Consider the following 115343-nt stretch of genomic DNA (forward strand, 5'->3'; position numbering starts at 1 on the left):
AGTCGCCCCAGAAGAGGTCCGGATCGCCGTCGTCGTCAATATCAGCAAACGTGAGTGTATTGGCCCCATGCCGAATCCCAATTTTCCGATTCACAATTTCGATGCCCTCGAAGTTGTCGGTCACGTGAGCAAAGGTGGGCATGCCCGTCGAGTCGGTGGCCTCATAGCGAGAAATGGTACCGTCGAGCCGCCCCAGAAAAAGGTCCAGTCGCCCGTCGCAGTCGATGTCCGTTACGTTCGGAATGTTCTGCCGGTCGGAGAAGATGGCCTCTCCACTCGGCGTCCGCATCGTGTCGGCAGAAAGCTCAAAGGAGGGATTGGTGGCGGTGCCGGTATTGTGGTACGCCCGAAGATGGCTGTACGGCTGCTCGGCCAAAAGGTCCGGCACGCCATCCTGATCGAGATCCGCAAAGCGAAACCACTCCCCAACCGAAAGATCCCGATAATCGTCACTACGCCAAACAAGGCGCGGCTTCCCCTCAATCGTGACGCGCTCAAAAAACGCCACCTGGTCGGATTTTTCCTGTACGAACAGATCCTCGTCGCCATCGCCGTCAATGTCCACAAACTGCGGACGGGGCGTGTTGAACCCTCCGTAGAACGGATTGGAGATGGGCGTGCCCGAGGCATCCATGACAGAAAAATCCGGACGCACGACTCGACGGTAGTCCTCTGGAAACGATGCAGACTCGTCCGTGGCGGTCTGCGACGACCCGGCACACCCCATCCAGAGCAGACTGGCAACGGAGAGCACCGCGAAAAGAGAAACGACGGAGCGCATGTGCAGGAGGATGGTTCTACAAATTTCGCTCAGGGATGTCAATCGATTGACACACAGACGCCCCACTGGCCTGCTGGCCCAAAAACAGACGCACTGCAGGCACAACCGGAGCATTGCCCCCCCTCACCCCCAGAAAGGATCTCCCTGAGAGAGGACGATGTCTGTCGGGAGACGTGCCGTTCGACACAAAGGACACAGGGCGCTCAGGACACCAAGGTCCCCCCTACTCTCCGGACATCATGGCCCGCTGTCCCCCAAAGGTGCCTACTCCAGACGGATAGGTTCCCACCTCAATAACCTTCGTGATCTCGTTGGTCTTCGTGTCAATGACCGTAACAGTTCCAGCCTCGGGATTGTCTCCCTCAGGCGTGTAGGTGCCGTCCCGATTGTTGTTCGACACGAAGAGGTAGCGTCCATCAGGCGACAGCGCCGTGCCGTGAGGCTGTGCAAGCCCGTCCCCTTCAATGGTCGCCGTTACTTCGGCACTGCTTAGGTCGACGACACTGATGCTATGGGACATTTTGTTCGGCACGTAGGCCGTTTCACCGTCGCTGGAAATCACGGGGTGCCACGGCTGCTTGCCAACCTGGAGCGTATCGGTCACCGACAGGGTTGGGGACTCGCTGGCATCAAACAGCAGGAGTTGTCCCGTACGCTGTCCCCCGGCCAAGAGCGTATTGCCATCCGGTGTCATTGCGAACTGGACAAGCGTCTGCGTATCACCGCCGAGGCGCGTGAGTTTCGTCTCGCCCGTCTGTGTATTCATCCCCATGAGCTGATTCGTCGCCAGGCTGGCAATGAACGCGTGTCCCCCGTCGTCCCGCACAGCCAGTGCGTGGGGGCGCGGAAAGAATGTATCCACACGCTCGGCCACCTCCATTGCCTGCCGATTCAGGACCCCCATGCTCTTCGGCGGATCCACGGCGCTCATCGAGCGGCCCGCATAGAGGCGATCCGACGACGGATCGAGGGCCAGAAGGCCCGGCACCTCAAAATCCGTAATTTTCCCGACGATCTTATTCTCGCGGTTGAACTTTAGGATGGTGTTCTCCCCGATCATCGTCAGGTACCAGTATTCTCCATTCGGCTCAGCCACCACGTGATGGGGCTTCGCATTCTCCGAGAACCCCCGCTCTTTCAAGTCCACCTTCGCCTCCACCGACTGCGTGTTCATGTCGATGATTGAGATGGTGGCCTCGCCCTGATTACACACGTACAGCTTCGGGCTCTGGGCCGCGCTCGGCACCGACCACGCCCCTAGAAGCAGGAAAGAGAAGAGGAACAAAAACAAGCGTCGCATGAGCAGTCAGACGTTTGACAAGAGTCAGTACAAAGGAGCCGACAGGGGCTGTTGTACGAGAGGAGGCGGGGCCCATTCTCGCCCCGCCAGTCCTCCAAACCCGTTCTGTAAAGCGCCTCGCTTACAGTTCCTGACGCGACGGCGTGAGAACGAACAGCCCTTCTCCGATGCTCGACACGACAATAATGCCGCTTTCAAAGTACGGATAGTTACTCCACGATCCCTGGAAGCCGGGACTGTTCTTCCCGTACGGCTGGGTGTCGAAGTGGGCCACCTCCTTCGGCTGGGTCGGATTGCTGATGTCGAGGATGCGCAATCCGCTCTTGTAGTTGGACTGATACATCCGATCCCCCTTCACGTAGAGGTTGTGGTCCGTCGACTCCTCCGGCAGCATCTTCTCCGTCACGAGCTTGGGATTGTCGAGGTCCTTCATGTCCCACACGAGGGTGCGGGTCTGTTCCGCCTTGCCCTGCAGCTCGTCGAGCTCGTCGTTCTGGTAAAAGTAGCGCTGGTCTTCGGTAAACCAGCCCTGGTGGACGTAGGCGTGATCCGGATAGGAGGCCGTCGAAATGGCCTTTGCACTGTCCTTGTTGGTCACGTCCGCCACGCTGATGGCCGTCTCGTTGGCCCCGATGCAGATCTCGCGGCCCCGGTACTCTTGGTCCGGCCCTTCGTACACCACGCACTGAGCGTCGTGCGTGTAGCCGGTACCGGAGCGGCCAGTCGACTTGTCGGCAAAGCAGCCCTCAAACGTCGGATTCAGCGGGTCCTGGATGTTGATCATGTGGAGCCCGCCGCCACAGGTCTTGCCGCCGCCGCTGCTACCGACCGCGTAGGCGTACCCCGTCTCCTCGTTGATCACGATGTTGTGGACGCTGTTGACCTGATCGTAGAGCGCGTCGTGCTCGAAGGTCTTCGGCATCTCACTGGGCGAGACGTCCCGCAGCCGCGTCAGGTCAAAGATCTGCATGCCGTGATCGCCCGCATTGTCGGCCACCACGTACGCGTGATTCTTATAGACCTTGACGTCACGCCACGAATTAATGCGTGCGCCGTCGGTGAGGGGCAGCTCCCCGACGTAGACCGGATTCGTCGGGTTGCTCACGTCCACGAACGATGTGCCATCGGTGCGTCCGACGAGGGCATACTCGGTCCCGGTTTGGGGATCGGTCCATCCCCAGATGTCATTGAGATCAATGCCCCGGTCGCCCCCAATCTCCGAAATCGGAAGAAAGGACTGTAGGTCTACATTCTCGCAATTGAAGGCCTTCACACTGCCATCGCTGCAGGGGCGCTTCTCACCCGTGAGAGACGAGAGCACCTTGCCGGTGGTCGGCGCGATGGTGGACTTCTGCGTCCAGTCGCTGTCGGCCAACGAATAGAGCGCGAGGGTTCCCGCTCCATGGTCGTCGCCCGGAAGGCCCGCGGCCACAACCCGATCGTTCGCGGCAAGTGTAGCGCCGAGAGCGTTGCCCGACTCGGCTTCCGAGTGCATGAGGCGGCGCACACTGCTCCAGGTGCTATCACGTTGCTGGAACCGATACAGCGCACCGGTCTGGTTCTGTGCACCGGGCGCTCCAACCCAGAGGTCCGTGCCGTCGTACGCCAGCCCGGCCCCGAAAAGGTGACGCGAGGCCCCGTCATAGGGAAGCAGTCGCCCCTGGCTCCGCCACGCATTGGCGTTGGCGTCGAATGCATACGTGTACGCGGCGCCTGTGGCATCGTATGCTCGTGGCGCTCCGACCAGCACGTGGTCTCCGGCCCAGGCAAGGGCAGCCCCAAATTGGGCACTACCGCCCAACTCGCCGGCCGAAAGCGTCTGGACCTCGCTCCACTCTTCTCCGTCGCGGCGGAAGGCAACCACTGCCCCTCCGTCGCGCTTCGGGGCAGACACGAGCAGGTGCTCCGATGAGGCAACGATCGACTCCCCGAATCCAGCTCCCGCAGACAACTGACTGCTCCGGAGAGCTGTCGTCTCCCTCCATTCTCCGTTCTGCTGCGTAAAGACATGCACCGCCGGGGCCGTCGTCGTGTCGCCGTCAACGACCGACACCGTATTTTGAGTACTCACAAAGAGCCGACCGTCCGACAGGGCAACGCTCGCCCCCAGGCCGGAGGTGCTGTCACTCGCCGTAAGGCGTGCGGCCTGCGTCCAGCCGTCGCTTCCGGCCGTGAAGACGTAGACGGCGTTGGACGAGGGGGCGCCTACCGCAAGCGTCTCTCCATTTCCATCAAGTGCCGCGCCAAAGTAATCGCCGACCGAGCCGTCGTTGGCCTCCAAATAGGCCGTCTCGGTCCAGCCGCCGTCGTCGGACTGGTTGAACACATACACGCGACCAGGAGAATGCGAATTGCGGGGCTCACCTACAAATACGTGCTGCCCGTCAATGTCGAGGGCCCGCCCAAAGCCGTTTTGCTGGGCCGTCGTGCCAAACGACGTCGTTTGGGCCATAGCGGGGCCGGCCCACGCAAGTAGGCAGGCAAGAAAACCAAGAAGAAAGGATCGTTTCATCGGTATTGAGGGGACGATGACCAGGACTTGAGTCGAGAACGGCAGAATAATCGCCGTCCCATCATAGCCATCCGCGCCGACGGGGGTTCCGACTGCGGCTCGCTCCGCCTGAGCTTCGTTCTATGGAGCACACGTTTTCCGGACGTGACAGGCTCAACGGGGACGATCGTTTTGTCCTCTTCATTCCGCGCCCTTACAATAGAATACACTCCCTTCTTTTTCTTGGCTGTCGTCATTTCCTTATGCCTTCTTCCCCTTCCCGCTTCTTCGTTCTCATTCTGGGCACGTTGCTCATAGGCCTCGGCCTCTTGGCCTGCGGCGGGAGCACACCGACGAACGACATCGTCATCCGGGACGAGCAGGGACCTGCCCCGACCCCCGACGAGGCCCGCACGGCCCTTGGCGAAGCCCTCGCGGCATTCAATCCGTACTGCCTCGCCCCAAACGCCCAAAACGATACCGACGCCTATCCCGTCCCGCTCGTCAACCCGAACCCGAATGCTCCCTCGTTCCAGTACCGGCAGCTTTCAGCGCTGGTCCACGCCGGGCTTCTCGACACCACCGTCACCCGCAGCCAGGGCGGCCTCCCCGTGCACCGGTTCTCTATCACGAAAAAGGGCCAACAAACCCAGTACGAGATTGCACAGGCCCGCAGCTACACACCAATGTTCTGTTACGCCGTCCCGGAAGTGGCCCGGATCGACTCCATCAAAGCCCTTTACAACGCGGGCCCGAATTCGCTCGCGCAGGTCTGGTTTGCCTACCGGTATACCAACCTCGGGAAGTGGGTGCAGTCCCCTGCCGTGCAGCGCACCTACTCAGGGCTGCAGTCGCTGCCCTCGACTGCCCCCCGCCCGACCAATATGCTCCTCATCCGCGTGGACAGTGCCTGGGTGGACCGACGCCTGACCGGCTACGAGCGACCGCCCAAAAACCCGAACGCACCGACAAACTAATCGTCCCCCAACGCCGAAGGGGGACCCTGTTCACGACTATCGACGGTGCAGGTCGTGTTGATGCCCCCCCGTACCGTGTACTCGGTCCTCACCATAAGTACATCCGGATTTTCGAGCTCTGCCCGCACGTCCCGGTAGATGTACGCGGTCACATCCTCCTGAGTAATGCCAATGTCGCGCCACGAAATCAGGTAGTACTTGAGACTTTTCAGCTCTACAACCCAATCACCCGGCACGTACTCAACCCGCACCGTGCCGGAATCCGGAAGCCCAGAAAAGGGACACACGGCCGAGAATTCGCCGGGCTCCGTCTCATACACCACGGTCTGACGAACCTCGTGCTCGTACGGCAACCGGTCAATCGTCTGCTGGCGCGCACTCGGGGGAAGAAAGGGGCGCACCTGTCCCTCCGGCTCAATGCCAAACTGCGCCATGTACTCCAGCGCCTCCTCCGTGTGCTCGCGCGCCGCTCGGGAACGGGATCGTCCGTTATCGGACTCGTGGGAATCGGGCATGAGATCGAAAGGCTTGAACGAAAGGACAAACGACGGCACGGCGGCGGGATTCGTCCCCCCATTCGGATCCCGGCGTTCCCCCATGGGTTCCTTTCACCACGAGCGTCTCCTGGAATAAGGTATTCCTGACTGCCTGAATGACTTCTCCCTTCCTCCCCCCCTCCCTTCGGATGGTCATCGGCCTCGGAATGCTCGGAGGACTCCTTCTAAGTGGCTGCGACCCTGCAGATGTCTCCTCCCCGAACACCTCCCCCCCGGCCTCTCGCCTCGATAGCCTTCCCGTGTCACCGGCGTCTCCCCCCGCCCAGGAACGCCCGTCGCGGCTCGTGCGCGGCCAGACGCTGTATGTCCCGGCCTACTCGCACATCTACATCCGGGACGCGCAGCGCACCATGAATCTGGCGACGACTCTCAGCATTCGCAACGCAAGCCCCGATACCCCGATTACCATCTCGTCCATCGAGTATTACGACAGCAACGGCAACCACGTGCGCCCCTATCTGGACACGCCCCGCACACTCGGCGCCCTTGCATCGACGCACGTGGTGGTGGAGCAAGACGACCTGCGCGGCGGTGTCGGGGCCAATTTCCTCGTGCGCTGGCACGCCGAGACGCCGGTTCACGCACCGATCGTAGAGACCGTCATGATTACAACCGAGGCCACGCAGGGGATTTCATTTCGCAGCACGGCCCGTGTGCTGTACGAGACTTCGGCCTCGGCGGCCGACGCTCCGCAGGATTAGCTTTGCTGCACGGGCGCCCCCCCTTGCCGACGCGGCTCCGGCAGACGAAAAAGGTCGGCGCTCTCGGCAAACGCCTCGGCCTCCCCGAGCACAACGAGACGATCGTCGGCCTGAAGGGCAAAATCGTCGTCGGGTGTGGAGCGTGTCTCGCCGTCCCGCCGCACCGCAAGCACCCGGAGGCCGTACGTCTCTTCCAGGGCCAGCTCCCCCAGCGTGCAGGAGACGGCCGGACAGGCGTCCCGGAGCCGCACCGTGCGGGTGTGCACGCCCTCCTCGTCGAGCCCCTGCAGCAGCAGGTGGGCGGTGTCGTCCGTCTCCCCCCGCAGCAACTCGTAGTCGTGGGCGCGGATGGTTCGCACCTGCGTCTCGATCTCCGCCGGGTCCACCTGATACGACTTCAGGACGTGCGCAAAAATTTGGACGGAGGTCTCAATTTCCTCTGGCACCACCACGTCCGCCCCGGCGTCTCGGAAGCGCTCCAGTTCACTCAGGAACCGGGTGCGCACAATGAGTCGAAGCGTCGGATTCTCATGCCGCGCCACGTGCGTCATCCGGTACGCGGCGTCCTGGTCGTTCACCACGATAACGCAGAGCTTGGCCCGCTGAATGCCCGCCTCCTCCAGCAGCGGCCCCCGCGTGGCGTCCCCGTAGATGGCGTGATAACCCATCTCGCGCGCCTCCTGCACCGATCGCGGATTCAGGTCTACCACCACGAAGGGCAGGTCGTCCTCATGGAGCACCTGCGCGAGCCGCCGGCCCGCCGGCCCGAAGCCCACGATGACGACGTGATCCTCCAGCTCGGTCGTCCCCGCCGAGGGAGTCGCGTCGGTGTCCTCCGAGAGGCGTCCCAGTACGGTCCCTTGAAGCCACTCTCCAAGAGACGGTCCCACCTTCAGGAGGGCGGGCGTCGCCAGCATGAGCAGCACGGCCGTCGCGATAAACGTCTGCTCGCCCGCCTCGCCGAGCCCCATCGGCGAGAGCCCCACGGCCCGCCCCGTCCGCTCCAACACAAACGAGAATTCCCCGATCTGCGCCAGGGTCAGGCCCACCGCCGCCGAGATGCGGATGGGCACGCCCAGCGCAAGGGCCGACACGGTGGTGATGAGAAACTTTATGACGAGCACGCCGCCCACTGCCCCCAGCAACAGGAACGGCTCTTCGAGAAAAAAGGAGAGGTCCAGGAGCATGCCGACCGACACGAAAAAGACGGCATTGAAGAGGGAGCGGAAGGGCAAGACCTCGCTCAGGGCCTGTTCGCTGTACTCGCTTTCGCTAACGACGAGCCCGGCCAAGAAGGCGCCCAGCTCCAGACTGACGCCCGCTAGGCTCACGAGCCAGGCGGTTCCCAACCCGATGGCCGCCACCGCCAGCACGAAGAGTTCCGGCCGTCGCACGTGGGCGACGCCCTTCAGAAGGTACGGCACGATGATTCGCGCCAGGATGAGCGTGACGACGATCACGAGCGCCGCCTTGCCCAGCGCCAGGGCGACCGCCCACCCGGACCCGCCGGTGCCTGCAAGCATCGGGATGATCAAAATCATCGCCACGATGGCGAGGTCCTGAAAGATGAGCATGGCGAGGGAGAGCTGCCCGGACGGCGTGTCCGTTTCGCCGCGGTCGGCGAGGAGGCTGAGCACCACGGCCGTACTGCTCAGCGCCACCAGGAAGCCGGTGTAGATGCTCGACGCCCAGCCAATTCCCGCCATCCATCCCCCGAGGGTGACCACCAGAATGATCCCCCCGACCTGGAGCCCGCCCCCAATGCTGATGGCGCGCTTGAGGCGGGACAACTTGCTGAGGCTAAACTCGATACCGATTTCGAAGAGGAGGAGGATGACCCCAATCTCGGCCAGCGTCGAAACCAACTCCGGGTCCTGGATGAGCCCGAGCGCATTTGGCCCCACCGCAACGCCCGTCAGCAAAAAGCCGGCGATGGGCACCAACCGGATCCGCGTACAGACATACGCGATCAATGCGCTTAGGGCAAAGAGACCGACAATTTCTCCCAGAAACGGAAGGGAAGCAGCAAGGACGGGCACGGACACGATGGGCTAGGTGAATGAAAGAACGTGGTACTTCTCTCTTTACACTTTGTCCCTGCCTTTACCGGCTCCCTCAACAAGCCCCCTGTAGAGGAGCCGCTTGTGGCAACAGGAACTTCATCTCTATGAGGGCTCATCGGGCAAGCCCAATCGCCAAAGAACATCCTCGCTTCAAACCCGAAGCGTCGGTGGGTTCTATCTCGACAATATTTTGAGCGCGCGTTCGTTTCGGACATCACACATCTCCGCGTCTCTCTCTCATCTTTCCTCTTTACTTCCATGACCACGACCCGACCTCTTCTCCTCGTACTGCTGGTCGCCTTCTTGCTTCCGGCGTGCTCGTCTACGAAAACGAATTCCTCTCCTCCCGTCCCTGCCCTCGTTTCCCCTGTACACCAAGAGACGAGCCCCAAGGAGAGAACGCCTCCCTCTGTGGATCCGCAGATGATCCTCCGTCCTGATTCCTCCATGCACGCCGAAATCCGACGCGTTCCCGTCCCCGACAGCGTTGACACCGGAATGGTGCACCGTCCGTCCCAACCGAACGGCTTCATCAGAACCGAGCGTCCTTCTCGAACGCCGTAGGCTCATTCTTTTCAGAAGGCCTCCAGATCCATTCGTGACATTTCGTTTGCAATACCCGAAAAGCGTTGATTCCCGCCCGGTCACCTCTTTAGTTTAGGATGGTCTGTGAGTCCCTTCGCCCGGGGTCTTCCTCTGGGCCGTGGCTCCTCATCTCTCGTCGTTCGAACCAATCGACGTCTGTATGCCCGAGTTTTCGCACCTTCACTGTCACACGCAGTACTCACTCCTCGACGGTGCTGCCGGCATCGACAACCTGATCGAGAGCGCCGAGCGTCGCGACATCCCGGCCGTGGCCATAACGGACCACGGCAATCTCTACGGAGTGCCGGAGTTTTACACCACGGCGCAAGACTCGGACGTGCAGCCGATCATTGGTTGTGAGTTTTACCTCACCCCCAGCGGCATCGACGACAAAACCGATAAGACTCGGTACCATCAGGTCCTGCTGGCCAAGAACCAGACGGGCTATGAGAACCTGATGACGCTGTCCTCTCTCTCGTTTACGGAGGGCTTCTACTACAAGCCACGCATCGACCGCGACCTACTTCGCGAACACCACGAGGGCCTCGTGGCCACCACCTGCTGCCTGCAGGGCGAGGTGCCGCAAACCATCCTGAACGAGGGCGAGGAGCGGGCACGGGAACTGTTTGAGGAATATATCGACATCTTCGGGGACGACTACTACATCGAGCTCCAGGACCACGACATCGACGACCAGCACACCGTCAACGAGGTGCTGCTGAAATGGCGAAAGGAGTACGACGTGAAGGTCCTAGCCACCAACGACGTCCACTACGTCGACCAGCAGGACCACGAAGCGCAGGACATCCTCCTCTGTCTCCAAACTGGGGCCGACTATAAGGACCCCAACCGGATGCGCTTCAGCAACGATCAGTTCTACCTGAAGGGTGAGGAGGAGATGACCGAAGCCCTCACCGGCATCCCGAAGGAGTTCCAGCGGGAGGCGCTCGTCACCACCAACGAGGTGGCGGATAAGTGCAAGTTTGAACTTCCGATGGGCGATCTCCTCATGCCCCACTATCCCATCCCCGACGGCTTCGATGGGATGGACGAGTACCTGCGGCACGTGACCTTCGAGCGCGCCAAGGAGCGGTACGGTGATCCCCTCCCCCAGAAGGTCGTTGACCGCCTCAATCACGAACTCGGCATTATCGCCGACGAGGGGTACTCCGGCTACTTCCTGATCGTGCAGGACTTTACGGATGCGGCCCGCGAGCTGGACGTACGGGTGGGGCCGGGGCGCGGCTCCGCGGCGGGCAGTTGCGTGAGCTACTGTCTCGGCATTACGGACGTCGACCCGATCGAGTACGACCTGCTCTTTGAGCGCTTTCTGAACCCGGAGCGCGTGTCGATGCCGGACATTGACATTGACTTTGACGACCGGGGCCGCTCCGAGGTCATCGACTACGTGGTCGAGAAGTACGGCCAGGAAAACGTTTGTCAGATCATCACCTTCGGGACGATGGGCGCGAAGACGGTCGTTCGGGACGTCTCGCGCGTCCTGGACATCCCCCTGGATCGTGCCGACGAGATTGCGAAGATGATTCCCGAAGGCCCGGGCGTGGACCTCGAGAGCGCCTTTGAGGAGAATCCTGACTTCCGGGCCCTCAAGGACGCCGACGATCCGGAGGTGCGCAAGATGATGCAGTACGCCGAGGTGCTGGAGGGATCGGTGCGCCACACCGGGGTGCACGCCGCTGGCGTCATCATCGCGCCGGGCGAGATTAGCGACTACGTGCCGGTCTCCGTCTCAAAAAGCAAGGGCGAGAAGGTCATTACCACCCAGTACGACGGCGACTGGGTGGAGGAATTTGGCCTGCTGAAGATGGACTTCCTCGGCCTGAAAACCCTCACCCTCATCGAGGACACCGTCGACCTCGTTGAGGAAACGCGCGATATTGAGATCGACATCGACGACATTCCGCTCGACGACGAGACGACGTTCGAGCTCTTCCAGCGGGGCGATACCGTCTCGATCTTCCAGTTCGAGTCCACCGGCATGCGGGAATGGCTCCGCAAGCTGAAGCCGACGGAGATCGACGACCTGATCGCCATGAACGCCCTGTATCGTCCGGGGCCCATGGAGAACATCCCGACCTACATTGCCCGGAAGCACGGGCGCGAGGAGGTCGAGTACCCGCATCCGCTGCTGGAGGACATCCTGGAGCCCACCTACGGCATTGCCGTCTTCCAGGAGCAGGTCATGCAAATGGCCCGCAAGCTGGCTGGCTTCTCCCTCGGGGAGGCCGACATCCTGCGCCGCGCGATGGGCAAGAAGAAGGAGAAGCTCATGCGCAAGCAGCGGAAGAAGTTCGTCAAGGGCTGCAAGGAAGAAAACGACATTGACGAGGACGAGGCGAACGAGCTCTTCGACATCATCAACGAGTTCGCCGGGTACGGCTTCAATAAGAGTCATAGCGCAGCGTACTCGCTGGTCGCGTACCAGACGGCCTACCTCAAGGCCCACTTTCCGCCGGAGTTCATGGCGGCGGCCATGACCAATGAAATGGGCAACACCGACAAGCTGTCGAAGGTGCTGGAGGAAGCCCGTAGCATGGGCCTGGACGTCTTGCCTCCCTCCATCAACGACAGTCAATCGTACTTCACCGTACAGGACGGAAAAATCCGGTTTGGGCTCGCCGCTATCAAGAATGCGGGCGAGAAGGCGATCGACAAAATCATCGAAGCGCGAGCGGAGCACGGCCCGTTCGAGACAATTTACGACGTGACGAAGAACGTGGACCTGAGTACCGTCAACAAGCGCACGATGGAGGCCCTCGCCCAAGCCGGCGCGCTTGACGATCTGGAAGGCCACCGTGCACAGCTCATCGAAGGCATGGACACCGCCGTTCAGTACGGCCAGAAGGTGCAACACGACCGCATGGCCGGGCAGAATTCCCTTTTCGGGGACGGCGACGCGGGCGCGGAGGCAATGGAGCCGGGCTTGCCCTCCGACATCGACCCCTGGCCCAAGTCCACTCGCCTCAAAGAAGAACATGAGGTCCTGGGCTTCTACGTGAGTGGCCACCCCTTGGACGAGTACCGAGCGGAGGCGGACGCCTTTGCGACAGCCCACTTCGGCGAGCCCGAACAACTGGAGAAGGTGATTGAACGGGCCGCGGGAGGCGACGGGCGCAACCGCGGTCCCGTGCGCACCTTCTGTGGGATTATCACGGAAGTGAGTCGCAATACCACGCGCTCGGGCAAGCCTATCGCCTTCGCCACCATCGAGGACTTTACCGGCGAAGGGGAGATGGTGATTTTCTCGAACATCCTCGACCGCGTCCAACCCTACCTGGAGGTCGACAATGTTGTCCTCGTCAAGGGCAACGTGGAGGTACGCGGCGGCAACGTGAAGGTGATCGCGAAGGAGATCAACCCGATGTGGAAGGTGCGCGAACAGATGGTGAGCGAGGTCGTGCTCACCGTCAACCTCGACGAGGTCCTGCCGAAAGAGCTGCACGAATTCAAGTCCTTCTGTGAACGGAGCCCGGGCAACTGCAAGCTATACTTCGACGTGGACGCGCCAGAGTTGCGAGGACAGGAGCGCCTGCGCAGCCGGTCGTACGTGATCGAACCGACAGCCGAGTTTATGAAGGGGGCCCAGCGCATCTTCGGCACCGACAACATTGCACTGAAAGGAAACTGACAGTGGTTGCGCGTTGGTGGATTGGGGGCATGCGTTGAATGGGTCCCCTGGGTTGACCCCTGAAAAGGGGTCTACACTATAACGCCCCCCCAAAACCCTCCCTCAACGCAGAACGCTTCAACCGGAACGGACGGCGTCCTCAGCGGTGAAGATATGGCGAACCCTTCACCGACAACGGACACGTGCTGCCGCCCATGCACCTCGCTCTGATCGACGCCTCCCTCGGCACGCCCCACGCAAAGCGTAACTTCCAGCGCGAGGTCGACGCGACGCTCACGATATACGACGCCAACGAGGGCGAAATTCCGCCTCCCATTGGCCATCCGGAACCGGTGGAGACGGATGACGGCCCCATTCAATCGTTCGACGGCGTGATCATCAGCGGTTCGCAGTCGTCCGTCTATGACGACAACCGACCCTGGATACAACCTCTGAGCCGGTGGGTTGAGGGAGCAATTGCCGATGACGTTCCCCTCCTCGGCGTGTGCTGGGGACACCAGCTCCTGGCACAGATTCTGGGCGGAACGGTAAAGGGAGGATCCTATGAGCTCGGCTACGTAGAGGTGACGCAGGAGACGGAGGATCCCATCTGGACGAACATCCCGAATCCGTTCACCGTCTTTGCCACGCATTCCGACCACGTGGTGGAGATGCCTCCTGGGGCCACCCTCCTCGCCTCGAATGAAACCGGTGTGCAGGCCTTTCGGCACGAACAGGTGTACACCGTCCAATTCCACCCGGAGTACGACCGACAAACCGCCACGGCCATGATTCACTCAAAGACAACGCTCTCCGAAGACGAGGTGCAGGCTGCCCTCGACACCTGTACGGACGCGAACGTGGAGGCTGCTCGGCCTGCCAAGCGCATCTTCGACAACTTCCTTGATCACGTGGAATCTTCTTCCACGCCTGCGTAAATGTCCAACTGGCGCCCTCGCCCCGACACTTCCCTCTGATCCCGGTCCAACCATGACCATCCCGACCCTCACACGCGACACAATTGAGGCGAATACGTCCGGCGGCTCGTATGAGCGCGGCCAGGAATATTTTGCCGATGGTGCTGTCCGTTCCCTGAAGCGCACCGACGACCATACCCTGAAAGCTCAGGTGCAAGGGAGCGACGTACACCCCTACCTCGTCACAATCAAATTCAGCGAGGACGACATCAGCACGGTACAGTGTACGTGTCCGTACCATGGAGGCAGTTGGTGTAAACACATTGTCGCCGTACTGCTCAAAACCTTGGCTGTAGACGAGGTGCCCCTGGACGAATCCGCCGAAGTGAGCGATCTCGTCCACGAGCTTAATCGACGGGAACTGGTGCGCCTCCTAGAGCGGTTGGTCGAACAGGACCCCGACCTTCTGGACGAAATTCGGGACGAGCACGCACGCCTGACCAGAGATTAGGTACTCCGGCCCGACCCTTCGCGGCCCACCGTCTACCGATTTGTGCCCCGGATCTACTGACGCCCGTTTTTTCTGCACCGCTCCGTTGCTCTTGTGACGCATTCCCCGGCTTTCTCCTCCTTGCGCCAAACGGCACAGAGTCTCACCACCCGAGCGCACGTGCCGTTTTCGGGCACCCCGACGGCCGCCCTGCTGCTACTCGACAATGGGGAGTGGATTCCGGGCGTGCGGGTGGAAAGTGCGTCATACTCGCTCACCCTACCGGCGCTCTTGAATGCCTTCACCACAGCAGTGGCCCTCGAGCGCGCCGTGGATGTCGCCGCCTTCGTCCTGTCGCGCCCCTTTCGACGCGAAGAAGGACTGTACGTGGAGGAACTGCCCCACGGCCCCTATGAGGCTTGGGCCGAGGACATATGGATCAAGAGTGACTACGCTGCCGACGAGACCCTCCCCGTGCCCACCGATGCTCTCGCTCCCACCCGGGAGACGGACGCGATTCTCGACGCCGAGTCTGGCCTCGACGAGGTGCGGACGCTCTTTGAGCGGGCCTACGTTCCGTCGTCTCACTTTCCGGTTGCTGCTCTCATCGAGACAACCGACGGCTCCCGCATCCCCGGCGTGAACGTTGAGCATCCGGACTGGGGACGCATTCTCTGTGCCGAGCGGAACGCGCTGGGCACCGTGCACTCCTACGCGCTCAACGACATCCGCCGCCTCTTTCTTTCCTGCAAGCACGACGCCGACGGCACGCCCTGCGGGGCTTGTCGTCAGCTCTTGGCGGAACTTGCCCCTGAATCGATCCTATGGATGGATCGTCACGACGATGCGCCCGCCCAAACGACCGTCTCCGATCTCCTTCCCGGCTCGTTCCGGGGCCGGGCCCTCCTCGACGACCATTGACGTCCGGCGGTTTCCCGTCCTTCGACTCTCAGGATGTCCTTCGACGCTGGGGCGTCGTGCTCATGCCCTCGCGGACGACTGCGTGTTGACTCGATGCTTCTCTCCTCGCTTCTCTTCTTTGTCGGTCTTCTCATTCTGTATTTCGGCGCCGAGGGACTCGTCCAGGGCGCCTCCAGCCTGGCGCTGCAGTATGGCATTCCGCCCGTCGTGGTCGGCCTCACCGTCGTGGCGCTGGGCACCTCTATGCCGGAGTTTTTGGTCAACTTCTTTGCCGTCTTTGCCGACGAGTCCTCCCTCGCTCTTGGCAACATTATCGGCTCCAATATCTCGAATGTGGCCCTCATCCTGGGCAGTTGCGCGCTGGTCCTCCCCCTTACCGTCACCCCCGAAATCCTACAGCGAGAGTACCCGGTCATGTTCGGGGTGATGGTCCTCTTCTACGTCTGTGCCCTGGACGGCGTCATCGGAACAGCCGACGGTCTCGTGATGGTCCTCCTGCTCTTCGGCCTCGGGGGCTTTCTCTTCTACGAGACGCACCAAACCGATACCGCCGCTATGCTCGAACAGGTGGAGGGAGAGTTAGAGGACGCGGACCCGACCATGTCGGGATGGGCAAAGTTCGGCTACGTGTTCGGGGGAATGGCCGGGCTTGCCCTAGGCGCCCATCTCATGGTGGACAGTGCCGTCACAATCGCTCAGCGGCTCGGCATCGCCACGGGCATCATCGGCCTCACCGCCGTCGCGCTCGGCACGAGCCTGCCTGAACTTGCCGCCTCGATGGTGAGCGCCGCGAAAAGCGAATCGGACCTGTCGGTGGGCAACGTCATGGGCAGCAACGTGCTGAACGTGCTGTTCGTGGTCGGCCTCATCTCGATCGCGCAACCGTTGGAGGTCGACCCCCGGTCGCTTCGCATCGACTTTCCGGTCATGCTTGGCTTTTGCGGCCTCCTGCTCCCCCTCACCTGGACGAACTACCGGATTTCCCGTGTCGGCGGCACCCTCCTTCTGGTGAGCTTCTTCGGCTATATGACCTTCCTTATGCTTCCGTATCTGTAAAGTCTGAGAACGGCTTGTGCTATAGTGCGATATATGTGCGAGCCTTTCTCAAATATGCCGTTTTCAAGGGAACCCGCACCTACGTCGCTCTAGGACATCTGAGATGTCCAAACTTGATCTGGAACCCATCCGGCTGAGCAATTAACGCCTGGCTGTACGTCGGATCGGCTCCAAGTCAAGCTTGGAGCGACGGTGGTGTCCATTATTCTCGGTTGGAGAGAAATACACATGTTATCTAGCACGACGCATTCTGAGAACTGTTTGGCGGATTGTCTACGGCCTGCTATTTTCGTGGATCTCGTGCAGAACGGCGCCCACTGTGTCTCAGTACCGTACCCATTCACCATACAGATTCTGAGGGGGAACGTGAAAAGCGGCGGAGAGCTCTCCCCAATCTCCTGTGTCCCACATCACGATTCACGCGTTACGCTTCACGCGTCAACTCTCCTGGATCGCCCCTCGTCCCCGCTCGTACAACGACGCGTCTGCACTCCTTCTACACTCCCCCGTCGCCTGTGTCGGCTTTTGTTCGTCCGGATGTACGTCTGCTCGGCAGCGGAGCGGCGATACTGCTGGCCCTCCTTCTTTTCGCCTCTCCGTCTCACGCCGCACATCTCGCGCCCGATGGGTCCTCCCCTCCCGACAAGTATTGGATCTTGTTGTCGGAGCGCCCGGATCGGCCTGCTGAAAAACCCACCTGGACGGCACCGGTCTCGTCGGCCTACCTGTCCTGCCTCCGAGCGATCGGCGTCCGTCCTGTCGTGCACAGCCGGTGGTTGCACGCCGTGAGCGCCTACCTGTCTCCCGACCAGCGATCAGCGGTAGCGGCTCTTTCCTTCGTGCAGGAGATCCGTCCCGTCGCCTCCGGCCGATCCCAGGTGTCCGCCATCTCGCCCCGCCCTCCCCGCCGTGCTCTCTTTCCTCCTCGGCCCGACACCTTGCAACTGGGCGCCTCCCGCGGTCCCCTCTCGCGAATGAACGCCATCGCCCCGATGGAACGGGGCCTCGACGGGCACGGCGTGACGATCGGCTTCCTGGATGCTCATTTTCGGGGACTCCGCCACGCCGCGTTCGCCTCTCTGCGCCGAGACGACCGGATGCTCGCCCTCCGCAACTTTACAGAGGGCGCACAGGGCGGGAATCATGGCTCGGCCGTGGCGTCGGTGACGGTCGGATCTGCTCCGGGCACGCTTCTGGGGCCGGCCCACGGGGCGGAGGTGCTGGGCGCCACGACCGAGTATACCCCTTCCGAGACGAACGCCGAGGAAGACTACTTCGTGGCGGGCTTGGAATGGCTGCATCGACGCGGCGCGCAGGTCGTCAATGTCTCGATCGGCTATAACACGTTCGACGAGGGCGAACACAGCTACACGCCCGACGACCTGGACGGCGACACGGGCATTACCACGCGGGCCGTGGACCGGGCCGCCCAGCTCGGCATGACGGTGGTCGTGAGTGCCGGCAACAGCGGCTGTGCCACCCCCGACTCGTGTTGGTATTACGTAAACACGCCGGCGGACGCCGATTCGGCCATCACCGTGGGCGCCATCTCCCCTGACTCCTCCCTCGCTTCGTTTAGCTCGCGGGGCCCAACGGCAGACGGACGCATCAAACCGGACGTGGTGGTGCAGGGCGAACAGGTGACCGCCGCCTGGAACGACGCCGGGTTTGCTCAGGTCGGGGGAACCTCGTTCGCAAGCCCCCAGGTTACCGCCATTGTCGCACAGATGCTCCAACTCGACCCAACCCTCTCGCCCATTGCGGTGCGGCACTTCCTCCGGCAGACGGCCTCGCAGGCACACCATCCGGACAATCGGAAGGGATGGGGCATCGTAAACGCGGATGCAGCCCTCCGGGCCGTGGAGCGCCACGCCCGGGCAACGCCGCCCCCTGCCCTAACAATCAACGCGCCGTATCCCAATCCGGCGTCCGACCACCTTACAATCCCTGTACGTGCCCCCGCCACTGCCTCCTCCGTCCGCGTTACGCTGCAACGCCCAACCGGGCAAACGGCAGTCGATCAAACGATCCCCGTCCGCCCCGGACCCAACTGGATTACACTGGACCTCACTGGAACGTCCCCGGGCCTTTATCTTTACCGGGTGCAGGGCCCTCAGAATATCAAGAGCGGTACGGTCGCCCTCCCCTCGTCGCGTTGAATCAATCGGTTTTCTGAATGGCCTTTTCGTTTGGCTACTCTCCGTGGCTTCTGGTGCTTTCGCTCCTGATCGCAGGCGGCCTCACGTACTGGAGCTATCGCAGTACGGTCCCAGCGCTGTCTGCCGGCTGGCGGGGGCTTCTGGGGAGCCTGCGCTTCTTCGCCCTTGCCCTCATCTGCTTTTTGCTGTTGGAACCCGTGGTGCGGCAACTCAGCGAAACCGAGCAGCCCCCCGTTCTGGCCGTGCTCGTGGACAACAGCCAGAGCATGCGCGTGGTGAGCGGGGAGGACACGGACACCTCAGCAGACGCCGTGCGGGACCGGCTCCGCTCCGCACTCGCCCCCCTCAGGGATGACCTACCAGGCACCGCCCGCTACTTTGGATTCGATCGGTCCCTTCGCTCCCTTCCGGATGCTTCGCTCGATTCGTTAACGCTTCGGGGGCGCCGGTCAGACCTGGGCGCAGCTCTCCAGTCGATCCCCGAAGAGCTGGAGGGTGAAAACCTGCGCGGCGTCGCCCTCATCTCAGACGGGCAGTACAACAGCGGCCAAAACCCCGCCCGGGTGGCCGACCGCTTCTCCGTCCCCGTCCACACCATTACCGTCGGCGACACCACCCGCCGCCGGGATCTCCAGGTCCGACGCGCGGCCACAAACGACATCGCGTATGTTGACACGGAGGTGCCGGTGCAGGTGACGCTGGGCGTGGAGGACCTTGGGGGAGCACTGACCACCGTGTCGCTACAAAATGACGGATCTGTTCTCGACACCGCAGAGGTCTCCCTGCCTTCTGGAACTGCCGAACGAACCGTCTCCCTCTCGTTTCAACCCCAATCGCCCGGCCTCAAGCAGCTCACCGTGCGGGCATCCGCGGTCGAAGGCGAAACCACAACCCAAAACAACGTCCGCACGGTCTCGCTGCGCGTCCTCGACAACAAACGTCAAGTCCTCCTACTGGGCGCCGCCCCATCTCCAAACTACACGGCCCTCCGTCGGGTGCTGGCCCAGGACGCTAACACGTCCGTAACGGCTCGCGTCCCAAGGATGGACGGCTCCTTCTACGGCGGCTCGCTCCCCGACAGCCTCACGTCGTTCGACGTCATTGTCTGCGCGGGATTTCCCAGCTCCGTCGTTTCCGACAATGACGTGCAGCGCATTGCGGACGTCATGAACGATGGAACGCCCAGTCTCTTCGTGCTCGACCGGCAAACAGACGTAGGCGCCTGGCAGAAACATTTCTCGAGTCTTCTGCCCGTCCTCCCCAACGGTGCCTCCCTCCAGTTCGCCGAAGCCGCTTTCACGCCCCTAGAGTCGCAGCAAACCCATCCAGTCTTTCAAGTGGACGGGACCGACGTCAGCCTCTTTCGTCGTCTTCCCCCGCTATCGATCCCCGCTACGGCCTGGACTCCTACCCCCGACGCACAGGTACTGGCCGCAGCCGCTCGTCCGTCCCTTTCACAACGCGTCCCGGTGCTCGTGGTCCGCCGGCGCGCCGGGCAACGCACCGCTGCTCTCCTAGGAACCGGCACGTGGCGCTGGGCCACCCTTCCCGCCGACCTGGAGACCGCCGCGCCACTCTGGCCCGGGATCGTCTCCAACCTGCTGCGCTGGGTGGCCACCCAAAGCGACGACCGACAGGTGCGCGTGCAGCCCGTGTCGTCCACCTTCGAGGGCGACCAACCGGTCGAGTTTACCGGCCAGGTGTACGACGGCAGCATGACGCCGGTCTCGAAGGCTCAGGTGTCAGTTACCATTACTGATTCAAGCGGCACCGACTATCCACACTCGATGGAGCCGGTCGGAAATGGGCGTTACTCACTTCGCGTCGGGTCCCTGCCAGAGGGCACCTACCGCTACTCGGCCCAGGCGCAACTGGACCAGAATACGCTCGGGCAGGACCGCGGCCAGTTTTCCGTAGGGGCATTGCGGCTTGAATACCAGCAGACCCGCGCCAATCCCGTCCTCATGCGCCAGATCGCTACCCGCTCAGGTGGGAACGCCTACACGGCCGAAACCGCATCGGCGCTTCCGTCGGACCTTGCAGCCTCAACGGACTTTACCTCCAACATCGTGACGAGCACGACCGAAGCCGAGTTGTGGCGCACCTCCCTCTTTCTGGCCGTTATTCTCGTACTCCTGGCCGCCGAGTGGACGCTCCGGAAACGTTTCGGATTGACGTAGGCGCCGACTTGGCTCCTCTCAAAGTTGGGCTCCCGCACTCTCACCGCCCGCTGGGGAGAAGGACTAGCCGTTAAAATTCGTAGGCCGGGGGCCAAGTGCGAATCTCCCCTCTGGAGGGGCCGTACAACTGTTTGATTCGTGACTTCTCTTCGTTCCTGAAAAGCAGAAGATCTCTGTTCGGACCTGTCTTCACGGATCGGTGGCGCCTGCGCCCGACCCGAGTTGATGCGTCCCCCGCAGGCACGGACGCCTTCACCGAAGCCTGACGTTTCGTATGTTGTCTTCCGTTTCTCCCACACATCAGCAGGAACTCCCTGACGCCGTTGCCGAATCGATGGCGGGCGAGCAGTCGCTAGCCCAGGTCCTCGTGACAATCCGGCGCCACCTCCACATGTACCCGGAGGTGGGAATGAATGAGCACGAGACCTCCCGTTTCATTCGACAGACGCTCGAAGGCTACGGGCTGGACGTGCACGGTCCCATTGCTGGGACCGGCCTCTACGTGGACATTGAGGGCGAGGGCACCGGGGGATGCGTGGGCTACCGAGCCGATATCGACGCACTGCCGGCCCAGGATCAAAAGCGTGTCTCCTACCGCTCCCAAACCCCAAACGTCGCTCATCTCTGCGGGCACGATGCGCACACCGCCGTCGGCATGGGCGTAGCACTCGTGCTGCACGCCAACCGGGACCAGTTGCCCGGGCGAGCCCGCGTCTTCTTCCAGCCCAACGAGGAGGGCCTCCCCAGCGGTGCGCCCCTCATGATCCGCTCCGGAGTGCTGGAGGGGCTCGACGCAGTGTACGCCATTCACGTGGATCCGACGCTGGACGTAGGCCGCTACGGGCTCATGGTGGGCCCCGTCACAGCGTCGTCCGACCGCTTTGACGTTCGCGTGCGCCAGGAGGGCACCGGCCACTCTGCCCGTCCCCACGAGGGCGTCGACACCGTCTGGGTGGCCTCTCAACTCATGAACCAGTTCTACCAGATGGCCGACCGCATTACGGATCCGCGCATGCCGGCCATCTTCACGGTGACCAAGATGGCCGGAGGCGAGGCCCACAATGTGATTCCGGAAGAGGCCTCGTTCGGCGGCACGCTCCGCACGGTCAGCCCGGAGGATCGCAAAACCATCCGCGACTACATGCACGAGGCGGCCCAGCGCATGGGAACCCTCCACGACGCCCACATCGAGCTCGACTTCCAGGACGGAGCTCCGCCGGTCATCAACGACGAAGCAGCGGTAAACAATATTGAGCGCACGATCAAGGATGCCTTCGGCGAGCAGGCCATCCATCAGATTCAACAGTCGAGCATGGGGGGCGAGGACTTTGCCCACTATCTCAAGCATGTGCCGGGCGCCTTCATTCGGGTCGGAACCGCCTCGGGACCGGAGACGAGCTTTCCCCTCCACCACCACCGCTTCGACATTGACGAAACGCCCCTGGCCCCCACTGCCCGGCTCATGGCCCGGGTGCTCATGAACCACCTGGAGGATCGACTGACGGAAGACGTGGCCCCTGCCCAGTCAGACTTTTCTGCATCCGACAACGGAACTGCCAAAAACGCCCGGTCGTGAACCGAATAAGCGGCCTCGTCCGTCCGTGGTACCGGGCCAAACCCTCTGTCGGCTCAAACGGGCATCGTCCTACGGCAAATCGCAGCGGGAGCGAAGAATCATACCCAATCCGAAAAGCCGTTGGCGCATGTGATTGCGAGACGATGAGCCGGACGTACGGAATACCATACGGAGACTTCCGATCGTATCCGAGAGCGAACGGCTGGTCCCAAGGCAGGCCGCTCCTCCTCACGGAGACACGTGATCGCCCTCCCCCGACGGAAGAAAAAGCACCGACGCCTCCTACTCCTCCCGCTCGTCGAGGAATGACCGCATGGCTTCGCACCACGCGTCCCGGTTCCACGTCGCAAACTGCTCAGCTTCTCCGGACGTCAACTTCAGAACAACTCCGTTCGGAAGAAAGCCAAACGTTCGAGTGGCCTCAACCTCTCGAATGTCCGAGAGCGGTGCTTTCCAGGTGGACGTTTGCACATTTGCGGAGTGGGGTTCGAACCGGACGTGTTGATCGGTCAGAAAGAGCCGTCCCCCAACGGCTTCGGTTCCAACGTAGCGATTCGCCAAGCCTTCTCTGACTACGGCCTCCTCCTTCTCAAGTGTCGGGGTTGTGTCGCTGCGAATCCAATCCTGAAAGCCCCTGGATATTGCTATGCCGATGACAGTGAGTAGAACGATCCCTCCGATCCCTAAAACAACCACGACGAAAAAAGGATAGTGGGAAACGGGAACTCAGAACCAGTGCCCACACCGTGCGGTCACTCAATCGGGGCAGGCAAAGACTGTACTCGATAGGGCACCAGTCAACGTGCCGACTCGTACTCATGGGTTCGAAAAACGAATCGTTTCGGTCTCTACCTGCCTATTGCTGGATGGACATTTGATTCGGGAATACTAACGCGGCCCAGGTTGTGTGCGGAAGGCAGCGGGACAACGATCGTCTCTATCAGCTGTACATTGAGGCGAACAGGAGATCGCTGTCAGGGCTGCCCAGACTTCTTGCCGGCCCGTCCTATATCAGGTCAGCTTGACGATAGGGGATCACAGACTTATTTTAGGTGATCCCTTCTTGCCCCTTCTCTTCCTTTCTGGGCGCTGTCATGACCTGTCGTCTCCTCCTCTTCCTCTCGTTCCTATTTCTCCCTTGGATCGCCTACGGCCAGACCGCTCCCGACTCGGGGGCCGTCGTTCTCAACGAGCTCCAGTATGCTCCCCCCGACGGAAGAAGCGAGTTCATCGAACTCTACAACCGATCCGAGAGCGCCGTTAATCTCGCCCGTCTGGAGATTGCCGACGCCACCCAGGACTATACGACCGTCGCCTCATCCGATACCCTCCTCGCTCCCGGCGGGTACGTCGTGCTTGTAGAAGATACAGCCCTCTTTGCCTCTGCATTTCCAGACACCGATGCCGTTGTCCCACCCGACTGGCCCGCCCTCAACAACGGCGGCGACGAGGTACTCCTTCGTGATGGCCGATCGGGGATCCATATCGACGCGGTCTCCTACGATCCGTCGTGGGGTGGGGACGACGGTCATTCGCTCGAACGCATTGATCCGAACGGTCCGTCCGACCGCGCAAGCAACTTCGGATCATCGACCGCAGAGCGACGGGCAACCCCGGCCGCTAAGAACAGCATTTTTGCGCTCGACACGACGCCCCCCTCCCTCCAGCGAGCGCGGCCCATGGTAGAGGGGGATTCGGTAGTCGCCCACTTTTCTGAGCCCGTGGACGCTACCTCGATTGCGGCATCGGCCTTTCACCTGAACGCCCCGACGGCCCCGACGATTGCGAACGCAACGGTGAACGACACCGCGGCCTCGGTCGTGCATCTCCGGCTGGGGCGATCGCTTTCGGATGGCACGTATGCGCTGGTCGCAACGAACGTGACGGACCACCAGGGGAACGTGCGGGCAGAGACCCGTGCCTCCTTCCAATACTTTGATCCCGACGTGCCCGCTCCCGCCGACCTCGTCGTGACCGAGATTCTGTACGCTCCCCCCTCTCGTGGAACCGAGTTCATCGAAATCTACAATCGCTCCAACAAGACGGTGGACGCAGGGGCGCTCGCGGTCGCTGATGAGAACCGTAATTTCCGTCCCGTTGCTCCTCCCCTCACGCCCCTCCGCCCCGACTCGCACGCTGTGGTTGTCCGCAACGCTGAGGCGTTCGAGACGGCCTTTCCCGAAAGTGATTTTCACACTCCTCCTGGGTGGGATGCCCTCAATAACGGCGGGGACACCGTTGTTCTTCGTCACACTTCCTCAGACACCAAACTTGACGCAGTGGCCTATGCCCCCTCGTGGGGAGGAGAGGATGGACACTCCCTGGAACGCCTCGATCCAGCCGGCCCCTCTGCTGCCTTCAATTTCGGAACGTCCACAGCCAACGCAGGCGCTACCCCTGGCCGCCGCAACAGCCGGTACGACCCGGACGAGTCCGCCCCCACTCCACTCTTTGCCGAGCAGGTGGCAAAGCAGAGAATAGAAGTCACCTTCTCCGAGCCGGTCCGTGCCTCGTCGATCACCCCACAGGCCTTCACCCTCAAATCAACAAGCGTCTCGCAAGCTACGCTCGTTGACGACTCCGTGGCCGTGCTCACCGTATCCGGCGCGCCCGCTGGTCCGTCCCTCCGAGTAGAAGCCGTCCAGGACCGGGTTCACAACACCCTGGAGGCAGCCTCCCTCCCTCTTGCCCTGCGTCCGGCCCCAGGAGACGTCGTCCTCAACGAGATTCTGTTCGATCCGCGCACGGACGACTTCGACAACCGCCCCAACCAGGTCGAATACGTGGAGGTGCACAACAACACCCTCCGGTCGCTGACCCTGCACGGACTCTTTGTAACGGACCAGCCCACCGAAAATGGCACCGCCGACACGCTTTGGACCCCCCGCCGCGTGGCGCTGCCTCCGAATGGGTATGGGGTCGTGGCCGCTGCCCCTACGGGCACCCTCCGTCCCGATGCTTCCCAGCTTGCCCGCGCTTTTCCTGAGGCGCCGCTCACAGGCGACTCGACAGCCTACCTTCCAGTTGACGCCGCCCGGCTCGGGCTCAACAATGACGGAGACCTCGTGCGACTGCACCGGGCGGACGGGACGATCATTGCAGAGATAACGTACTCCTCCGACTGGCACGCTGCCGGACTGGAGGACCCGAACGGAACGGCACTCGAACGCATCAGCCCTACAGGCAGGGCCGCAGCACCAGACAACTGGACCAGCAGCCCAGCCCCCGCGGGCGGTACTCCCGGTGCCCCCAACGCCGTATCGCTCGCCTCGACCGAAGACCCGTCGGCTCCCGGCCTTCAAATCGCGCCGAGCCCGTTTTCGGTGGAGCGAGACGGGGCGACGCGCATTCGGTATACTTTGGACGGAGTGCCCAATCTGGTGCGGGTCCGCATTTTCGACGCCCGAGGCCGGAAGGTACGAACCCTGGAAGATGCTCGACTGACGGGACCGACGGGCGAACTGGTGTGGAACGGGCGCAATGAGGCCGGACACCGGGTGCGCGTCGGAGTCTACGTGGTCCTCTTGGAAGCTGTACGGGCCGGAGAAGGGGTCGTCTCTCAGTTCAAGGCTCCGGTGGTCGTGGCCCGCCCCTTGAATTGAGCCCCGTCGCGCCTCCGGGCGAAGCCTGCTTCTTACTCAGGCCCCGCCCCTCCAAAGCCCTAAATCGCATTCCCCCGGGAAAATCAAGGAAAGGGTGCCGCCTGAACACCCAGCTTACCGGAACAGGGGTTTTCGCCCGGTCGTTAGGTACGTGCGATTGTAGTTTCGCATCCGCATCTTTCGCACGTATCTTCACCGCCGCCATGGCTACTGCTACGGAGACCGCTTCGGAGACCCCGATTGACATTAGCCCGAATGCCGCGAAGGAGATTCGAAAGATCATTCGCAAGAAAAACATTCCGGACGGATACGGACTTCGCGTGGGCGTGAAAGGGGGAGGCTGCTCCGGTATGAGCTATGTCCTCGGCTTCGATAAGAAGCGCGAAAAGGACCAGGAGTTTGAGATTGACGGAATCACCGTCTACATGGACCAGCGCCACGGGCTCTATCTCATGGGAACACAGATTAACTACCATGATGGCCTAAACGCCCGCGGTTTCACCTTTGAGAACCCCAATGCCACCGAGACGTGCGGCTGCGGGGCCAGCTTTGCGGCGTAGGGAGGTCCGGACTCTCTCCGTTCAGAAACTTCTTCCATCGGAGACAAGCGTGCGCCCTCCCAACGGGCACGGACTGTGGTTCTCCTGTAACGCTTTGGGGGCGCCGCCCCTCCCATCCCGTGGGAAACGCCATCAGAGGAACAGAGAGCGCGAACGACTGGTTAGTGCTTTCGACATGCTTCACGTCGCGGGGTTGGATGTGGACGTCATTCGCGCCCACGGACAGTCCCTTATTCCCCCTTCGTGCGAGTGCCTTCGCGGCACTTCTCGTATTTAACCCAGCTTGGTATGGAAGGCAATTTCTCAAATCGTGTCCGGGACGTCATTTCCTACAGCCGTGAGGAAGCCGTTCGTCTCGGTCACGACTACATTGGAACGGAGCATCTGCTGCTCGGCATCATCCGCGAGGGTGAGGGCATTGCCGTAAAGATTCTCCGCAACCTCGACTGCGACCTCCTCGACTTGAAAGAGTCGGTCGAGGATACGGTGCGGAGCACCGGCAGTTCGACCTCCGTGGGCAACATTCCGCTCACGAAGCAGGCCGAAAAGGTGCTGAAGATCACGTACCTGGAGGCGAAGCTCTACAAAAGCGATGTCATCGGCACGGAGCACCTGCTGTTGAGCCTGCTCCGCGACGACGAGAACATCGCCGCGCAAATTCTGCAACAAGGATTTTCTGTAACCTACGACGCCGTGCGTAACGAACTCGACTCGATTATCAGTGGCAAAGCGTCGTCCTCCTCATCATCAAGCGGGGGCAGTGGCTCGGGTGGCCGGCTCTCCTCCGGATATGGACAAGAAGGTGGCGAAATGGAGAAAAGCAAAACCCCCGTACTCGACAACTTCGGTCGGGACCTTACCGAGCTCGCCGAAGAGGACGAGCTGGATCCCATCATTGGTCGCGAGAAAGAGATTGAGCGCGTCGCGCAGGTCCTGAGCCGGCGCAAGAAGAACAATCCCGTGCTCATTGGCGAGCCTGGCGTGGGGAAGACAGCGATTGCTGAGGGCTTGGCTATGCGCATCGTGGAGCGCAAAGTCAGCCGCGTGCTCTACGACAAGCGGATTGTGACGCTCGATCTTGCCTCCCTCGTGGCCGGCACCAAGTATCGCGGCCAGTTCGAGGAGCGAATGAAGGCCGTGATGAAGGAGCTCGAGAAGAGCCCCGAGGTCATCCTCTTTATCGACGAGATCCACACGATTGTGGGGGCCGGTGGGGCGTCCGGCAGCCTCGACGCCTCGAACATGTTCAAGCCGGCACTGGCCCGGGGAGAAATTCAGTGCATCGGGGCCACGACCCTCGACGAGTACCGGCAAAACATTGAGAAGGACGGGGCGCTGGATCGTCGCTTCCAGAAGATTATCGTCGATCCCTCGACGCCGGAGGAGACGGTCAACATCCTCTCTAACATCAAGAAGCATTACGAGGACCATCACAACGTTCGGTACTCGGAGGAGGCCATTGAGCTGGCGGTGAAGCTCAGCGACCGGTACATTACCGATCGCTTCCTGCCGGACAAGGCAATCGACGTGATGGACGAGGCCGGAGCCCGCGTGCACCTGTCGAACATCAAGGTTCCCCCCGAAATCCTGGAGCTTGAGGAGAAAATTGAGGACGTACAGGAGGAGAAGAATCAGGTCGTCAAAAGCCAGCGCTTCGAAGAAGCGGCCCGGCTGCGCGACAAGGAAAAGACCCTACAGGAAGACCTTGAGCAGGCCAAGCAAGAATGGGAGGAGAAGGCCGAAACGGAGATTCACGACGTGACCTCCGATAACATCGCCGAGGTCGTAGCGATGATGACCGGCATTCCGGTCGATAAGATCAGCGAGCCGGAGCAGGAGAAGCTCATCAAGATGGAGGAGGCGCTCAAGGAGCAGGTCGTGGGGCAGGACGAGGCCATCGAGAAGCTGTCGAAGGCCATCCGCCGCACCCGCGCCGGCCTGAAGGATCCGGAGAAGCCGATCGGTTCCTTCATCTTCCTCGGTCCCACTGGCGTGGGCAAAACCGAGCTTGCAAAGGTCACGACCGAGTATCTCTTCGAGTCGCAGGACTCGCTCATCCGCATCGACATGAGCGAGTACATGGAGAAGTTTTCCGTCAGCCGCCTCGTGGGGGCCCCTCCGGGATACGTGGGACACGAAGAGGGCGGCCAGCTCACCGAGAAGGTGCGACGCAAGCCCTATTCGGTGATCCTGCTCGATGAGATTGAGAAGGCTCACCCGGATGTCTTTAACATCCTCCTCCAGGTGCTCGATGATGGGATTCTAACCGACGGGCTCGGCCGTGAGGTCGACTTCCGGAATACGATTCTCATCATGACGTCCAACATCGGGACGCAGGACATTAAGTCCTTCGGCAAGGGTATCGGATTCTCTCAGTCCGACGGCGGAGACCTGGACTATGGCTCGATGAAGTCGACCGTTGAGGACGCTCTCAAGAACGTCTTCAACCCGGAGTTCCTGAACCGGATCGACGACGTCATCGTCTTCCACCCGCTGGACAAAGACAACATCTTCGACATTATCGACATCATGTCGGAGGATCTGTTCGAGCGGGCCGAGGAGCTCGGGCTGGAACTGGAGTTCGACGAGCACGCGAAGGAATTTCTCACGGACAAGGGCTTCGATCCGAAGTACGGGGCCCGTCCGCTCCGTCGCGCCCTTCAGAAGTACGTGGAGGACCCGATGGCCGAGGATATTCTCCACGACGAGCTCGGCGAGGGTGATAAGGTCCTGATCACGCACGAGGACGACGATGAGGAGCTGTCCTTCGAAATTCAGAAGGGTGTTGCCTCGACCGCATCCGACACAGACGAGCTTCCGGACGCAGACGAGCAGGCCAACGGAGAGTCTGAGGCCAGTGCAAACGGCGAACCCGAGAATGAGGATGAGGCCTCTTCAGAGGAGGCCGCCACGGCCTCTGACGAGGAAGAGTAGTCTTTCTCGTCCCATTTAACGACATCACACCCCTCCGTCCCGATCTGGGGCGGAGGGGTTTTTATTTGTCCTCCCCTTCCACTCCCCAATCGGCACCTCGAAGCCGAACGTAGCGCATTCGTCCCTCTCCGTGCTGCTCCCCCACGTCCACCGACACGGGCTCGTGAAACGGGGGGCCATCCGCTACGAAGGTGTGGAACGCCCCGTGCTCCCCACACGGATCCACCGCGTCTGGTAAATCGTCGAGAAAGGCCTCATCGTACGAACGTCCGACAAACGACGGGTCGAGCTGCACCGTATCAACGGAGGTCACCATGGCACGGTAGCCCCGCTTCACAAAGCGATGGGCGAGCCACGTCGTGTCTCGCTTCCAAAGCGGGAAGAGCGGCGTGGCCCCAATCGTACGAAGCACGTTCTCGCGGTAGGCCTTCACGTCTTCCAAGAAGAGATCCCCCGCCGCGACTGTGCGACTGCTGTCTGCCAGGAGCGGCCCGAGCGCCCGTTCGAGCCGTTCTTCATAGGTGGCGTTGGATGCATTCGGGGGCACGCGCATCACGTGTAGCGGAATGCCAAGCGCGTCGGCCTGCCGCTCGATCAACGAGAGCGGCGTACCATGCATCGTCACGGTTTCTACCTCCTCTACAACTGTCGTGAGAAGCGCCGTCACGCGACGCGGCGACTGGCTGTGCAGAACGTCGAGGGTCAGCATGGCGTCTTTGCCCCCACTCCACATCAGCACAAGGCCGTCCTTAGAAGAAGGATGTCCCATCGATCGAGAGAGTCCAGAAAAAGAATACGAGCCTTCAACGTAGGGACCGACATCTGCAAAATCGAGGGGATCGGTACCCGAAGCTGGTTTTGTGACGAGGGATACCAACTCCTTCAGCATTGTTCGGGGACGGAAACGAAATCTGTATCGCCGTTGGACTCCAAAAGCGCTACAGATGCATCTCTCGTACCTGAAAGCAATTGCCGGATCCGGCATGTGTTGACAGTCTAGCCCACAACTCTTCTCTTATATGTGTGAAATATGTTTTCTTTTCTCACTCTGCTATGGACGACCTTCCCGAGACCCCGGCTCGTCAAGGACGTGGAGCCCGTACCAATCCGGCGACTCAGTACGAGCCCCTGCACATCGACCTCGACCCTGCGGCACTGGACGAGGAAGAGCGGCGGCAGGTGGAAACGACGTACTTCCACGATCCGACCCAATCCATTCTCTCTACCAATGAGAGCCCGGATGTCCCCTTTCGGTACAGTATTAATCCGTACCGAGGATGCGAGCATGGGTGCGTTTACTGCTACGCCCGCCCCACCCACGAATACCTCGGCTTCTCCGCCGGACTGGACTTTGAAACGCGCATCCTGGTGAAGAAAAACGCGCCCGAGTTGCTATCGGAGACATTCCAAAAGGAGAGCTGGTCCCCCACCCCAATCTGCCTCTCGGGCAACACTGATCCCTACCAGCCGGCCGAGCGAGAGCTAGAGATTACGCGGGAGATCCTGAGGGTCTGTGCCTATCACCGCAACCCAGTCATGCTCATCACCAAAAACGGCCTGGTCACCCGCGACCTAGACATACTGGAGGAAATGGCCGACTGGAACGGTGTGCGACTGACGGTGTCTGTGACTACGCTCGACAATGCGCTGGCCGGGGCGATGGAACCGCGGGCGGCCCGTCCCCCGCTCCGCCTCCGCACGATCGAGGCGTGTGCCGCCGCAGGCGTGCCTGTCGGCGTGAATGCGGCTCCCATCGTGCCGGGCCTAACGGACGAGGAAGTGCCCCGCATCCTGGAGGCTGCAGCCGAGCGGGGTGCGACCACTGCCGGCTACACCGTGCTTCGCCTCCCCGGTGCCGTCCGCGAGGTGTTCGTAGACTGGCTCGACCGTCATGCCCCCCATCGCAAGGAACGCGTGCTCAACCGACTGCGGAGCCTACGGGGCGAGGATCTCACTGCGGAGGATTTCGGGACGCGCATGACAGGAGAAGGACTCTGGGCCGATACGATTGGCGACCTCTTCCGACTCGCCCGGAAGAAGCATGAACTCGACGGTTCCTCTCCTCCCCTCAACACCGGCGCCTTCCGACGGCGATCCGGCGGGCAAATAGGGTTGTTTGAGTCTTCTGGCTGATCTCAACGATGCACGCTTCGCTAAAGAATGAAGGGGCAAAAGAGAAATGTGCCCGGGTGCCTCCATTCCTCCGGACCGTCACACGTCCACATCTCATGTCGCCCGCCGCGCGACCAGCCGCGCCACGGCTGCCTCTCCCCGCAGCAACGGCCCCTCTTCCAGCGTCACGTCAACGGGCTCACACCGCAGGAGCTCGTCCTCGCCAAACGCCGCGCGCAGCTCGGCCACCGGCACCATGCGGTCCTCCGTGCTGGGACCGAGACGATCGTAATTGCCGCTGAGATGATCGGGCCGGAACCACTCCCCAATTACGATCCCGCCCGGTCGAAGCGACCGTCGAATCGTGCGATAGAGCGCCGTCCGCTCGTCCGGCAGTAACTGAAGAAAGGTCACAAGAACGGCATCCCACTGTCGATCCGGCGTCCAGGTACGCACGTCGGCCATACGCGTGTCCATCGGAAGATTGTACTCGTGGGCCCATTGCTCACATACCTCCAAGGCTTTTCGCGAAAAGTCCAGGGCCGTACAAGCTGCCCCCCGCTCCTCTGCCACGTACGCCAGCGTCCGGCCCTCTCCGGCCGCCAACTCAAGCACGTCGCCTCCCGGCGGAAGATGGTGGACCTGCGACGCCACGAACGCATTCGGCTCCGTGCCGAAGAGGTGATCATTCGCGGCGTAGCGCTCGTCCCAAAACGAAGGCTGACTGCTGGGGCGGGGTGAGTTCGAGGACATATCCGCACGTCATATTCAGGATAGAGCTGGAGCAATCTGTTTCTGTCCGTTCGATATTCCGGTGCTCAGAAAATGGGTTCCGAACTGGAGCATAATGCCGTATTTACAATAGACTTGCAGATGTGCAGTCGTCTTCGAACGCTTGTAATCAATTCGACTGGGGCGGCGTGCGGACCCAGCCCGACGTCTCTGCCCTCGCCCCGTCGACGGACGTGCGCCTGCCACAGCGCGGGTGAAATCACCACAATTGACGCCATACGATCCTCCCCCGTCATGAATACCCGAACGGTCCTCGTCGGTCTTTTTCTTTCGCTTGCAGTGGGCAGCCTGCTCCTACTTCCTCCCCCAGCCCCTGCCCAATCGCCACCGTCCCTGCGGCTCAACGACCTTCAGGTCCTGGGCAGTCACAACAGCTACAAGGCTGCCATCGACAGCTCTCTTATGCAAATCCTGCGGCAGCGCCGTCCCGAAACCGCACGAGCCCTGGACTACGCCCATCCCCCGCTCCAGGAGCAGCTCCAGTTTGGGCTCCGGAGCCTCGAGCTGGACGTCTACTACGATCCAAACGGCGGACGCTACGCTGATCCCTACGGCCGTACCCTCGTGAAAAAACAGGGGCTGCCGCCCGGCGCGCCCTATGACCCGAACGAACGCATGGACACAATGGGCTTTAAAGTCCTGCACGTGCAGGGTCTTGATTTTCGCAGCAACTGCCTCACCTTCCAGCGCTGTCTCCGGGAGGTACAAATCTGGTCGACTGCACACCCACGCCACGTCTCGATTATCATCACGCTCAACGCCAAGGACGACTCGATCGGGCGTCCCGGCTTTACCGAGCCGCTGCCCTTCGACTCCACCGCCTTCGCCGCCCTGGACGCCGAGATCCGCTCCGTGTTCAGTGCCGACGAGTTGATTACACCTGACGACGTCCGGGGAACAGCACCAACCCTCCGTGCAGCCGTCCGAAACGAGCAGTGGCCCCTCCTGTCGGAGGCGCGGGGCCACGTGTTGTTCGTTCTGGACGAGACGGGTCGCAAGCTCGAGGCGTACCGCAAGGGACATCCCTCTCTCCAGGGCCGGGCCATGTTTGCCGACGCCCCTGAAGACAGTCCAGAGGCAGCCTTCCACATCGTGAACGAACCCATCGAGCACGGTGACCAGATCCGTCGGCTCGTGAGAGAGGGCTACCTCGTTCGCACCCGGGCCGACGCCAACACGGTGGAGGCCCGAACGGGCAACATCCGACGCCGGGAGGCGGCGTTTGCGAGTGGAGCCCACGTGATCAGCACCGACTACTATCGGCCCGATCCGGAGCTGGGCACCGGCTATAAGGTCTCTTTGCCCGGAGGCAAACCGGCCCGCTGCAATCCGGTGACGGCCCCACCGGAGTGCCAGACGGACGATTTACACAAGTAGCCAGCCTCCTGGGGACACCGTCGTGTTCAATCCGCAGACTCGACAACGCTGCCCGGCGGCTCACATCCGCAGTGCCTGCCAGCCAAGATAGATCTGCCCAACGAGAAGGGGCACGAAGCTCGCTCCCCCAATCACCAGCCATCCATCCAGTCCCGGAGGCACAACTGAGAGAATAGTCGCCAGCGGCGCCCAGTACACCGCCAGCAAGAGGAGCGCCAGACACAGCCCGAGGGCCCCCCACACGTAGGGAGTACGGGTGATTTCATTGTGGAATACCCCACTCGTCGGCGTCCGCATATTGAAAACGTGAAGCAACCGACTGATGGAGAGCGTGAGGAACGACACAGTGACAGCCCGTTCGGTCTCCATACCCAACCCGCCCAGCGCCACCGCGAATGCCCCGAGGATGGTGAGCGCAATGACAAGCCCATACCCGCCGATGAGGCCCCAGTGGTACGAAGTTACGACCGGCTCCTCCGGGTCCCGGGGCGACCGATCCATCGCCTGCTCGGTGCCCCGCCCCACCCCAAGTGCCAGGGCCGGGAAGACATCGTTGAGTACGTTTAGATAAAGAATCTGGAGCGGGAGGAGCGGCAGCGGAAACCCAAACGTGGCGGCGCCGCCCACTGCCAGAATCTCGCCGACGTTGCCCGACAGAAGATAAACGACAAATTTTCGGATGTTGTCGAAAATAATGCGCCCCTGCCGGACGGCCTCCACAATCGAGGAAAAAGCATCGTCTTGCAGTACCATGTCGGCCGCCTCCCGCGCCACATCGGTCCCCCGCTGCCCCATCGCCACTCCGATATCAGCGCTGCGCAGGGCCGGGGCATCGTTCACCCCATCGCCGGTCATAGCCACCACTTGACCGGCCTCCTGAAAGAGATTGACTAGGTCGAGCTTCTGCTTTGGGGTCACCCGTGCAAAAACGGCGGTGCGGCGCAACCGCTCACGGTGTTCTTCGTCCAGACGGTCAATAGAGATGAAGTCTTCTCCCCTCTCCACCGAATGCTCATTGACGTGAAGCCCTACGGCCTCGGCAATGGCCCGGGCTGTTTCCGGATGATCGCCCGTTACCATCACCACCCGGATGCCGGCCTTCTGGCAACGCTCAATGACGGGCCGCACGTCGGTCCGAGGAGGATCCATCAGGCCTACCAGTCCCAGAAGCTCAAGATCCGTATAGGGGGACGTATCCGGCTGGTCAACGGTCTTGCGGGCCAGAGCGAGAACCCGAAGGCCCTTCTCGGCAAGATTCTCGCTCCGCTCAGCCCACTCTCGTCGTCCATTTTCGTCAAGCGGTCTCCGTTCGTCGGGGCCCCAAACATGGGTCGACGCCTCCAATACTGCCTCGGGCGATCCCTTCACCGCCACCAGACACGCCCCGTCGGACTCGTGATAGGTGGCCATCATGTTCGTGTCTCGGGTAAACCCCACCGTCCGGACGAGTGACCTCTCCTCTAGAAGAGTTTCCCGAGACCGTCCCGCCTCCGCTCCCAGCTCTAAAAGCGCGAGTTCCAACGGGTCCCCCGTACTCTGTGACGGGTCCTCCGCGTCCCGCTCGGCCCCGTTGCAGAGCGCCCCTACCTCGATCGCCTGCCGGAGTCGCCCTTCCGTCGCCTCGATCGGAGGATCAAGCTCCACCGTCCGGTCGGCCATCACCATCCGTTGCGCCGTCATTCGATTCTCGGTAAGGGTGCCCGTTTTGTCAGTCGCGATGAGCGTCGTGGCCCCCAACGTCTCGACCACCGAGAGGCGCCGCACGTATGCATTGCGGCGAAGCATCACCCACATGCCGTGCGCCAATGCCACGGTGGCCACAATGGGCAATCCTTCCGGAATGGCCGCCACGGCCAAGGCAATGCCGGTCTCGATCATTAAGAGCAAAGGGCGCCCGGCCAAAAGGCCGGCGACGGCCACGGCCCCAGCAATGCCCACGGTGAGCCACACGAGACGGTGCCCCAGGCGATCGAGCTTTTGCTCCAATGGGGTATCCCCTCCCTCAGCGGTTTCGACCATCTCGGAGATGGCCCCAAGCTCCGTCTCCATCCCCGTGGCCACTACGATGCCCCAGGCATCCCCCTCAGTGACGGCAGTGCCCTTATAGGCCATGCAGGTCCGCTCCGCGAGTGGGGCGTCCTGCGCCACCGGAGCCGCATCCTTGGCCACCGGCACCGACTCCCCCGTGAGAGCGGACTCGTCCACCTGCAATCGATCCCCCTCTATCAGACGAAGATCGGCCGGCACCAAATCGCCGCTCTGCAGATGCACAACGTCTCCCGGCACCACTTCTTCGGCGGAGATCACCATTTCGCTGCCGTCTCGTCGGACCCGAGCCGTGACCTGCCCAAGTTCTTGGAGCGCCTCCATCGAGCGAACCGCCCGCCATTCAGTAAAAAAGCCGATGGCCGTGTTGAGGAGAAGAACAACAGCAATAGCGAGGGCCTCGATCGTCTGGCCAAAGACGAACGAGACCCCCATCGCTGCCACCAGCAGCAGTACAACGAGGCTCTTGAACTGCTCCCACAGAATGGTCGCCACGCTTCGATGCTCAATCTCGCGCAGGCGGTTGGGGCCCAGCGTGTTGAGGCGCCGCTCGGCCGTCTCCGAATCAAGCCCCGCCGAACTTCCTCCGACGGCCTCAAGCACCGAAGAGGGCTCTGCACTCCAGGGCGTCTCGCCAGGATCGGCCCGCTGTTCCGTAGAGGGGGAATCGGAAACGACCGGTTCACTCATAGTGGGTCGGAATGCGGTGAAATTGAGCGTACGGCCCCAGTATCCGCCGATGCGGGTCCGACGAGGATTCGTGACGAGATGCCGGAACGACTAGAGTCGTTATTTCGCCGTGTATCCTCCGTCGATAACCAGCTCCGAGCCCGTCATGAACTTTGATTCCTCGGACGCGAGGAAGAGGATGCCGTTGGCAATGTCGTCCGGCTCTCCGACGTGTCCGATCGGGTGGAGGGCGTCAAGCTGCTTCCGCCCTTCTTCAACGTCGCCCTGCTCCCGGAGAAACTCCTCTACCAGTGGCGTCCAGATAAATCCGGGATGGACCGAATTGACGCGGATGTTGTCGTCGGCGTAATTCAGGGCATCGGTTTTTGTCATCGTCCGAACCGCTCCCTTGGAGGCATGATACGGGGGAATGTCTTCGGCCCCCACGATGCCGTAAATGGATGACAGGTTGATGATGCTCCCACCGCCCGCGTCTTGCATATGCGGCACGGCGTGTTTGGTACCGTAAAACACCCCATTCACATTTACGTCCATCACCTCGTTCCACTCCTCCTTGGTGAGTTCGTGTGTCGGTTTGTCGGCCCCCGTGATGCCCGCGTTGTTTACGAGAACATCAAGGCTCCCAAAGGCGTCCACCACGTCGGCAAATACCTCTTCGACGGCCGCCTCGTCGGTCACGTCCAGGGACCAGTACTGGGCCGTTCCGCCGTTCTTGTTGATGGCGTCAACGGCTGCCTCTCCGGCCTCGTCGTCGACGTCAGTGATGGCAACGGATGCCCCTTCTTCGGCCAAACGCTGTGCCGTCGCTTTCCCAATGCCGTGTGCCGCACCGGTTACAATGATGGTTTTTCCTTCTACACGTCCCATAATAGTTGAGTCGATTGGTGGAAATGATCACGATGTCTACGACGAGGATAATATCTTCCATTGTCGTTGGACATGCAGAAAAGGAAAAAGGACGTGGAGGTGTTGTCCGGGATCTCACTATATACATGTAGATCTTTTCCGGACACACCGGCGCGTAATGGGGGACGTCGGCCCTCAAAAGTCGCGTCCTACCTCGATCCCCGCGGCGTAGGGACCTCCCACCCGTTGACTCATGAGGGTGACTTCCACGGGCCCAAGCAGGGTGTTCGCTCCCAACGTGAGACCGAACCCGCTGTCGAAGGCCTCCACGCTCGGGGCCCAGTCCCACTGCTCGGCCACCCGAGCGGTGTTCCACCGCATACTGACGAAGAGGTCCTCCGGCAACGCCACCTGAAGCCCGAGGCCAAACGCCTGAACGCTTCGCCCTGAGAGCTCCTGCACCGCATAGCCAAGGTGACGAAACTGATGGTCCGAAAACATTCGAGAAGAAACACCCCCACCGAGATAGTACCGTCGGTACAAGGGCAAGGCGTCCCCCGAACTTCGGCCCAGGACTGTGGTGCCGATGCCCGTCAGGCGCGTCGTGATGGGGATTCGTCCTTCTCCCTCCACGAGGTGCTGCGAAAATGTGCGGCTGCTGACCACCGCATCATTCGTTCCCGAGGACCGGAGCAGTAACTGGGCTCCGGAGGTGGCGAAGCTTGCCCGATTGAAAGTGTCGACATAGAGCATGGCCTCCCCCAGTAGAAGTCCTTCTTTGTCTCTGAACCGATTTCCTCCCCCCACATCCTCCTCGATCGCAAAACCCTCCCCCGTCACGCCGAACGCCACTGCGTAGTCGTTTAGAAATGTCCCCCCGAACTGGAGCCCGCCTTCCAGGACGTTTACCTGTACACTCGACGTGCGCCGCCCCCCCGAAAACAGATCGATGGGAAGGCGCCGCCCCCCTGCTTCCAGCGTCATCCCCAGGCGGGGCTGGAAACTTACCGGGACGGTGTAGCGCAGTCCGGCCCGTAGGACCTCTCCCAGACGCAGATCCACCTCGGACGTTGCTCCAATTCCAAGCTGATCCCGAAACGAGGCATTGAGGAGAATAGACGCCCGGTACGCACTGCTGTACCGCAGGCCGAGGCGCAGACGCTCCTGCGTACGTCGCTCAGCCTCCACCACGAGCGTGACTGAAGCTCCTCCTGTCTCATGGGGGGCCAGCCGGTAGGTGACCTGACTGAAAAGGTCCATCGCGTACACGCGTTCAATTGCCGTGGTCAGTTCCTCCGCCGTTCGGCTCGCTGGCGGGGAAATGTCCAAAAGGGCGCGCACACGTTGGGCCAGAAGAGGACTAACGCCCTCAACACGGATCTCCCTGATGGACGCCCGCCAGGTCCGGTCGATTGGACGTCGTGAGGATGGTCGTTGTCCTCCTGCGGAATCGGCCAGTGCCGCAAGCGCGGACCGGTGGGTAGATGCGGCCCGGCGCCCGCGCTCCACAATAGCGGCGGTACTGTCGAAACTGAACATGCCGTAGTTCTGCATGTCCGGCTCTATGGTGACGTCGCACTTCTTTAGCTGCTTCTGGGTTGAGGCCGCTGCCCGATACCACATGGCCTGCATTAAAACGTCCACGAAGCTCGACAGGCTGTCGGCGGGCAAAAGTGGATTGCCCACGTTGGAGCAAATCAAGAGATTGGCCCCCAACGCCCGAGCATCTCCGGCAGGCAGGTTGCGGGCAACGCCCCCGTCGATGTACGTTCGACTTCCAATTTCCGTCGGCGCAAACACACTTGGAATGGCCATGGACGCCCGGATCACACGCGGCAGATAGCCTTCGGTAAAGAGCCTCCCGTCCCCCGTCTCAATGTCCGTCGCCACGGCGCCAAACGAAACCGGCAACGCGGTAAAGTCGCGCACGTGACTGATGGGAAGAAGCAGTCGATTGAGCAGCTGGGACACGCGCTGTCCCGCGATGAGGCCGGACGGCAATCGAATGCCACCCCCGTCCAGCGGAAGGGAGATGAGAGTGCGCTCGTCGCTCACGCGCTGATCGAGCGGGCGGAGCCGACGCCGGGCGGCATCACTGAACACGTCTCTCCAGTCCTGAGCGTTGGCAATCGAATCCAGCGATGTCGGATCGTACCCTCCGGCGTACAGACCGCCCACAACAGCCCCCATGCTGGTCCCCGTCACGACATCGACGGGCACGTCCAACTTCTCGAGGGTTTTCAGGACGCCGATGTGCGCAAATCCCTTGGCGCCTCCGCCGCTCAGTGCCAGTCCGACGCGGAGCGAGTCCTGCGATTGGGCGCGGGCTGCCGGTCGAGTCCCCTCCTGTGCAGCCGCGGGTGTCCCCAGAACAGCAAACACCACCACAAGTCCCAGCCAGCGGGGCAGTCGAATATTCATCAAGCGTCGTATGGGTAGAAACGGAGTCGATGGGTTTGGAACGTCGAAAAGAGAACAACGGCCTCCACTTCAGCCTTCCTCCGTACGCTCCATCCGCTGCTCTGGACGGGGCTGCTCAACAGGCAAGGCCATCGGTGCAGCAGCGAGGCACCGTGCCCACCGTGCCAAAATAGCGGGCGACCGTCGGGCATGAAGCAAGAAGTCGACGAGACTGAGACGCGCTACGGGCACCAGTGGTGCGTCCCGTTTCCCAAGTCGAGTCCGAGCGTTGGTTGACGGACTGCATTCAACCCGAGAAACAGCCTTCAGGTCAACGTTCAGAATTCGGTCCCTGCCCCCTTCGGTTTGACGGCCCACTAGGAGACCGGCTGCATGGAGGAGGCCTCCTCGGCCCGTTCCGTAAACTGCCCTCCCGCAAACCGGACCAGCATAATCCACGCAATGAGCACGACGATACTCGCCACCGACAGCCAACGGGCCCCCGCTGCCCCAACGAAGGCTGCAAACGCCAGGTTTAGCCCCACGGCGACCACCTTCGCGAAGCGCTGGACAAACATATCGATAAACGCCTTTCCCTTGTACTTCGCGTCCCGGGACGTGGGCGTATACAAGGCTTCCTTGGCTGACTGGTTAATCGAGTAATTCAGGCTGTTGTCCGACACAGACATGAAGACCGCAGCCCCGAGGAACGGCACGGCAAGGTACGCAACAGATCCCATCAAGATGGCCACGGGAAGAAACAGAAGGGCCGTTCCGATGCCGAATCGCTTCATCACGAAGCTCGTCAGAAAGAGCTGTACCCCAACGGAGACCACGTTCGTCAACACGCCCACAAATCCGAACGCAGCGTCGTAATTCACCCCGCTGGCCACTGCCATCTCAATGGCCTTTGCCAGCTGATAGTCGACAATGTTGGAGACAATCTCGTACAGGCCGATGATGCCCAAAATCGCCAGTAGGTACTTCGACTGAAAGACGATTTTGGCCCCTTCAAACACTGCACTTGTGGAGGCCACTTCCGTCCCCGCGTCCGGCGCTTCCTGATTAGAGACGCCCCCTTCCCGACGATTGACGTAGTAAGCAATGCCCGCGACGGCCACGATGGCGAGTGCGGCCCCCCAGAGGAGCGACTGTCGTCCCAGCACGTCGACACGAGTGCTCACGTACGTCGCCCCCACGAGTCCTCCCAGTACGCCGCCCAACCCAATGAGCCCGTAGAGCCGCTTCGACTGCTGTGGCCGAATTACGTCGTTCGTGAAGGCCCAGAAGGACGCGACCATAATTGAATTGAAGATGTCACCGAAGACGTAGAACCCCCAGACGGTGGGGGCGTCGAGGTCAGTAATTGCAAAAGAGAATATGATCGTCCCGGCCGTCAGCAAAGCACAAAAGATGTAGACCACCTGCTGGCGCTTGAAGCGTCGCACCAGAATCGTGAAGAGCACCACCACGCCGTACACCACGATCATGTTGAGGGTCTTCCCCACCTGTTCCGCCTCGGCTCCCCCAAAGGCCTCGATGTAAAAGCCGAACAGCCGAAACGCCCGGTCGTCGTAGAACGTGAGCATCAGTCCCCGCTTGATCGGCTTAAACACCCAGAAGACGGCGATCACCAGAAAGAAAAAGAACGACAGCGCGAGGGCCGTCGGCCACTCCTCGCGCCGGATGTCAAAAAATTCGTCTTTCAGGCGGTCAAGCATGGGGCCCTATTCGGAAAATGAAAAAATTATCGGCACGGACGCTCATTCAGACCGCCGAATCCCCACGACGCGAGGTGCCCGATCGGGCTGAACCTGAACGTACACGTCGATCGGCTGCCCCGGAGCCTCCCCATCGGCTCGAATCGTCCGAACCTCAACGCGGACGACCCATTCGTCGGGCGCGTCTGGACGGGTCTGCCGTATCGCCGTGCTGAGCGTGGTTGCGTCCGGCACTACAAGGGGAAGGGCGGGGGAGGAGATCTCCTGACGCATCGTCAGCCGCTGTTCCCCGTGGTACATGCTGTACTCGTAGCGTGTCCCCTTCTCGTGTGCCAAGCCCCCGGTGACGGCCCGATCGTCGAAGCGAAGCCAGGCCCCCACAGTCCCCCGCGCCTCCGCGTCCGATGCCGTAACCGCCTCCGGCGAGGAACGCTCTATCCGAAACCGATCCAGCGGATTGACTCGGTCGAACCAGTACGCTCCAATCTTATCCCGGCGCGCCTTCAGAATCTCAAGGAGATGCGCCTCCGCAGCCGGGTTGGTGAGTCTGCCCGTTTCAACAATCGCTCGGAGGTCTTCGTCCGTGAAACTCATCACGATCTTCGCGCCCCAGAAGGCATCGCGGAGCGTCGCTTTTTCGAAGGCCGGGTTCGGATGGGTCGGCACCCAGGCTCCCGGATCGAAGAGCTCAGCCTCAAAGTAGCCGACCGACGGATACCGAATGAGTGAATCCGTGTCGACAAAGAGCCAGGGACGGTCGTAGAGACCGAACGTAAGCGTGGACTTTGTGATCTCTAGTGGGTCGACCAGATACTCGTAGCCGTGCATGGACGTCTTCGGGCCGCCCGCCCGTGAGCCAAGCGTGCCGCCCATGTCGAGAAGGTAGTGCTTAATGTATCGCTGGTCGGTATACACAGCCAGCGTGTTGGCCGCCCGGCGATCCGCATCATTGATCCACGAACCGATGATGCGCAGGCCGCGCAACTCGCGCCGATGTTGGTGCCATACGCGATCGTTGGGGTCGTCCTCCCGGGTGCCCTCGAATTCCCAGATGCCCACCGGCCGTCCGTCCACATACTTGCTGGCCATGGCCCGCACCCTGCCGGCCTCCGTCCGTGGAAGATCCGCCAGCATTCGTTGCACGTCCGTCTCCGTCATCGGGCGCCGCCGCCCCTCTTCCGCCACCTCCGCGTCCTCTCCAACGCGCAGCCGCGCCGGATTGAAGTAGACGACGTAATTTTCAGGCACGTGGTACCCGGCGGCGTACAGGATCTTCGTGGAAATGACCTCTGCCGCCGAGCTCAACTCGGCAAACGCCGGGCGATCAAACTTGAAGAGATACCGGTCGCCGCGGTCGTCTTCGATCACAAAACCCGGAGAGGCCCCTTCAAACTTTCCGCTGACAATCGTCCACGCGCCTGCGGACGCCGGACCGCCGGTCGTATTCGGCCCCCGGGCCAACGCCTCCGGGCTCATCTCCCGGTAGTAGTGGCGACGGGTATACCAACTGGAATTGGGCGGTTCCCCAAGCACGTTTACGTTGTCGGCCTCCCGGGGCCCGGCAGCCCCAATGGCCCGCCCAATCTGTCGCCCCGTCCAGTGTAGGTCAAGGGGCTTTTCGAGCTGATGCACGACCGTCATATCGATCCGGTCCCAAAGCTCATTCTCGGGCTTATCCTCCGGCTCCGGGATCGCCATCGTGTCCGGGTCGACGGTTCGGATCGATCCGAGCGTATAGGGACGGCTGGTCGACGCGCATCCCCCGAGCACGACCAGCAGTACGGCCGTGCCGATAATCGTCGGTATGAGGCGAGAAAAGATCATGAGCGTTCCTATCGTCTCGTGCCAATCGCGAAACTGGACCCGGTCTTGGAAAACACGCGGACACCGCTGGTGCTTACTCCGACATCGAGGCGGAGCGACACCCCCGACCCGGCATAGACGCGCACCCCCATCCCGGCGGACCATCGGAAGTCGGCCGGTGCAATTTCACCGACCTCATCAAACGCTTGCCCACTATCCACGAAGAGAAGCGCGTCCCACGTTTTCCAGATTGGATACCGGTACTCGAGCGTGAACAGCACCGTGCCATCCCCACGCAGCCGATTTTGCTCGGCCCCACGCAACAGGTCCGCGCTGCCCAGCACCGGCAGCTTGTAGAAGGGTACAGCCGCCCCCGGCACGGGAAACAACTGCTCCAGTCGCGTACGGAATACGAGCCGTCGGTACGGCCCAAAAACCGGAAGCGGGACGATCCGCTGCCACTCCCCGAGAAGACGGTGATAACTGAGCGGGGTGTCGTTGAGGCTGTGTGTAAAGTCATAGGAGAGATAAAACCGTCTGCCCGAAAGGGTGCGCGGCCGGCCGTCTCGTCCTCCTCGGATTTGTTCGACCAGGAGCGATGCCCCCGTCGACACGAGCGTGGTACGCCCCACCCCTGGCAGCGACACGGGAAAGCGGGATGCCCCTCTACCCTCGCCCCGCCCCACATCGATGCGCTCATACCGCGCAAAGAGCCCCCAGCCAAGCCCCGAGAGGCCTCCCCGTTGACGAGGGTTGGCCCCAATCCCCAGCCGCAGATCAACCTGTTCTGTGCGATAACTGGTCTCCCGCTGGTTGGATGCAAGTCCCGGAAATCCGAGGTCAGACGTCAGGAACAGATTCTCGTCAGAATCGAGGCGGTACGTTGTCGCCACGTCGATGAATGAGGCCTCCCCGAACGGAGCAGGATTTGTGTAGAATGCGTCGGCTCGGAGGTTGTCCGGCGTGCTGTACAGAACACGTGCTTCTGCCTCGCGCCTCGTGCCGAAAAGCTGCTCGTGGCGGACCGTAAGGCCGATGGCCCCCGACGTGGCCCCCCCGAGCCGAGCCGTCGGAAAGACGCCGAACGTTCGGGCGTCATTCCAAAAGAAGTCTTCTACCCGAGACGGAATCTCGTTGCGCTCGGCCCAGATGACGCCCCACCCGATTGGACGCGTGGTCCAGTGCAGAAGGGTCGACGGCACGGCGAGAATTTTTTCGGCGGTCGACTGCTCCGTAACGTATACGGTGCGCGTATGGGTAGAATCCACCTGGACCCTCGCATGCTGCGCTCCCTGCGCCGACGCCCCCATGCCGGGCAGCAATGTCATCGCGAGTGCGACTGCAAGCCCTCGAATGACCAATTTACTGGATCTCCCAGAAAACATAGCGGAAAGATGAAAGCTCTGGCACTGCGATCAAAACGCCTCCGGGCACGACTGTCCCCATGACCCTGCCTAGCGGGAGCCGCGGGCTCCGGTCCGTTGGTATCGAGTAAATATAAGCCACAGGAAGGCCAAACACGGGAATCGCCCGCTTGATCGGCAGAAAAGAATCGACCAATCTTTCTTCGTTCGCCAGCCTCAGCCTTGTACAGAGCAAACTGGGATTGGGCCCCAAACATCCGACTGTCCACAGGAAATATTCTCCACTAAAAATGGCAACGCCCGCCATTGGGCACGTTGGTTCGCACTTTCCCGCTTCCAGAGACTGAAGGTCAACAGATATAGTGTAGATCTTGAAGACAAGAAACATGAATTCAATCCCGTCAAAACCCCCAATCCGATGGGACAGGTGAGGTTCAATCCCCCGAAAACGTCAACATCCAGCTAAGCCTCACGAACCAACATAGAGACCGCAAACATCTTCTAGAAGCCCTCTTTCATGCCCCCCGCCGAGCTCTTGCATTTCAATGGCGACTCGCCCCCTCTTCCATCATGCAGCTCTTTCCCTGGAGCACGCTGTCGCTCTCCCTCATCTCGCTCGTGTTCGTCGGTGCCGCCCTCATAATTGGGATTGCCGGAACGGCCATGACGAGCACAGCGGACCGGCTGGCAGATCTGACTGGACTCGGCGAAGCCATCTTCGGCGCCGTCCTGCTCGGCAGTGCGACTTCAATCGCCGGCATTACCACGTCGGTCACTGCTGCTGTAGATGGACGTGCCGCCCTCGCCATCAGCAACGCGATTGGGGGCATCGCGGCCCAAACGGTCTTTTTGGCAATTGCGGACATTGCCTATCGTCCCGCCAACCTGGAGCACGCGGCCGCCTCCGTGGAAAATCTTCTGCAGGGGGCCTTGCTCTCCACAATTCTGTCGATTCCCCTGCTGGGCATGGCCGGGCCCCGCCTGGCGCTCTTCGGGGTCCATCCCTTTTCTCCCCTCCTGATCGGGGCGTATCTTTTTGGCCTCCATCTCGTGTCAGAGGCACGATCCCAGCCGTACTGGATGCCTCGCCAAACCGCCAAGACGGAGGAGGATGTCCCCGAGACGCACTCGGGACCGAACCGATCACTCGTGTTTTTGTGGAGCCGATTTCTGCTCCTGACCCTCGTCGTAGGCACTGCCGGATACGTCATCGCGAAGACGGGAGGCCAAATCGCCGTACGAACAGGCCTGAGTGGCACGGTCGTCGGCGGCCTCCTGACGGCCATCTCCACCTCGCTGCCGGAGCTCGTGACGGCCATCGCGGCAGTTCGGCGGGGCGCACTCACCCTCGCGGTCGGGGGCATCATCGGCGGAAATAGCTTCGACGTTCTCTTCGTGGCCTTTTCGGATGTAGGCTACCGGTCCGGCTCCATCTACCACGCCATTACCGACCAGCAGGTCTTCATCATCGCCCTCACGCTTCTGCTGACCGGCATCTTGCTGATGGGCCTCCTCCGCCGAGAGAAATGGGGCGTCTGGGGAATCGGCTTCGAAAGTTTCCTGGTCCTGGTGCTGTACTTCGGAGCCTTTACACTTCTTCTGGCTGGAGGATGATGCCTCTGCCACGCTCGCTCCCCCAATGCCCTCATAGCGAGGATCGTCGTCCGGTCGAAGGTGGAGCCGGAATCGTACCGACCAGCGGCGGACGTGCCCACATCCCGACGGGACAGGCGGGATAGTGATCAGGTTGCATCGTCAGATTCACCCGGTCCTCGCCCCGAAACGCACGTCCCCAACGCAGAATGTCCTCCGCAATTCGACAATAAAGAGAGGCCCCCTGCTCAGGGAAAATCGCAAGATTCACGCCTCGCGGCACCGGCCAGATTTCAACGAGACGGATCTCATCGAGCGGCAGTGTGTGGTCGACCGCCCCCGTCCAACTCCACCCCGTAATCGACAGCCGGTCGTCGTATAGGGCAATCGTGCCAAGCCACAAGGTGCGTCGCTGCAGGGTGAGCGCAGAGCGGAGAATGTACTCCTCTTCGGGATCGGTCCTCATGGGTCTGGAGCGTCTATGAAACCAAAAGGGGGCACCCGCATCGAACGGCAACCCGATTGTTTCAAGAATTTGTGAGACTACCGGTCCAGACGTCGTTTGTCCCTGTCCGCTCTCGAGGCTAGGAAGCCGCCGGGGTGGTTTCCTTCTTTTCAGGATCGGTGGTCGCGAGATACTCTTCTACCCGAGACCCGCCATCCGCCGCATCCCAACGCCTCAGCACCTGCATGACCGCTGCGTGCGGGTCGAGATGAAAGCGATCGGCCCCAAATCGAGCATAGAGCCCCGATCGGCGCACCGTTTCCCGAACGGGCCCGATGAGACCAGTCAAGTGCACCTCGATCCCGTCTTCTTCGAGCCGGTTTGCAACCGAATCGAGCGCCTCCACGGCCGTGGTATCGAGCGCATTGATGCTGCTTCCGTCCACCACCACGACACTCACGTCGCGTCCCTCCCGCTTGCTTTTTTCTAGCAGGAAGTCCCGAAAATAGTCAGAGTTGGCAAACGAGTAGGCCGCATCAACCCGGAGGATCAGGATGTCCTGAAGGCGAATGGCTTGCTCGAACCGATCCACGTCCCGAAAGCGACGCGTGCCCGGGACGTGCCCGAGTTCGGCCACATTCGGACGGCTGATGCGAAACAGAACGCCAAGAACGGAGGCCCCGATCCCCAGCAAGATTCCTTCTTGCACTCCGATGAAGAGCGTGCTCGCGGCCGTAAAGAGGGCAATGTAGCCGTCCCGTCGCCGGGCCCGAAACAGCATCCGCAGCTCGTGGAGGTCGATGAGTCCAAGGCCGGACACGACAATAATCGCGGCCAGGGCCGGCACGGGGAGATAATAGAACAGCGGGGTCAAGAAGAGCAACGTTAGGGCAATCACGCCCGCCGCAAACGCATTGGCCAGCGGCGTTTGGGCTCCCGCCTGGTCGTTCACCGCCGATCGTGAGAAGCTCCCGGACGCCGGAATGGCTTGAAAAAAGCTCCCGACGACATTGCCCGCACCGACCCCGATCAGCTCCTGATTGGGATTGATGTTGTATCCGTGCCGTTTCGCAAAGATGCGCCCGAGCGAGGCATCTTTCATAAACTGCACCAGGGCCAAGGTAATGGCGGCCGGAAGCAGTGCATTCAGGTCCGAGAAACTTGTGCTCCACACCTCAGGGGTCGGCAGTCCCGTCGGGATCGCGCCAATGACTTCGACCCCGTCCTGCCCCAGTCCAAGGCCCCAGCTGCCAACCGTCCCCAACACAACCACGACCAGCGGCCCTGGCACGCGTGGCCACCATCGAGACAGCCCGACCAACACCCCGATACATCCCACGCTGAGCCCAAGGGTGAGTCCATGCGTGTCTCCGGCGTGCTGCAGGGCATCCCAGAGCAGCACATGAACGTACTGCGAGCGGCCGAGCTCGACCCCAAGGAGATTTCCCAGCTGACTGCAGGCAATAATCAGCGAGGCGGCAGACGTGAGCCCTGCGATCACGGGGCGGGAGAGAAGCCCCGCCACGAAGCCGAGCCGCAGTCCTCCCATTGCAACTTGAATCACCCCCACCATGGCCGTCAGCAAAATCGCAAGCGCGACGTACCGCTCGGTTCCGCTCTGGGCCAGCGCGCCTACCCCGGCGGCGACGATGAGCATGTCGATCGCCACCGGCCCAATGGCCAGTTGTCGTGAGCTCCCGAACAGGGGGTAGATCAGCAACGGGACGAGCCCCGCATAGAGGCCGTAGATGGGCGGCATCCCCGCAATCACGGCGTAGGCCATGCCCTGTGGGATCAGCATCGTTCCCACCGTGAGGCCTGCCGTGGCGTCGCGCCGGAGCCGATCGGCCGTGTAGTTGGAGACCCACTCAGAGATCGGGAGATACCCCTGAAGCCAGGTCCCTACACGTTGGAGCATGAGCCGTGTCAATCATGGAAAAGATCCTCGGACGACCGCGTTTCCCGTGTTTCTGAACAAACACACGTGCAGAAACCTCAACTGCCTCAGTTGATCCCCTCGCGGTGTGAAGGGTGGAAAAGAACTGGCAAACGCTTGTCCTCTGTTTTTGACACCAATGACATCACGCACGCCGTCCAGCCCGCTCTCAGCAGAGCTGGACTGTCCTGCGCCCCCCTACACTCGCACGTCCGCCCCCACCGACGCATTGTCGTCCGTCTTCGGGTCGGCCAGTGCCTCTGCCTCTGCAATCAGGTCTTCAATTTGGGCAAGTCCCTTCTCCCAAAACTGCTCGTCCTCCAGGTCCACCCCAAGCTGCCCAACGAGCTCGTGGGGCCAGTCGGACCCACCCGCCCGCAGCAGATCAACGTACTGTTCGGCAAACGCATCCCCGGCCTCCTGATAGCGCGCATAGAGGGCCAGTACAAGTAGCTCGCCGAAGGCGTAGGCGTACACGTAGCCGGGCGTGTGGAGAAAGTGGGGGATGTAGCTCCACCAATGCCGGTAGTGATCGCCGAGCGTGACGCTGTCCTCGAACATCGCCTCCTGCGTCTCCATCCAGTGCTCCGCGAATCGCTCCGGCTGCAGCTCGCCGTCCTCTCGTCGCTCGGTGTGAATGCGATCCTCGAACCGATTCATCGCCATCTGCCGGAAAACGGTGGCCAGTGTATCGTCGATCTTGGAAACCAGCATCGCGAGGCGATTCTGCGGATCGTCCTCCTGCCGCATGAGACGCTGGAAGACCAGCATCTCGCCAAAGACCGACGCCATTTCAGCGGTGGTCAGGGGCGTACCGTGATGAAAGATCGTCTGCTCTCGCGAAAGGAACTGGTGCACCCCGTGCCCCAACTCGTGGGCGAGCGTCTGCACGTCGCGCGGCTTCCCAGTGTAGTTGAGCAGCACATACGGATGCGCACTTGGCACCGTGCCGTGACTAAACGCCCCACTTCGCTTCCCCTCGGCCATTGTCGCATCAATCCAGTTCTCCTCAAAAAACCGGCGCGCCACATCCTGCATGTCCGGATGGAAGTCGCCATAGGCGTCCAGAACCATCGACCGGGCCTCCCCCCACTCGTACGTCGTATCCGCCTCCCCCACTGGCGCGTACCGGTCGTAATCGTACAGTTCATCCAGATCGAGAAGCCGACGCTTGAGCTCGTAGAAGCGAGCCACAAGGTCGTATCGTCCCGTGACAGACTCGATCAGGGCCTGCACCGTCTCGTCGTCCACCTCATTCGAAAGGTTTCGACTCTCCAACCAGTGATCGTAGTTCCGAAGCCGGTCGGTCGAGGCCTTGTCGGCCAGCAGTGTATTGAAGACAAAGGTGAGCGTCCGCTGATTTTCCGTAAGTCCCTCCGTGAAGGAGAGGGCCGCATTCCGGCGCAACTCACGATCCGGCTCGTAGAGCTTCGACAGAATCTCTTCCTGCGTGAGCTCCTCTCCCTCCAGCTCATAACGCGTGGCTCCCAGGGTTTCGTCGAAGTAGCGGGTCCAGGCCTGCGTTCCAGTGATGCTCTTCTCGGACAACACCTTCTCCTCCGGCTCACTGAGCACGTGCTCTTTTTGGAGATACTCGGTCTCCAGATAGTGCCGATAGTCCGCCACAGCCTCATGCTCCAGAATCTCGCTGGCATGTGCTTCCTCTACGTCCGCCCATTCGACCTCGACAAAGAGCAGCTTCTGATTCGTACGGTTGTAGGCTTCCCGAACAGACTGCAGGAGTGCTCCGCGCTCTCCGTCATTCGTATCGGTGGACCAGTGCAGGTGGGCGTACGCGTAGGCCCGCCCGAGGCGATCTTGAATGGCCTCGAGCTCTTCCAAAGCCGTGGCCAGGGCAACGGGGGATAACTCCGAAATACGCCCCTGATACTGTTCGGCAAACGCCTCCGCCGCTTCGTCCGCCTCCTCGAGACTTTCCTTTACGTCCGTGGGGCTATCGTGCAGGTCGTCGAGGCGCCACCGTACGTCGTTGGCACTCGTCTCCGGATCGGGCATAATACAGCAGGGGTCATGGGGAATCGACGGGCGAATTGAAACGCTTCCACGAGCGGCAAGCGCGGTGCGTTCCTCTCGTCCCTCCCTCCTCCCCGAACGACCTGCACCGGAATCGTTACATTCGATCGGCCCGCCGGATCGGACGTGACGCCCGTCATTTTGACGAAGTGTTCACCGCAGCTCCGTATCATGGAACGGGGCTAACGGTACGGAATTCCTCTCCGATTCTCTGCAACAAGTGCTTTTCTCTCATGTCGGATACGCCCTTCGTGCCCCTCACCTCCGACGCGGATTGGGCGGAGGCCCGCGATCGCTCGGCGGAGACGCCCGTCCTCATTTTCAAGCACAGTTCCTCGTGCCCCGTCAGCGGACAAGCCGACGCCGAGATGACCGAACTTGCCCGAGAAACGGACGTGCCCATCTACAGAGTCGTCGTCCAAAACCACCGGGCCGTATCCAATATCATTGAAACCGAGCTAGGCGTGCGGCATGAAACCCCGCAGACGATTCTCCTGCACGAACAATCCCCCGTATTCAACACGTCCCATTTCAATGTGACGGCGGATACGCTGCGGGAGGAGCTGCGCCGTGTTTCTGTTTCTATCCAATAACCTGCCCCTACGACGATGCGTCGCTTCCTTCTCGTTCTCTGCTGTGCTGGCCTATTGGGCAGCCTCGCTGCCTGCGGATCCGACGACGGCTCCTCTCCGGCAGACGCCCCAAAGACCAGTGCCGAGGCCAAGTCCGGCACAAGTTACCAGACCGATCCGGTGCCGGCCCCCGACGTCACAATGACAACCCTGGACGGACAGGAGATCAACCTTGCTGAACAGAACGGCAAGGTCATCCTCGTGAACTTCTGGGCGACCTGGTGTGCCCCCTGCCGCAAGGAAATCCCGGACCTCATCGATCTCTACGACCGGCACAAGTCCGACGGACTGATGGTGGTTGGGGTCGCATTGGACGAAGAAGGCACCGAGGTCGTCAAGCCGTTTGTAGAGAAGGAGAAGGTCAACTACCCGATCGTGGTGGATACCACCGAGACGATCGAAGCAGAATTCGACGGCATGTACGGCCTTCCGACCACCTACGTCGTAAATCCTCAGGGCAAGATTGTCCGCCGCATTCTCGGAATCTTTCCGGTCGACAAAATGGAACCAACGATTACGGAGATGCTGCAGTCCGGGAGCGCGGCGTAACGCAGTTTCGACGGTCTTGCTACGCCTGTGCCTTTCTTCTGAACGACAGAACGTATTATTCAAGCGCCGTTGAGCCCCAACGGCGCTTCGGAATCGAAAACCGGAAGACGCATCCAAGACTACTCGTCGTCCTCTTCTTCCTCCTCTCGCTCCCGCTCCATGAGGTAATCTTCCAAGCTCCCCACGACGACGCGGGTTTCGTCCTCGACCTCCACGTCTTCAACGTCGCCGGCCCGAATCAGCTTCTTGATTTTCTTGCGGTCAATCTGCTTGAGGATGCGACGGGCCTCCGTGCGGCTTACCACGTCGTCCCGGTAGTCCGCCGCGAAGTCCTCGAGGAAATCCAGCGTGTCGTCCGAAAGGTCGATCATCCGAATCTCCTCGTTGTTTTCCGAGAGGGACCAGTACAGGTCCGCGTCAATCAGATGACGATCGACCCACCGAACGATCGTTTGCTTCGAAAGTTGAAGGTGCTCCGAAAGTTCGTCGAGCGGCATGGCTTTCGGCTGCCGCGACGTCGTGGCTTGGTCAGACACTGTGGTCGGTGGTCTTTAGAAGTATCCTGAGCCGAATTTAGATGCGAACAGCGGGATTTTGTTCCCCCGCGCTGAATTCGGCGTTCCTGTAACGTCTCCTTTGCTCAGCCCTTCGTTCTCCGTGACCTCTTTAACGAAAGACGACTGGAAGGCACGCATCGCCCCTCATCTCTCAACCTCGCTCCAGACGGTAAGCGAAAAGATCACACAGACCGAGGCGGTACAAACCTGGCTCCACGACGCGTCGATGGAGGCGGCTGCTGGACTCGGGCAGGTCTCCGGCATGCAGGCCGAGATGCAGGGCTACATGCGCATGATGAACGACCTGGAGGCCGAGCTCCCTGAGTTGGTGGCTGCAGTCGAGGAGCTCACCGATGGATACGGGACGTTCGATCTGCACTGGCGTCCCCTCCAGCCCAACTTTAGCCGGCTGTACGTAGATTTCAACCGGGACTACACGGTGAAGCTTTTCGTTCGCCTCTCCGAGTGCTCGACCCCGGCTGCACGGGAGGCACTTGCGACGGTTATCGACGCTCTTCCGAAGGGCGAGCCGTTTCCCAACCGCCCCAATAAGATCACGGGACTCGTCGCACGCAATGACCGCAGCGTGGGGGTCCGCGCCAAGGAACACCTCCGGGAAGAGGGAGCCGGCACGTACCAGTCTGTCACCCTCCTTCCCTCCGGGCAGGACCCGCTGGAGAAACTTGACCCGGCGGAGGCAGCCCCTCGCCTCTATCGTCTCCTATGCTCGGAGCCTGGTTCGTCTTAGAAGCTGTTTTACTTTCACACGCTGTGAGTTCCGCAGGACGCTACGACTGCGGATCCGTTCCTCTCCGCCGGGAATGCAGGCGTATACGCTCCGATGTGCTTTTGGTCTACGAAAATATCGGCATCGGATGTGGAGACGGGCGTAAATTAAAACAGGTTCTTAGCCGGACGCCGGTCCACTCTCAATCGGGACTACGTCATCCGGCCCCTGAATCTCCCAACCCTCTTCGTCCCCCTCGGACCCGACCCACAGTCGCCCACCGGCCTCTACAAATTCGCTGAGGAACCGAACAAAGGATTCCGGGTCCATATTGGCCGGAATCTTCTCCGTGGTTAGCTTCAGTCCCCCGTCCCGGAGTTGAAAATAGCCAAGAGCAAAGGGGATGGGCCCCGCCATTTCCGTGCTCAGCTCTTCACGGTAGATCGTGCTCTCCCGACGAATGGACTGCACGAGTTCAACCGTCAGCCAGTCTTGCTCTTGGCCCGCAACGAAGTGATGGTGGCGACGCTCGAACAGCTTGTAGACTAGGTCCTCGACGGTTTCCCGAACCTCGGGGCGAACGGTGAGATTCTCAACGCGACAGGACAAGCGGTCAGGCATGGGAAAACCAACTTTTTACAGGATCGACGGGACCGGCGGGGCTCACGTGCCGGACCGCGCCGTACAAACCGGGTCGATAACCGTTCCTCTTCTCGTTTTTCTCTCCACCGATGGACTCCCTCACGCAGATCACCCTCGGGGCCGCCGTGGGTGAAGCCGTCGCCGGACGCAAAGCCGGAACAAACGCTCCCCTCTGGGGCGCATTTCTCGGCACGCTTCCCGACCTCGACGTGCTGGCCAATCCGTTCCTCACAGAAGCCCAGGCCCTGGCCTTCCATCGAGGCCCCTCCCATTCTCTGTTCCTCACGATCCTCCTCACCCCACTCATTGCATACGGCCTGTCCCGCTTGCACACTGATGGCCCGTCCTGGCAGCGCTGGAGCCTAATGGTCGGGAGTGTTCTTTTGACGCACATCGGGCTCGACTGCCTCACGAGTTACGGCACGCAGATCTTTTGGCCGTTTAGCCGAACGCCTGCCATCATCGGCTCCATCTTCATCATCGATCCTCTCTATACTGTTCCCCTCGCTGCCGGACTTCTCGGCAGTCTTCGGTGGTCCCCCACTGCCCGCTCCCGCCGCTGGATCAACTACGCCGGTCTTGCCCTCAGCTCCGCCTACCTCCTCTTTACGCTCGGCACCAAACTGTATGTCAATCAGGTCTTCGACCGCGCCCTGAACGCACAACAGCTTTCAACGACGCACGTCTTCACGAAGCCGACGCCGCTCAACTCCCTCCTCTGGACCGCCATTGCCGAATCCGACGACGGGTTCTACGTGGGGTACTACTCAATCCTCGACAGTGAGGACGACATCGACTTTCGGTACGTCCCCAAGAACCACCACCTTCTCGGCGATGCCGCCGATAATCCGATCGTAGAGCGACTGCGCTGGTTCTCACGAGGCTACTTCACCGTGCAGGAGACCCCGGACGGGACCCTCACGGTGCAGGATCTGCGCTTTGGGCGCAACGATCTCGGGCTCACCGATAGCGGAAAATACATCTTTACCTTTCACCTCCGCCGCGACGCGCAGGGAACCATCAGCGGCTTCACTCAAAAACGTCCCGAAATGCCGCTCAGCTGGTCCCTCGTCCGCCGCTTCGTCGACCGCATTCAGGGACAGCCCGTCTCTGCCTCTCCTATACATTCCCTCTCGACAGACGAGAAAACGCTGTAACTGGCCGGGCTCCCCCCGACCACATTCCGCTGAGGCGATTGATTCTGAGTCTCTCATCTCCGAGGTTGCCGATCCGTAGAGAACGACACCCTTGAGCTCCCCGCTACGACCAGAGGACGCTCGCCCACGGGTCCCTCCGTCGTCCTTTGCTCCCGACCGGCACAGCTCTTTCCATTTGCAGAACGACCTCTCTCTTATGAACGAGCTCTTCTCCCAAGGCTACCTCTCGGCGGAAACGCTGAACATGGCAGCCAACTATCTGCTGAAGGGCGTTGCCTTCATCATTATTCTCGTCGTGGGCCGCTACATTGCCCGCTGGGTGCGCGATCTGATCCGAGGGGGGCTCGACGCCCCTGGTGCCGATCGCACCCTGACGAAGTTTGTCGGCAACTTTGCCTACTACGGCATCTTCCTGCTGGCCCTCTTTGCGGGCCTTGAAACGGTCGGCGTCGAAACGGCGAGCTTCGTGGCCGTGCTTGCCGCCGCGAGTTTTGCCGTGGGCCTGGCCCTGCAGGGCACCCTCGCTAACTTTGCGGCGGGAATCATGCTGCTCGTCTTCCGTCCGTTTAGCGTCGGCGACTACGTCGACATCGCGGGAGAAACCGGATTTGTTCGCGAAATCCAGCTCTTCTTTACGCAGCTTCGAACCCGCGACAATCGCCTCATTATCGTTCCAAATGGCGACATCTTTGGAGCAACGATTGAAAACATTTTTGCCTACGACGAAATCCGCGTGGACTGCGACGTGGGCACCGACTATCCCGCCGACATCGACGAGACGCGCGAGGTGCTGCTGGACGCGGCCCGCAGCGTCGACGACCGGATCGAGGAAAAGGGCGAACAGGCGGCGCTCGTAGAGCTCGGCGGCTCGTCCATTAACTGGCAGGTGCGCATTTGGGCGGAGCCGGACAATTACTTCCGCCTGAAGCAAGAGCTGACGCGACAGGTCAAGTACAAGTTGGATGAGGCCGACATCGGCATTCCGTTCCCGCAGATGGACGTGCACCTCGACGAACTCAACGGCGAGGCCTAAACTGGGCAGCGCTTTCCCCTCGGCCTAAACAGTGCTCCCGAAAAAGACGGGGATCGTCGCGTGCTTCGTATTGCGTATTTCGTAAACGTAGACATTGTAGATACATAACACGGAATACGCACTTCAAATTTGTCCTTCCTACGAAAGCCGCACAGAGGGGGAACGCGCCTCCGGGGCTCCGCTACGAATCGACGACGCATCCACGCACTCTTTCCACAAACGCAACGACGACAACTCTATGCCTACACGCTCCGCAGACGCAACATGGGAGGGCAACCTACCCGACGGCAACGGCACCATGCGAATGGATAGCGGCTCCTACGAGGGCCCCTTCTCGTACCGCTCCCGCTTTGAAGAAGGCGACGGAACGAACCCCGAGGAGCTGATCGCGGCAGCACACGCCGGATGCTTCTCAATGGCCTTCTCCAACGTGCTGGACGAAGAAGGCTTTTCGCCAGAGTCGGTCGACACTACTGCCGACGTTACGCTCCGCATGCTGGAGGATGGGCCGGCCATCACCAAGATTCACCTCACGGCCACGGCTCACGTGCCTGACATCGACAATGACACCTTTCAGGAGCTGGCCGAGGCGGCCAAGGACGGCTGCCCGGTGTCGAAAGCGCTGGCCGGCTCGGAAATCACGCTGGATGCGACGCTGGAAACCTAAGCGCTTCCCCTTTTTCGACTCTGTTCCGCCCCGGTCCGCCTAACGGACAGGGGCGGTTTTTTATTGCACGGGGGCACAACGTAGACAATCCGATGCCAGCCAGCGAGGATCGTTGATCTTAAAAGGAACCGGCCCTCGCGAGACACACCTCGTGACTTTTTCGTTCTGAACCTTCCGGAGAAACATGCACAGATCACGTGGGCATTTGATATTATCTCACGTCTAAATGCAGTCTTCAGACACGGAGAGCCCCCTTCCTGACCAAGGGAAATGTTGCGTTCCTACGCTGCATGAAGCAGCTTCCGTAGCCTCGCTGACGTCGAGGCACTACAGATCATTTCATGCCCCGGAATTGGGCCCCGGATCTGTACCACGACAACGATACGCTAGAGACATGTTTAAAATATGTGTTCCATCTCTTATTATGGGAATCGTGCCGTTCTGACTCCCACCACCACCGCTTGCCATGCCGCTCGTTGCCACCCCGATCGCCCAGGCCCGAACGGACACCTCGATTCGCCGTCCCCTGTTCTTGTCTCGGGTGGAGGCCGGCTTTCCCAGTCCAGCGGACGATTACGTCGAAACGGACCTCGACCTGAACAACCTTCTCATCAAACGAGAATCCTCTACGTTCTTCGTCCGGGCCTCCGGAGGCTCAATGACTGAAGCCGGCATCCACAACGGCGACGTTATGATCGTGGACCGTGCCCTCGAACCAGAAGACGGTTCCGTGGTCGTCGCGGCCCTCGACGGCGACCTGACAGTCAAACGCTACCGGGTCTTCAGCGGCCAACCCTACCTCGTGCCCGAATCCGACGAGCACGACTCCATTCCTGTGAAGGCCGGTCAGGAGCTCGTCGTATGGGGAGTGGTAAAGCACGTGATTCACGAAGTGTCGTGAGCGCCCTGACTCCCCGTTCGTTCTGGCGGCGCTTTCTCCCTCTCCGTCCGATGGACACGGTCTTTGCCCTGATCGACTGCGAAAATTTTTACGTCTCCTGCGAGCGCGTTTTTGACCCATCGCTCCGAACGGTCCCGCTGGCAATCCTCTCCAACAATGATGGGTGCATCATTGCGAGGAGTGAGAAGATCAAGGCGGCCGGAATCCCCATGGGAGCGCCGTATTTCAAATGGGAAGAAACGCTTGACAAGATCGGAGCGCGTGTACGATCGAGCAACTACGCGCTTTACGGCGACATGTCGACCCGCGTGGCGTCGATTCTCGAACAGGATGCCCTGGCCGTCGAACGCTACTCAATCGACGAGTGCTTTCTCACCCTTCCAGCCCTTTCCCGACAAAATCTGTGGCGTGTGGGCGACAACATTCGCCGCAAAGTCCTGCGGTGGGTGGGCCTTCCCATTCGTGTGGGCATCGGTCCCACGAAAACGCTAGCCAAGGTGTCGGACGAAAACGCCAAGGCGCGAAAGAAAGCGGGGATGGGACGTGGCGTGTACGTGTGCCCGGACGAGCCGACGCGGGACGACTTCCTCCAGTGCGTGCCGGTGGAAGACGTGTGGGGGATCGGTCCCGCGTACGAAGAGTCGCTCACCGAAAAAGGGGTTTCCACGGCCGCCGAATTTCGTGCCCTCCCCGACCCATGGATTCGGACGGAAATGACCGTCGTCGGTCTCCGCATCGCCCGAGAGTTGCGGGGACATTCCTGCCTCGAGCTGGAGCTCGTCCGCCCCGACCGAAAGACCCTCGTGCGCTCCCGATCATTTGGGCAGACAGTGGAAACGAAAGACCACCTCCGACAGGCCCTCGCCAAGCATGCCCAACGGGCCGCCGAGAAACTTCGAGAGGAGGATCTCGTCGCGCGAGGCATCGAGGTGTTCATTACGACCAAACGCTTCGGGGCTCCCCCACACTACTCGAATCAGGTGGCCGCTCGCCTTGGCGGACACACCGCTCGGGGAACGCCCTTCGTTCGAGCGACGCGGCACCTCTTGGATCCGATTTATCGGTCGGGATACGGATACAAGAAAGCGGGCGTGCAACTCTACGACATCCGCCCCTCCCGTCCCCACCAGACAAGTCTGTTCGGGCGTCCGCGGGAAGAGGACGAGGATCTGATGAACGCGGTGGATCAGCTCAATACCGCGTACGGCAGAAATACCATTCATCTGGCCGCCACGGGCGTGGCTGAATCCCAGGAATGGGAAATGAAGCGACAGAATCGGTCCCCCCGATACACGACACGCTGGGACGAGCTCCCAACGGCGACGATCTGAGTCTCCGCCTACCCACACCGCGAAACCGCCTCACGACACCACCGTCATCACGATCTTTCCGGCGTTCTCGTTGTTCTCCATACGCCGGTGCGCATCGGCGACCTCCGTCCAGTCGTAGACCGAGTCGATGACCGGCTGGAGGTCGCCGTCGATGAAGTGGGGGAGCACGTCCGACGCAAACTCCTGCGTGAGCTGGACCTTGTAGGCGAGACTGCGGGAGCGAAGCGTGGTGGCGAACAGCTGCGCTCGCTTTGCCATGAGGGCGCGGAGGTTCACCTGCTCGACCGTACTTCCTCCCAGTGTGGCGAGTTGGATGATGCGGCCATCGAGCGCAAGGGACGAAACGTTCTGGTGGAAGTACGGCGCCCCAATAAAGTCGAGGATGATATCAGCGCCATCCTCCGTGATTTCATCGATTCGCTCCGCAAAGTCTTCCGACTCATAGTCGATCGCCACTTCCGCCCCCAAATCACGACACACCTCATGCTTTGGTGCTGAGGCCGTGACGTACGGATGGGCCTCAGCCAGACGCGCGAGCTGAATGGCGGCAGTGCCTACTCCACTGGCCCCCGCGTGAATGAGCACGTCGTGATCGGATTGTACGCCACCAAGCCAGTGAAGGGCCTGGTACGCCGTCAGGAATACCTCGGGAATCGCGGTCGCCTCCTGCATCGACAGTCCCGGGGGAACCGCCATGAGCCGATCCTTGTGAACGACGGCATACTCGGCATACCCGCCCCCATCGAGCAGCGCAAAGACGCGGTCATTCTCATTCCAGTCTACCACCCGATCCCCGGCCTCGGCCACCGTCCCGGCCATTTCGAGGCCAAGAATCTCGGACGCCCCCTCCGGCGGCGGATAGTGTCCCCGACGCTGGAACGTATCGGCCCGGTTCAGGGCAGTGGCGTGTACCTTCACGAGCACCTCCTCCGATCCGGGCTCGGGCGTCGGGACCTCCCCAATGGTCATGTGCTCGGGATCGCCGTCCTCAGTGACAGTGACAGCACGCATAGCAAAGAGTACAAGGTCGGTACCGAAGAGCAGTGTGTCGTAGACAGAGACATTAACGCGGCATCCAGTCCTCTCCTTCCTCAGACCGCGACGCCAACTCTCGCCGCGCCAGGTCGAGCGCCGCCGTGGCGAAAAGCTGCTTATTGAGCGTCCGATCCTCCACGAAGTGCCGCTTGATGGCCCGCGTCCGATGCGCGTCGGCATAGCCGAGCCAGACAGTGCCCACCGGCTTCTCGTCGGTGCCCCCCGTGGGTCCGGCAATGCCCGTCGTCGCAATGCCAATGTCGACGCCGAGCACCTGCCGTACCCCTTCTGCCATCTGGACGGCCACCGGCTCGCTTACGGCCCCAAACTCGTCAAGCGTCTCGGCCTCCACCCCCAGGATGTCCCGCTTCACACGATTGGCGTAGGACACGACGCTGCCGTCGTAGTAATCGGAGGAGCCGCTCACCCCCGTGAGGCGATGCCCGATGAGCCCACCCGTCGCACTTTCCGCCGAGCCGATGGTCGTTCCAGTGGCTCGAAGCCGATCGCCCAGCACCTCCTCCAGCATCACGTCGCCGGTGCCGATGACGTGCTCGCCCGCCCGCTCGCGGATGCTGGCCTCAAGTTGGTCGAGTTGATTCTCCGCGCCGTCGGGCTTTTCGTTCAGGGTTGTAAGGCGGAGACGCACCCCGTCTGTAGACGGCAGATAGGCCAGGCGAAGATCGTCTGGAAGGGTGTCGACAAGATCGCCGAGGCGCTCTTGCAACGACGACTCGCCGATGCCGGACGTCACGAGCGTCCGATGATGGACTCCTCGCACGTCGTCGCGGGCCTCCAACCGCGGCTGCACCGCTTCTGAGAAAATTCCTTTCATCTCTTCCGGGATGCCGGGCAGAATGACCACGAGACGGGACTGCCCCTCCACCGTTGCCTCGTGCCAGAGCCCCACGGCCGCTCCCACCGGATTCTCCAGCGTCTCGAATCCTTGCGGAACCTGTGCGAGCGTGGGCCCTGACGCGGGCATTTGCCGGCCCCGCCGCTCGTAGTAGCGCCGAATGCGATCGAGGATTGCCTCGTCGGTCTGGAGGGGCGCCTCAAAATAGTCGGCCACCACGTCGCGCGTCACGTCGTCGTGAGTAGGACCGAGGCCGCCCGTAATCACGATCAGATCGGCTCGTCGGGCCGACCGGTCCAGCTCCTCACGCATTCGGTCTGGATCATCTCCCACCGTAACCGTCCGCTCTACCTCCAAGCCCAGCCGACTGAGTCGCTCTCCCAGCCAAGCCGCGTTCGTATTCGTCGTCTGCCCAATAAGCAGTTCATCGCCGATGGTGAGGAGATGGGCGTTCATACGGGGTCGGACGTTGATTGAAATTGTAAAAGCGCTTTCGGTCAGGGAATGCCAGAGGCGATGTTTCTCTTCGCGACCGCTCGTGCTCCCCCTGCTCCTTCGACCTAAGTGGTCTTTTCGATAAGTAAAGATGATTTTCCGAGCGAATGAATGAGACGATTCTCGCAACAGACGGCCAAAAACTGCCTCTGAAGGCCACCTGCGAAAACCATACTTACATCGCGAGAAGGCCACTAAGAGTCCCTATCAAAACCGGGCACGTCCTCCTGACCATCGTGGAAGGAGCTCCCTAAACGTGGCTGCCCGCACCAAGAAGCTTCTTCGACAGGCTCAGAAGGACCTGCTAATCGTTGTTTTGATAGGGACTCTAAGAATACGTCTGTGAAGTTAGCGACACTTTAGATTTTGCCCCCTTCGGCGCTCTAGAGATCTAGATGTTCAGCATTTGGGGTGTCCAAGCTTAACTCCGGTAATCTAGGTTGCCAAGCCTATCTAATGATCGTCCCCCAAACGGCTGGATGGGCTCCAAATCAAGTTTGGAGCGACGGTGTTGACAAGGATTTAGGATGCCGACATCTTCATAGACAGACTCTAAACCTTCCGGGTACCGCCCCTCAGTTCGGCTGCGCGCCCCCGTGCTCAACCGACCAAGCGATCGGATCGGCCCGCCATGCCTTGAGGGCCCGAAGCTCAGCGTCGGACAGCCGCTCCTCCTCGTGGGCCACCTCAATCAGCGTCGGGAAATCCGAGAGCACGAAGCGCTCTACTCCGGCCTCTCGGAAGGCCGCCTCCGCCGTGTCGAGCTGATAGCTAAAGATGGCGAGGACCGTCGGCACGATCGCACCCACATTGCGCAGGGCTTCCACTGCGTCGAGCGCTGAGCCACCGGTCGAGATCAGGTCTTCCACGAGTACGACCGTGTCCCCCGCTTCCACGACGCCCTCGATCCGGGCCCCGGTGCCATGCCCCTTTGCCGAATCCCGCACGTACGCCATCGGCGCGTCCACGGCATCGGCCAACCAGGCGGCGTGAGGAATGCCCGCGGTAGCCGTGCCGGCGATGGTAGCCGGCAGCACCGACCGCTCCCGCAGGTGAGCCGCAAAGCCGTCCCGAATGGATCGCCGGATACGGGGATACGACAGGGTCAGACGGTTGTCGCAGTAGATCGGAGCAACGAGCCCTGAAGACCAGGTAAACGGATCGGTGGGTCGTAGCTTCACGGCCTCAACGTCGAGAAGCGACCGGGCAATGGAACGGGCATGGTCGGATTCGGTCGGGTCGGCAACAGGAGCGTCCTGTTGCGAATGAGAGGCGTCCGTCATCGCGTCGGCTGCAAGCAAGAAAAACAAGTGCAAAAAATCGATTACTCCGTTTCGACGTGCTCCTCAGTCGGCGCCACGAAGTAGAGCATTCCGGTCGCCAGGGTTACGCCCACGACAATTGCGAGGGCGACGCCCGGCAGGGCACTGTCCTGCAGTACCCAGAGGGCCCAGTCTCGGACGGGAGGGGCAAGGTGCGTGGCGGTGCGGAGCACGAGCACGCCAAACAAAAACGCCAGTTGGAGCATCGTCTTGGCCTTCGCCGCCCGGTGGGTCTGAAGCGTCGTGCCTCCAGCTTCCACCCAGGACCGAAGGGCCGTCACCGCCCCATCTCGAACCGCAATGAGCACCACGGCCCACCAGGGAACGATCGTCGGCTCTTGCAGGGCCAGCATCGCAAAGGTGCCAAGGACAAGAATCTTATCGGCAAGCGGATCGAGATACTGCCCCAGGCGCGAACGCACCTGAAAGCGTCGGGCCAGTACGCCGTCATAGTAGTCCGACAGGGACGCCAAGACAAACAGCGCCAGGGCACTGGCCTGCCCCGCCTGGCTCGGCACCGTCAGGAGCAAGAGAAGAAGCGGAGTGACCAGGATGCGAGCAACAGTGAGAACGTTCGGTATGTAGCGGAAGCCGGCTGAGGTATACATACACCGGAGAATACGGAAGCAGCGACCCAGTTCACGGAGGACTGTTGATGTTATGACGTTGTTTTTCACGGATTGCGCGCCGCTCAGTTGCACGTCAGAGGCAGGAACCGGGGCGATCGTCTGTTAAAATTCGAGTTGAGCGGTGAGGTTTTCGAGCAACAGGGTCAGTGTGTGCTCACGCGAGCGGAAAGCCCCAACGCGCGCTCCACCCGCACGGACCGCTTCCCGAACTCCTGCAAAGTTTTCAGAGACAAAGGTGGCAGTTCGTCACTCCCAGGACCGCGGCTTGCTTTACTCGTCTCCGCTGTACAGATACCTCTGCCATTGTGACGGACTATCCGCCTCCGACACGGCCCGGCACTGTTCTTGAGACGTTGGGACATGGCGACGTGGGAGCGACGAGACTTCTGACTCCAAAACGCCTTCGACACTCGACGAATTTTCTGAATTAGAGCACACTCGAACTTATGGGCAAGATTATTGGCATTGACCTCGGCACGACGAACTCCGTCGTGGCCGTCATGGAGGGCGGCGATCCAAAAGTAATTGAGAACGCAGAGGGGGCACGCACAACGCCGTCCGTCGTCGCGTACAAGGATGACGGAGAGCGCCTCGTGGGGGCCCCGGCAAAGCGCCAGGCCATCACGAACCCCGAAAACACGATTTCCTCAATCAAGCGGTTTATGGGCCGCTTCTACAATGAGGTTGAGGACGAGATTGAGGAGGTCCCCTATAAGATCGTGAAAGGGGACAATGACACGGCCCGCGTGCAGGTGGGCGATCGGCAGTACACGCCGCAGGAAATCTCGGCGATGGTCCTGCAGAAGTTGAAGCAGACCGCCGAGGACTACCTGGGCGAGGAGGTCACGGACGCGGTGATTACAGTGCCCGCCTACTTCAACGATGCGCAGCGTAAAGCCACGAAGGAGGCCGGTGAAATTGCGGGCCTGAACGTGCGCCGCATCATCAATGAGCCGACCGCAGCGTCGCTCGCCTACGGCCTCGACGACGAGAGCGACCAGGTGATCGCCGTGTACGACCTCGGAGGGGGCACCTTCGACATCTCCATTCTGGAGCTTGGCGACGGTGTCTTTGAGGTCAACGCCACCTATGGCGACACACACCTGGGCGGCGATAACTTTGATAAGCGCCTCATTGACCACATTGCCGACGAGTTCAAGAAGGACTCCGGCATCGACCTGCGGAACGACCCGATGGCCCTGCAGCGGCTGAAGGAGGCCGCCGAGAAGGCCAAGATCGAATTGTCGAGCGCCAAGACGACGACCATCAACCTGCCGTTCATCACGGCCACGGACGACGGCCCGCAGCACCTGAACATGGACATCAACCGGGCCACGTTCGAGCAGTTGATCGACGATCTCGTCGAGAAGACGGTGCCGCAGATGGAGAAGGCCCTCAACGACGCGGGCCATTCGAAGAACGACGTGGATGAGGTCATCCTGGTCGGCGGGTCGACGCGCGTGCCGCTCGTGCAGGAGACGGTGACCGAATTCTTTGGCCGCGAGCCCAACAAGTCCGTCAACCCGGACGAGGTTGTGTCGCTCGGCGCGGCCGTGCAGGGCGGAGTCCTCAGCGGCGACGTGGACGACGTGCTGCTGCTCGACGTCACCCCGCTGGACCTCGGCATCGAAACGCTCGGCGGCGTGTCCACCACGCTGATTGAGTCCAACACCACAATTCCGACCAAGGAGAGTGAGATCTTCTCAACGGCGGCCGACAACCAGACCTCCGTTGAGGTCCACGTTCTCCAGGGCAATCGGGAAATGGCGAAGGACAACCGCACGCTCGGGCGCTTCCACCTCGACGGCATCCCGCCGGCCCCGCGTGGCACACCGCAGATTGAGGTGACGTTCGATATCGACGCGGACGGCATCCTCAACGTGTCGGCGGTCGACAAGGCCACCGGCAAGGAGCAGTCCATCCGGGTGGAGGCGGACAGCGGCCTCAGCGAAGAAGAGATCGAGAAGATGCGGGAGGACGCCGAGAGGCACGCCGAAGAGGACGAGAAGCGGAAAGAGCGTGCCGAGACCATCAACGAAGCAAACTCGATGGTCTACACTACCCAGCAGAACCTCGAAGAGTACGGCGACAAGATTCCCGACGACAAGCGCGGGCCGATTGAGGACGCGCTCGAACGCGTCGAGGAAGAGCTCGAAACCGCCGACGCCGACGAGCCAGTGGATACGCTCGAAGAGGCGCTGGAGGACCTGAATGAGAAGTGGTCCGCCGCCAGCCAGGAGATCTACGCGGCCCAGCAGCAAGAGGCCCAGCAGGGACAGCCCGGCGCGGCCGGTGCTGGAGCCGCTGGGGCCGGTGCCGCTGCGGGTGGTGCCAGTGCCGCCGACGCTGCGGGCGACGAGGACGAAGATGTCCACGACGCCGACTACGAAGTCGTCGACGAAGGCGAAGAGGAGTAGTCGACTTCGTCGATGGGTGAACGTGTGGAGCCCCAATCCATGCGTCGATCCCTACGTCGCTCCCTCCGCCCCGATCGGGACTGCCCGGTCGGGGCGGTTTTTTATTTGCAGAGGGCCGAATGGGTCGCCCACTCCCGACGTTCGTTATGATCTCTCGTGCCCATCGTGCCTGGGGGCTCTCTTCTCATTTCCCCCTTTGTAACGCCGCGCCGAGGCGAGGCGCTACGGGAGAAGCTCCGATCCCGCTCATTCCTCCGGCAACTCGTAGATGTCTCGGGCATTCTCCGTCGTCACCCGCTCCACCTCCCCAATTGGCATTTCCTTAATGCGGGCGAGGCGATCGGCCACGTGGCGAACGTAGGCCGGCTCGTTCCGATCGCCGCGGTTGGGCTCGGGCGCGAGGTAGGGGCTGTCGGTTTCCACGACGATGTGCTCCAGCGGCACCTCCCGCACGTAGTCGTCCACTTCGCTGTTGGAGAACGTCATGATGCCGCCCACGCCCACGTAGAACCCAAGGTCCCACGCCCGTGCAGCCACCTCGGGCGGGTCCACGTAGCAGTGCAAAATCCCCCGCATCTTCTCCGGCTCGTCGGTGCGCTCGTGCTCCTCTTCAAGAATGGTGAGAATGTCGTCGGTGGCCTCCCGGTTGTGGATGACGAGCGGGAGATCGGCCTCGATGGCGAGCCGAATGTGACGGCGAAAGAAATCCTGCTGCCGATCATCGAACGAGCGATCCCAGTAGTAGTCGAGTCCACTTTCCCCCACCGCTACGATGGACGGGTGGTCGCACCACTCCTTCACGGCCGCAAAGTCCTCGCCGGTCGCGTCCTCCGTCTCCGACGGGTGCAGCGCCGTCATGGCGTATAGGCCCTCGTACTGTTCACAGAGATCGACGGCCTGCTGAATAGAGGGCACATCAATCGCCGGCAGAATGATCGTTTCCACGCCTGCATCATGCGCGCGCTGGAGGACCGCCTCGCGGTCGTCGTCGAACTGGTCGAGATAGAGATGTGCGTGTGTATCAATAAGCATGACCACAAAGGGATTTCGGGAAACCGACGAACCGATCACCGGTACGCGGATGAACGGCAGCGATGTTGGAGATGCTCGACGGCCTACTCCCCGACGCACCTCCGAGCAGCAACGTTGTGCCCTCTCCCCGGTGCTCCTTCGGCGGATCCACCCGATCCCCCGCGGGGCCCTTCACACTCTGGAGCTCCATGGGGACACAACGCATTGGAGGACCGATACAACATCGACCGAGCGCCCGTAAGTTGAAATCGGTTGGCCCGATTTTCACCGATCGTCCCCGACGATGATGTTTTCCCGTCCCTCCTCCTGGTTCGTGCTCGGGCTTCTCCTTGCATTTGGCCTTCCCTCTTCCCTAACCGTCCTCGCTGATCCCTCCCCAGCGGATACGTCTCGCGTGCGGGTGCGCCTCAATCACCGTGCATCAATCGAAACGGTGAAACTAACAGTCGACGAGGGACCGCTGGCAGTGCACCTGCCCAGCGGCGGCGCCCCGGTGATGCGTCTGCAGTCCGGCGAGACCACCACGCTCGGCCTCCGACAAAGCGACGTCTACATCCGGCGCGGGGCCGACGGCCTCTACGCCACAGAGCTCCAGTTGCGCCCGGCCGGTTCCGACGCCGCCTGGACTCTTTCGTTCAACAATGCGAAACGGACGTACACAGGCGGCCTTTACCTCGCCCCTGATGCGGGATCCGGCCTTCTCGTGGTGAACGACGTGCCGATCGAAGACTACGTGGCGAGCGTCGTGGCCAGCGAATACGGCCTCGACGATACGGAAGGAAAGAAGGCTATGGCCGTTGTGGCCCGCACCTATGGCCTCTTCGCCTCCGCCAAATTTGGTGGGGCCTACGACCACGCCGACGGCACCGCCTCTCAGGTATACAATGGGCTCGACGCCGTCACTAAGGCATCCCGGCAGGCTGCGCAGGCCACGGCGGGCGAAGTGCTCACGCACGACGGCACTCTCATTCAGGCCGTGTATTTCTCTTCCAGCGGCGGCCATACGGCCAACAACGAGGACGTCTGGAACGCAAAGGAGCCCATTCCCTATCTTCGGGGCAAAAAGGACCCGTACGACACGGTCTCGCCCCACCACACCTGGTCGGCCTCCGTCGACCGCTCTCCCCTGCTTCAGGCGCTCACCCGAAAACGGGGCTCGCTGGTCAACGGCTTTGTGATTGACGACCGAAGCCCCGACGGGCGCGTGAAAACCATCAAGCTCCTGCATTCGGACGGCCCCAACCACCGAATGAACGCAAACACCTTTCGTCTGGTCGTCAACCAGGGCGTGGACGGCGCCCCGTTGAAAAGCACCTGGTTCGACGCCCGCCGGTCGGGAGACACGTATATCTTTGACGGCCACGGCTTCGGACACGGCGTGGGCCTCAGCCAGTGGGGCGCCCACGGAATGGCGGAGCAGGGCCACTCCTACCGCGATATTCTCCACTTTTATTACACTGATGTGGAAATCCATCAGCTCAATCGGGTACAGAAAGACCCTGTAGATGCCCCTGTCGCCAAGGATCCTCGTCCCGCTCCGTCGGACTCCACCACGACCCGGCGGATCGGCTGGTAGTTTGAACGCTCTCCTGTCGAATGCCCCTTTGGCACGGAGAGGTCTGTTGGTGTCGGAATTCGTTCTTTCGGACAACCGTCTTCCCCCCCCGAATGCGCTACTGCTACACCGCCCTCTTCTTGCTCCTCTTCGGCGTGTCGTCCGTCTCCGCGCAGGCGCCCGATTCCTCTGTTGCGATGGAGGTGGAAATGGACTCCATCGAGGTGACTGCGACTCCGTTCCACATTGCAAACGAAGCCACCTCGTTTTCGGCCTCGGTGCGGACCCGATCCACCCAAGATTTAAACAGCACGCCGTCGCTATCGCTGGAGGCCATCACGGCCGGCCTTCCCGGCCTCTCTGTGCAAAGCCGAACCCATTTTGCCCTTGGAGACCGCATTACCATTCGAGGATTTGGCTGGCGGGCCCAGTTTGGAGTGCGCGGCATTCAAATGATTCTGGACGGCGTCCCGCTTACGATGGCCGACGGCCAATCCGTCGTTCACATTATTGACCCGTCGTTCATCCGCTCCCTCGAAGTCATTCGTGGCCCAGCGTCTACGTTTTGGGGAAATGCAAGTGGGGGCGTGCTATCGTTCTCGACACAGCCCCCGACGAACAACGCACATACCGCCCGCCTCAAACAAACGGTCGGGTCGTACGGCCTGTCGAAAACAGACGTGCAAGTGACCCCGAACCTCGGCCGCCACGAGGTGAGCGTGTACTCGTCCTATCTCAGACAGGAGGGCTTCCGTCAGCACAGCGACACTCGCCTTCTGCGCTCCGGCTTTACGAGTGATTTTTCGCTGGGCACCGACCGCGGCGTACGGGTGGTGGGGGCCCTCCAGCACATGCCCCAGGCCGATTCGCCCGGCTCCCTCAAGAAAGCGCCCGCCCAGAAGAATCCGGAGCAGGCCCGACAAACCATCCTGGACTTCAACGTGGGGAAAGATGTCCAACAGGGCCAGCTCGGCGCCACATACTACGACAACACCGGCCTCGGCGTGCTGAACGCAACCGCATACGGCGTTCTCCGCGACTTGAAGAACCCGATCCCCTTCAGCGTAATTGACCTGAACCGAGCGGCGGGCGGCCTCCGACTTACCCTTGAGGACGAGACCTCGACCCTGCGGTGGGGCATTGGCGTGGAGGGAAAGCTGCAACACGACGATCGGCAAGAGTTCACGAGCGACGGCGGCACACCGGACAGCCTGGTCATCGACCAACTGGAGACCGTCGACAACGCTGCGGCATTCGGACGGTTCAGCCTTCCGCTCGGTCGCCTGCGGATTGACGCCGGCCTGCGCTACGACCATCTCCAGTTCGAAGCCGACGACCGCCTCGGGACCGACGACGGTACACAGACCTTCCGTTCTTTGAATCCATCGATTGGAGTCTCTTACAACCTCCAAACTACCCGTCTCTTCGCAAATCTGAGCACGGGCTTGGAGGCCCCAACGACGACCGAACTGAGCAACCGGCCTGACGGTCAGGGCGGGTTCAACGACCTCAACGCCGAACACATCGTCTCCGTTGAAAGCGGCGTTGCGGGCGAGTGGATTACTCAGCGCCTCTCGTACGACCTGGCCGTGTTCTACCAAGACATCGACGACGTCCTTGTCCCGTTTCAAAAACAAGCATTCGGGCCCACGTACTACCGCAATCAAGGGGCAGCTCGCCACCTCGGCGCGGAGGCCTCCGTACAGTGGCACCCGGTGGATCCGGTCTCGGTCCAGGCGAGCTACTCCTACGTGGACGCGACCTTCACGGCGGGCACCGTCGAGGGCCCGGACGCATCCGTGAGCCTGGACGGCAACACGCTTCCCGGGGTGCCGTCTCATCGACTGGGCGGAACGATGACAATCGACACGACGCCCGTCCGATCCGCCGTAACCGTGCAGCGTATCGGAAAGCAATACGGAGACAGCGAAAACACGGCAACAAACGACGGCTATACCACCGTCGACCTTCGACTCAGTTACGTCGGCCTCAACGTGACCGACGCAACGCGCGTGACCCCCTTCGTCGCACTGAATAACGCCTTCGACGCACGCTACAATGACGTGGTCGTCAATGCCTTCGGCGGCCGATTCTACGAACCGGCTGCGGGACGGCACTGGCGTTTTGGCGCCTCTTTCCAGCTCAACTGAGCGACGCCTCACACCTCCACCCAAAGGCCGTCGCCGGGGCGCCATCCCCCCCGGGCCATGCGAGGGGTGGTGTAGGCCCAGGCCGCCTGCCCGTTGGTGTCCATCAGTAGAAGCCCTCCTGTAGCGCCGTCGCCGTCCGGATTCACCACCGCTTCGTGCATGTGCAAAAGCCGATCCCGAACGACGGCTTCGGGATCCGTCCCATCGTCAAGATCGTCGATGGACCGACTGGCAAGCGTGACGGCCGCAATGGCTTCGCCCCACCCGGTCGCACTTGCCGCCCCAGACTCGGTTGCATAAAACCCGGCGCCCGGCAGTGGGGAATCCCCGACGCGCCCGGGCGGCTTGAAGGGCGTCCCTCCTGTCGAGGTAGCAGCAGCGAGACGCCCTTCCTTATCCCGAGCAATACATCCCACCGTGTCTGCCCCACTGTTCTCACGGGGAGCGCCTGGCAGAAACGAATGGCTGGGATGCAGTTCGTCGGTGCGACGGCGTATCGTCTCGTAGCGGTCGCGCTCGCGATCGCAGATGAGCGCCTCATTCTCAACCATCGTCAGCTCCTCAGCCTCAGCAAATCGTTCGGCACCCTCGCTTGCCAACATCCGCACGCGTCCGTCGCCTGCGTCCAGGAGGCGTCGCGCCGCTCGGACAGGATGGGCAATACGCTGCGTCGCCATCACCGCGCCGTAGTCGAGCGTCGCCCCGTCCATCACGCCGGCGTCAAGCTCTACCTCTCCGTCCTGATTCAACATGGCGCCGGTGCCCGCATCAAACGTCCCACGTGCTTCCATTGTCGCAACAACGTCCGTAACCACATCGAGGGGCGTAGCGCCGTCTTGCAGTCGATCACGCCCGACTGCCACCGCCTCCCGGAGTCCCCTCCGATGGTCGGCGAGCACCTCATCGGGAATGGCCCACGCGCCCCCATGAACCAGGAGGGCCGGGCCCGTCCCACCAAACGCTCCGCTGTGAAGGGATAGGGACATCAGAGGAGTGCCGCACGGCTAGAGAGTGACATCGCGCGGGCTCAGGACCGGATGGCCGCGGGCCCAAATGCCCGGAGGGGAAACAACCGCTCTAATCGATCCTGGACGAGCCGGTCAAACGCGTCCCGACGCTGCGGACGAATGGGACGAGACGGCGGAAGCTCTAGCTCGTACGGATCGACGGCCTTCCCGCGCTTCCAGAGGCGATAGTCGAGATGGGGACCGGTAGACAGGCCCGTGCTGCCGACATACCCAATCGTTTCGCCCTGCTGCACCTCAGTCCCCACCTCGACGGCAATCTCTGAGAGATGCAGGTAGCCACTGGTGTAGGTGCCGTTGTGGCGAATTTTGACGTAGTTGCCGTTGTTGCCGTAGTGGCCCGCCTTCACGACATTGCCACTGCCGACAGCGTGTACCGGCGTGCCGGTCGGCGCTGCGTAATCGGTCCCCAGGTGGGGGCGGCGGCGCTTTAGAACAGGATGATACCGACTCTGCGAGTACCCGGAACTGATGCGGGTATACCGGAGCGGGGCTTTCAGAAGCTTGCGCTGCAGACTCTGTCCCTGTCGGTCGAAATACTTCGGTCCTTTTCCATTCGCGAACCGGAAACCATAGTACGGCTCGTTCTGATGGGAAAAGTACGCGGCAAGAATCTTCCCGGGGGCCACCTGCGTCCCGTCCACCACCCGCTTCTCGTACAACACCCGAAAGGCGTCTCCCTCTCGGATGCGAAAGAAGTCGATCTGCCAGGCAAAAACCTCTGAGAGTCGAAGGGCAAGCTTGGGATGCGCCTCGTTGGCGATCAGCGTCTCATAGAGCGAGCTCTGAATCGTCCCCCGAACCACGGTCCACTCCCGCTCAACGGTCCGGCGGTCGAGATGGCTCCGAGAGGGGCGCTGGATGTTGAAGACGGCGTAGCGAACGGGGTCGATCCGGTAGACCAAATACTGAGGCTGCTGTAGCCACGGATTGACATACACCCGATACGACTGCCCCGCCTCGATACTTCGCACGTTGAATTCCGGCCGGGCCGCCCGCGCGAGCCGCACCGCCCGCTTCTGCGATACCCCATACGGCTCCAGCAAATCCCAAAAGGTTTGGTGCTGGGACACCCGTGCCTTGTCGACTGTGTACTTCTCCGCCGAGATGCCGAAGTGCGTCTTCGTTCGCTCGGCAGCCGACGGTGTTGAGCGGTCATCCGGGGGCGTGGCCCCCACCGCCCCGATACGTCCAGAGAGAAGAAGAAACAGGACTCCGGCGGCGACGAGTCGCGCGATTCGCATGTGGGACCAATCAAGCAGCGGCAAAGAGTTCTATGGATCCACGCTTAACAAATCCATGATGCGGGCCAATATCAATGAACAGACATCATATTCTTCAACCCTCCTCCGGCTTCGGTTGTCCTCTCTCCGCGCCTGCGCTTACTTTCCTTTTCGGGCCTCGTTTGCCGTCTTCTCCATTCGGTATTCGCTTCCCCTTATGCCTCATAACCTGGACGCCGATCGCTGGCTCAAGCAGGCCACCCGAGACTTGCAGGCGGCTGAGCATCTGCTGACGGGGGACTACTCCTCTCATGCGATCGTCTTCGCCCACCTTGCGGTCGAAAAGGCGCTGAAGGCTGTCTTCAAGGCCCAGACGACCAACCCCCCTCCGGTAACACACGACCTCCGGCACCTGGCGCAGCGCGTAGATCTTCCCTGGACACGCGATCACCGAGACACGCTCGACGAGCTCAGCGACGCCTCAATTCTCTCCCTGTACGCCCCCGATGCCCCCTTTGGTCATCCCGTCGCCGACCAAACCGACGTCGCACGGAAACGCGTGAACGACGCGCGCATGCTGGTCGGCTGGCTCCGCCGCCATGTCGACCCTGAATAGCCCGTCGCCGGGGTGCCCCCATCACGGAATACCGTCTCCCGCCCCCCGAAGATGATGCTACATTTCCGAGCTCCAATGCGGGATCTCAATCGGTTGGCGTGAGCACTCGAAATCGACTCGGGGTCCCCGGCAATGGGACTCCACGGGGATTGGTACCGGATCCTGATGCCGGAAGCTGGGGAAAAGGAGCTGGTGGGGATTACTCCCGCTCGGACGTATGCTCTTTCGTGGACGCAAACGTAAGGCGCGGCCACTCTTCCACGGTGCGCTCCAGTCGGTAATCGCTAAGGCCGAGGTAGGCAAGATCCCCGTCCGCATCCTCGAAGAGGTTGTCCAGATTCTCGCTGCGGAAGTCCTCCAGGTCTTCGGACGGGCCTTTCACCCACCGGCAGCAGGTATACGGGGCGCCCGTGAGGTGGGCGTCGACGTTGTACTCATCCTCCAGCCGGTCGAGCGTCACGTCGAACTGGAGCTCGCCCACGGCGCCGAGAATGTAGTCGTTGCCGCGCGCCGGACGGAACGCCTGAATGGCGCCCTCCTCGCTGAGCTGCTTGAGCCCTTTGCCCAGGTGCTTCGAACGGAACGGGTCGTCCAGGTGCACTTTCCGGAAGTGCTCCGGCGCAAAGCTAGGCACGCCGGTAAAGTGCAGCGGCTCGCTCGCCGAGAAGCTGTCGCCGATCTTGACGCGGCCGTGGCTCATAATGCCGATAATGTCGCCCGGATAGGCCGTGTCCACGCCCTCCCGATCCTGCGCCATGAAGGTGGTGGCGTTGTTGAGGCGCATCGTTTCGCCGGTGCGGTGGTGAATGACCTCCATCCCCTTCTCAAAGCGGCCCGAGCAGACGCGCACGAATGCCATGCGGTCGTGATGCTTCGGGTCCATGTTCGCCTGGATCTTGAAGGCCACACCCGTGAAGTCGTCCTCGTAGGGCGAGACGGTGCGGGTCACCGTGGGTCGCGGCTGGGGCGACGGGGCAATTTCGACGAAGGTGTCGAGCATGTCGCCCACGCCGAAGTTGCTGAGGGCGCTGCCAAAGAAGACGGGCGTCTGCTGCCCGTCGCGATACTTCTCCATCTCCAACTCGTTGCCCGCCTCGCGCACCAGCTCCACGTCGAAGCGCAGGTCGTCGGCCTGGTCGCGGAGCACCTCATCCAGCTGGGGATCGTCGAGGTCTTCGATGGGAAGGCGCTCATGCTCCCCCTCCATGTCCGCGTGAGAAAAGAGGTGCAGTTCGTCGCGGAAGAGGTTATAGGTGCCGCGGAAGCGGTCGCCCATGCCGATGGGCCAGGACAACGGTACGGTCTCCAGATCGAGCTCCTTCTCGATGTCCTCAAGAATGTCGAGCGGCGGCATCCCGTGCCGGTCCATCTTATTGACAAACGTGATGACCGGCATGTCCCGCATTCGGCAGACCTCCATCAGCTTCTTGGTCTGCTGCTCGACGGCGTTCGCGTTGTCGAGGACCATGATGACGCTGTCGGCGGCCGTAAGGACCCGGTAGGTATCCTCCGAAAAGTCGCGGTGGCCGGGGGTGTCGAGCAGATTCATCTCGTAGCCCCGGTACGGAAACTGCATCACGGAGGAGGTCACGCTAATGCCGCGCTCCTTCTCCATCGTCATCCAGTCGCTGAGAGCAAAGCGGTCGGCCTTCCGGCCTTTAATCTCCCCGGCCTCGTGGATAGCCCCGCCCTTCAGCAAGAGCTTTTCGGTGAGGGTTGTCTTTCCTGCATCCGGGTGGCTGATGATGGCAAAGGTTCGCCGCTTGTCCACCTCCTTCTTCAGCTGTTTATCCACCGAGTCCGGCTCGGGGGAGGGCGCGGTCGATACGTCGGTCGTACTCACGGCATACGTCGGGTTATTCAACGAACGGCGAACGGCCTGTGCAGCCAGAATATGTGCTACGCACCATCTGCTCGGACAGTTTTCGCGACTGCCCCCCTCCCACTGATCTCCACGGAGCCTTAACCCCCGGATGGGCGCAGCGTCTGATTCCGGGACAGCGGTGTTACGTCAATTCCGCGAAGTCCCACCTCTCCGACGCGCCGCCCGTCCGTAAATGGAATCCAGAACAGCCCATCTGGCTCTCCCGTCTTCATCTCTCCCGGCCCGAGACGCCCCTCCGCCTGCGCCGTGGCTTCCCCTTCGGGTCCCCGAAAGATAATGGTGAATCGGTAGCGGACGGCAACGTCCCTTTCATTGCGAAGACGAATGACGACTCCGTTGTTCTGGGTGTCGGCCTTGTCGTAGAAGAGGTAGCCAAACTGTACCCCGTTTCGGGTCACGATGTGCGTCCAGGCCCCCTCGTACCACGGCTCGGTCGAATCCGCCACTCCCCGACTCGAATCCTGGGCGTGTGCCGGAAACAGTCCACCCAGCACGCAACATGCAAGAACGGCAACGAGCGTAGTGCGCACCATACGAGACTAGCGGTCAGCCAAGTTGAGGGGGGCTGAATTGAATATGCGGTGTTGCATACGGCATTCAGAAGCCTGCGTACGGTCCACAAGCCAGCGTGCTACCCGACAAGGAAAAACATGCCGCACCACTAGGCTATGTCAATCGTTAATGTTTGGGCGTTAGGAGTCGCAATACGCCGCGTACATGGCTAGCGACTCCGTTCGAAATCGCCTCCGTAGCGCCGTTGGACTGTGCCGTTACGAGATTAATCGCAGGACCGACATGCCGTGACACTGGATCGGTCGTTTTCTACAAAGGTCAATATCCCCTGTGTAGCGTCGTTGGGGTCCAACGACGCTACACAGGTGGCCTCTCCCTCGTCCGGCGGACAATCTCACAATCCTACACTCCAACGGCGCTACGAAAGGAATCGCCCTTCCACGTAGGATCTACCGGTAAAATCGCGGGTGGCACTGCACTAGCCGCTTGGGGACATCGCATACCTTTACTCATACGTGCCCGACGAGCGGAAAGATGCGCGTGTCATAAAAGGAGCGCCATTCCAAGCGAGGCCCCCACGATCAGCGCAAGCCCCGGCATTACAGCCCGCCGCAGGGCCCGCGTGCCGGTCACCGCCACGATGCCGCCTTTCAATACCGTGTTGGCGGCCGCCGCGATCAGAATGGCCCGCGTGGCCGTGTGCGAGGGCACGTCGCCGCTCTCGTGCAGCCGGGCCATCGACAGCGTGATGGCATCCACGTCGGCCAGCCCCGCCACGACACTCGACAGGTACACCCCAGCGTCCCCAAAATACGATTGCGCCCCGTTGGAGACAACGAGAATGATTGCGTACAGCACCCCAAAGGTGATGGCTGGCACGAGACGAAACGGATTGCGCACCGTCTGCGGCTCGTTCTGTGCCTCCCCCGGCTGAACGCGGTACAGGTATCCGCAGTAGAGCAGACTGACCCCAAACACGCTCGTCACCGGCATCCATACGGTCGCCAATAGGGGCGGGTGCACGACCGCAACCTCCACAATCACCCGCACAAACATAATGGCCCAGGCAAGCATGACGGCCATGGCAAACGCCCGGTCCAATCCCTCCGAATCGCGACTACGCTCAGCCACACTCAGCGTCACGGCAGTGCTCGACGCCAGCCCACCAAGGAGCCCGGTGAGCCCAACGCCGCGACGCGGCCCCACCACCTGAATGAGCACATATCCCAGAAAGCTGATCCCCGAGATGAGCACCACCATCAGCCACACGTTGTAGGGGACCAACACATCAAACGGCGGCGGGCCGTAGCCCTGCGTGGGAAGAAGCGGCAAGACGATGACCGTGATGACGGCAAACTTGAGTGTCGCGTAGACGTCTTCTCGATCGATCCGACGGGCAAACGCATGCGTCTGTACTTTTATCGAGAGCAGAACGGCAGTCCCCACCCCGAGGGCCGCCGCAAGGCGCAGGTACTCCCAGTAGCACAGCGCTCCCGTAAAAAAAGCGACCAGCGCCGCCATCTCCGTCGTGAGTCCCATGTCCCGCTCACGCGCCTGCCAGAAGTGACCGACCGCCAGCAGGATGGAGATCGAAAGCAGGGCGACGACAAATGGCCCGGTGCTCTCCATTTTCTCTCCGGCCAATGCCGCGGCGGCGCCAAGCAAAGCAATGATGGGAAAGGTTCGCGCCCCCGCCATCAGCTCCCCTTCCTCCCCAACGCGCTGCCGATACGCATACTCGCGCTGGAGGCCCATAAAAAACCCTAGGACAAGCGCCACTCCAAATCGATAAAAGAGTTGCAATGTACTCGTCTCCATACGAAGGCTCAGGATCGGCAGTAGAAAAAACATGGGCGCTCGCCCTCTCAGAGAACTCACCCGGACGGACGGTTCTGATCTTCAATCCACCCCCGCCAGCGGTACACAGTATAGCCGACGTATTCGTGGATCGCAGCCGTACTCTTGTCTAACGCACCAACGCTCGGTAGCAGATCGAGAAGGGTGGTAGCGCGCTGTACGACCCGATAATCGGTAGCGGCAGGCACGGCGGTAATGCCCGCACTCCGAAAGGTAGCGAGTGCACGGCGCATGTGCAGCGCCGACGTCACGAGCAGCACCCGGTCAAATGACTGTTTCTCCACGATTTCCGCCGTGTTCGTCGCATTCTCATACGTGTTCGCACTAGTGGATTCCAGCAATACCGAGTCGGCCGGCACGCCCCAGCTGACGAGCAGATTCTGCATGGCCGGGGCCTCCCGAAAGCGCTGGTCCCTCCACGGCATCGTTCCCCCACTCGCAATGACGAACGGGGCCTTCTCCGCTCGATAGAGCCGCGCTGCATGCCAGAGCCGGTCGGAGGTCCCGTTGAGATCTGGATACACCCGGGGCGGCATAGGCGCCCCAACGGACCCGCCGAGGGCAACGATGGCATCAGCAGCAGGGGCTTGTTCAACCGACGCAGGGGGATAGCGCGACTCCAACGTGCCACAGAGCCAGTCGGAAAACACTGGCGTGGCGGGCACCCAGATAATGAGAATTCCGAGGCTGAGGCCCGCAAGGCCGACCCGTTTCCGCCAGTACATCCCCCCTCCACTGGCCACAAGCACCAGCAGCCCCAACGAAAGTGGGTAGATCAAGAGGCTTAGTACCTTCGAAAGAAACAAAGACACGACCGACGGGACACTGCGACGAAGTGCGAACAATGATTTCTCTCCCCCTCCCACACGCGTTCGTCGACTCAGAAGCGGTTGGTGGATGGATGTTCAGCCGAGACACAGTGGTCGACGCTGCAAAATGGCGCTCAAGTGAGGCGAGCAAGCTGGGCTACGGGGCGAAGGCAGAAGCCATTTTGCATGAGATCCACGAAATCGTAGGCCCCGAAACAGCCGCCGAACAGCTTCTCAATCCATCGCCCCCCAGTGCTCCTGTACCGGCCCGTTGGCTCCGTAGACGGGATCGAGCGCGGGAAGTGGCACCTGCTCAATATTGCGGTCTGCCTCGGGCCGGTCTCCCGGCTCCCCCCGTTTTAGGTCCCAGTTCTGCCCATCGGGATAGGCTCCAACGACTAAAAAGTCTCCACTCGCGCCTCGATTCTTGTGCGCTACTCCCGCCGGAAGGACGAGCACGTCTCCCGCCGCTACGTCGACCGCGAGGCCGCCGTCCCCCCCAAGCTGTACAGCGGCATGCCCTTCCGCAATGCCCAGCACCTCGTGGGCCGTGCTGTGATAATGGTGATACGGGAAAATGCCGTTTCGCCACGCTCCCCGCCAGTTGTGAGCCTGAAAGACCTGCTCGAACGTGCGGGCAGGGGTCTCCACCGTCGAGCGGAGGGCCTGCGTGTAGATGAGCAGCGGAAGGCTCTCGTTGTTCGGATACGGCCCATCCTCTTCCAGCAGATGCACCGCTAGGTCCGGTTCCTGTACGGCATCCGAAAATTGATCCGGGACCGACACACTCATACGTACGACCTCAACACTAAACGCTCAATGCACAACGCCTTACGCGCCCTCCCCAAGGGTTCCCTCCTGCGCCCGCTGAATGAACATCTTCATGCACTCCAACGAACGAGATCCGGCGAAGTGACCATTCACCAACACCGTCGGTGTGCTATCAACCCCAATGTTGATCGCCCGCTTGCGCTGCTTCAGGATCTGCTCCCGGTACTTGTTCTGATTGACGCGAGACATCAGCACATCCGGGTTCATGCCGATCTCCGAAGCAATGGCCCGCAGATCCTGCTCCGTAATGCCGGTACGGCTCTGACGCGCATACTGAGCGTTGAGCATCTCGGAAAACTTGCCTTCTTGATGAGCCGCGTAGAGGGCCTGCACCTCCGGCAGGGACGATCCGCGCAACGGAAACGGCTTAAAGACAAATCGAACCTGATCGCTATACTCCGAAATCAGGGTCTTCATGGTCTCCTCGTGGAAGGTCTTGCAGTGAGGGCAATTGGGATCGAAGTACTCAACGATCGTCACGGACGCATCGGACGGCCCCATCGTGACATCCTGAAAGCTCACGAGGGACGAGGGATCACTCACAGGCCCTTTTTCCGCGTTCAGCTGACAGGCCGCTCCGGAGTACTGCTCCTTGTGCGCGGTCGCAGCTTCCTCGGCTGCCGGTGTCAGTGCGTTGAAGTACGTCAGGTCGGCACCGATGAGAATGGCGACAAAGGCAACGGAATAGACGTATACGGTAAGGTCGCGCTTGAACAAGCGGTCAGTCATAGTCGTCTCAGAGGATTGAAGATCAGTCGCGAGAAGGATCGCCTGCATTGCAAAAAGCAGCACTGTGATGCCGGCAGAGGCAAGACAAAGGGCACACAACGCATTGATAACAGCCACCTGCATGTATACGAGGTAACTGGAATAGAACACGCCCCCGGTAAGCACACCGAAGCGTCCGCCCTGCATCCAGGCTCGCCAGCGGCGTCCTCCCCAAAAAATCGCAAAGGTCAGGAAGGCAATTCCAAGATAGAACCCTACTCCCCACACAATGTTGGAAACGCCGAGAAAGGTCCCGCTTCCACTCGACACCACAGCCGAGCAATCGAAGGCCATCTGCTCGGTATCGAGCGCCTCGAATCCGAAGCAGCCGCGATCAAAGTTTCGTCCCTGCTGAATGAACAGGTGTACGACGGTGAAAACCCCTAAGAGGGACAGGCCGAAAAGTACCTGTTCCCAAACCGAATGATATTCCCGTAGTCGTTTCCGAAAGGACTTCAGGGAGAACATTCGTGAAAGTGGGCGGATCCGGGTAGGAACGTGTTGGGAGAATCCCCTCTCCGTGAGACCGCACAGGACAGTCCGTCAATGTTGGCGAGGCATGACCATCTGCGGCCCAGAACGTCCGAAAACCTCAGTGGACCGCAAGTTCCACCGCTACGACGAACGTCCCCTGCCACTATGTCCAATCGGCTTCGCTCCCGCGCTGCCCTTCGCGTCACATATTCGACCCTGGCCCCCTTGTACGACTGGATTGTCCCATGGATTTCGAGTGCCGCACGGGCTCTGGGCCGAACGTGGCTCGACGTAAACAACGGGCAGCATCTCTTAGATGTAGGAACCGGCACGGGCCTCGCCCTGCGCCCACTAGCCGATGCCAATCCGCACGGGTGGACCGAAGGCATCGATGCAAGTCCTGCCATGCTGACTCGCGCCCGCCACCGAATGCGGGAATGTCCCCACCGTCGATACGGTCTCCGGCAGGCCCCCGCCACCGATCTCCCCTACGGCGACGACACATTCGACCGTCTCTTCTCTAGTTACCTTCTCGATCTACTCCCCCGTTCGGACCGCCGCTCCACCCTACTGGAAATGCGTCGCGTCCTCCGTCCCCAGGGCCGACTTGTCCTCGTCTATCTCGTTCCGCCCCGGCACCTCCAGGAGCGAGTCTGGACGCACCTCGCTCGCTTGTTTCCTCCCCTCCTGGGAGGGTCTCGTCCCATTCCTCTGCGCTCGTCTCTGGAGGCCGCTGGCCTGTGTGAACTCCGACATGCCACTCGCGTACAGTCGGGACTGCGCTCCGGCATTCTCGTGGCAGTTCCGCGCTAAACAGTACTCTTCCTCTCTCTCCGTACGCCCCCGATCAAACAGAATTTCAAACCGCCCTCTTGACCCCATCCTCGCTATGTCGTACCGTAGTAGTACTATGAAGGCAGCGACCCTCAACACATCACAGAACTGGTGGCTCTGGTGGCCCTCCTCCCGGGTCTGGAGCCCCTGCTGTGTGTGATTGTCGCTGCGTCGCCATAGCGTTTTGTTGGGCTCTGGACCCGCTGCTTCTCTCGGCAGCGGGTTTTTTCTTTTGGCTTCCTCGTTTTTCTGTTAGGCTCATGACGTTTGACGACTTTCACAGTCACGTAGACGCAGCCCGTACTCAGGGCGCCGAGCGCCTCGTGGTGCCGGTGTCTCTGCGCCGCAGTGCCGACCTCTTGACGCCCGTTTCGGCGTTCCTCTCACTGCGGGAAGAGTCGGACTACAGCTTTCTGTTCGAGAGCGTCGAGGGCGGCGAAAAACTGGCCCGCTACTCGTTCCTCGCCCGCAATCCGTACCGCATCGTAAAGGGCACCGACTTCGGGGCCACGGTGAACGTAGACGAGCGCCGGACCCCTGACGCCGAAGCAGGCCTCGCCCAGCCGGACGGCAACATCTTCGAGGTCCTGGATGCATACATGGACCGCTACACGGAGGTGGACCTGCCGGACCTTCCCCGCCTCCGCGGAGGGGCCGTGGGCTACCTCGGCTACGACGGAGTGCGCCTCGTTGAGGACCTGCCCGACGCCCCGCCCGACGACCTTGGACTGCCGGACGCCATCTGGTGCTTTTACGACACGGTGGCCGCATTCGATCACGTGAAGCACCAGATCGTCCTTATGGCCAACGTGTTCGTAGATGAGGACACGAACCTGCGGGCGGCGTACGAGGACGCACAAGCGCGCCTCTCCGACCTGGAAACCGACCTCAAGCGCCCCCCTTCCGCGCCCGATCCGGTTGAGTGGACGGATGAAGAGTTGACCTCCAACATGGAGCGCCCCGTCTTCGAGGACGCGGTGCGAACCGCAAAGGAGCACATCCACCGCGGGGACATCTTCCAAGTGGTGCTCTCGCAACGGTTTTCCACGTCGTTCGAGGGGGATCGCTTCAACCTCTACCGCGCCCTGCGACAGGTAAACCCGTCGCCGTACCTCTTCTACCTCGACTTCGACGACATGGCCTTGGTTGGCTCCTCCCCCGAGGTGCTGGTCCGCGCCGAGGACGGAACGGCGGAGGTGCTACCGATTGCGGGCACCCGGCCGCGCGGAGAGGACGAGGAGGAAGATGCTAAGCTTGCAGAGGAGCTGCTTGAGGATCCGAAGGAGCGCGCCGAGCACCTGATGCTTGTGGACCTGGGCCGCAACGACCTCGGGCGCGTGTGCCAGTACGACAGTGTGACGGTCGACCGCTACGCCTACGTCGAGCGCTACTCGCACGTGATGCACATCGTCTCGTCCGTGAAGGGGAAACTGGACGCCAGCCGAGGACCGATGGATGTGCTGGCCGCCTGCTTCCCCGCCGGGACCGTGAGCGGCGCGCCGAAAGTGCGAGCAATGGAAATTATCGACAATCTCGAACCAACACGACGCGGGACCTATGCGGGCGCCGTGGGATACGTTGACTTTTCTGGCACGCTGGACACCTGCATTGCCATCCGCACGATGGTTGTCACGGACAACACTGCACACGTGCAGGCCGGCGCTGGAATCGTGGCCGACAGCGATCCTACCCGCGAATACGACGAGACGTGGAATAAAGCCGCGGCTCTCCGTCAGGCCATGCACGTCGCCGCCGACGGCCTCCTGTAATTTGTGTCGGATATTCTGCTGCGCGCTGAACGCAATATCCACGGCACAGTCCTGTTCTCCCCCCACGCACGGCACCCCAAACTTCCCCCCTTTGAACCGGTAGAAACTGCTTGGCAGTTTCCCTTCGTGCCTTCGACCTTCAACCTTCGACTTTTCTCCTCCAACCTTCCTCTACACCACCGATGCCGAACCCCATCAAGGAAGCGCTCCTCGGCCGCGGCTGGGCCGGAAAAACCATCACCCGTGCCGAAACGGTCGAGCGCCTGAACCCCCTCCTGCTCCAGCACTTGAAGCTGAACCACAACTACGAGTACGTCATCCGGTCCCACTCCGACACGGCCGTCACGGAGGCCCTGAAGCGCGTGCAGAAGACCGCCCGGGCCGACGTCGGCAAGCTCAACGAGACCATCCTGAGCTGTGGCGGCTCGCCGGAAAATGGCACCGATCTGGAGCCGGACGACTTCGACCTCGGAGACGACGAGCTCGAGATGCTCTACCAGCTTCAGGACCTTGAAACAGAGTGGAATGAAGCCCTCACGCGGGAACGGAAGGAGATCGAGCACCAGATGCGTACGCGGGGCATCCTTGAAGCCCTCAAGAGCAATAGCACCGAACGCCTGGAGCTACTCGGCGACCTCATCGAGCGTGCACAACAAACGACTGGATAGCAACGCCCGCTTTTTGGAGTGGGGGCTGCCCTTCGGCGTCGTGCTCTTTCCGAAATACGTATTTCGTTGAGCGCGAAGGAGAAGACACCACCTACGGCTCATGCCCTCATGACTCCCTCCTGCGAACAGGATTCCCCCGGCTCGAACATCCGCCTGCACGAACCCCCAACCATTACCGCTTTCAATGGAAGCCCCCAATCCCACTGCCGCTGCCAAATCGGACGCCTCTGACGAACCGGTCGTCGTCTCCGGCATCCAACCGTCCGGTCGGCTCCACCTCGGCAACTACTTCGGCGCCATCCGGCAGCACATCGACCTCCATGAGCAGCACGAGGCGTACTACTTCATCGTGAACTACCACGCGATGACGACGGTCGATGACCCGGAGCGCCTCCGCGAGCACACGTTTGACGTGGCCCTCGACTACCTGGCCCTGGACTTCGACCCGGAGGAGGCTGCTCTCTTCGTGCAAAGCGACGTGCCGGAGGTGACAGAGTTGACGTGGATTTTTATGAACCTCCTCCCCACCAGCCGGCTGGAGAAGGGCGTGGCCTACAAGGACAAGGTGGACGCCGGCCTCACCCCAAACGCCGGCCTCTTCAATTATCCGGTGCTCCAGGCCGCCGACATCCTCATTTACGGCGGCTCGCTCGTGCCCGTTGGGGCCGACCAAAAACAAAACATTGAAATCACGCGCGACCTCGCCCGCCGCTTCAACAACACCTACTGTCCCGAGGACGAGCCGCTCTTTCCGATCCCCGACCCGCACATTCTCGACGATGTGGCGGTGGTACCGGGCATCGACGGACAAAAAATGTCGAAGAGCTACGGCAATACCATCGGGATTTTCGATGAGGGTGATGAGTTAAAGGACAAGGTCATGAGCATTGTGACGGACTCGAAGCCGCTCGACGAACCGAAGGACCCGGAAAGCTGCAACGTTTTCTCCCTCATCAAACTGGTTGCCGAGGAGGAAAAGCAGAAACAGATCGCCCAGCAGTACCGCGACGGCGGCTACGGCTACGGCCACGCCAAGCAGGACCTCCTGGCGCTCATCCAGGACTACTTTGCTGAGGCGCGGGCAAAGCGAAAAGAACTGGAGCAACGGCCCGACTACGTCCGCGACGTCCTCCGCCACGGCGCCGAGCAGGCCCGCGAACGGGTGGAGCCGATCATGGAGCGCGTTCGGGACCTCACCGGTCTTGTTCGTACTCGATGACGCTTGCGGTGTATGTATGTTTGTGCGTATGTACGTCTGTAAGTCGTGCTCCCCTGTTTAACCCTCACGAACCGGATTATCACCGATGGTTGAGGACTTCAAGGATCTGCGCATTTACCAGCGGGCACTCGATGCTTCGATGCAGATTTTCGAACCGTCGGAATCCTAGCCAAAGGAGGAAAAGTATGCACTTACAGACCAAATTCGCCGCTCCTCACGATCTGTCTGCGCAAACCTTGCGGAAGCATGGTATAAACGACTGTATGAGCGTCACTTTGTAAGCAAACTCTCCGATGCCAGTAGTGAAGCTGCTGAAACGATCGTTTGGCTCGACGTTGCTCAAAACTGCGGATGCCTCGACTCAACCCGGGCGGATAAGTTTGAAAGTGGCTATCGCGAAATCATCGGAGGGATTATTTCAATGTATGGACCAATCTGATAAGTGGTGCGGTCCCTCCCAAAGGGTTCGAGAACACAATGCCGAGTATGATACACTCGACCTTCCAACGGACTGACGGCCCCCACGCACATACCAGACATCCACACCTACAAACCGATGATTTTAATCATCGACAATTACGACTCGTTCACGTACAACCTCGTCCACCTCGTGGGGCGGCACACGGACGACCTGGAGGTCATTCGGAACGACGATAAGACGATCGAGGAGGTCGAGGCGATGGCCCCGGACGGCATCCTGATCTCGCCCGGACCGGGGCGCCCATCGGAAGCGGGACTGACAGAGCCCGTGATTGAAGCCCTGGGCGACCGGACCCCACTCCTCGGCGTCTGCCTCGGGCACCAGGCCATTGGAGAAGTCTTCGGGGGCACCATCGTGCAGGCCGACGAGCTGATGCACGGCAAAACGAGCCCGGTGAGCCACAACGGCAAGGGCCTCTTTGCAAATGTGGATCCGATGTTCGACGCCACTCGCTACCACTCCCTCGTTGTGGACCGCGACACATTCCCGCACGATGCGCTGAAAATTACGGCAGAGGCAGAAGATGGCACCATCATGGGCCTCCGACACCGGACCCACCCACTGTACGGCATCCAATTTCACCCAGAGAGCGTGATGACGAAAGCGGGTCCGACGATTATTGAGAACTGGCTTTCGATGGTCTGGAACGATGAACGCGCTGCGGCAGCGAGATAACAAAACGTACGATTTCTATACCGACGACAGACCGCAGACCGCCGCCGACAGTGCTATGAGTGGTCCGCGGTCGGCCATCGACGAAAACGATACGATTGCTCCTGACCAACAGGGTTCTAGCGAATTTCCCCCTTCGAATTACGTACTCCTCTACTGTGAAGGAATTTCTCCAAACGATCGCCGACGGCAATCCGCTCTCGCGCTCGCAGGCCGAAGCGGCCATGCAGCAGATGATGAGTGGAGATGCCCTCCCCGAACACATGGCGGCCCTCCTCATGGGCCTCCGCTCCCGTGACGAGAAGCTCGACGAGTTGGTGGGATTCACGAAGGTCATGCGCGAGTTCGCCATTGACGTCGACCTTGACGACCCGCACGCGATCGATCTGTGCGGGACGGGCGGCGATGGGGCCGATACGTTCAACATCTCGACGACCGCCTCGATCGTCGCCGCGGGCGCGGGCGTTACGGTCGCCAAGCACGGCAACCGATCGGTCTCCTCGAAATCGGGCTCGGCGGACGTACTTGAAGAATTGGGCATTGAAATCGAACTGCAGAAGGACGGGGTAGAACATTGTCTCCACGAGGCCGGCATTGCCTTCCTCTTCGCCCCCTTCTTCCATCCAGCCATGAAGCACGTGATGCCGGTGCGCAAGTCGCTCGGCGTCCGCACCTTCTTCAACATCCTGGGCCCGCTCTGCAACCCCGCCGGCGTCACGCGCCAGATCGTCGGGGCCTTCGACACCCAGACGGCCCAGATGATGGTGCGTATTCTCGCCCGGCTCGACGCCGATCACGTGATCACGCTGCACTCGCAGGACGGCATGGACGAGGTCAGCGTCTCCGCCGCCACTACGCTGTTCGAGTACGACGCCTCAGAGGACAATCCGGTGCCGCGCAGCCGCGAGATTGGTCCAGAGAAGCACAACTATGAACGAGCGGGCGCCTCGGCCCTTGCGGGCGGCGATGCCAAAGAGAATGCGAAGATTTTGCACGGCATTCTCGCGGGCGAAGACCACAGCCCGCGGCGGGACGTGGCGGTGCTCAATGCCGCCTACGCCCTCCACACGAGCGATAAATTCGAGAACCTGGACGCGTGCCTCGAAGCTGCCGAAGAGAGCATCGACTCCGGCGCGGCCCTCGATACCCTCGAAACGCTGGCTGACGTCTCTCAGAAGGCACCAACCGGTTGAGTACCTGAGGATGTGAGTGTGGATGTATGGGTATCTCTACAGGACAAGTCTCGATCCTCTCTCCCACACCCCCCCTCTCGCAAGCCCTCTTTCGCCCGACCAATGCATTGCCGTGAGTAATGTACTTGATAAAATTATAGCCGACACCCGCGAGCTGGTAGCGAAGCGGAAGAAGGAGACCCCGATTGCCGAGCTCAAGGATCGTCCCTTCTACGACGAGCGGGAGCCGCTGTCCCTCGTCGAAGCCCTGCAAGAAAGCGGCATGTCCTTCATCGCGGAGGTAAAGAAGGCCTCTCCATCGAAGGGGGTGATTCGAGAGGACTTCGATCCGGCCCGCATCGCGCAGCAGTACGCCGCGAACGACACGTCGGCCATTAGCGTGCTCACTGAGCCGCTGCACTTTCAGGGCTCGCTCGAACACCTTGCCTGGATCCGAGCCCACGTGCCGGACGTCCCCCTGCTCCGAAAGGACTTTATCGTCGACCCCTATCAGTTGGTGGAAGCGCGGGCGGTGGGTGCCGATGCGGTGCTCCTCATCGCTACGGCCCTGGCGCCGGGACAGCTGTCGGAGCTCCATGCCGCGGCGACCGAGCTCGGGCTCTCCTGCCTCGTTGAGGTCTACTCGCGCGAGGACCTGGAAAAAATCGACTGGGAGCAGGTCTCCATTCTTGGGGTAAACAACCGAGATCTCACAAGCTTTGAGGTAGACATCGAAAACTCGCTCCGGATTTTTGAGAACGTGCCTCGCAGCGTGGGCCGTGTGGCCGAGAGTGGGCTCAGTGATCCGGAGACATTGGTCCGCCTTCGCGAAGCCGGCGTGAATGGCGTCCTCATCGGCGAACACTTCATGCGAGCGGACCATCCGGGCGAGGCCGTCACGGACCTCCGCAACCGTGCAAAGCAGATCGCCCTGGAACGAGCAGGCTAAGTGTATAGGTCTGTACGTATGTACGTGACCCACTTACATTCCTTCATCCCTCAATACCATGAAACTGAAAGTCTGCGGCATCACAGAACTAGAGGACGCTCGGTACCTTGCCGGCGCGGGCGCCGACTACCTCGGCTTCGTGCAACACGAGGATAGCCCGCGATATGCCCCTCCCTCCCTCGCCAGCGATATTATTGAGTGGGTGCACGGTCCCAAACCGGTCGGGGTCTTCGTGAACGACGGGGCCGCCGAGATCAATGCAGCGGTCGATGAGGCGGGCTTTGCATTCGCTCAACTACACGGGCAGGAGCCCCCGCACGTCGTGGAGGCGGTGAACTGTCCGGTCATCAAGGCCATCCACGTCCGGAATGACGCGGCACCCGAGCAGCTCCGCACCCTCTTCGAACGCTACGAGGACGTGGCCGAGTATTTCCTCCTAGATACTCACAACTCCAGCGTGTGGGGCGGAACGGGCGAGTCGTTCAACTGGCGGTTGGCCCGGGAGCTTTCCTCCGACTATCCCATTTTTCTGGCAGGGGGCATCGACGCCGACAATGTGCAACGGGCAGTTGAAACAATGCGCCCCTTTGCCATCGATCTGTCGAGCAGCCTTGAAGACGTCCCCGGGGAGAAAAGCTTCGGCAAAATCGACGCCTTCTTCGACGCCTTCCGGTCCGTGAAGAACACGATGACCGACGACCCCGACTCGTAGTCCCGGAATGCGATTTTCGTGATACGTGAGCCGCGAGGCGTGACGAACCGGCCAAACGGGGCCGATCACGAGAATCACGTGTCACGTGTCATGCATCACTGTACAAACGGTGTCCTTCAAAACGACCTTCTGCTTCATGGCTGAGCCTTCCTCCCCTACGACGACATATTCCGCCCCGGACGACACGGGACACTTCGGTTCGTACGGCGGTGCCTTCGTGCCCGAAATTCTAACTCCGGTGCTCGAAGACCTGCGGGCCGCGTACAAAACCTACAAGGACGACCCCGACTTCAAAGAAGAGTTTCGTCACCATCTCCGCGAATACGTGGGACGTCCCACACCGCTCTCCTACTGCGAGCGGCTGACCGAAGAGATCGGTGGGGCACGCATCTACGCCAAGCGCGAGGATCTCTGCCACACCGGCGCCCACAAGATTAACAACACCATCGGCCAGATCATGCTGGCCACCCGGATGGGGAAGGAACGCATTATTGCCGAAACCGGCGCCGGGCAACATGGCGTGGCCACAGCCACCGTCTGCGCCAAATTTGGGGTCGATTGCGTCATCTACATGGGAGCGGAGGACATCGAGCGCCAGCGCCTCAACGTGGAGCGCATGCGGCTGCTCGGAGCCGAGGTGCGAGAAGTCACCACGGGCAGTGAGACCCTGAAGGAGGCCACGAGCGAAGCCATTCGCGACTGGGTGTCGAACCCGGACGATACGTTCTACATCATCGGCTCCGTCGTCGGCCCTCATCCCTACCCGATGATGGTTCGGGACTTCCACCGCGTTATCGGTACAGAAACCCGCGCCCAGCTGCGGGAGGTGGAAGGGCGAGAAACGCCGGATGCTATTGTGGCCTGCGTGGGCGGCGGGTCGAACGCGATGGGCATCTTTCACCCCTTCCTCGACGATGAGTACGTGCAGATGCACGGCGCCGAGGCCGCCGGGGAAGGCCTCCATGGCAACCACGCCGCCACACTCGCAAAGGGCTCGCCGGGCGTTCTGCACGGCGCGATGAGCTACCTCCTGCAGAACGACGAAGGACAAATTGAGCTTGCTCATTCTCTCTCGGCCGGCCTCGATTATCCCGGCGTCGGACCCGAGCACGCTTACCTCCGCGACACGGAGCGCGTCACGTACCATCCGGTCACCGACGAGGACGCCCTGCAGGGCGTGAAGCTCCTCTCCGAAACCGAAGGCATCATCCCTGCCCTCGAAACGGCCCACGCGATGCACCTCTTGCCAGACCTGGCCCGGTCGCTGGCCGAAGAACGAGGGGACGACGCCGTGATCGTCTTCAACTGCTCCGGCCGGGGCGACAAGGACATGGACACCATCGCGAAGCACCTGTGATTGCGTCTGGGCGTGTGGGCGTCGCAGGAGAGCGGCGTTAACATACGCTCTTCCCTACTGCTTCAGCGCCCTTGCCTCCACGCCCATACTTTCACCCTCACACACGCCCTCCTAGAATGTCTCGACTCGACTCGACGTTTGACGAGCTGCAGGCCCGCAACGAGAAGGCAATGGGCCTCTTCCTTACCGACGGCTTCCCCGAACCAGACGCCACCGTGCCGCTCCTCCACGCCCTCGATCGCGGCGGCGTCGACTTCATTGAGCTCGGCATGCCGTTTAGCGACCCGCTCGCTGAGGGGCGCCCCATCCAGCGGGCCAGCGCCCGCGCCCTCGACCACGGCGTCCAAATGCAGGACACCTTCCGCCGAGCCGAAACGTTTCGAGCGGAGAGCGACACCCCCCTCCTGTTGATGGGCTACGTCAACCCCGTCCTCAAGTACGGCGTGGAGGCCTTCTGCCGGGACGCGGCCGCGGCCGGCGTCGACGGCCTCATCCTCCCCGACCTTCCCCCTGAAGAAAGCGCGTCTCTCACCGACGCGGCTTCGGAGTACAACCTGGACCTCGTCTTCTTGATCGCTCCCAACTCCTCCGACGACCGCATTCGGGCCGTCGACCGGCGCGCCACCGGCTTCGTCTACGCCGTGAGCGTAACGGGCCTTACCGGTAGCGACTTATCGGGAACCCCCTCCGTCGATGCCTATCTGGAACGCGCCCGCGAGTTGGTGCAGCACAATCCATTGCTCGTGGGCTTTGGTATTAAAACACACGAGGACGCAATGCGGTTGAGTCGTCATACTGACGGGTTCATTGTGGGGTCGGCCCTCATCAACACCGTCGATGAACTTTGGGCCGACGATACGCACACGATGGACGACCGCCTGGACGCCGTTGAGGCGTTTGCGCGGCGCCTCAAATACGGCACTCCCGCTACGGCCTCGTAATTGCTTCCTACTTCCTCTGACAATCGTGATCATGGTCGATCGTTTTCTCGACGTCCGGTTCGCCCTCCTTGCCGGTTCCCTTGCATTTGTGCTGGCCCTAGTAGTGGGCTGCGACGGCGACTACCGGCCGCGTGCCATCGGCAAGGAAGGAGAGGTCACCGTCGTGATGGACAGTTCCCTCTGGACCGGCGCCGTGGGCGACACGTTTCGTGCCACCGTGACGCCCTGGATCGAGACCCTGCCGCAACCTGAACGCTACTTTGAAATTCGCCATCTGGAGCTTTCCTCCGAGCGAGCGTATGAGAGCATTCAGGACCTGAAGAACGTCGTGATCGCCGCTCCGCTCAGCGACTCGACCAACGAGGCTAATTTTCTTCGGCGCCGCCTCTCGGAGGAAGCAAAACAGGCAATCCAGAACGGGCAATCCGCCGTCGTTGGCAAACCCGATCTCTGGCGTCGGAGCCAGCGGGTATTTTTCGTAACGGCCGCCACTGCCGACGATCTCGAACAGGTGCTCAAAAAGCAGGGGGAGGAGATCAGGCGCACGTTCAAGGAGATCACCCTTGCCCGAATGGAGCGAGAGATGTACGAGGACGCCCGTCAGTTCGCCTTGGAGGACAGTCTCATGCAACGGCACGACTTTGCCGTTAATGTGCAGCACGATTTCCAGATCGCCATCGACACCATGTCGGCCTCCAGCGGCTTTGTGTGGCTGCGTCGCGTCCTGGCCCGCACACGGCGCGAATTCTTCGTCTACTACGAGGAAAACGCCTCTCCGAGCCAACTCTCGCCCGAATGGGTCTACACAACCCACGACTCCCTCACGCAAGAGTACCTGCGCGGCAGCGTCTCCGGCTTCGTCCGGATTGATTATCGGCGCTCCCTCGAAACGAGCCAGACCAACGTGCTCAGCCGGTACGGCTACAAGACACGGGGACTCTGGCACATGGTGAAACCGGGAGAAAACGAAGGGGAGTTTATGAGCGTGGGCGGAGGCGGTCCCTTTTTGGCATACGCCTTCTATGACCAGCCCACCGACCGCCTGTACCTGCTCCACGGATCGGTCTTCGCCCCGGACTTCGACAAGCTGCAATTCCTCCGCCAAATGGAAGTGATGGCCAATACTTTCCGTACTCGCGAAGACCTGGATCAGGCGACAGACTCGGCAACAGTTGCTTCCACAGAGTAATGCAATCCGTCCTGTCTTCTCCGTGGCGGCATCTGCCCGTACTCTTGATGTCTGCTCTGCTCCTTGCGTCGGCGGGCCTAACGGCCTGCTCCTCCTTTTCATCCAACAATTCCCGAGTGCCGGACACCACGATGACGAAGGTACTGGTCGAGTTGCACCTCGCCAACGCCCGGCGGAGTCACGTGGGGACCCTTCCGGATGGACTAAAAGATTCGGTATTTGCGCGTCACGACGTCCAACGGAGTGACTTTGAGGCTACACTCCGCCACTACAGTCGCAATCCGAAGGCATTTGATGCCCTGTACAATACCGTAATCGACACCCTCAAGGCGATTGAGAGTAGGCTTCGGCAAAATCCGTACGACGACGCTCCTCAGCCCCCTCCAGACCGCGGCTCCTCGTCGGCCCCTTCGGAGTAATACAAAATCCTGCTGCAGACTTCAGGTAGGAGGTCCGGCAGTGCAATACGCAAAAATCTCTCGGATCGTCGGCGCCGTCAAAGATGGCATCAGGAGCGCCGTTGGAGTGTGCCTTTACGAGATTAACCGCAGGAGCGCCCCCCGGCACTGGATTTCCGTCTTCTGCAAAGGTCAATATTCTCTTTGTAGCGTCGTTGGAGTCCAACGACGCTACAAAGGGGCATCCATCACATCCGGTGGATAATCTCGCAATCCTATAGTCCAACGGCGCTACGGAAGCCTGCTTCCTACCGGAATAGAGGTCCCGGAGTTGGCATAACGAGTCTGTCCGGGGAAGCGATCTCGTTGGCCCGACCGGCCCCCGGCCCCTCGCAGGCGGTTGAGGGAACGACATCGCGGAAGCTCAATCGACCCATGCCCTCCCGTCGTCGGTAAGCGAAAACGTTCCGTCCAGCGGATCGTCCATTGTCACCCATCCCCGTTCGACGAGCCAGTTCACGAGCGCATCCACGCGGTGCCGGGGCACTGGCGCCTCGTCGAACCACTCCTCCCGTGGCACAGCATCGCCGATCCGCTGCACGATAGCGCGCAAGACCGACTCGTCCTCCGGGGTCACTACCGGCGCCTCGTGACGCCCCAGGCACACGTCGCAGGCCCCGCACTGCTCCGCACTCCGTTCGCCGAAGTACGTGAGCAAAAAGTGTCGTCGACACGACACGGAACGGGCGTAGCGCAGCATGTACGTCAGCCGCGTCTCGGCGCGCTGACGAGCGTTTTGAACCGCTCGGTCGTCTACCGGCAGCTTCTTTGCCCGAGGAAAGCAGAGGTCCACCTGCAACGCATCGCCGGGAGGACGCCACTCCAAAAGACCTCGTTCCTCCAGGTACTGCAGTCCTCGCCCAAGTCGCTCTCGGGAGAGTTCAGTGCGGCGGGCCACGGTCCGCACGTCGAGGGGCCACCACTCTGAGAAGGCATCCGCGTGGACCAGGCGCAGGAGCGTACGCACAAAGCGTGCAAGCGCCCGGTTGTCCAGGCCGTTTGCGTACTGACGGACGGCACCCGCCCCTTCCCGAAAGCGGATGAGTCCGTAATGCCGCCGGTTGGGGAGCCGCCGCCACGCCCCTTGCCGATCAAGCAACTCGACGGCAGTACGCACCTTCGTCCGCGAGAACTCCGTGATCTTCTGCACCACCTTTCGGTCCACCACGAGCGGCTCCTCCGGCTCGGAGCCAAGCGGGACCTGCCCCACATTGCACACCGCATCGTAGACGGTCCGCACCTCTTCCGCCGTTGGGTGCGAGGCCTCAAGCATCGACTCCTGGGTCTCAGCATCGGGCTCCTGAAACAGCAACACGGCGTAGGCCTGCTCTCCGTCTCGGCCGGCCCGTCCAGCCTCCTGATAGTACGCCTCCAACGAGTCCGGCATAGCAGCATGAACCACGAAGCGCACGTCGGGCTTGTCAATGCCCATCCCAAACGCGTTGGTCGCGACCATCACGCGCACTTCGCCGTCGAGCCACGCCTGTTGCCGCTTCTCCCGCTCAGCGGCCGCCATACGCCCGTGGTATCCTGTCGCCGCTACCCCTGCGCTGCGGAGCCGCTTCGTCCATCGCTTCACCCCTCGCCGGGTAGCCGCATACACGATGCCAGTCCCTTCGACGCCCTCCACGACATCGCGGAGTTGAGCCCACTTGTGCTCAGTCCGAAAGACCGACCACACGATATTGGGACGGTCAAACCCGCGAACCACCTCCACCGCGTCCGGCATGTCGAGCAAGTCCACCACGTCGTCCCGCACGGCCGGCGTGGCCGTGGCCGTGACGGCCATGGTGGGGGGCTCGCCGATCTGTGCTCGCGCCTCCGGAATCTCTCGGTAGTCCGGCCGGAAGTGATGCCCCCACTCGCTTACACAGTGCGCCTCATCGACGGCTAGGAGCGAGACGTCAAGCCGGTCGGCCCGGGCCTGAAAGACCTCCGTAGAAAGACGCTCCGGCGCCATATAGAGCAGGTCGTACCGCCCGTGCTCCACATCGGTCCAGCGCTGCTCCACCTCGTACCCCGTCAGGGTACTGTTGATAAAGGTAGCGTCAATGCCCTGGGCCCGAAGCCCCTCTACCTGATCCTGCATGAGGGCAATGAGGGGCGAGAGCACCAGAACAAAGCCGTCCGACAGAAGCGCCGGGATCTGGTAGCACAGGGACTTGCCGCCCCCGGTGGGCAGCACGCCGAGCACATCTTCTCCGTTGAGCACGGCCGACAGCACCTCTTCCTGCCCCGGCCGAAAGGACTCGTAGCCCCACGTCCGGCGCATGAGGTGCCGGGCGTCCGAAATGGTGGGCGCGTCGTCGTCCGTCATTCAGTCGAGAAATTAGCGTACCGGAACGTCCAATCCATGCAAGACCTTGATCCATTTTCCCTTATCTCCAGACGCCCGTGCTCCTCCCCCCTTCTCCACAGATTGACAGAGTCGTGTGGCACAAGCTGAAAACTGTGGAATCTCACCGGATTTGCGCACTCAACCTGCAAACTGCGGGCGCTCCGTGTTATGTTTTCGGGCGTCTGATGTGCCGGCGTCTCTCGTCGGCCCTCCGGAGGCGCTACACTGCCTCCCCATCAATTGGGCAACACATATAGTGAACGTACGAGGAGCACCGCGAACTCCGGTACCACTCTCAGTACCCGCGTGCGTGCTCCTTGAGTCGTCCGCATGTCCGTCTTGCTTTTCACACGACTGCCCCCCTCGATGGCTGTCCCTCGCGTTTCTGTCATTATCGTTTCGTGGAACGCCCGGTCGGTGATTGAAAAGTGCCTCCCCTCCGTCGTCGCGACCGAGTACCCCAATCTGGAGATCATTTTCGCAGACAATGCCTCGACGGACGGCTCCGCCGCCTGGATTGCCCGAGAGTATCCCTCCGTAAAGATCGTGCGTCATCCGGAAAACTGGCTCTTCTGCCGCGGCAATAACGCGGCCCTGCCGCACGCAACAGGCGAGTACGTCCTCCTCCTCAACAACGACGTGGAGGTCCCGCCCGGCTGGCTGCACCCGCTCGTCGAAACGATGCAAACCCACGACGACGTCGGGGCTGTGCAGCCGAAGCTTCTGCAGTACGACGATCGGGATCAATTCGAATACGCAGGAGCCGCGGGGGGATTCCTCGACCGGGTGGGCTATCCCTTTACTCGGGGCCGCATGTTCGACACGATGGAGACGGACCGCGGACAGTACGACGACCCGTGCGACGTTTTTTGGGCCACAGGCGCAGCACTCCTGCTCCGCCGCACAGCCCTCAATGAGGTGGGCCTCCTCGACGAACGCTTTAAGATGCACATGGAGGAGATCGATCTCTGCTGGCGATTGCAGCGCCACGGCTATCGGGTGCGGGTCCAGCCCAAGAGCACCGTGTACCACATCGGCGGCGCGTCTCTCCCCCAAGGGTCCCCCCGGAAGGCATACTACAACTTTCGCAACAGCCTGCTGTTGCTCTACAAGAATCTCCCGCCCTCCGAATGGCGCAAAACGATTCCGCTCCGTGTGGCCTGCGACCTGGCCGCGCTGGGACGGACCGTCGCCGCAGGGCGGATGGACGAAGCGACGGCCATCCTCCGAGCATACCGCGACGCGGCCCAGATGCACCGCTACTATACCGATACGCGTCCGGCGGAAACTGATTCTGTGGTCCTCCCGCCCTATCGGGGCCTCATCCCACTCGACTACTTTCTCCGAAACCGCACAACCTTCGCCTCCCTTCCGCCCCATCAGTTTCTCGGCCCCGACCGCACAGCTCCCTCCCCATCGTCCTCCCGATGATCCAGCGACTCATCGCTCCTGGCGGGGGCCCGATTTCGGCGCCATACGACGACCGCTACAGCTGCCAGAACGACGAGCATTCCCGCAATCGATAGGACGGGCGGCACTTCTCCAAAGAGAACATACGCAAAGAGAGAGGCGCCCACCGGCTCCAACAGCGCCAGCATGCCGACAATCGCCGCCGACACCTGCTGTACGGCGTAGTTAAACGAGCCGTGTCCCAGCACCTGCGGCCCAAGAGCCAACGCGACACATAGGCCGTACACACGCCAGGAGTAGCCGAAGAGCGGCGTCCCTTTCATCATAGCGGCCCCTACGGCGGTAATAGCTGCCACCGTATAAAGGGGAGTCACGTAGGCGAGCCACGACACCTGCTGTCGCACAACGCGCCCAATGAGCAGATAGACACTTACGAGTGCCGCCGCGCCGAGGGCAAGCGCGTTGCCCCAAAGGGCTCCCTGTCCGAGCGTCACACTACCGGCATCCGCCCATCCAATGGTAGCGGCCCCCAACACCGCCACAATGATCGCCGCAATTGTCGTGCGGGCCAGGCGTTCCCCAAGCACGACATATCCAAGGCCCGCAAGCATGAGCGGACTGGACGTAACGAAGACCGATGCACTCGCCACGGTCGTGTGGTATAGCGACTCAATCCAGGTAATGAAGTGCAACCCGAGGAAGACCCCACTTACGAGTATGAGGAGGCCGTCTCGCCCGGAAAGCTGTTTCATTTCCTCCACTGTTTCCTGTCGTGCCACGGCAACCGGAAGAAGCACGCCTGCCGCCGTCACGGTCCGCCACACGGCAATCATGAGGCCCGGTACATCTCCCGCGAGCCGGACGAGAATGGGAGCCAGGGTAAAACTCAGCACCCCGAGGATGAGCAAGACATAAATTCGTGCCGACCACTTCGACATAGGCATCAGCCGCTGGAAAGAGAGCGACACGCGACGTCCAATAATCACGCACAGGAACGAACTAGCGGAGCCGATCCATTGACTTCACCAGTTCAATGTCGTGATTGATGCCCCGGCGGGCGAGGAAGAAGAGCCCATAAGCCAAAATCGGAAGCGCCAGCACGGAGGCCCGGCCCCAGTCAACTCCCTGCGGCCCCGTGAATGTCAGCTCAGACGTGAGGTACAGCCCACCGTACAAAACCCCAGCGACGAGAACCGTCCCCAACTGCACCCCGACTACGACTGTGCGCTGCCGTTCTCTATCCTCGTAGAGAAAAATTGACCAGAGGGCCGTCCCCGACGTAAGGACGAGGAGACCAATCAGGGAGGGAACAAACCAGACGTGAGTAGAGGCCGCCGCACTATTCCACGGCAGGTCGAACACCCCAAAGGCCATGAGGGCAAGGGCACCAAGAAACAGATAAACAGTCTGGATACGCTGAATCATGCTGTCGGAATTCGTCGTCGAACACTGAAAAACGGTCGGAGGACGGGGCTCTCCCCAGGGGAAAGACAGAGCCCACTGCCCCTTGAAGGGAGACCCTACTTCGTAGCGGGGTACCGGACAACCGGAGGGATCGTTCTGCGCGAACTCCGCAAAAAACCGACGCTCAGAGAACAAAGCGTCCACGTACTCCCAACACGTTTCCTCGTCTACACCGACGGTCGCGCTGGGAGCACGTCCCCCGACGCGTCCTATGCTCCCACCCGACTAGCCACCCGATCTGCAAGAGCATCAGCAAACTCAGATGTGCTTGCGTCTCCGCCCACGTCGGGGGTGAGGGGTGCGCCCTCTTCATACAGGGCCAGCACGGCCTCTTCAATAGCATTCGCGGCTGCAGTCTCCTCCAGGTGACGAAGCATCATGATGGCCGACTGAATGAGCGCCGTGGGATTTGCGATGTTCTGTCCCGCAATGTCGGGCGCACTTCCGTGCACGGCCTCAAACACGGCATAGTCGTCTCCAATATTCGCCCCAGCGGTCACCCCAAGCCCTCCGACAAGACCGGCGGCAAGGTCGCTTAGAATGTCCCCAAACAGGTTTGTGCTTACGATGCAGTCGTACTCCTCCGGATGCATCACGAGATCCATGCACAGGGCATCGATGATGCGATCGTCGAAGGTGATCCCTGGGTACTCGGCGGCCACCTCGCGTCCAACGTCAAGGAACAGTCCAGAGGACTTCTTCAGGATGTTGGCCTTATGGGCAAGGGTCACGTGCTCTCGACCATGTTGCTTCGCATACTCGAAACAGAATCGAATGATGCGCTCCGAGCCCCGCTTCGTGACCCGTGCGATCGAGTCTGCGATCTCGAGCCGCTCGTCATAGTGCTCAATGCCGGAATAGAGCCCTTCCGTATTCTCCCGAAAGATGATGAGGTCTGTCTCATCAAAGGGCGTTTCGATCCCCGGAAGCGCTGCACAGGGACGCACGTTTGCGTAGAGATCAAGCCGCTGGCGGAGCTGCACATTCACGCTTGTAAACCCCTGTCCGACCGGTGTAGTGACCGGGCCCTTCAAGGCAATCCCCGTCGATTGGATCGAATCGATGATATCTGGTGGAAGGGCGGGACGTCCACGCTCAACGGCAGTCTGCCCAATGATGCGATGGCGATCCCAGCTCACGTCCACCCCTGCGGCCTCAATAACCTGCACAGTGGCTTCGGTAACCTCCGGTCCAATACCGTCTCCAGGAAGCAGTGTGATCGTGTGTGACATGGTACTCGTAACTGATTCGTCAAAACCCCGAAAGGGAGGACGCTTGGGTGTGCAATCGGCTGAGCAAGAGGTGTTCTCCTCAACCTTTTTCTCCAAGCCCCCTACACGATAAACCTACGGAGTGGAGACCAGCAAAACGACCAAAAAAACGTCAATCGGGAATCCGACAGCACTTTCTGCAGCTGCCTGCCCCTTTCTATAGCACAGCCTGTTCTAAGAACGGCTTGTGCTGTGTGTAGATGGTATTGTTTTCTCCAATCCCCCAAAATAAAAAAGCCCTGCCGGAAAGCAGGGCTTTTTTTCGGAAGCGTATTGGAAACTTAGTTTCCACTGCCGGGAGGTCCTTCTCGGTTGGAAGAGTAGTTAATGCGGAGGGCACCGGCCTTGCGAAGCTCCTGCTGCACTTCATTGACAATCTCCATCTCAGACTCCTGGTCAACCTTCAGAGAGGCGATCAGCTTCGGCTGTTGCTGAAGCTTGTTATACATGATGTTCCGGATCGCCTTGCGATTCTCGATCAGAGCATCGTCGATCTGGATGGCCGTTTCTCCCTGACTATCTCCTTGCTTTAGCGGCCCAATGTGGATCTTCGAGATCAGACGCTTCTGATCAATCTTGGTGAGGGCTTCGGCCTGAGGAAGCTGCGTGCGCACTTTGATGTCCTGCTCCCGAAGGACCGTCGATACCATGAAGAAGATCAGGAGCATAAACACAATGTCCGGCAGCGAGGCCGTCGTAAACTCCGGCTCGGTGTCTGAACTTCCACGCTGGAACTTAGCCATAGTACTGTGAACTCAATCCAAAAAGGTACGGCAAAGGGAGAGCGAGGGCACTACTCCCCGGTGTCCGGCTCAGCAATGGAGATCTGCGCTCCAAAAGCGTCCCGGATTTTGTTATCGTCCCCTGGTTCCAGGGTGTTGTAGTACTCCTGATAGTTGCTATAGGTCTTCCCCAGATCCACAGACTCCCCCTTTACAGGCGTTCGGCCCGTCTGCGCGATCTGATCCCAAATCTCCCGGTAGGCCATCCAGACCTCGTCGAGGACCTCGATGTACGTGTTGTACGGAGTTTGCGCGTCCGTCTTAATCGAGATGACGGCCTTGTCGGGGCTCACCGCAAGATCCGGATCGCTCCCGTAGTTCGTCACGTGTTCTTTCACTCGCCGGCGGAGTTGTCCGATACTTGCAGGCTCCTCCTCAACGAGTAGCTCCCCCTGAGCATTCACCAGAATCTTGAAGAGATTCCGCTCTTTCACGGGCGGAGGCTTCTGGTCGGGATTCAGCTCCGGGGGAAGCGTCATCCCAATCCCGGTGTCGACATTAATCGTCGTCGTCACCAGGAAGAAGATGAGGAGGAGAAACGCAATATCGGCCATTCCCGCCGTGGGAATCTCCGCCTCGTCCCGGTCTTCGCGTCGTTTGTCAAGCAGTCCAGCCATAGGATCTAATGGCGCCGATGAAACGGAATTCGGTGGTGGGACAGTCCTCCTTGCCTCTCCTTAACTAAAGGCGCTCTGGAAGGCTTGGCGCAGTCCCGTTGCGACCATTCCAAGGAGGAGGAGTGCAAACATGGTGACAAGAGTATAAATCCCAGCCTGCACCCAAGTTTCCATTGTCAACCCGAGAACCACAACCACCACCCCGGGAATAGCGATGATGGCAATGGTGAGGGGCTGCACCTTTCCGTACCAGACGCTCCGGAGTCCCGAGAGGCCCATCACCAAAACACTCAGCCCAGCAAGGCCGATGGCAGCCCAGAGAGCGATCGGAAGGATTACGTTACTCATAAATGTCGTCGTGTTCTATTCTCAGTGCGGGCAGTGTGAGGAGAAACTCCCCGAGATCGAGCTACACACCCGACCTCGGAGGAGCTCCGTTGCCAAAGGGGCTACTCGTTTTCGCCCACGCTCTCCGGAATGGCCTTCTCGCCCGTCACAGATTCTCCCCGTTCGAGCGCCACAAGCGCGTCCACGAGCTCGATGGAGGCATCTTCCATCTCAGCCACGATGCGGTCGATCTTGGACACGGCGTAGTTGTAGAAGAACTGGAGGATGACGGCCACGATAAGTCCGAACGCGGTGGTCAGCAGGGCCACCTTAATACCGCCGGCCACGAGGCGCGGGGAAATGTCACCAGCACTCTCAATGGCGTCGAAGGCCTGAATCATTCCAATCACCGTGCCGAGGAAGCCGAGCATCGGCGCCACGCTAATAAAGAGCGAGAGCCACACGAGGCCGCGCTCAAGAAAGCTCATCTCGATGGAGCCGTACGAGACGACTGCCTCTTCGACGGCGTCCACGCCTTCATCGGCTCGAAGCAGCCCGGCCTGAAAGACCGAAGCAACAGGTCCGCGCTTCTTAGCGCACACGTTCTCGGCTGCCGGAATGCCACCATCCTCGAGCGCCTCCTTCACGCGCTGGAGAAAGGCCTGGGTGTTAATGTCCGCCAGGTTGAGCGAAATAATTCGCTCGAACGAGATCGCGAGCCCGATAATCAGGCAGATGAGCACGGGCCACATCCAGGGCCCACCCTCATTAAATCGTTCAACGAGTACGTTAATCGCTCCTCCCCCACTGGCCTGTGGAAGAAGGAGGAGCAGGTATGCCGTCAACTTATCCAGAATCACCATAGGTGGCTAGTCCTCTGTCGAGTCTGTGATCGGGTAAACAATCATGCAAGTGGATCTCGTGCACGCAAAAAAGCGCAGAGCAGCTCGCCATCGGGGTTCTGAACCGCTTCCACAGCACAGACGCCGATCCGCGAGACGTTGGAGGGCATGCACGAGTTTTATCGTAGGGCAAGAGTGTGGAAAGCACGCAGCAACCACAATGAGCGGTCTTGGCTCCACACTGCACTAGTATAGGTAGCCAAACATAGCTTGTCAACGTGTTTTTGCGGGGGAAACACTTTATCTGGGGATCTTCCCTTACACCCGTAGCCGGGTCTCATCCTCATTTGGGGTAAATGGGCCCGTGCCCGACCGCACTATGCCGTGCGGCTTTCGGGCAAACGCCCTTCGGCTCCACATAGCCGTCGGTCTCTACAAAAATTTTAATATGAACTGCCGTGTCCCTCCGCTTCATCCAATTCCTGTATTGATTTCGAGCCGCTCAGGGACAAACGATTCATGACTGTGCCCCCAGTTGACCATCGGGGGGTGGGTTCGCAAAGCGACACGTGGGACTTCGTCAAAGGAGAGGTTATTGGACGGGATACCGGTCAGACCAGCGTTCAGCGGTCGGCCACGATCGCAGTGCCTCTTCCAGCACCGGATCCGTTGTATTCTGAACCCGAAAAAACATGGACAGCCCGAAGAGGCGTCGCCCGATATGGCTCTTGATCATGGTTTCGATCCCGGTCTGGGCCTCCCGGATGCGGGTCGGCATCTGCGTGCGTGTGGCTTGCCCCGATGGATCTCCCGCATGTGTCTCTGCAGGAACCGATTGGGCCTCCATTGTGCCTGCCCCCTGCTCCGCTGCATGCCGGACAAAGGCCGGGTACACACTGGTCGGAAGTTGGAATTGCGTCGCAAATGCCTCCGGCCTCCCCCCCCACCGAGAGCGAAGCGAATCCGCATGTGCGTCTCCCCACTGCCGGGCAAATGCTCGAATGAGTCCTCGAGCCTCCACCGCTCGCCGATAGGCATTCCGCTGCGTGCCGTCCACAGTTTCATCCGGTTGAATCCCGCCGCCTCCGATGACGGCACGTCCTGCATCTGTATGGTAGACAAGCGAGTCCGGCACCTCGGAACGATTCAGCGAACGTACAGAGTCGGTGACCCCCAGCGAGTCGTCCTCCTCTGATCGCTGGACGCGTCGCCCCGACGGGGTGTAGAATCGAGCCACGGTGAGCCGAAGCCCGCTGTCGCCGCGGAGGGGAAATTGCCGCTGAACCAGGCCCTTGCCAAAGGTCCGCTCTCCCACCAGAAGCGCACGGTCGTGATCCTGAAGGGCTCCCGCGACAATCTCACTCGCCGACGCCGACCGTCCGTCCACGAGCACAATGAGAGGGGACTGCTCAAAGCGTCCTTCTCCCGTTGCGTACCGGACGCTCCCAAACTCGTCGTGTCGGCTGCGAGCCGTCACGATCATTTGTCCATCCACCAGAAACTCGTCGGCCACCTTCTCGGCCATCGACATAAGACCGCCCGCGTTCCCCCGTAGGTCGAGCACGAGCCGATCCATCCCATTGTCCTCCAACATCTTCAATGCGTCGGTCAGCTCACGGTGGGTGGTGCGCGCAAATCGACTCAGCTTCACGTAGCCTGTGCGATCCGAGACCATGTACGCCGCATCTACCGTCTCCAACGGCACCGTGTCGCGGGTAATCTGCGCCTCAATCCGGTTGGGGTGGGCGGGGCGCCGCAGGGTTACGGACACGGTGCTTCCCTTCGGGCCCTTCAGTCGGGTCCGAATGCGCTCATGCGACCACCCGACGGCGCTCGTGCCGTTGACCTCTACGATCCGATCCCCGGCGCGGAGCCCCGCCTCTGCGCTCGGCCCTCCTGACAAAACGGACGTGACGGCAATGGTATCTTGCCCGTTCGGCCCGTCGATGAGCTCATACGTGATTCCAATCCCTTCAAACGAACCTTGAAACGTCTCTTCGACCCGTCTCATCTGCTCCGGGGAGATGTACACCGAGTAACGATCCAGCGGCTTCAGCATCGCCTCGATGGACGCCGTGGTGAGACTGCCGGGCGGGACCGGCTCAACGTAGGACGACCGGATAATGTCATACGCATTTTCCAGCGTCCGAACTGCTGTGGGCTCCGAATCATCAAGCGAGACGTCGTGAACCCATTGGCCCAGTACCGCCCCGAGAAGAACGAGCCCGATGCCGACCAGTGCAAAGGTCGTCCGCTTCATGCCACCGTAAAGACTGAACCGACGTGCTGGTGAATGCCGCTCGTTTGTATCAACAATGCAAGAGCGAGATCCGCCCTCACGGCACTCGTTCCAAGATTCCGAGAATTGTGGATATTTGCGACGACGTCCGCCCCAGCCGCTCTGAAAATAGCAAAATGGAGGGGCCCTCCCGGCGTAGGAGACGTATTGGAATCCAGAGATCCGCCCGCTATCTTATGAGCCTCCGAAGCGACCCGAAACGACCGGTCGGCCTCGCAAGCAGTGGAGTCCCTCTGCCCTTGCGAAGTTCTCCGAACACCATTCGGGGAATTGACCATGAGCTCAAGGACAGGGTCGACCAGCCGCCCACCCGTTTGCTTTTTCCCTTTCTCTTCCCCCATGACGAATAAAGAAATCGCGTCGGTTCTCCAAGAAACAGCCGACCTTATCGAACTGACCGATGGAAATCCGCACCGGGCCCGCGCCTTTTCCCGTGCGGCTCGCTCCCTGGGCAACGTGGAGGAGGCGGTCACTGACCGGCTGGACGAGGGAAGCTTGACTGACATCGGGGGCATCGGAGACGCGATGGCCGACCATGTCGCCGACGTGGCAGAGACGGGCACCTTCCCGCTCCACGACGAGCTCATGAATGCCATCCCGCCCGGCCTGCTCGACGTGATGCGCGTGAAGGGCCTTGGCACCAAACGCACGCGGCGCCTCTGGCAAGAGCTCGACATTGCCTCCCTCGACGAACTGGAGCAGGCCGCCGAGACGGATCGGATCACGAGCCTCAGCGGATTTGGGGCGAAGACGCAGCAGAACATTCTCGACAACGTGCGGCAGCTTCGCCGGTACGACGCGCAGTGGCGCCTGGCGGACGCCTGGTCGGCAGTGGAGCCGGTTCTTCGCGATCTGCGAAGCCACGACGCGGTGGAGCAGGCCGAGCCCACCGGAGCGCTCCGGCGCCAGAGGGAGACCATGAAGCAGGCCGACCTCATCGTGGCTACGGATGACCCGGCGGCCCTTCGGGAGTGGGCCAATACACAGCTTGACGGGTCCTCCTCCGAGGAAGACTCTTCACAAGCGGATGAGCGGCTGACGGCCACGCTGCCCCAGGGCCTTCCTCTTCGCCTCCACCTTTCCTCTCCGGATCACTTCGGCACGCAGTGGTGGCAAACGACCGGATCTACGGCCCATCGCGACGCCTTCGAAGCGTCGTACGCTTCCCCCGACGCACACCCGACCGAAGATTCGCTCTTCGCGGCTGCCGGTCTTCCCGTAATCCCCCCGGAGCTCCGCGAGGATCGGGGCGAGCTCGATGCTGCTGCGAATGATGCCCTTCCATCCCTCATCACGGCGGACGACCTTCAGGGGTGTCTCCACAACCACTCTACGTACAGCGACGGATCGGCCTCGGTGAACACCATGGCCCAGGCCGCTCGTTCATGGGGATTCTCCTATTTCGGAATCTGCGATCATAGTCAGTCGCTCCAGATTGCGAGTGGGCTGTCGCCCGACGAGGTTCGCACACAACACGAGGAGGTTCAGCGGCTCAACGAATCTCTAGACGACTCCTTCCGGGTCTTCCACGGTATTGAAAGTGACATTCTCCGTGACGGCTCCCTCGACTACGAGGATGATCTGCTGGAGCTCTTTGACTTCATCGTGGCGAGCGTCCACACTGGATTCAGTATGACGGAGGACGAGGCTACGGAGCGGGTGATTCGCGCAGTCCAAAACCCGCACACCCGCATTCTGGGCCATCCCACGGGTCGCCTTCTCTTGTCCCGCGACGGGTATCCGCTCGACCATGCCCGCGTCATTGAGGCCTGTGCCGAACACAACGTAGCGATTGAACTCAACGCCAACCCGTACCGGCTCGACCTCGACTGGCGATGGGTACACCGCGCCATTGACCAGGATGTCCTCATTTCCATCAATCCAGATGCCCACGCCACGGATGAAATCGACTACGTAACGTGGGGAGTAGCAGTGGGCCGAAAGGGCTGGCTGACGCCGGAGCACTGCCTCAACGCGAAGTCCCTGTCCGACTTTTCGGACTGGATTCAGAAGGGACCGAGCGGTGCGTAAACCGACATTCGTGCTTCCCTTCCGGTCATTCAATCTTCCCTCGTGTCTCGCCCTGCCTGGATCGGCCTATTCATTACGATGAGCGGCCTCGTGCTGGGAGGCCTCTGGTGGCTCAGCACGGACTCCAACGCCTCGTATCCCCGAACAGAGTCGATCGCTGGGCTTTCTGATTCGACGACCATTCGGTGGTCGGATGAGGGACTGGCCCAGATTGAGTCTCGGGACTCGACCGACTTTTTTGTCGCGCTCGGATACGTCCACGGAACCAATCGCGCCTGGACCCTCACGCTCTGGAGACAAACTGCCCGCGGCCACCTCAGTCAATGGTTCGGACCGGGCGTGGTCTCCCTCGACATGCACGCCCGCCGCCTCGGCCTGGCCCGCCACGCCCGCCGGTCGTACGACCGGCTCCCCCCTGCTGCCAGACACCGCCTCCAGGCCTACGCCCGCGGCATAAATGCGGCGCTGGAATCTTCGTCGGTCCGCCAGAACGCCCCGTTCGTACTACTCGACATAACGCCTTCCTCCTGGGCACCGTGGCACGCGCTCCTCATTGAACGGCTTATGGCATGGCTGTCGACGCGTCCCCTCACCCCGCCGGAGGTCGCTCCTTCCTCCGTGACCGCATTCGTGGAGGCCGACCGACAGTTTCGACGGTGGCTACACGTGCACGGACAGGAGCGGAGCGTGGCCTGGGCCGTGCAGTCCCCCGACGCCCCTCCGTTGCTCTTCCAGCGCCATGTTCTCGGCGCCACAGCCATGCCCGTCGTGCAGGAAGTGTCCTGGGCTCACCCCGCTGATACACTCACCGGCGCCTCCCTCCCCGGCGTGCCCCTGCTCCCAACGGGACGCATCGGCGAGCGCGCCTGGGCCTCTCTTCTTCAAAGTTCGGCCTCTCTTCGCCCTACAACCCTCGACTCCTCCGCTCTTCGGGTATGGCATGAGCGAATCGAACCGGTCGGTGGGGACGAACAGCTGGTCCACGTGCGACGACACAACGACGCCCTCCTACTCTCCTCAGTCCCGGATGCCTCCCCTGCCCCTCGTCCCCGGTCCGCCGACTCCTCCCAAACGACTGTCTGGACGGTGCAGTGGCCCGGTCTCACTCCTGGGAGCGACCTTCCGGCCTGGATGCACCGGGCGGGATTGCTCGGCACGTCTCCGGACTCGATGCGCTTTGAACTGTTCTCTGGAGACGGCCTTCGCATCTCAGCAAGCGGCACCTGGACGGTCTTGGGCACACCGCCCGTTGTCGTCCGGGACAGCCTGAAGAAGACGATACTGATTGGGGGCTCCCCCTGGGCCCGACAGCAGGCGCGGGGGCTTCATGCCCTCACGCACTCCACCGACACCGTCGCCGTCTCCGACTGGAGTGGACGGGACTCCAGCGCGTGGGCGGCCGATCTACTTTCGCATCTTCAGCCCGCCCTTCGCCCAGATACGCAGGCGACCGAACGCCGTCAAAACGCAAAGACGTACCTGCGCAACTGGGACCACAGCTACACGCCCACCAGCATCGGGGCCACTCTGTTCGATCAATGGATGCGGGCCTACCGGGCAGACCTGGGACACGTCCCCACCCTGGCTGATACCGCCACCTACTTCGGGGCATACCGGCAACATCGGGCCCTGGAACGCGCCCTGGACACCCTCACAGCCCACCTCGGCCCCGACGTGCGCCGGTGGCGCTGGGAACGAGCCGTCACCGACCGTCGCTACTTTCCCGTCTGGTCGGCCGACTCGCTGGTGAATGCCAATCTAGAGAGCATGGCAACGACGCGCTACGCCCCCCTGACTCGAACGGAACAGGGGCATCCCTCAGCCCCGGCCGGAGGTCCCTCCCTCGTCGATCCCCCCGCTGTGGCCCCCTCCCCAGCCACCTGGGAGGGATGGACGCGCCCCAATGGCGACTTCATCGTCCGACGCCACCACTACGATCCGTCGATCGTCTTTGCCCGCTCCCGCATGCGAACCGAGCGTCCCCTTCCCATCCGGCTCAATCGCAGCACGACTCCCTATACAACCATGCTCATCCCCGCAAAATAGAACGACCCCTCCCCGACATAGTCGAGGAGGGGCCGATTTTGAGGAGCACGCTCGTACTGGCGTGACACATCCGAGGGCATGTCCCCTACTTCGCACTCACGTCCAGCCCTTTTCGCTCGTCGATGAGCGTCTCGACCACGCCCGGATCCGCAAGCGTCGACGTGTCGCCGAGGTCGTCGTATTCGCCCGCGGCAATCTTGCGGATGATGCGCCGCATGATCTTGCCGGAGCGCGTCTTCGGCAGGGAGTCCGTAAACTGGATGTGATCGGGCTTGGCGATGGGACCAATTTGTTCCCGCACGTGCTGGACGAGCTCTTCTCGAAGTGCGTCGGACGCCTCCACACCGCGGACGAGCGTCACGAACGAGTAGATGCCCTGTCCCTTCACTTCATGGGGATAGCCCACCACGGCCGCCTCCGCCACATCGTCGTGCGCCACGAGGGCACTCTCCAGCTCGGCGGTGCCGATGCGGTGCCCGCTCACGTTCAGCACGTCGTCCACACGGCCCGTAATCCAGTAGTAGCCGTCCTCGTCGCGCCGGCAACCGTCGCCGGTGTAGTAGTTGCCCGGGTACTGCGAGAAGTAGGTGTTCTGGAAGCGTTCGTGGTTCCGGTACACCGTGCGCATCTGACCGGGCCAGGAGTCCTCGATGACGAGGATGCCCTCCGTCGCCCCCTCCTGCACGTTGCCGGCCTTGTCCATAATTTTCGGCTGGATGCCGAAGAACGGCTTCGAGGCCGCGCCCGGCTTCTGCGGAATGGCCCCCGGGAGCGGGGTAATCATGATGCCACCGGTCTCCGTCTGCCACCAGGTGTCGACGATCGGACAGTTGCCGTTCCCCACCACGTTGTAGTACCAACGCCAGGCCTCCGGATTGATCGGCTCGCCCACCGTGCCCAGCAGGCGGAGCGAGGACCGGTCGGTCTGCTCCACGTACTCTTCGCCGTGTCGCATGAGCGCGCGGATGGCTGTAGGCGCCGTGTAGAAGATGCTGACGTCGTGCTTGTCGACGGTCGACCAGAGGCGCGACGGATCGGGATGTGTGGGCGTGCCCTCGAAGAAGACCTGCGTGGAGCCGTTCACGAGCGGGCCGTACACGATGTAGCTGTGCCCGGTAATCCAGCCCACGTCGGCCGTGCACCAGAAGACGTCGTCCTCGTGGAGGTCGAAGACATACTCGTGCGTCATGCTGGTGTACACGAGGTAGCCGCCGGTGGTGTGGAGGACGCCCTTCGGCTTTCCGGTGGAGCCGGAGGTGTAAAGAATGAAGAGTGGATCCTCGGCATCCATCGGCTCGGGCTCACACTCTGCCGAGACCGTTTCTGCTTCTTCGTGATACCAGAGATCGCGGCCCTCCGTCCAGTCGATGTCGCCGCCGGTGTGCTGCACCACAAGGACGTTGTCCACGTCGTCGCAGCGTTCGAGCGCCGTATCGGCGTTGTCCTTGAGCGCGACCCGGTCGCCGCCCCGACGCCCCTCATCGGCGGTGATAAGAAAGTCGGACTCGCAGTCGATGATGCGGTCCGCGAGGGAGTCCGGCGAGAAGCCCGCGAAGACGACAGAGTGAATGGCCCCGATTCTCGCGCAGGCGAGCATCGCGTAGGCCGCCTCCGGAATCATGGGCAGATAGATCGTCACCCGATCGCCCTTCTCCACGCCGTGCTTCTTCAGCACGTTGGCGAAGCGGGAGACCTCTTCGTGCAGATCGCCATAGGTAATGTGCTGCGTCTCCTGCTCGCGCGGATCGTCGGGCTCAAAGATGAGCGCCGTCTCGTCCGCCTTGTCGTCAAGGTGGCGGTCCACCGCGTTGTAGCAAGCATTCGTGACGCCGCCTTCGTACCAGTTGATGTCGACGTCGCGGGGCTCGTACGAGACATTCCGAACCGTATCGAAGGGCTCGAACCAGTCAATTCGGTCGGCCTGCTCCCCCCAGAAGGCTTCCGGATCTTCGATGGAGCGTTCGTAAATCTCCTCGTACTCCTCCATCGACGAGATGTGGGCGCGATCTCGAAAGGCCTCGGAGGGCTCGTAAACCTCGTCGCGACCCGAGTATGCAGCAGTGACTTGTGCGTCCTGGTCAGGCATAATAGTTCAGCAATTCAGAGCGGTGATGAGACACATCGTGAGCGACCGGCCACGGACGTTCCGGCCGGAAACGCTTCCTTGAAATCTGGAGCAAATTAGGAAGGTCCCGTCGTTAAGTCAACTTGCAACCGCTTCCAAATAGTACTTCCTTCCAGGAGAATTATACCTCGAACCGGAACGTCACCTTTAGCGACTAATACAGAAGCTAACGTCTTCGGTCTTCGCGTGCTCATCAACGATGCACGACTGCACTAATGGTCAGTCAAGCTGAGGCTGTCGGTGCCGAATTGAATACGCTGTGTTGAATACGACATTCTGCGTCGCTGGCCATCGTTCTACCCGACATGACAAACGTGAGCACCGCTAGATCGCTCATCCCCAGTACGGCCTCGACGTCGGACGAACTGGTGACCGGACCCGTCCCGCATACTGCGATTCTCCTGCGAGAGTGGCGGAATTGGTAGACGCGCAAGACTTAGGATCTTGTGGAGGTCCTCCTCCGTGAGGGTTCGAGTCCCTCCTCTCGCACCATCGAAAACGCCCCTGAGTGCCGTTAAGCGACGGTTTCAGGGGCGTTTTTGTGTTTGTGGAGATTTCCCGATTACGCCTCCTCTCGCCACGGGCGTATCAAGGGCCGCGCCTCTTCTCCTTCGCCACTGGGGTCGTTTTTCGGTATTCCTGTACTACCACCGAAAACGATACCCCTTGCCAACAAGGTCTCACCTGTGACGGCCGTCGCCTACCAGGTGTAGGCCCTTCTGCCGTTCCCAACTCCCGCTCTGCCATGGACTTCTCCCTCGAAAGCCTCATGCCCCTCCTGCTGAACGTGGCAGGGGCCATCCTCCTTCTCATCCTCACATTCATCGTGGCCGGATGGGCCAAACGTGCCACTCGTGCCGGCGTGGAACGAGCCAATCTGGATCCCACGCTCAGTCGATTCTTCGGGAGCCTCGCCCGATACACGGTGCTCATCCTCGGCGGCCTGGCCATCCTCGGTATCTTCGGCGTCTCGGTGGCGAGCTTTGCCGCGATTCTGGCGGCGGCCGGCTTTGCCGTGGGCCTGGCCCTGCAGGGCACCCTCTCCCACTTCGCCGCCGGAATCATGCTCCTGCTCTTCCGCCCCTTCGGGGTGGGCGACAAGGTGTCGGCCGCCGACGTCACCGGCAAGGTCGTGGAGATCGGCCTCTTCACAACGCTCTTCGACACGCCCGACAACCTGCGCAGCATTGTGCCGAACAGCGCCATCTTCGGGTCGACGATCGAGAACCACACGCACCACGACACGCGACGGGTGGACGTGGCGGTCGGGACCGACTACGGAGCGGACCTTCAGACAACCCGTTCTATCCTGGAAGAAGTGGCCGCGTCGGTCGAAGGGGGCCTAAGCGACCCGGCGCCGCAGGTCTACTTGTCGGAGCTCGGGGCGTCGTCGATCGACTGGGCGGTCCGGGTGTGGAGCCAAACGTCTGACTACTGGGACGTCCGCGAACGGCTCACGACGCAGCTAAAGGAAGCCCTCGATGCCCAGGACATTGGCATCCCGTATCCCCAGATGGACGTGCATCTCGATACGCTCACGCCGTCGAATGGGGAGTCGCCCGTGACGTCTCACGAGCAGATGAAGTCATAAGCGCACAGGCCGGTTACACGGGCCGCTCCGCGGTGTCCGGGAGCGCGTCGGCGTTGCGTAGCAACTGGAGGTAGAAGCGTACGACGGTCTTGTAATCCGAAATGGAGATGCGCTCGTTTGTGCCGTGGATGAGGCCTCGATCTTTGGGCGTGAGGGTGTACGGCAGAAAGCGGTAGATGCGATCGGTTGCGTGAGCGTAGTGCCGGCTATCGGTGGCGCCGGGCACGAGGTAGGGCGCCACGACGACGGAGTCGGACGTGACCTCCCGAATCGTCCGCTGCAGCATTCGAAACGCGGGATCGTCAACCGACGAAACCGGCGTGGGCTCGCTGGCCTGGCCGGTCTCAATCGTGATGGGAAGTCCCTCCACGGTCGACCGGATGTGTTGGAGCACTGCGTCGACCGACTGGCTGGGCAGGATGCGGTAGTTGATCGTGGCCGTGGCGCTGGAGGGAATGACGTTGTCCTTTACCCCGGCGTCGAGGCGAGTCGGTACCTGCACGGTGCGGATGGCAGCCTCAGTGGCGGGCTGCTGACTGAGCGCCCACTCGATCGCGGGGGTGGTGAGCCATCGGTTGGCGAGCGCGAGGCGCATGGGGAAATTCATTTCGGGCGCCACGTAATCGAGCGTGCGGCCCATCACGCCGTCGAGCCGGGCGGGCAGGGGATTGTCGAGCAGTCGCCCAATCGCCGCGTTCAGAATCTGGATGCTCGTCGAGTCGGGCGGAGCGGAGGAGTGCCCCCCGGGCGCGGTCGCCTCCAGCTCTACACTCAGGTAGCCCTTCTCTGCAATGCCCACCACCGCCAAGGGCCGCTGCAGCCCCGGAAGTGCGCCCTTCGTGATCGCGCCCCCCTCATCCACAACGATAGCGGGGCTCGTCCCATCGCCCGTGAGACGATCCGCAATGACCCGTGCCCCATTCGGCCCGCCCACCTCTTCATCATGTCCAAGAGCCACATGCACGGTCCGGTCCGGTTGCACGTCATTCCGCAGCAGCGTGGAGAGGGCTTCGAGAATGGCAACCACACTGGATTTGTCGTCGAGCGCGCCGCGTCCCCACACGTGCCCGTCGGCGATGGTGCCACTGAACGGCGGATGCGTCCACTCGGACCGCGTGTCCGGCTCAATCGGCACTACGTCCGTGTGGGCCATGAGCACGATGGGGTCCTTCGTCGTGTCGGCGCCGCGCCAGGTGTAGAGACGACTGAGATCGTTCACGTGGGTCGTGTCCAGCGTGCGGTGCACCACCGGGAAGGCCGTCTCCAGGGTGCGGTACAGGTCCCGGTACGCCGCCGTATCGAGCGCGGCCGGGTTCCGCTTCGTGACGGTGCGGTGTCGAAGGGCAGCCGCGAGTCGCTCCGGAGCATCCGACGCAACCGACAAGGCAACCGAATCCGTCGGAGCCACCTGTCGGCTGTCGAGTTGAATGGTGCGAAGCCCCCCGATCAGCAGGACGAGGAAGAGTCCGCCGCCGAGGCCGAAAAACAGATTTCGAGCAAAACGAGGAGTCATCGGGTGCAATGTCGATCCGGTGCATCGAGACAATCCGCGACGCCCACGCAGGCTGTCGCGGTCAGGTTCCTTGGGGCCGCTGTAACGAATGGCTCTCGCACCCAACGGTACTATCGGACTCCTGTTAACGTCCTCCCGTCGTTTTCTTCCATTACGACCAACAGCTCTATGCCCTCCGACTTCGTACAGGATCCCCCCACGCTCGAAAATCAGTACGACCGGGACCGTGTCCTCAAAAGCTACGTCCGGCGGCAGTTTCCGGAGTCCATGCGAAAGACGATTGAGCCGGAACTGGTGGACCTCGGCAAAATGGCTGGCGGGGAGCTGTACGAGCTCCAGCAGTCGGATCTCGACAACGAGCCCACCCTCACCCAGTGGGGACCGTGGGGCGACCGGGTCGACAAAATTGAGCTTACCGACGTCTGGTCGCGCGCCGAGACACTGGCCGCAGAACGGGGCATCGTAGCCACGGCGTACGAGCAAGAGCACGGCGCAAGGAGCCGCATTCACCAGATGCTCCTGGCCTACCTCTTCATCCCCTCCACCGACATGTACGGTTGCCCACTGGCCATGACGGACGGGGCCGCTCGAACGCTTCTGGAGGCGGGAAACGATGAACTGATCGACGAGGCGCTCCCCCACCTCACCAGCCGCGACCCGGAGGCATTCTGGACGTCCGGGCAGTGGATGACGGAGCTTGCGGGAGGGTCGGACGTGGGACAGGCCCGGACGACGGCCCGGCAGGACGAGACCGGCACCTGGCGCCTATACGGACGCAAGTGGTTTACGAGTGCAATCACGGCCGACATGGCCCTGGCCCTCGCGCGGCCCGAGGGCAACCCGGACGGCGGCACCGGGCTGGCGCTCTTTTATGTCCCCATCCGCGACGAGAACGGCCTCCGGGACGGCCTCCGCGTGAATCGGCTCAAGGACAAGCTCGGCACCCGCAAGCTGCCCACCGCCGAGTTGACGCTGGACGGCGTCGAGGCCCATCCCGTAACGGACGACCTCCAACATGGCACGCGGCACATCGCTCCCATGCTCAATGTCACCCGCACCTGGAATGCAGTGACGGCGGTCTCGCTCATCCGGCGCGGCATGGCGCTGGCCCGTGACTATGCCCAAAAGCGGGAGGCCTTTGGGGAGGAAATCATCAATCACCCCCTCCATCAGGAAACGCTGGCGGACGTGCAGTCGACGCTGGAGGGGACATTCCACCTCTCCTTCCGGGTGGCCGAGCTGCTAGGCGCTCACGAAACCAGCCAGGCCAACGCGTCGGAGGAATCGCTGCTCCGCATCCTCACTCCCATTGCCAAACTGACGACGGCCAAGCAGGCCGTGTCTACCACCAGCGAACTGCTCGAAGCCTTCGGCGGGGCTGGCTACGTCGAAGATACCGGCCTGCCGGCCCTCCACCGCGACGCACAGGTACTCCCGATCTGGGAGGGTACCACGAACGTGCTGTCGCTGGATCTCCTCCGCGCGCTGCGGCAGGTGGGCAGCATCACGCCCCTCAACGACGAGGTCAAGCGCTGCGTCGAAGCCATCGAGGCCCCAACCCTTACCCGTGCCATTCGGCCCGCCGTACACGCCTACCGGGACGCCGCCAAGTGGCTGAAGCGAGCCATCAACGAAGGGGACGAGGCGATGGAGGCCGGTGCCCGCCGGTTCGCGTTAACGCTCGGCAAAAGCCTTGAGCTGCTCTATACCGCCCGCCACGCCCAATGGTCACTCCACGAAGAACAGGACGGGCGCTCTGCTGCCGCCGCTGAACGACTGGCCGCCCGCAAAATTAATCACATCGAGGAACTCGATCCTCATGGTGCCTACGTATTGGTGTGGGACTTCAACTGTCCCACGCTCTTCGACTGTCACGCCCAGGGCGACGGAGCCACAACGGACGAGCCGAATCTCGACTCTCTCACAGACGTCATGTGATTC

Annotated in this window: 89 protein-coding genes and 1 tRNA gene (1 of these 90 only partly in view); 47 read left to right on the forward strand and 43 right to left on the reverse strand. The window is 61.4% G+C overall.

What is annotated here, in order from left to right; genetic code table 11:
• From BSZ35_RS05485 to BSZ35_RS05495, 3 genes are all read right to left on the reverse strand, one after another.
• Positions 1-781: the 5' portion of a VCBS repeat-containing protein gene (locus BSZ35_RS05485; RefSeq protein ID WP_105011501.1), read on the reverse strand. The gene continues 1031 nt to the left of window position 1, outside the view; 781 of the gene's 1812 nt are visible here — the first part of the coding sequence; the start codon lies at positions 779-781; its stop codon lies beyond the left edge, outside the window.
• A 223-nt stretch (positions 782-1004) separates the two neighbouring features.
• Entirely contained in the window at positions 1005-2081 is a 1077-nt protein-coding gene (locus BSZ35_RS05490) for a YncE family protein (RefSeq protein WP_258096086.1), read from the reverse strand.
• 121 nt (positions 2082-2202) lie between these two features.
• On the reverse strand, positions 2203-4593 hold the full coding sequence (locus BSZ35_RS05495) for a choice-of-anchor B family protein (RefSeq protein ID WP_105011502.1): 2391 nt from the start codon (positions 4591-4593) through the stop codon (positions 2203-2205).
• 242 nt (positions 4594-4835) lie between these two features.
• Here BSZ35_RS05495 and BSZ35_RS05500 point away from each other — a divergent pair, with 242 nt between their 5' ends.
• The gene (locus BSZ35_RS05500; protein ID WP_146110007.1) at positions 4836-5549 is read left to right on the forward strand and encodes a hypothetical protein; all 714 of its coding nucleotides are present in this window, start codon (positions 4836-4838) and stop codon (positions 5547-5549) included.
• On the opposite strand, the gene queF is transcribed toward BSZ35_RS05500, so the two are convergent.
• A complete protein-coding gene (gene queF, locus BSZ35_RS05505) occupies positions 5546-6064 on the reverse strand; it encodes a preQ(1) synthase (RefSeq protein ID WP_105013740.1) in 519 nt (172 codons plus the stop codon). The two genes, BSZ35_RS05500 and queF, sit on opposite strands and share 4 nt — an antisense overlap.
• 137 nt (positions 6065-6201) lie before the next feature.
• Here queF and BSZ35_RS05510 point away from each other — a divergent pair, with 137 nt between their 5' ends.
• The gene (locus BSZ35_RS05510) at positions 6202-6807 is read left to right on the forward strand and encodes a DUF3124 domain-containing protein (protein WP_105011504.1); all 606 of its coding nucleotides are present in this window, start codon (positions 6202-6204) and stop codon (positions 6805-6807) included.
• On the opposite strand, the gene BSZ35_RS05515 is transcribed toward BSZ35_RS05510, so the two are convergent.
• Positions 6804-8852: a monovalent cation:proton antiporter family protein gene (locus BSZ35_RS05515; protein ID WP_258096087.1), complete on the reverse strand. Its 2049-nt coding sequence runs from the start codon at positions 8850-8852 to the stop codon at positions 6804-6806. The two genes, BSZ35_RS05510 and BSZ35_RS05515, sit on opposite strands and share 4 nt — an antisense overlap.
• A 763-nt stretch (positions 8853-9615) precedes the next feature.
• Between BSZ35_RS05515 and dnaE the strand changes: the two genes are divergently transcribed.
• The 8 genes from dnaE to BSZ35_RS05555 all read left to right on the forward strand — a co-directional run bounded on the left by dnaE (position 9616) and on the right by BSZ35_RS05555 (position 22382).
• Entirely contained in the window at positions 9616-13104 is a 3489-nt protein-coding gene (gene dnaE / locus BSZ35_RS05520; RefSeq protein ID WP_105011505.1) for a DNA polymerase III subunit alpha, read from the forward strand.
• Positions 13105-13298: 194 nt separating this feature from the next.
• Positions 13299-14021: a type 1 glutamine amidotransferase gene (locus tag BSZ35_RS05525; protein ID WP_105011506.1), complete on the forward strand. Its 723-nt coding sequence runs from the start codon at positions 13299-13301 to the stop codon at positions 14019-14021.
• Positions 14022-14073: 52 nt separating this feature from the next.
• On the forward strand, positions 14074-14511 hold the full coding sequence (locus BSZ35_RS05530; protein ID WP_105011507.1) for an SWIM zinc finger family protein: 438 nt from the start codon (positions 14074-14076) through the stop codon (positions 14509-14511).
• A gap of 93 nt (positions 14512-14604) precedes the next feature.
• A complete protein-coding gene (locus BSZ35_RS05535) occupies positions 14605-15411 on the forward strand; it encodes a cytidine deaminase (protein WP_181149191.1) in 807 nt (268 codons plus the stop codon).
• A 93-nt stretch (positions 15412-15504) separates the two neighbouring features.
• A complete protein-coding gene (locus BSZ35_RS05540) occupies positions 15505-16467 on the forward strand; it encodes a calcium/sodium antiporter (RefSeq protein ID WP_105011509.1) in 963 nt (320 codons plus the stop codon).
• A gap of 515 nt (positions 16468-16982) precedes the next feature.
• The gene (locus BSZ35_RS05545; protein WP_258096088.1) at positions 16983-18626 is read left to right on the forward strand and encodes a S8 family peptidase; all 1644 of its coding nucleotides are present in this window, start codon (positions 16983-16985) and stop codon (positions 18624-18626) included.
• 17 nt (positions 18627-18643) lie between these two features.
• Positions 18644-20806: a hypothetical protein gene (locus BSZ35_RS05550; protein WP_105011510.1), complete on the forward strand. Its 2163-nt coding sequence runs from the start codon at positions 18644-18646 to the stop codon at positions 20804-20806.
• Between the two features lie 274 nt (positions 20807-21080).
• Positions 21081-22382, forward strand: coding sequence for a M20 family metallopeptidase (locus BSZ35_RS05555; protein ID WP_258096089.1), 1302 nt, complete (start codon positions 21081-21083; stop codon positions 22380-22382).
• Positions 22383-22664: 282 nt separating this feature from the next.
• Here the strand turns inward: BSZ35_RS05555 and BSZ35_RS05560 are convergent, their stop codons facing one another.
• On the reverse strand, positions 22665-22943 hold the full coding sequence (locus BSZ35_RS05560; protein WP_181149192.1) for a GRAM domain-containing protein: 279 nt from the start codon (positions 22941-22943) through the stop codon (positions 22665-22667).
• 533 nt (positions 22944-23476) lie between these two features.
• Between BSZ35_RS05560 and BSZ35_RS05565 the strand changes: the two genes are divergently transcribed.
• The 3 genes from BSZ35_RS05565 to BSZ35_RS05575 all read left to right on the forward strand — a co-directional run bounded on the left by BSZ35_RS05565 (position 23477) and on the right by BSZ35_RS05575 (position 29478).
• Positions 23477-25984 carry a lamin tail domain-containing protein gene (locus BSZ35_RS05565; RefSeq protein WP_105011512.1) on the forward strand — a complete coding sequence of 836 codons (2508 nt, stop codon included), beginning with the start codon at positions 23477-23479 and terminating at the stop codon, positions 25982-25984.
• Positions 25985-26187: 203 nt separating this feature from the next.
• A complete protein-coding gene (locus tag BSZ35_RS05570) occupies positions 26188-26544 on the forward strand; it encodes an iron-sulfur cluster assembly accessory protein (protein WP_105011513.1) in 357 nt (118 codons plus the stop codon).
• 288 nt (positions 26545-26832) lie between these two features.
• The gene (locus BSZ35_RS05575) at positions 26833-29478 is read left to right on the forward strand and encodes an ATP-dependent Clp protease ATP-binding subunit (RefSeq protein WP_105011514.1); all 2646 of its coding nucleotides are present in this window, start codon (positions 26833-26835) and stop codon (positions 29476-29478) included.
• 61 nt (positions 29479-29539) lie between these two features.
• On the opposite strand, the gene BSZ35_RS05580 is transcribed toward BSZ35_RS05575, so the two are convergent.
• Positions 29540-30247: a hypothetical protein gene (locus tag BSZ35_RS05580; protein ID WP_105013744.1), complete on the reverse strand. Its 708-nt coding sequence runs from the start codon at positions 30245-30247 to the stop codon at positions 29540-29542.
• Between the two features lie 284 nt (positions 30248-30531).
• Between BSZ35_RS05580 and BSZ35_RS05585 the strand changes: the two genes are divergently transcribed.
• On the forward strand, positions 30532-31611 hold the full coding sequence (locus tag BSZ35_RS05585; RefSeq protein WP_105011515.1) for a PA0069 family radical SAM protein: 1080 nt from the start codon (positions 30532-30534) through the stop codon (positions 31609-31611).
• A 93-nt stretch (positions 31612-31704) separates the two neighbouring features.
• On the opposite strand, the gene BSZ35_RS05590 is transcribed toward BSZ35_RS05585, so the two are convergent.
• Positions 31705-32343 carry a class I SAM-dependent methyltransferase gene (locus tag BSZ35_RS05590; RefSeq protein WP_105011516.1) on the reverse strand — a complete coding sequence of 213 codons (639 nt, stop codon included), beginning with the start codon at positions 32341-32343 and terminating at the stop codon, positions 31705-31707.
• A 273-nt stretch (positions 32344-32616) separates the two neighbouring features.
• Here BSZ35_RS05590 and BSZ35_RS05595 point away from each other — a divergent pair, with 273 nt between their 5' ends.
• Complete coding sequence (locus BSZ35_RS05595; protein WP_181149193.1) at positions 32617-33759, forward strand: phosphatidylinositol-specific phospholipase C1-like protein; 1143 nt, start codon at positions 32617-32619, stop codon at positions 33757-33759.
• Between the two features lie 60 nt (positions 33760-33819).
• Here BSZ35_RS05595 and BSZ35_RS05600 read toward each other — a convergent pair whose 3' ends face one another.
• The 6 genes from BSZ35_RS05600 to BSZ35_RS05625 all read right to left on the reverse strand — a co-directional run bounded on the left by BSZ35_RS05600 (position 33820) and on the right by BSZ35_RS05625 (position 44593).
• Positions 33820-36495 (reverse strand): cation-transporting P-type ATPase, encoded by a 2676-nt coding sequence (locus BSZ35_RS05600; RefSeq protein WP_105011518.1) that lies wholly within the window; start codon positions 36493-36495, stop codon positions 33820-33822.
• Positions 36496-36594: 99 nt separating this feature from the next.
• Positions 36595-37362: a glucose 1-dehydrogenase gene (locus tag BSZ35_RS05605; protein WP_105011519.1), complete on the reverse strand. Its 768-nt coding sequence runs from the start codon at positions 37360-37362 to the stop codon at positions 36595-36597.
• Positions 37363-37536: 174 nt separating this feature from the next.
• Positions 37537-39762, reverse strand: coding sequence for a patatin-like phospholipase family protein (locus BSZ35_RS05610; RefSeq protein ID WP_105011520.1), 2226 nt, complete (start codon positions 39760-39762; stop codon positions 37537-37539).
• Positions 39763-40118: 356 nt separating this feature from the next.
• Positions 40119-41462 (reverse strand): Npt1/Npt2 family nucleotide transporter, encoded by a 1344-nt coding sequence (locus BSZ35_RS05615; RefSeq protein WP_105011521.1) that lies wholly within the window; start codon positions 41460-41462, stop codon positions 40119-40121.
• Between the two features lie 42 nt (positions 41463-41504).
• Complete coding sequence (locus tag BSZ35_RS19205) at positions 41505-43286, reverse strand: hypothetical protein (protein WP_146110008.1); 1782 nt, start codon at positions 43284-43286, stop codon at positions 41505-41507.
• A gap of 8 nt (positions 43287-43294) precedes the next feature.
• Positions 43295-44593, reverse strand: a complete 1299-nt coding sequence (locus BSZ35_RS05625; protein ID WP_181149194.1) for a BamA/TamA family outer membrane protein — start codon at positions 44591-44593, stop codon at positions 43295-43297.
• A gap of 606 nt (positions 44594-45199) precedes the next feature.
• On the opposite strand from BSZ35_RS05625, the gene BSZ35_RS05630 reads away from it, so the two are divergent.
• Positions 45200-46243 (forward strand): cation transporter, encoded by a 1044-nt coding sequence (locus BSZ35_RS05630; RefSeq protein ID WP_105011524.1) that lies wholly within the window; start codon positions 45200-45202, stop codon positions 46241-46243.
• 31 nt (positions 46244-46274) lie between these two features.
• Here the strand turns inward: BSZ35_RS05630 and BSZ35_RS05635 are convergent, their stop codons facing one another.
• From BSZ35_RS05635 to BSZ35_RS05645, 3 genes are all read right to left on the reverse strand, one after another.
• The gene (locus BSZ35_RS05635) at positions 46275-46688 is read right to left on the reverse strand and encodes a hypothetical protein (protein WP_105011525.1); all 414 of its coding nucleotides are present in this window, start codon (positions 46686-46688) and stop codon (positions 46275-46277) included.
• A gap of 118 nt (positions 46689-46806) precedes the next feature.
• Complete coding sequence (gene sulP / locus BSZ35_RS05640; protein WP_105011526.1) at positions 46807-48585, reverse strand: sulfate permease; 1779 nt, start codon at positions 48583-48585, stop codon at positions 46807-46809.
• Between the two features lie 216 nt (positions 48586-48801).
• A complete protein-coding gene (locus BSZ35_RS05645) occupies positions 48802-50619 on the reverse strand; it encodes a M3 family oligoendopeptidase (protein WP_105011527.1) in 1818 nt (605 codons plus the stop codon).
• A gap of 251 nt (positions 50620-50870) precedes the next feature.
• On the opposite strand from BSZ35_RS05645, the gene ytxJ reads away from it, so the two are divergent.
• Both ytxJ and BSZ35_RS05655 read left to right on the forward strand, forming a co-directional pair.
• Complete coding sequence (gene ytxJ / locus BSZ35_RS05650) at positions 50871-51230, forward strand: bacillithiol system redox-active protein YtxJ (RefSeq protein WP_105011528.1); 360 nt, start codon at positions 50871-50873, stop codon at positions 51228-51230.
• Between the two features lie 15 nt (positions 51231-51245).
• Complete coding sequence (locus BSZ35_RS05655) at positions 51246-51818, forward strand: TlpA disulfide reductase family protein (RefSeq protein ID WP_105011529.1); 573 nt, start codon at positions 51246-51248, stop codon at positions 51816-51818.
• Between the two features lie 119 nt (positions 51819-51937).
• Here BSZ35_RS05655 and BSZ35_RS05660 read toward each other — a convergent pair whose 3' ends face one another.
• Positions 51938-52354 (reverse strand): hypothetical protein, encoded by a 417-nt coding sequence (locus tag BSZ35_RS05660; RefSeq protein WP_105011530.1) that lies wholly within the window; start codon positions 52352-52354, stop codon positions 51938-51940.
• Between the two features lie 121 nt (positions 52355-52475).
• On the opposite strand from BSZ35_RS05660, the gene BSZ35_RS05665 reads away from it, so the two are divergent.
• Entirely contained in the window at positions 52476-53123 is a 648-nt protein-coding gene (locus BSZ35_RS05665; protein WP_105011531.1) for a hypothetical protein, read from the forward strand.
• 159 nt (positions 53124-53282) lie between these two features.
• On the opposite strand, the gene BSZ35_RS05670 is transcribed toward BSZ35_RS05665, so the two are convergent.
• The gene (locus BSZ35_RS05670) at positions 53283-53723 is read right to left on the reverse strand and encodes a hypothetical protein (protein ID WP_105011532.1); all 441 of its coding nucleotides are present in this window, start codon (positions 53721-53723) and stop codon (positions 53283-53285) included.
• A 110-nt stretch (positions 53724-53833) separates the two neighbouring features.
• Between BSZ35_RS05670 and BSZ35_RS05675 the strand changes: the two genes are divergently transcribed.
• From BSZ35_RS05675 to BSZ35_RS05695, 5 genes are all read left to right on the forward strand, one after another.
• Entirely contained in the window at positions 53834-54901 is a 1068-nt protein-coding gene (locus tag BSZ35_RS05675) for a metal-dependent hydrolase (protein WP_105011533.1), read from the forward strand.
• A gap of 196 nt (positions 54902-55097) precedes the next feature.
• Positions 55098-55934 carry a mechanosensitive ion channel domain-containing protein gene (locus BSZ35_RS05680; protein WP_105011534.1) on the forward strand — a complete coding sequence of 279 codons (837 nt, stop codon included), beginning with the start codon at positions 55098-55100 and terminating at the stop codon, positions 55932-55934.
• Between the two features lie 238 nt (positions 55935-56172).
• Complete coding sequence (locus tag BSZ35_RS05685) at positions 56173-56601, forward strand: OsmC family protein (RefSeq protein ID WP_105011535.1); 429 nt, start codon at positions 56173-56175, stop codon at positions 56599-56601.
• 466 nt (positions 56602-57067) lie between these two features.
• Entirely contained in the window at positions 57068-57502 is a 435-nt protein-coding gene (umuD, locus tag BSZ35_RS05690) for a translesion error-prone DNA polymerase V autoproteolytic subunit (protein WP_105011536.1), read from the forward strand.
• Positions 57499-58833: a Y-family DNA polymerase gene (locus BSZ35_RS05695; RefSeq protein ID WP_258096090.1), complete on the forward strand. Its 1335-nt coding sequence runs from the start codon at positions 57499-57501 to the stop codon at positions 58831-58833. The genes umuD and BSZ35_RS05695 overlap by 4 nt, the downstream gene beginning before the upstream one ends.
• Before the next feature lie 30 nt (positions 58834-58863).
• On the opposite strand, the gene BSZ35_RS05700 is transcribed toward BSZ35_RS05695, so the two are convergent.
• The 4 genes from BSZ35_RS05700 to BSZ35_RS05715 all read right to left on the reverse strand — a co-directional run bounded on the left by BSZ35_RS05700 (position 58864) and on the right by BSZ35_RS05715 (position 63149).
• Entirely contained in the window at positions 58864-59844 is a 981-nt protein-coding gene (locus BSZ35_RS05700) for an NAD(P)H-quinone oxidoreductase (RefSeq protein WP_105011538.1), read from the reverse strand.
• A gap of 52 nt (positions 59845-59896) precedes the next feature.
• A complete protein-coding gene (locus tag BSZ35_RS05705) occupies positions 59897-61180 on the reverse strand; it encodes a competence/damage-inducible protein A (protein ID WP_105011539.1) in 1284 nt (427 codons plus the stop codon).
• A gap of 614 nt (positions 61181-61794) precedes the next feature.
• On the reverse strand, positions 61795-62529 hold the full coding sequence (pyrE, locus tag BSZ35_RS05710) for an orotate phosphoribosyltransferase (RefSeq protein ID WP_258096091.1): 735 nt from the start codon (positions 62527-62529) through the stop codon (positions 61795-61797).
• A 14-nt stretch (positions 62530-62543) separates the two neighbouring features.
• Positions 62544-63149 carry a CDP-alcohol phosphatidyltransferase family protein gene (locus BSZ35_RS05715; RefSeq protein WP_105011540.1) on the reverse strand — a complete coding sequence of 202 codons (606 nt, stop codon included), beginning with the start codon at positions 63147-63149 and terminating at the stop codon, positions 62544-62546.
• Positions 63150-63616: 467 nt separating this feature from the next.
• Here BSZ35_RS05715 and dnaK point away from each other — a divergent pair, with 467 nt between their 5' ends.
• Complete coding sequence (dnaK, locus tag BSZ35_RS05720; protein WP_105011541.1) at positions 63617-65587, forward strand: molecular chaperone DnaK; 1971 nt, start codon at positions 63617-63619, stop codon at positions 65585-65587.
• A gap of 246 nt (positions 65588-65833) precedes the next feature.
• Here dnaK and BSZ35_RS05725 read toward each other — a convergent pair whose 3' ends face one another.
• Positions 65834-66619 carry a TatD family hydrolase gene (locus tag BSZ35_RS05725; RefSeq protein WP_105013746.1) on the reverse strand — a complete coding sequence of 262 codons (786 nt, stop codon included), beginning with the start codon at positions 66617-66619 and terminating at the stop codon, positions 65834-65836.
• A gap of 283 nt (positions 66620-66902) precedes the next feature.
• On the opposite strand from BSZ35_RS05725, the gene BSZ35_RS05730 reads away from it, so the two are divergent.
• Together BSZ35_RS05730 and BSZ35_RS05735 are read left to right on the forward strand one after the other, a co-directional pair.
• The gene (locus BSZ35_RS05730) at positions 66903-68195 is read left to right on the forward strand and encodes a SpoIID/LytB domain-containing protein (protein WP_105011542.1); all 1293 of its coding nucleotides are present in this window, start codon (positions 66903-66905) and stop codon (positions 68193-68195) included.
• Positions 68196-68287: 92 nt separating this feature from the next.
• Positions 68288-70324, forward strand: a complete 2037-nt coding sequence (locus BSZ35_RS05735) for a TonB-dependent receptor (protein ID WP_181149195.1) — start codon at positions 68288-68290, stop codon at positions 70322-70324.
• Positions 70325-70332: 8 nt separating this feature from the next.
• On the opposite strand, the gene BSZ35_RS05740 is transcribed toward BSZ35_RS05735, so the two are convergent.
• Both BSZ35_RS05740 and BSZ35_RS05745 read right to left on the reverse strand, forming a co-directional pair.
• On the reverse strand, positions 70333-71310 hold the full coding sequence (locus tag BSZ35_RS05740; RefSeq protein WP_105011544.1) for an isoaspartyl peptidase/L-asparaginase: 978 nt from the start codon (positions 71308-71310) through the stop codon (positions 70333-70335).
• A 41-nt stretch (positions 71311-71351) separates the two neighbouring features.
• A complete protein-coding gene (locus tag BSZ35_RS05745; protein WP_105011545.1) occupies positions 71352-72593 on the reverse strand; it encodes a peptidoglycan DD-metalloendopeptidase family protein in 1242 nt (413 codons plus the stop codon).
• Between BSZ35_RS05745 and BSZ35_RS05750 the strand changes: the two genes are divergently transcribed.
• Positions 72592-73188, forward strand: coding sequence for a HEPN domain-containing protein (locus BSZ35_RS05750; RefSeq protein WP_181149196.1), 597 nt, complete (start codon positions 72592-72594; stop codon positions 73186-73188). The two genes, BSZ35_RS05745 and BSZ35_RS05750, sit on opposite strands and share 2 nt — an antisense overlap.
• A 199-nt stretch (positions 73189-73387) precedes the next feature.
• Here the strand turns inward: BSZ35_RS05750 and BSZ35_RS05755 are convergent, their stop codons facing one another.
• The 6 genes from BSZ35_RS05755 to BSZ35_RS05780 form a co-directional block, all read right to left on the reverse strand.
• Positions 73388-74983 carry a peptide chain release factor 3 gene (locus tag BSZ35_RS05755; protein ID WP_105013748.1) on the reverse strand — a complete coding sequence of 532 codons (1596 nt, stop codon included), beginning with the start codon at positions 74981-74983 and terminating at the stop codon, positions 73388-73390.
• A gap of 167 nt (positions 74984-75150) precedes the next feature.
• The gene (locus BSZ35_RS05760) at positions 75151-75606 is read right to left on the reverse strand and encodes a hypothetical protein (protein WP_105011546.1); all 456 of its coding nucleotides are present in this window, start codon (positions 75604-75606) and stop codon (positions 75151-75153) included.
• A 523-nt stretch (positions 75607-76129) separates the two neighbouring features.
• The gene (locus BSZ35_RS05765) at positions 76130-77404 is read right to left on the reverse strand and encodes an MgtC/SapB family protein (RefSeq protein ID WP_105011547.1); all 1275 of its coding nucleotides are present in this window, start codon (positions 77402-77404) and stop codon (positions 76130-76132) included.
• Positions 77405-77460: 56 nt separating this feature from the next.
• Complete coding sequence (locus BSZ35_RS05770) at positions 77461-78255, reverse strand: YdcF family protein (protein WP_219846595.1); 795 nt, start codon at positions 78253-78255, stop codon at positions 77461-77463.
• Positions 78256-78486: 231 nt separating this feature from the next.
• Positions 78487-79044, reverse strand: a complete 558-nt coding sequence (locus BSZ35_RS05775) for a cupin domain-containing protein (RefSeq protein ID WP_146110009.1) — start codon at positions 79042-79044, stop codon at positions 78487-78489.
• A 39-nt stretch (positions 79045-79083) separates the two neighbouring features.
• Positions 79084-80319, reverse strand: coding sequence for a vitamin K epoxide reductase family protein (locus tag BSZ35_RS05780; RefSeq protein WP_105011548.1), 1236 nt, complete (start codon positions 80317-80319; stop codon positions 79084-79086).
• 171 nt (positions 80320-80490) lie between these two features.
• Here BSZ35_RS05780 and BSZ35_RS05785 point away from each other — a divergent pair, with 171 nt between their 5' ends.
• The 13 genes from BSZ35_RS05785 to BSZ35_RS05845 all read left to right on the forward strand — a co-directional run bounded on the left by BSZ35_RS05785 (position 80491) and on the right by BSZ35_RS05845 (position 92707).
• Positions 80491-81138 (forward strand): methyltransferase domain-containing protein, encoded by a 648-nt coding sequence (locus BSZ35_RS05785; RefSeq protein WP_181149197.1) that lies wholly within the window; start codon positions 80491-80493, stop codon positions 81136-81138.
• A gap of 281 nt (positions 81139-81419) precedes the next feature.
• Positions 81420-82928, forward strand: coding sequence for an anthranilate synthase component I (gene trpE / locus BSZ35_RS05790; RefSeq protein ID WP_181149198.1), 1509 nt, complete (start codon positions 81420-81422; stop codon positions 82926-82928).
• 182 nt (positions 82929-83110) lie between these two features.
• Positions 83111-83596 carry a hypothetical protein gene (locus tag BSZ35_RS05795; RefSeq protein ID WP_105011550.1) on the forward strand — a complete coding sequence of 162 codons (486 nt, stop codon included), beginning with the start codon at positions 83111-83113 and terminating at the stop codon, positions 83594-83596.
• A 184-nt stretch (positions 83597-83780) separates the two neighbouring features.
• Positions 83781-84815 carry a tryptophan--tRNA ligase gene (gene trpS / locus BSZ35_RS05800; RefSeq protein ID WP_105011551.1) on the forward strand — a complete coding sequence of 345 codons (1035 nt, stop codon included), beginning with the start codon at positions 83781-83783 and terminating at the stop codon, positions 84813-84815.
• A 202-nt stretch (positions 84816-85017) separates the two neighbouring features.
• A complete protein-coding gene (locus tag BSZ35_RS20190) occupies positions 85018-85254 on the forward strand; it encodes a four helix bundle protein (RefSeq protein ID WP_219846678.1) in 237 nt (78 codons plus the stop codon).
• A 117-nt stretch (positions 85255-85371) separates the two neighbouring features.
• Complete coding sequence (locus tag BSZ35_RS05810; protein ID WP_105011552.1) at positions 85372-85971, forward strand: aminodeoxychorismate/anthranilate synthase component II; 600 nt, start codon at positions 85372-85374, stop codon at positions 85969-85971.
• A 155-nt stretch (positions 85972-86126) separates the two neighbouring features.
• Positions 86127-87161, forward strand: a complete 1035-nt coding sequence (gene trpD / locus BSZ35_RS05815) for an anthranilate phosphoribosyltransferase (protein ID WP_105011553.1) — start codon at positions 86127-86129, stop codon at positions 87159-87161.
• A 112-nt stretch (positions 87162-87273) separates the two neighbouring features.
• Positions 87274-88089 (forward strand): indole-3-glycerol phosphate synthase TrpC, encoded by an 816-nt coding sequence (gene trpC, locus BSZ35_RS05820; protein ID WP_258096093.1) that lies wholly within the window; start codon positions 87274-87276, stop codon positions 88087-88089.
• 58 nt (positions 88090-88147) lie between these two features.
• Positions 88148-88801, forward strand: coding sequence for a phosphoribosylanthranilate isomerase (locus BSZ35_RS05825; protein ID WP_105011555.1), 654 nt, complete (start codon positions 88148-88150; stop codon positions 88799-88801).
• Between the two features lie 136 nt (positions 88802-88937).
• On the forward strand, positions 88938-90158 hold the full coding sequence (gene trpB, locus BSZ35_RS05830) for a tryptophan synthase subunit beta (RefSeq protein ID WP_105011556.1): 1221 nt from the start codon (positions 88938-88940) through the stop codon (positions 90156-90158).
• A 116-nt stretch (positions 90159-90274) separates the two neighbouring features.
• The gene (trpA, locus tag BSZ35_RS05835; RefSeq protein WP_105011557.1) at positions 90275-91099 is read left to right on the forward strand and encodes a tryptophan synthase subunit alpha; all 825 of its coding nucleotides are present in this window, start codon (positions 90275-90277) and stop codon (positions 91097-91099) included.
• Positions 91100-91130: 31 nt separating this feature from the next.
• Positions 91131-92288, forward strand: a complete 1158-nt coding sequence (locus tag BSZ35_RS05840; RefSeq protein WP_105011558.1) for a DUF4837 family protein — start codon at positions 91131-91133, stop codon at positions 92286-92288.
• Positions 92289-92335: 47 nt separating this feature from the next.
• Positions 92336-92707 carry a DUF4296 domain-containing protein gene (locus BSZ35_RS05845; protein ID WP_181149199.1) on the forward strand — a complete coding sequence of 124 codons (372 nt, stop codon included), beginning with the start codon at positions 92336-92338 and terminating at the stop codon, positions 92705-92707.
• 403 nt (positions 92708-93110) lie between these two features.
• On the opposite strand, the gene BSZ35_RS05850 is transcribed toward BSZ35_RS05845, so the two are convergent.
• Positions 93111-95063, reverse strand: a complete 1953-nt coding sequence (locus BSZ35_RS05850; RefSeq protein ID WP_105011560.1) for an ATP-dependent DNA helicase RecQ — start codon at positions 95061-95063, stop codon at positions 93111-93113.
• Between the two features lie 387 nt (positions 95064-95450).
• Here BSZ35_RS05850 and BSZ35_RS05855 point away from each other — a divergent pair, with 387 nt between their 5' ends.
• Positions 95451-96515: a glycosyltransferase family 2 protein gene (locus BSZ35_RS05855; protein ID WP_258096094.1), complete on the forward strand. Its 1065-nt coding sequence runs from the start codon at positions 95451-95453 to the stop codon at positions 96513-96515.
• On the opposite strand, the gene BSZ35_RS05860 is transcribed toward BSZ35_RS05855, so the two are convergent.
• The 8 genes from BSZ35_RS05860 to BSZ35_RS05895 all read right to left on the reverse strand — a co-directional run bounded on the left by BSZ35_RS05860 (position 96464) and on the right by BSZ35_RS05895 (position 104057).
• Positions 96464-97432 (reverse strand): DMT family transporter, encoded by a 969-nt coding sequence (locus BSZ35_RS05860; RefSeq protein WP_105011562.1) that lies wholly within the window; start codon positions 97430-97432, stop codon positions 96464-96466. The two genes, BSZ35_RS05855 and BSZ35_RS05860, sit on opposite strands and share 52 nt — an antisense overlap.
• A gap of 61 nt (positions 97433-97493) precedes the next feature.
• Positions 97494-97919 (reverse strand): DUF4293 family protein, encoded by a 426-nt coding sequence (locus BSZ35_RS05865; protein ID WP_105011563.1) that lies wholly within the window; start codon positions 97917-97919, stop codon positions 97494-97496.
• A gap of 248 nt (positions 97920-98167) precedes the next feature.
• On the reverse strand, positions 98168-99190 hold the full coding sequence (locus BSZ35_RS05870) for an isocitrate/isopropylmalate family dehydrogenase (RefSeq protein ID WP_105011564.1): 1023 nt from the start codon (positions 99188-99190) through the stop codon (positions 98168-98170).
• A 320-nt stretch (positions 99191-99510) separates the two neighbouring features.
• A complete protein-coding gene (locus tag BSZ35_RS05875; protein WP_105011565.1) occupies positions 99511-99972 on the reverse strand; it encodes a biopolymer transporter ExbD in 462 nt (153 codons plus the stop codon).
• Positions 99973-100022: 50 nt separating this feature from the next.
• Positions 100023-100628: a biopolymer transporter ExbD gene (locus BSZ35_RS05880; protein ID WP_105011566.1), complete on the reverse strand. Its 606-nt coding sequence runs from the start codon at positions 100626-100628 to the stop codon at positions 100023-100025.
• Between the two features lie 60 nt (positions 100629-100688).
• On the reverse strand, positions 100689-100976 hold the full coding sequence (locus BSZ35_RS05885) for a hypothetical protein (protein ID WP_105011567.1): 288 nt from the start codon (positions 100974-100976) through the stop codon (positions 100689-100691).
• A 101-nt stretch (positions 100977-101077) separates the two neighbouring features.
• On the reverse strand, positions 101078-101818 hold the full coding sequence (locus tag BSZ35_RS05890; RefSeq protein WP_105011568.1) for a MotA/TolQ/ExbB proton channel family protein: 741 nt from the start codon (positions 101816-101818) through the stop codon (positions 101078-101080).
• Positions 101819-102389: 571 nt separating this feature from the next.
• A complete protein-coding gene (locus BSZ35_RS05895) occupies positions 102390-104057 on the reverse strand; it encodes a S41 family peptidase (RefSeq protein WP_105011569.1) in 1668 nt (555 codons plus the stop codon).
• 378 nt (positions 104058-104435) lie between these two features.
• Here BSZ35_RS05895 and BSZ35_RS05905 point away from each other — a divergent pair, with 378 nt between their 5' ends.
• Together BSZ35_RS05905 and BSZ35_RS05910 are read left to right on the forward strand one after the other, a co-directional pair.
• Positions 104436-106127 (forward strand): helix-hairpin-helix domain-containing protein, encoded by a 1692-nt coding sequence (locus tag BSZ35_RS05905; RefSeq protein ID WP_105011571.1) that lies wholly within the window; start codon positions 104436-104438, stop codon positions 106125-106127.
• A gap of 42 nt (positions 106128-106169) precedes the next feature.
• The gene (locus BSZ35_RS05910; RefSeq protein WP_105011572.1) at positions 106170-108173 is read left to right on the forward strand and encodes a penicillin acylase family protein; all 2004 of its coding nucleotides are present in this window, start codon (positions 106170-106172) and stop codon (positions 108171-108173) included.
• An 85-nt stretch (positions 108174-108258) separates the two neighbouring features.
• Here the strand turns inward: BSZ35_RS05910 and acs are convergent, their stop codons facing one another.
• Positions 108259-110259: an acetate--CoA ligase gene (acs, locus tag BSZ35_RS05915; RefSeq protein WP_105011573.1), complete on the reverse strand. Its 2001-nt coding sequence runs from the start codon at positions 110257-110259 to the stop codon at positions 108259-108261.
• Between the two features lie 442 nt (positions 110260-110701).
• Between acs and BSZ35_RS05920 the strand changes: the two genes are divergently transcribed.
• Positions 110702-110790, forward strand: a tRNA-Leu gene (locus BSZ35_RS05920).
• Between the two features lie 253 nt (positions 110791-111043).
• The gene (locus BSZ35_RS05925; protein ID WP_105011574.1) at positions 111044-111889 is read left to right on the forward strand and encodes a mechanosensitive ion channel family protein; all 846 of its coding nucleotides are present in this window, start codon (positions 111044-111046) and stop codon (positions 111887-111889) included.
• Positions 111890-111902: 13 nt separating this feature from the next.
• Here BSZ35_RS05925 and BSZ35_RS05930 read toward each other — a convergent pair whose 3' ends face one another.
• Entirely contained in the window at positions 111903-113402 is a 1500-nt protein-coding gene (locus BSZ35_RS05930; RefSeq protein ID WP_105011575.1) for a M20 family peptidase, read from the reverse strand.
• A gap of 168 nt (positions 113403-113570) precedes the next feature.
• On the opposite strand from BSZ35_RS05930, the gene BSZ35_RS05935 reads away from it, so the two are divergent.
• Positions 113571-115340 (forward strand): acyl-CoA dehydrogenase family protein, encoded by a 1770-nt coding sequence (locus tag BSZ35_RS05935; RefSeq protein WP_105011576.1) that lies wholly within the window; start codon positions 113571-113573, stop codon positions 115338-115340.
• Positions 115341-115343 lie beyond the last annotated feature (3 nt).

This window comes from Salinibacter sp. 10B, assembly GCF_002954405.1.
GTDB lineage: Bacteria > Bacteroidota > Rhodothermia > Rhodothermales > Salinibacteraceae > Salinibacter.

Coding starts and splice junctions, on each gene's coding strand:
- BSZ35_RS05875 (WP_105011565.1), bottom strand. CDS start 99,972: ATGGCTAAGTTCCAGCGTGGAAGTTCAGACACCGAGCCGGAGTTTACG.
- BSZ35_RS05825 (WP_105011555.1), top strand. CDS start 88,148: ATGAAACTGAAAGTCTGCGGCATCACAGAACTAGAGGACGCTCGGTAC.
- ytxJ (WP_105011528.1), top strand. CDS start 50,871: ATGTCGGATACGCCCTTCGTGCCCCTCACCTCCGACGCGGATTGGGCG.
- BSZ35_RS05585 (WP_105011515.1), top strand. CDS start 30,532: ATGGACGACCTTCCCGAGACCCCGGCTCGTCAAGGACGTGGAGCCCGT.
- sulP (WP_105011526.1), bottom strand. CDS start 48,585: ATGCTCCAACGTGTAGGGACCTGGCTTCAGGGGTATCTCCCGATCTCT.
- BSZ35_RS05610 (WP_105011520.1), bottom strand. CDS start 39,762: ATGAATATTCGACTGCCCCGCTGGCTGGGACTTGTGGTGGTGTTTGCT.
- BSZ35_RS05750 (WP_181149196.1), top strand. CDS start 72,592: ATGTGGGACCAATCAAGCAGCGGCAAAGAGTTCTATGGATCCACGCTT.
- BSZ35_RS05810 (WP_105011552.1), top strand. CDS start 85,372: ATGATTTTAATCATCGACAATTACGACTCGTTCACGTACAACCTCGTC.
- BSZ35_RS05495 (WP_105011502.1), bottom strand. CDS start 4,593: ATGAAACGATCCTTTCTTCTTGGTTTTCTTGCCTGCCTACTTGCGTGG.
- BSZ35_RS05510 (WP_105011504.1), top strand. CDS start 6,202: ATGACTTCTCCCTTCCTCCCCCCCTCCCTTCGGATGGTCATCGGCCTC.
- BSZ35_RS05490 (WP_258096086.1), bottom strand. CDS start 2,081: ATGCGACGCTTGTTTTTGTTCCTCTTCTCTTTCCTGCTTCTAGGGGCG.
- BSZ35_RS05670 (WP_105011532.1), bottom strand. CDS start 53,723: ATGCCTGACCGCTTGTCCTGTCGCGTTGAGAATCTCACCGTTCGCCCC.
- trpB (WP_105011556.1), top strand. CDS start 88,938: ATGGCTGAGCCTTCCTCCCCTACGACGACATATTCCGCCCCGGACGAC.
- BSZ35_RS05645 (WP_105011527.1), bottom strand. CDS start 50,619: ATGCCCGATCCGGAGACGAGTGCCAACGACGTACGGTGGCGCCTCGAC.
- BSZ35_RS05525 (WP_105011506.1), top strand. CDS start 13,299: ATGCACCTCGCTCTGATCGACGCCTCCCTCGGCACGCCCCACGCAAAG.
- BSZ35_RS05655 (WP_105011529.1), top strand. CDS start 51,246: ATGCGTCGCTTCCTTCTCGTTCTCTGCTGTGCTGGCCTATTGGGCAGC.
- queF (WP_105013740.1), bottom strand. CDS start 6,064: ATGCCCGATTCCCACGAGTCCGATAACGGACGATCCCGTTCCCGAGCG.
- BSZ35_RS05530 (WP_105011507.1), top strand. CDS start 14,074: ATGACCATCCCGACCCTCACACGCGACACAATTGAGGCGAATACGTCC.
- BSZ35_RS05675 (WP_105011533.1), top strand. CDS start 53,834: ATGGACTCCCTCACGCAGATCACCCTCGGGGCCGCCGTGGGTGAAGCC.
- BSZ35_RS05625 (WP_181149194.1), bottom strand. CDS start 44,593: ATGACATTGCTGCCCGGCATGGGGGCGTCGGCGCAGGGAGCGCAGCAT.
- BSZ35_RS05615 (WP_105011521.1), bottom strand. CDS start 41,462: ATGCTTGACCGCCTGAAAGACGAATTTTTTGACATCCGGCGCGAGGAG.
- BSZ35_RS05735 (WP_181149195.1), top strand. CDS start 68,288: ATGCGCTACTGCTACACCGCCCTCTTCTTGCTCCTCTTCGGCGTGTCG.
- BSZ35_RS05775 (WP_146110009.1), bottom strand. CDS start 79,044: ATGAGTGTGTCGGTCCCGGATCAATTTTCGGATGCCGTACAGGAACCG.
- BSZ35_RS05570 (WP_105011513.1), top strand. CDS start 26,188: ATGGCTACTGCTACGGAGACCGCTTCGGAGACCCCGATTGACATTAGC.
- BSZ35_RS05575 (WP_105011514.1), top strand. CDS start 26,833: ATGGAAGGCAATTTCTCAAATCGTGTCCGGGACGTCATTTCCTACAGC.
- BSZ35_RS05785 (WP_181149197.1), top strand. CDS start 80,491: ATGTCCAATCGGCTTCGCTCCCGCGCTGCCCTTCGCGTCACATATTCG.
- acs (WP_105011573.1), bottom strand. CDS start 110,259: ATGCCTGACCAGGACGCACAAGTCACTGCTGCATACTCGGGTCGCGAC.
- BSZ35_RS19205 (WP_146110008.1), bottom strand. CDS start 43,286: ATGATCTTTTCTCGCCTCATACCGACGATTATCGGCACGGCCGTACTG.
- BSZ35_RS05705 (WP_105011539.1), bottom strand. CDS start 61,180: ATGAACGCCCATCTCCTCACCATCGGCGATGAACTGCTTATTGGGCAG.
- BSZ35_RS05725 (WP_105013746.1), bottom strand. CDS start 66,619: ATGCTTATTGATACACACGCACATCTCTATCTCGACCAGTTCGACGAC.
- BSZ35_RS05555 (WP_258096089.1), top strand. CDS start 21,081: ATGTTGTCTTCCGTTTCTCCCACACATCAGCAGGAACTCCCTGACGCC.
- umuD (WP_105011536.1), top strand. CDS start 57,068: ATGCCGCTCGTTGCCACCCCGATCGCCCAGGCCCGAACGGACACCTCG.
- BSZ35_RS05580 (WP_105013744.1), bottom strand. CDS start 30,247: ATGGGACATCCTTCTTCTAAGGACGGCCTTGTGCTGATGTGGAGTGGG.
- BSZ35_RS05630 (WP_105011524.1), top strand. CDS start 45,200: ATGCAGCTCTTTCCCTGGAGCACGCTGTCGCTCTCCCTCATCTCGCTC.
- BSZ35_RS05500 (WP_146110007.1), top strand. CDS start 4,836: ATGCCTTCTTCCCCTTCCCGCTTCTTCGTTCTCATTCTGGGCACGTTG.
- BSZ35_RS05635 (WP_105011525.1), bottom strand. CDS start 46,688: ATGAGGACCGATCCCGAAGAGGAGTACATTCTCCGCTCTGCGCTCACC.
- BSZ35_RS05780 (WP_105011548.1), bottom strand. CDS start 80,319: ATGTTCTCCCTGAAGTCCTTTCGGAAACGACTACGGGAATATCATTCG.
- BSZ35_RS05885 (WP_105011567.1), bottom strand. CDS start 100,976: ATGAGTAACGTAATCCTTCCGATCGCTCTCTGGGCTGCCATCGGCCTT.
- BSZ35_RS05600 (WP_105011518.1), bottom strand. CDS start 36,495: ATGAGTGAACCGGTCGTTTCCGATTCCCCCTCTACGGAACAGCGGGCC.
- BSZ35_RS05890 (WP_105011568.1), bottom strand. CDS start 101,818: ATGGTGATTCTGGATAAGTTGACGGCATACCTGCTCCTCCTTCTTCCA.
- BSZ35_RS05740 (WP_105011544.1), bottom strand. CDS start 71,310: ATGTCCCTATCCCTTCACAGCGGAGCGTTTGGTGGGACGGGCCCGGCC.
- BSZ35_RS05605 (WP_105011519.1), bottom strand. CDS start 37,362: ATGGGACGTGTAGAAGGAAAAACCATCATTGTAACCGGTGCGGCACAC.
- BSZ35_RS05880 (WP_105011566.1), bottom strand. CDS start 100,628: ATGGCTGGACTGCTTGACAAACGACGCGAAGACCGGGACGAGGCGGAG.
- BSZ35_RS05565 (WP_105011512.1), top strand. CDS start 23,477: ATGACCTGTCGTCTCCTCCTCTTCCTCTCGTTCCTATTTCTCCCTTGG.
- BSZ35_RS05930 (WP_105011575.1), bottom strand. CDS start 113,402: ATGACTCCTCGTTTTGCTCGAAATCTGTTTTTCGGCCTCGGCGGCGGA.
- BSZ35_RS05590 (WP_105011516.1), bottom strand. CDS start 32,343: ATGTCCTCGAACTCACCCCGCCCCAGCAGTCAGCCTTCGTTTTGGGAC.
- dnaE (WP_105011505.1), top strand. CDS start 9,616: ATGCCCGAGTTTTCGCACCTTCACTGTCACACGCAGTACTCACTCCTC.
- BSZ35_RS05850 (WP_105011560.1), bottom strand. CDS start 95,063: ATGACGGACGACGACGCGCCCACCATTTCGGACGCCCGGCACCTCATG.
- BSZ35_RS05860 (WP_105011562.1), bottom strand. CDS start 97,432: ATGTCGAAGTGGTCGGCACGAATTTATGTCTTGCTCATCCTCGGGGTG.
- trpA (WP_105011557.1), top strand. CDS start 90,275: ATGTCTCGACTCGACTCGACGTTTGACGAGCTGCAGGCCCGCAACGAG.
- BSZ35_RS05855 (WP_258096094.1), top strand. CDS start 95,451: ATGGCTGTCCCTCGCGTTTCTGTCATTATCGTTTCGTGGAACGCCCGG.
- BSZ35_RS05540 (WP_105011509.1), top strand. CDS start 15,505: ATGCTTCTCTCCTCGCTTCTCTTCTTTGTCGGTCTTCTCATTCTGTAT.
- BSZ35_RS05745 (WP_105011545.1), bottom strand. CDS start 72,593: ATGCGAATCGCGCGACTCGTCGCCGCCGGAGTCCTGTTTCTTCTTCTC.
- BSZ35_RS05865 (WP_105011563.1), bottom strand. CDS start 97,919: ATGATTCAGCGTATCCAGACTGTTTATCTGTTTCTTGGTGCCCTTGCC.
- trpS (WP_105011551.1), top strand. CDS start 83,781: ATGGAAGCCCCCAATCCCACTGCCGCTGCCAAATCGGACGCCTCTGAC.
- BSZ35_RS05760 (WP_105011546.1), bottom strand. CDS start 75,606: ATGGTGCGCACTACGCTCGTTGCCGTTCTTGCATGTTGCGTGCTGGGT.
- BSZ35_RS05840 (WP_105011558.1), top strand. CDS start 91,131: ATGGTCGATCGTTTTCTCGACGTCCGGTTCGCCCTCCTTGCCGGTTCC.
- BSZ35_RS05685 (WP_105011535.1), top strand. CDS start 56,173: ATGCCTACACGCTCCGCAGACGCAACATGGGAGGGCAACCTACCCGAC.
- BSZ35_RS05905 (WP_105011571.1), top strand. CDS start 104,436: ATGACGAATAAAGAAATCGCGTCGGTTCTCCAAGAAACAGCCGACCTT.
- dnaK (WP_105011541.1), top strand. CDS start 63,617: ATGGGCAAGATTATTGGCATTGACCTCGGCACGACGAACTCCGTCGTG.
- BSZ35_RS05730 (WP_105011542.1), top strand. CDS start 66,903: ATGATGTTTTCCCGTCCCTCCTCCTGGTTCGTGCTCGGGCTTCTCCTT.
- BSZ35_RS05845 (WP_181149199.1), top strand. CDS start 92,336: ATGTCTGCTCTGCTCCTTGCGTCGGCGGGCCTAACGGCCTGCTCCTCC.
- BSZ35_RS05700 (WP_105011538.1), bottom strand. CDS start 59,844: ATGCGTGCTGTCACTGTCACTGAGGACGGCGATCCCGAGCACATGACC.
- BSZ35_RS05595 (WP_181149193.1), top strand. CDS start 32,617: ATGAATACCCGAACGGTCCTCGTCGGTCTTTTTCTTTCGCTTGCAGTG.
- trpE (WP_181149198.1), top strand. CDS start 81,420: ATGACGTTTGACGACTTTCACAGTCACGTAGACGCAGCCCGTACTCAG.
- BSZ35_RS05895 (WP_105011569.1), bottom strand. CDS start 104,057: ATGAAGCGGACGACCTTTGCACTGGTCGGCATCGGGCTCGTTCTTCTC.
- BSZ35_RS05715 (WP_105011540.1), bottom strand. CDS start 63,149: ATGTATACCTCAGCCGGCTTCCGCTACATACCGAACGTTCTCACTGTT.
- BSZ35_RS05550 (WP_105011510.1), top strand. CDS start 18,644: ATGGCCTTTTCGTTTGGCTACTCTCCGTGGCTTCTGGTGCTTTCGCTC.
- BSZ35_RS05765 (WP_105011547.1), bottom strand. CDS start 77,404: ATGGAGACGAGTACATTGCAACTCTTTTATCGATTTGGAGTGGCGCTT.
- BSZ35_RS05680 (WP_105011534.1), top strand. CDS start 55,098: ATGAACGAGCTCTTCTCCCAAGGCTACCTCTCGGCGGAAACGCTGAAC.
- BSZ35_RS05925 (WP_105011574.1), top strand. CDS start 111,044: ATGGACTTCTCCCTCGAAAGCCTCATGCCCCTCCTGCTGAACGTGGCA.
- BSZ35_RS05870 (WP_105011564.1), bottom strand. CDS start 99,190: ATGTCACACACGATCACACTGCTTCCTGGAGACGGTATTGGACCGGAG.
- BSZ35_RS05795 (WP_105011550.1), top strand. CDS start 83,111: ATGCCGAACCCCATCAAGGAAGCGCTCCTCGGCCGCGGCTGGGCCGGA.
- BSZ35_RS05935 (WP_105011576.1), top strand. CDS start 113,571: ATGCCCTCCGACTTCGTACAGGATCCCCCCACGCTCGAAAATCAGTAC.